Source organism: Halobacterium sp. R2-5 (assembly GCF_011734195.1).
GTDB lineage: Archaea > Halobacteriota > Halobacteria > Halobacteriales > Halobacteriaceae > Halobacterium.
Genome location: NZ_JAANTH010000001.1, coordinates 434,790 through 545,057 on the forward strand (window position 1 = coordinate 434,790; position 110,268 = coordinate 545,057).

Here is a 110,268-nt window from a genome sequence, read left to right on the forward strand (position 1 = left end):
CGGTCGAGATTCGGAGAAGTGGACTCGCTGGGATTTGAACCCAGGGCCTCTTCCTTGCGAAGGAAGCGATCTACCACTGATCTACGAGCCCGCACCCGATCGAAGTCGACGGACGTATTTCAGACTTCTGTTTCACGGGCCGTCCGTCAGGGCCTGTCGAACCACGGCGCCGCCGCTGGGACGCGTGAATAAGCGGGAGGAGCGTGTGAAAGCCCGCGTTAGTCTTCGAGGACGATCTCGATGCTGACTTCGTTGGGAACCTGAATCCGCATCAGCTGGCGGAGCGCGCGTTCGTCCGCGTCGATGTCGATGAGACGCTTGTGGACGCGCATCTCCCAGTGCTCCCACGTGGCCGTCCCTTCGCCGTCGGGGGACTTCCGCGAGGGGACTTCGAGGGTCTTCGTCGGGAGCGGGACCGGCCCACTGAGTTTCACGCCGGTCTTGTCCGCGATCTCCCGGACGTCGTCGCAGATGTCGTCGAGGTCGTCGGGATTGACGCCGGCGAGACGAACGCGTGCCTGCTGCATGGATTAGGCTTCGTTGACGTCCAGGACCTTGCCGGCGGCGATGGTCTGACCCATGTCGCGGACGGCGAACGAGCCGAGCTCCGGAATCTCGGAGGACGGCTCGATGCTGAGGGGCTTCTGCGGGCGCACGGTGACGACCGCGGCGTCGCCGGACTGGATGAAGTCCGGGTTCTCCTCCTGGGTCTCGCCCGAGGAGGGGTCCATCTTCTTGTCGATGGACTCGATGGTACACGCGACCTGCGCGGTGTGCGCGTGGAAGACCGGCGTGTAGCCCGCGGTGATCACGGACGGGTGCTGCATGACGACGACCTGCGCGGTGAACGTCTCGGCGACCGTCGGCGGGTCGTCGGCCGGGCCACAGACGTCGCCGCGGCGGATGTCGTCCTTGCCGATGCCGCGGACGTTGAACCCGACGTTGTCACCGGGCTCGGCCTTCGGCACCTCTTCGTGGTGCATCTCGATGGTCTTGACCTCGCCACCGACGTCAGACGGCTGGAAGCTGACGTTGTCGCCCGTGTTCATCACACCGGTCTCGATACGTCCGACGGGGACGGTACCGATGCCGGAGATGGTGTAGACGTCCTGGATGGGGAGACGGAGGTCGGTGTCCGTCGGCGGGGACGGCTCCGGGAGGTCGTTGAGGGCCTCCAGCAGGGTCGGGCCGTCGTACCAGGGGGTGTTGTCCGACTGCTCGGCGACGTTGTCGCCCTCGAAGGCGGACGTCGCGATGAACGACGCGTCCTCCGTGTCGAAGCCGACCTGACCGAACAGGTCCTTGACGTCGGAGACGACCTGGTTGTACTTGGACTCGTCGTAGTCGACGATGTCCATCTTGTTGACAGCGACGATGAGTTCGTCGATGCCGAGCGTCCGCGAGAGGAACACGTGCTCGCGGGTCTGGGGCGCCACACCGTCGTCGGCGGCGACGACGAGGACGGCGTTGTCCGCCTGGGACGCGCCCGTAATCATGTTCTTCACGAAGTCGCGGTGGCCAGGACAGTCGACGATAGTGAAGTCGTACTCGTCGGTGCTGAACTCCTGGTGGGCGATGTCGATGGTGACCCCGCGCTCGCGCTCCTCGGCGAGGTTGTCCATGACGTAGGCGAACTCGAAGCCGCCCTTGCCCTTCTCCTCGGCTTCTTCTTTGTGCTGTTCAATGACGTGCTCGGGAACGCTCCCCGTTTCGTAGAGGAGGCGCCCGACCATCGTGCTCTTGCCGTGGTCGACGTGGCCGATGACGGCCAGGTTCTGGTGTCGTTCGTCGCTCATTGGTTAGTATCGCGCGAAAGGCGCGCTCTGTGGGAATCATTGGTGAGTTCGCACTAAAACCATTTCGGTACGCACTCAGATCTACCCCGGCGCCTTCCGGCGGTTTGTGGGAACGCCTAACACGAACCCAGAGGTTCGGTCAGTCTAGGCGGTCCACGTCGCCGAGCACCGCGGTCGCCGTCTCTGGACCGCCCGCGCCTCGGCCGGAGAGGTTCAGACGTCCGGCGTACTCTGTCTCTAACTGCACGATGTTCATCGTCCCGGACACCGCGAGCGTGTTGTTCTCGGGGAGCAGCCGCGGCCCCACGCGGGCGCCGTCCTCGGTCACCTCGCCGATGAGCCGGACCGTCCGGCCGTCCTCGGCGGCGAGCTCCAGGGCCGACGGCGGGATGTCCGTGATACCGTCGACCTCGACGTCTTCGAGGGCGTAGCCGCCGCCGTGGATGACGTTCGCGAGAATCGCGCACTTCAGCGCCGCGTCCGTCCCCTCCACGTCGAAGGTGGGGTCGGCCTCCGCGACGCCGAGGTCCTGGGCCTCCGCGAGCACGTGCTCGTAGTCGAGGCCGTCCGTGGCCATCCGAGTCAGGATGAAGTTCGCCGTGCCGTTCAGCACGCCGCGGGCCGCGGTCACGCGGTCGGCGCCGACGCCCTCGATGGTCGAGATCGCGGGAATCGCGCCGGCGACCGTCGCCTCGAAGCGCACCTCGCCGTCGCTGTCGGCTTCCAGCGCGCGGAGGTCGTCGTAGCGCTCCGCCACCGGCCCCTTGTTCGCGAGCACGACGTGTCGGTCGTTCTCCAGGGCTGCGCGCACGTGCTCGAAGCCCGGGTGGGCGTCGCCGAGCGTCGTCGGCGTCGCCTCCACGAGCGCGTCGTACTCCGCGCCGAGCGCGTCCGCCGGGTCGGCCTCCCCGACGGAGCCGACGCTGTCCTTGTGGTCGAGCGCGGCCTCGACGTCGACTCCGTCCGGATCGACGGCCGCGCCCGCGGAGTCCGCGAACGCCGTCACCGTGTGGCCGTAGTCCGCCGCGAGGTCCGCGACCGAGCGACCGACGTCGCCCGCGCCGATGACTGCCAGTCTCATAGTTCCCCCACGAGCGGCTCGACGACGGAGAGGTCTTTCTCCCCGGCGACGTCCCGCACCTGTTCGAGCGCGCGCTCCGTGCTCCCGGCTTCGATGGCGAGCCGGACGCGTGCGCTGGAGACGCCCGCCGTTCCTTCCTCCGTGGTCAGCGAGAAGTCCGCGACCGACGCGCTCGAACACTCCTCCAGCTCGGAGAGCGTATCGGAGAGGTCGGTGTCGACGAGGTCGCCGACCAGCAGGACCGTGAGCGCGTCGCCGTACCGCTCGGAGTCCGCCTGGATGATGGCGACCCCGGCGTCCCGGAGCGCCTCCACGATGCGCTCGAAGCGCTCGGGCGAGCACTCCAGGTCGACCTCCACGGGGATGTGCCCCCGCGGCGTCAGCGACCCGCGCTCGTGGAAGATGGAGAGGAGGTTCCCGCCGTTCTCTGCGATGGGCGAGAGCGCGCGCAACAGCTCCCCGGGCTCGTCGACGAGCTCCAGCCGGAGGGTGTGCGCGCGGTCGTCGGCGTCGCTCACCGTTGTCCCCCCGTTGTGTGTGACGCGCCGGCTGTTGTGCTCGGCTGCGAGCGGAAGTGCTGTCGCTCCGTGCCGATACCACGCCTGGCGCGTCTGCCTGCGTGCATACACCGTGAATGGGGGTCGTCCGCGCTATAAGCCTTCGGCCCGCACAAATCCTACCGACAGATGGCCGCACGGCTACACCCCGTCCGACGAAGCGACAGAGAGAACCGCGAGATTCCGCGACCGGTTGCGGTTTTTTAGCGTAGATTTTTGCGGGGGCGAGCAGTGCTCGCCCCCGCAAAAAGGTACCTTAGAAGTAGTCGATCTGCTCGGGCAGCTCGGTCTTCATGCCCTTGCGCTCGCGGATCTGCGTGATGATCTCGGGCTGGAGGTTGTCGGCCATGACGCGGAAGCCGGCGTTCTCGGTGTTCCAGGACGCGCGGCCCTCGGTGGCCGAGCGGATGTCGCTGGAGAAGCCGATCATCTCCTCGACGGGCGCGATGCCCTCGACGACCATCATGCCGCCTTCCTGGTACATGTCGTCGACGCGGCCGCGGCGACCCTGAATCTCGCCGGACGCGGCGCCCATGTGCTCGGAGGGGACGTCGATGCGGACGTCCTGAATCGGCTCGAGCAGGCGGATCTCGGCGTCCATGAGGCCGCGGTGGACGGCGTCGCGGACGGCCGGGATGACCTGCGCGGGGCCGCGGTGGATGGCGTCCTCGTGGAGGCGGGCGTCGTGGAGGCGGATGAGCGCGCCCTCGACGGGCTCCGCGGCGAGCGGGCCGTCTTCGAGCGCCTCTTCGAGACCCTCGACGACGAGCTCCATCGTCTCGTTGAGGTGCTGGATCCCCTTCGTGTCGTCGATGAAGATGTTCTTCCCGATGATGTTCTCGACGTTCTGGGAGGTGTCCTTGTCCATGCCGGCGTCCTGGAGCGCTTCGCGGCGTTCCTGCTCGGGCATGTCCATGGAGACCTCGCCGAGGCGGAGCTGCTCGAGGACGTCGTCGTCGAGCTGATCGATGGTTATGTAGAACTTGTTGTGGCGGTTCGGGGAGACGCCCTCGACTTCGCGGGAGTCCGACGTCGGGGACTCGCGGAAGACGACGATCGGTTCCCCGGTGTTGACGGGGATGCCCTGGTTGCGCTCGATGCGCTGGGTGATGACTTCGAGGTGGAGCTCACCCTGCCCGGAGATGAGGTGTTCGCCGGTGTCCTCGTTGATCTCGATCTGGATGGTCGGGTCCTCCTTGGCGACCTGCTGGAGCGTCTCGATGAGCTTCGGCAGGTCGTCCATGTTCTGGGCCTCGACGGACTTCGTGATGACCGGCTCCGAGATGTGCTCGATGGACTCGAACGGCGTCATCTCGACGCTGGACACCGTCGAACCGGCGATGGCGTCCTTGAGGCCGGTGACTGCGGCGATGTTCCCCGCGGGGACTTCCTCGACTTCCTCGCGCTCGCCGCCCATGTAGATGCCGACGCTCTGGATGCGGTTCTTGCCGGCGGTGCCGGAGACGTACAGCTCCTGGCCCTTCTCGATGGTGCCGGAGAAGACGCGGCCCGCGGCGATTTCGCCGGCGTGCGGGTCGATGCCGATGTCCGTGACCATCAGGACGACTTCGCCGTCCTCGTCGACCATCCGCATTGTGTCTGCGAGGTCGGAGTCCGCGTCGCCGCGCCAGATGCGCGGGATGCGGTGGGGCTGAGCTTCGATGGGGTCGGGGAAGTGCTCACACACCATGTCGAGGACGACGTCCGACAGCGGCGTGCGCTCGTGGAGCTCCTGGCGCTTGTCGGCGCGCTCGAGCTCCATGATGTCGCCGAAGTCCATGCCCGTGCGCTGCATCGAGGGCATCGAGACGCCCCACTTGTAGAGCGCGGACCCGAAGCCGACGGTGCCGCCCTCGACGGAGACCGTCCAGTCCTCGGTGATGTCGTCCATCTCCTCGGTCATCCCGCGGATGAGCTCGTTGACCTCGCGGATGACGCTCAGGAGCCGCTCCTGCATCTCCTCGGGGCCCTCCTGGAGCTCGGAGATGAGGCGGTCGACCTTGTTGATGAACAGCGTCGGCTTGACGCCCTCGCGGAGCGCCTGCCGGAGCACCGTCTCCGTCTGGGGCATCGCGCCCTCGACGGCGTCCACGACGACGAGCGCGCCGTCGACGGCGCGCATCGCCCGCGTCACGTCGCCGCCGAAGTCGACGTGGCCGGGCGTGTCGATGAGGTTGATGAGGTGGTCTTCGCCCTCGTACTCGTGGGTCATCGAGACGTTCGCGGCGTCGATGGTGATGCCGCGTTCCTGTTCGTCCTCCTCCGTGTCCATCGCCAGCTGCTCGCCGGCGGTGTCCTCGGAGATCATGCCCGCACCGGCGAGCAGGTTGTCCGTCAGGGTCGTCTTGCCGTGGTCGACGTGTGCGGCGATGGCGATGTTCCGGATCTGCTCCGGATTGTCCATCAGCCGTTCACACTTCTCGACAATCTTCTTGCGTCGGCCCATTGGGGAATCATACTGCCAGCGGGTTCAAAAGGGTAGTGTTTTGCCGGGAGCACGACACGCCGGAACACGACGCGCAGGCGTCAATTCGTCTGGTTCGCGGCGCGGGCGGGCGAAAGAGTCTTTGCCGCGAGGGCCGTGCCAATAGATATCATGCAGTTGCGCGTGACGGGCGCCGGTCCGACCGCACCGTTTCTCGGCGCCCGCGACGTCTTCGAGACCGAGCACGACCTCGAACGCCCCGTCGAGGTTCGCGTGCGCGAGAACCCCGACGAGCGGACCTGGGCCGGCCACCACGACGACCACCACGTCCTGAACATCTCCCGGCAGGCCGCCACGTCGGCGATGGCCCGCGAGCTGGCGCTCCACGAGTTCTCTCACATGCTCCGCCACGAGCACGACCACCCGAGCCACGTCCTCTCGATGGACGAGATCCTGTTCCTCGCGCTCTCCGGGCGCAGCGTCGAGCGCCGCGTGCTCACGCACTGCTACCAGATCGCCAACCACGTCAAGGACATCTACGCCGACGACATCACGCTCTCGGTCGGCCCGACGGACAAGCTCGTCGCGTTCCTCGAATCCGAGCTCGCCGCGGCCGTCGCCGACCGCCCGGTCGCCGGCCCGACCGTCGGCCAGCGGCTCACCGCGGGCGCTGACCCCCCGATGACAGCCGTCAACGCCGCGTTCGCGCTCGCGCTGCTCGAACGCCACGACGCCGTGGGCGACGACCACCGCATCTACGACCTCGCGCACGCCGCCGGCCAGGACGCCCCCGAGATCGACGTCGAGGCGTTCCGCGAGCGGTTCGCCGAGCTCGCCGACGACCCCGACGAGAGCGACTGCCGGCGCGGCCTCGTCGACACCATCCGCACGTACGTCGACGCCCAGTCGAGTACGTCCGGCCCCGCAGCCGACTGATTACGCGGGCGTGATGCGCACGAGGCGGTCGTCGCCCTCCCGCGGGAACTGGTCGCCCTGCGCGCGGCCGTCGCGGTTCGACGTCACCGCGTACAGCGCGCCGTCCGGCCCCTGCTCGACGTGTCGGATGCGCCCGAGTTCGTCCTCCAGGGTCGTGTGGTGGACGGCGCTGTAGTCGGGGTCCATCCAGTCCGCGTCGAAGCGCTTGCCGCCGTTGGCTGTCGACGCCGGCTCGCCGTCCGTCGGATAGATCGTCACAAGGTTGATGCGCTGGGAGCGCAGGCCGCCGACGACGAGGCGGTTCTGCCACGACGGCACCGCGTCCGCCGTGTAGAACACCGCTCCCGGCGGCGCCCACGTCTCGTCGGTGTTCACGACCGGGCGCGCGTAGTCGGTGCCGCGGTACGTCTCCGCCGTTCGCGCGCGCTCGCCCTCGGGCCCCCACCCGTAGTTCCCCCCGGCCTCCAGCACGTTCACCTCGTCGTGGGCCGACGGCCCGTGCTCGGTCTCCACGGGCGTCGCGTCCGGCATGAACGTGATGCCCTGCGGGTTCCGGTGGCCGTAGGTGTACACTCGCGGGTCGCCGCCGTCGATGTCGGGGTTGCCCGCTGGCGCGCTCCCGTCCGGTTCGAGCCGGAGCACCTTCCCCGCGAGCGAGGCAGGGTCCTGCGGTAGCGGCTGGTCTGTCCCGAGGTCGGGATTGACCGACGCGGCGTCGCCCGTGGTCACCCACAGGTAGTTCTCGGGGCCGAACGCGAGCCGCGCGCCGTTGTGGATGATCTCGTTGCCGGGGATGTCGTCAATCACGACCGTCTCGGTCTCGCCGGGGTCGTCCGCGGAGACGTCGAAGTACGAGAGCCGATTGACGTAGGCGTCGCCGCCGGAGACCGCGGGCTCGTCCTCTCGGGTGTAGATGGCGTACACGAGCGGGACGTCCGGGTAGTCCGGGTGAACCGCCAGCCCCATCAGGCCGCCTTCGCTGCCGGCCTCCCACCAGCCGCCCTCCTCGCCGGGAGCGATCGAGTCGGCGTGGTCGATCACGTCCGGAGTCGCGACGGTCTCCAGGTCGGCGGCGGCGTACCGCGATATCCGGCCGACGCGCTCGCTGATGAAGAGGTCGCCGTTCGGCGCGAACGCGAGGTCCCAGGGGATCTCCAGCCCCTCGATGACCGTCTCCGTCGTCACGTCGAGATTCGGCGCCTCCGTCGGATGCGACCAGTCGGGGTCGTATTCCGCCCAGTCTTCGACGTCGTGGCTCACGCTCAAGTCGTACGAGTCGCCGCCGACCGACGTCACCGTCGGCGGATTGCTGGAGGTCGTCGTGTCGCTGGGCTCGTCCGGGGACATGCAGCCCGCGAGCCCCGAAAATCCGGCGAGGCCGGCGGCAGCGAGGAACGAACGGCGGTTGTAACCCATGTCCGGGCCTTGTGGCACCACCGTTAACAGTTTTCAGGTATCCGACGCTGCCCGGGTGGAACCGCGCCGCTACGTGCCGATAGAAAAACGCCGCCGCTCGGAGACGGCGTCGAAACGAAGAGAACTCCGCTTAGCGGGCCGCGGCCGCGACGCGCTCCTTCTCTTCCTTCTGGCCGACCGCGTACGTCTGCACGTCGTAGTCGGCGGCGCCGATGAGCTGGTTCGCGAGCGCCTCGGCGGCGTCCGTCGGCGTCTTGAACGACGACGAGTGCGCGCCGTCCGCGATGAACTTCAGCGCCTGGTCGACGCGGCGCTGGGGCGCGACGTCGACGGCCTTCGGGACGGAGATGCCGCCGTACTTCAGGCGGACGGTCTCCTCGCGGGGCGCCGAGTTCTCGACCGCGCGCACGAGCACCTGAATCGGGTTCTCGTCGGTGCGCTCGTGGACGATGTCGAAGGCGTCACGGACGATGCCGAGCGCCTGCTGCTTCTTCCCGGCGTTCGCGCCGGTCTTCATCAGGCGGTTCGCGAGCCGCTCGACGACGCTGATCTCGCTCTTCTTGAACTGCTTGGACGCGTGCCGGCCCATCGTGTGGGCGATCGGCGTCACGGAGAGGTACCGCCGCGTGCTCGGGTCGCGGTACTGGATGTCCGAGACCTCCCACTTGCCGAAGAGCTTCGCGTTGACATCCTCCTCCTCGCTGCCAGCGGGCGCCTCGGGTTCGGGGGCTTCTTCCTCACTCATGATTATCGCACCGGCTTCTCCGCGTTCCCGCGGACCAGTTCGATGAGGCTCACGCCGTTGACCTTCTCGACCTTGTAGTTCACGCCCGAGAGGTCGCCCATCGCACGACCCTTCGCACCGCCGATGCCGGCGATGGTGACCTCGTCGTGCTCGTCGATGAACGAGATCGCGCCGTCACCGGGACAGAACGCGGTGACCTGCTTCCCGTTCTTGATGAGCTGGACCCGCACGCACTTCCGGATCGCGGAATTGGGCTGTTTCGCTTCGATACCTACCTTCTCGAGGACGATGCCGCGACCCTGCGGCGCACCCTCGAGGGGGTCGGACTCCTTGCCGAGCCCCCGCTCTCGCCGCGCGTACTCCGAGTCGGACCACCGGTGCTTCTGGCGGTCCTTCTTCAGTTTCCGAGCGGCGTACTTGCCGTTCGACATACACCCGATTACCCAGCGGAAGCACTTAAACTCGGCCTTTCGCATCCACTTTTTGCGCTGCGCTCGGCGGCTTCGCCGCCTCGCTCGGCAAAAACGTGGTGAAAAAGCGCGTCGTCCTCCCTGCGGTCGTCCTCGCGCCCGCTCGCTACGCTCGCGGCGAACCGGCGACCTTCCGGGTCCTTCGGACCACTCGGTCGCCGGATGCTTGCCAGCCGGTGAATCAACCTGCCGGAGAGCATCGGCGAGCGAACGGTTCGGAGAACCTGAGCGACGCCGTTCGCCGCGCGACCGCAGGGAGCGCGGGCCGACGACTGAGCGGAGTGAAACGAAGCGAAGGAGGAGTGATTTTCCGCAAGTTTTTGCCGAGTGAGGTGCGCGGAGCGCACCTCACGCAGCGCAAAAAGTGCGCCTCAGGTTAGCTGAATGTCGTCGATGTCGAAGTGCCGGTCGGCGAGCTGCTTGGCGGCTTCGATGTTCTTACCGCCGGTGCCGATGGCGACACCCTTGTCGTCGTGGGCGACTTCGGCGTACGCGACCGTGGTGTCGTTCTCGCTGATGGTGACGTTGTAGACGGCCGCGGGGGAGAGCGCGTTCGCGACGAAGCCCTCCGGCGTAGGGGCGTCCTCGACGAGCATCACGTTCCGGCCGAGTTTCTCTTCGAGCTCTTCGACGCGGCTGCCGCCGGGGCCGATGGCCGACCCCATCTCGCCGGCGGCGACGACGAAGATGACGCGGTCGCGGTCGTCGTCGACGACGCAGTCGACGGCGGTGGCGTCGGTCTCGTCCTCGAACGCCGCGAGCAGGCGGCGCGCCTCGTCGGAGAGCGTGACTGTCATCAGTCGGACTTGCTGCCCATGCGCAGGTCGACGTCGCCGGTGCCGAGCTGGACGGGCTTCCCGACGATGACGTTCTCGATGACGCCGTCGAGGTCGTCGGCCTCGCCGTAGATGGCGGCGTCGAGCAGGTGGCTGACGGTCACCTCGAACGCCGCGCGGGCGAGCACGGAGTCCTTGTTCCCGGAGATGCCGTGCCGGCCGATGGACTGGATGGTGCCGTCGTTGGTCATGATGTCCGCGACCAGCATCAGGTGGCGGATGTTCACGTCGTCGAGGCCCTGCTCTTCGAGCGTGGTCATCGTCTCCTCGATGATGGCCTCGCGGGCGGCCTCGACGCCGAGCGTGTTGAACACCTCGTGGATGTTGTTACACGACGTGCGGGAGGCGTCGACGCCCTCGATGTTGAGCGCCTTCTTGAACGCCGAGCCCTCCGTGTAGAGGACGAACTCCTCGCCGCGGTCGGTCTCCTCGCGGCGGATGACGACGCGGGAGACGTCCTCGATGCCCTTGAAGACGATGTCGCGGAGCTCCTCGACGAGCTGCAGCAGCTCGCGGTAGGAGGGCTCGCTCGGGCCGAACTCCAGGACGGTCCCCTGCTGGGTGACCTGGACGCCGAGGCTCCCTTCGATGGTCTCGGCGATCTCGCCCGCGATCTCGTTCGTGGACTCCATCAGTGGCCACCGCTCCTGGAGGGTGTCCTCGTTGAGGTCGATCTGGACGACCATGTCGGCGACGTTCGTGGAGATGTCCCCGAGCGCGAGGATCTTCGTCGCCTCGATGTTCCAGACGACTTCGTGGGCGCGCTCGCGTTTCTCGGCGTACTCGTCCTCGAGGTACACCGTCATGATCGGCGTGTCCGGGGTCTTCCGGGCGTCCACGAGCTCGATGAGCCGCGGCAGGCCCTGCGTCACGTCCATCTCCGCGACGCCCGCGTAGTGGAACGTGTTCATCGTCATCTGCGTCCCCGGTTCGCCGATGGACTGCGCGGACACCGTGCCGACCGGCTCCAGCGGGTCGACGCGCGTGTCGAGGTACTGGGACTCGACCGCGGTCGCGATCTCCTTCGCCTGCTTGACGGTGATGTCGTCGCGTTCCTCGACGGTGTCGTAGACGCGCTCCTTGAGGCGCCGCGGCAGCTCCGTGCCCTCGATGTGGTCGCGCATCGCGTCGGTGACTTCAGTCATCGGATTCCACCTCCCAGGACGCGCCGTGCTCGGAGAGGTTCGTCGGCGGCTCCTGGACGCCGAGGAACTCCTCTTTCTCGTCCTCGCTGTCGAACTCGGACTCGATGATGCGGTCCGCGATCTGGTCGACGTCGACGTCGACGTCCTCGTCGGAGGACACGTCGATGGGCGAGGTGCCGTCCTCGCCGAACTCGAACTGGACGATGGTGTCGCTGGTGTCGCGGACGGTGCCGTCGTACTGGGTCTCCAGTTCGGAGAGCGCGTTGATGAGCCGGCGCTGGAGGTACCCGGACTTCGAGGTACGGACCGCCGTGTCGACCAGGCCCTCGCGGCCGCCCATCGCGTGGAAGAAGAACTCCTTGGGCGTCAGCCCGCTCGTGTAGGAGTTCTCCACGAAGCCGTGGGCTTCACTGGAGAGGTCGTTCGGCTCGAAGTGGCTGAGCGTGCGGTCCTCGTAGCCGCGGTTGATGCGCTCGCCGCGGACTGCCTGCTGGCCGACACAGCCGGCCATCTGCGTGAGGTTCAGCATCGACCCACGCGCGCCGGAGTCGGCCATGACGACCGCGGGGTTGTCCGTGTCGAAGTTCTCCGCGGCGACGTCGCCGGCGGAGTCGCGGGCCTTCCCGAGCGTCTGCATGATCTTCATCTCGAGGGTCTCGTCGACCGTGCGGCCGGGCAGGGATTCGAGGTCGCCGTTCTCGTAGGTCTCGATGAGCTCCTGCACGCGGTCGTAGGCGGACTCGATGGCCTCGTCGATGCGCTCGCGGGCCTCCGTGGAGACGGTCTCGTCGTCGATGCCGATGGAGAACCCGAAGTGCATGATCGAGCGCATCGCGAGCGCCGCGACCTCGTTGATGAAGATGCGGGCGCGGGTCTTCCCGTGGACCTTCGCGATGGTGTCGACGATCTCGCCGCCGAACCCGCCGATCTCGTCCTCGGCGATGGTGCCTTCGAGGAGCTGGCCGTTCTCGATGACGACCGGCTCGCCGACGGTGCCCGTGAACTCGAGGTTGAGGTCGTCGGGCAGGAGTTCGCTGAAGATCTGGCGGCCCTCCCAGTACGGCTCGCCGTCTTCGACGCCGGCGGGCTCCGGGAGCTCGTCGATGCTCGTCTGGCGCAGGAGGTCGGAGGCCTGCGTCTCGTTGAACCGCGGGTTGTCGTGCGTGAGCAGGTAGGTTCCGGAGATGTGGTCCTGAATCGCGCCGATGATGTTCTCGCCGAACCGCGGGGAGAGAATCTGCTCCTGGACGCGCATCAGGACGCGGGCTTCCGCACGCGCCTCCTCGTTCTGGAGGGCGTGCATGTTCATCTCGTCGCCGTCGAAGTCGGCGTTGTACGGCGGACAGACGACGGTGTTCAGGCGGAAGGTCTTGTACGGCATCACCACGACCTCGTGGGCCATGATGGACATCCGGTGCAGCGACGGCTGCCGGTTGAAGATGATGATGTCGCCGTCGATGAGGTGGCGCTGGACCTCCCAGCCGGGCTCGACGCGCTCGGCGAGCTCCTCACAGACCTTCTCGGTGACGCGCACGCGGCGGCCGTCGGGTCGCGTGACGTAGTTGGCGCCCGGGTGGCCCTCCGGGCCGTTCCGGACGTACTTGCGGGCGCGTTCGAGATTCTGCTCGTTGACGACCATCGTCTGGGTCATCTCGGTCGCCACGCGGTCCGGCACGCCGACCTCGTTCAGCGACAGCGTCGGGTCCGGGCTGATGACCGTCCGCGCGGAGAAGTTCACGCGCTTCCCGGACAGCGAGCCGCGGAACCGCCCCTCCTTGCCCTTCAGCCGCTGGCTGAGCGTCTTCAGCGGGCGGCCGGAGCGGTGTCGAGCGGGCGGCGTCCCGCTGATCTCGTTGTCCATGAACGTCGTGACGTGGTACTGCAGCAGCTCCCAGAGGTCCTCGATGATGAGCTGGGGCGCGCCCGCCTCGCGGTTCTCCATGAACCGCTGGTTGATGCGGATGATGTCCACGAGCTTGTGGGTGAGGTCGTCCTCGCTGCGCTGGCCGTTGTCCAGCGTGATGGAGGGACGCGCCGTCACCGGCGGCACCGGCAGCACCGTGAGAATCATCCACTCGGGCCGGCTCTTCTCGGGGTCGATGCCGAGCACGGCGAGGTCCTCGCCGGGGATGTCCTCGAACCAGTCGCGGATGTCCGAGGGCATCAGCTTGTTCATGTCCTCGGTGGTGAGGTCCGCGCCGATGGCCGCCTCGATGGCCTCGCGGTCATCGCGTCGCGGGCGGAACTCCCCGGAGAGGATGTCGTTGATGCGGCTGATCTCGATGTCCGTCTGCTCGGCGAGCTCCTGCGGGCTGATGCCGGCGTCGTCCTCGTCGGGGTCCGGCTGCATCGCGGCCGCGATGCGCTCGCTGTAGTCGCTGGCGAGTACCTGCTGGACCTCGTAGTACGTCGTCGGCTTCTCGTGTTTGACGTCGTACTGGACCTCCCCGCAGTGCGGGCAGTGGTCCTTCTTGCGGGCCTCCCGGATGGCGGCCTTCGTGACGTCGGAGACGTCCTCGCGGAGGCTGCGCGTGCGGTCGAGGTCTTCGCGGTACTGCTCTTTCTCGTCCTCGGTGAGCAGGAGGCGCGCGCAGTCCCGGCACGTCCCGCGCAGCAGCCGGCGGATGAGCTTCGCGAACCCGACGTGGATGACGGGCGCGGCGAGTTCGATGTGGCCGAAGTGGCCGTTACAGCTCCCGGAGCGCTGGCCGCAGGTCTTGCACTCCAGCCCGGGGTCGATGACCCCCAGGCGGGGGTCCATCAGCCCCATGTCGATGGGGAAGCCGTCGTCGTCGTACGTGTCCGCGGTGATGACCTTCGTCGCGGACATGTCCCGGTACTCCTCCGGGTCCATCAGCCCGAAGCTGATTTCCCCGATCTCCTTGGGTGATTGTCCTGTGCTCATACTGCGTCCTCCAGTTCGAGTCGCGGCGCGATGCCGAGCGCTTTCATCTCGTCGAGCAGGAGCTTGAACGCGTAGCTCATCTCGAGGCTGTGCACGTCCGTCTCTTCCTCGCAGTTCGGACAGTAGACGCGGCGCTGCTCGTAGTTCTCCACTGCCGTCATGCCGCAGTTGCCGCAGACGTGGATCTCCTCGCGGTCCGAGGAGTCCAGCAGCCGCTCTTTCAGCACCATCGCGGCGCCGTGGCCGATGATGGTGTCGCGCTCCATCTCACCGACGCGGAGGCCGCCCTCGCGGGCGCGCCCCTCCGTCGGCTGCCGCGTGAGGACCTGGACCGGTCCCTTCGAGCGGGCGTGGAGCTTGTTCGAGACCATGTGGTAGAGCTTGTGGTAGAAGATCGTGCCGACGAAGATCTCGGCCTCGATCTTCTCCCCGGAGACCCCGGAGTACAGCACTTCCTTGCCGGAGGACTTGAAGCCGCGCTCCTCCAGCGTCGACCGGAGCTCTTCCTCGTTCTCGCCGGTGAACGCCGTGCCGTCGACGGAGCGCCCGGCGAGGCTGCCGGCCTTCCCGCCGAGCATCTCCAGCACGTGGCCGACCGTCATCCGGGACGGCAGTGCGTGCGGGTTCAGCACGAGGTCGGGCACGACGCCCTCCTGCGTGAACGGCATGTCCTCCTGGGGCGCGAGGTGGCCGACGACGCCCTTCTGGCCGTGGCGGGACGCGAACTTGTCCCCGAGCTCGGGGATGCGTTCGTCGCGCACGGAGACCTTCGCGAGCTTCGAGCCGTCCTCGCCCTCCATCAGCGTGACCGTGTCGACGACGCCGTCCTCGCCCGAGCGCATCGTCACGCTCGTCTCGCGGCGCTTCTGCGGGCTGAGCCCGCCCATGTCTTCGGGCTCTTCGAGGAACCGCGGCGGGCTCGTCTTCCCGAGCAGGACGGAGGAGTCGTCGACCTTCGTTTCGGGGTTGACGAGGCCGTCGTCGTCGAGGTGCGTATACGCGTCCTCGCCGCGACCGCCCCGTACGTCGTCGGAGGGAATCTCGAAGCGGTCCTCCTGGCCGCCGGGGTAGCGGCGCTCCTCGCCCTCGTACGTGCGGAAGAAGTGCGAGCGCGCGAGCGCGCGGTCCACGGACCCCTGGTTCATGACGAGCGCGTCCTCGATGTTGAACCCCTCGTAACTCATCACGGCGACGACGAAGTTCTGGCCGGCCGGCCGGTCGTCGTAGCCGATCTGCTCGGTCGTCTGGGTGTTCACCATCGCCTTCTGCGGGTAGTGCAGGAGGTGCTGGCGGGTGTCCGGCCGGATGCGGTAGTTCGCCGCCGGCAGGCCCAGGCTCTGTTTCATCATCCCCGCGCCCATCGTAATGCGCGGGCTCGCGTTGTGCTCGGGGTAGGGGATCATCCCGGCGCCGATGCCGAAGATGAGCTGCGGGTCGATCTCGAGGTGCGTGTGGTTGTCGGTGAGTTCGTCGCGGTCGACGCCGACGAGGATGTCCTCCTCTTCCTCGGCGTCGATGAACTCGACCTTGCCCGCGCGCACGAGGTCCTCGAACTCGATGTCGCCGTTCTCGATGGCGTCCATCTCGTCGTCCGTGACGAGCGGCTCGCCGTCCTCGACGACGAGCAGCGGGCGGCGCGCCCGGCCGGCGTCGGCGTTCACGATGACTTCGTTCGTGCGGTCTCGGACGGAGACGTTCACCATCTCGGAGACCTCCCCCCGTCGGCGCGCCTCCCGAATCTGTGCTGCCAGCTCCTCGGGGTCCTCGTGGGTCCCGACGAGACTGCCGTTGACGTAGACTTTCGCTTCTCGTTCCGTGCTCATGTTAGTCGTCCGCGGATGTCGTCGCTTCCGTGTTGATTCCCGGGATGCCCTCGACGCCCATCGAGGAGAGCTCCCGCTTGAGGTCTCGCTCGTCGTCGACGGTCTGCGAGAGCTCCATCGCCTGCGCGAAGTTCTTCACCAGTCCGCAGTTCGGTCCCTCCGGCGTCTCCGAGGGACAGATGCGCCCCCACTGCGTGGCGTGCAGGTCCCGTGCCTCGAAGTGCGGCTGCGAGCGGCTCAGCGGGCTGCGCAGCCGGCGCAGGTGGCTGAGCACGCCCATGAAGTCCGTACGGTCGACGAGCTGGGAGACGCCCGAGCGGCCGCCCACCCAGTTCCCGGTCGCGATGGGGTGTTCGAGGCGCTCGGTGAGCACGTCGGAGCGGACCACCGTGTTCACGGTGAGCTCGCGGTTGCGCATGTTCGCGCGTTCGAGCTGGTACTTCACGTCGCGCGCGAGCTTGTTCAGCGCCGTCCGGAACAGGTCCTTCATGAGGTCGCCGGAGACTTTGAGGCGCTTGTTGGCGTAGTGGTCCTTGTCGTCGGCCTCGCGGCGGTCGAGCGCGAGCTCGAAGCACGCCTCGGCCATCCGGCAGAGGTAGTAGGACTTGTTGATGCGGGTCTCCTCGTCCTCGATGCCCTCCTCGTGGAGGTGCGGGAGGAGGTAGCGGTCGATGACGTAGTTCGCGCGCTTCAGCTGGTAGTTCTTCCCCTGGCCGGAGGCGACGCGCTTCCCGAGTTCCTCGATGGCCTCCTCCTGGGTCTGGACGTCGGCCTCCTCGAGGTTCTCCAGCATGAACTTCACAATCTCGGGGTCCTCGCTGACGCGGTGGACGATCTCCTCGTCGGATTCGAGGCCGAGCGCCCGCACCAGCGTCACGAAGTTGATCGAGCCCGAGACCGAGGGGAACGACACTTCCAGCAGTCCCTCGCGGTTGCGCTCGACGAGCACCAGCGCACGATACCCCCGGCGCTGGCTGAACGTCTTCGCGACCTGGATCTCGTCGCCGTACTTCGAGTCGTACTCGGCGAGAATCTTGTTCGGCGCGAGGTCCTCGCTAGTCATGAGGACGCGCTCGCTGCCGTTCACGATGAAGTACCCCCCGGGGTCGGCGGGGTCCTCGCCGATCTCGATGAGCTCCTCATCGGAGAACCCCGCGATGTTGCACTTGTCGGAGCCGACCATGATCGGCATCCGGCCGACTTTCGTCTCCGTGGTGTCCAGGACGCGCTCTTCTTCCTCTTCGCCGCCGCGAACGATGCTCATCTCCATGAACACCGGCGCGGAGTACGTGATGTTGCGGAGCCGCGCCTCCTGGGGGTAGAGCAGCTCCTCGGAGCCGTCCGCCTCCCGCACGCGCGGGGTGACGATGCGGACGTCGCCGAGCTCGACCCAGACGGGCTCCTCGTCTTCCTTGTCACCGATGTCGGTCTCGATGCGTTCCTTCTCGGTGACGACGTCCTGCATGCCGCGCTTCAGGAACGAGTTGAACGACCTGAAGTGGTGTTCCGCGAGTCGTTCTTTCGAGAAATACGCCCTCGACAGTTCGCGTCGGTCTTCCATTTGCATTTATTCGATCACCAGTCGGTACACGATGGCTGTGTCCGTGGTCCGCGAGTCCCGTACGATTTTGACGACGTCGCCGACTTCCGCGTCGTCCGGCAGGGCCGGGTCCTTCCGTTTGATCTTCGGCAGGTCCGTCCGTTCGATGTCGTAGTCCACGAGCACGTCCTCGAGTTCGTCCTCGTCGAGGACAGTGTGCTCGGGGACGAGTTCGTGTTGGCTTACGTCTACCATGGGTGTGCCTGGATGGGGGGAGAACTACCTCTCACGAGATACTACAGGCTAATTAGTATGCAGTACAGTTAAGCCTTTTGAGATTGTATTCACGTGGTTTCCCGGTGTCCACGACACCACGGCCCACACGCCGTCCGTTTGGAAAGTCTTAAGAATACAAGCCGGCTACGAATGAGTGCAGCAAGCCCGGATGGTGTAGTGGCCCATCATACAACCCTGTCACGGTTGTGACGCGGGTTCAAATCCCGCTCCGGGCGCTTTCTCTCCGACGCTACGTTCGACAGTGGATTCTTTAGCCTACTGACGGCCTCTCGCTATCGCCCAGCCCAGGCTGGACTTTACCAGTTATCGAGGCTAACTCTTGGAGTGATGTCCGCTGAGTCGGCGAACTCGAAGCAAGTTGGTGACGAGACAGAAGCCCGAATCCTCTCCGAACTGGTTGCAGCAGGATACAGTGTTTCCGTTCCCTTCGGGGACAACGACAAGTACGACCTCATCGTGGACGACGGAGAAACGCTTCATCGAGTACAGTGTAAGACTGCGTGGGCGAACAAACCCGAGACGATACGGTTCAACACGCACTCGCAGACGACACGCGAAGGCACCTACCACGAGCAGACGTACCAGAACGAAGTCGACGCCTTCGCCGTCCGATATCCCGAGACGGAATCTCTCTACTGGGTCGATATTTCGGAGGCAACGGAGCAGAAGATGGAACTCCGATTCAACGCCGAAATTGACCACCCGAACATCAACTGGGCTAGCGACTTCGAATTCGACGGCGAACTCCCACAGTAACAGTAGCCGCTACCGGTTGATCAGCCCGAGATACTCAACTCGGTTTTCCATCAAATAGTCGAGTGGCGAGCAGGAGCGCAGCCGTCAGTCAGCGCTGCGCGCGAACTGCCGCGTGATGTCGTACTCGTTGCCGGTAGCGATGTACGCGACGTCCTCGACGACGCCGCCGAGCTCGGGGACGATGCGCAAGAGGAGGAACGTCAACGCGACGAGCGCGACGACCGACGCGGACTGCGCGAGCACGCGGTCCGCGAACAGGTACGAGACCATGTTCCCGTCGTTCGTCGGGAACACCGCGAACACGAGGGTGCGGTAGACGCCGCCGCGGAACCACTGCTCGCCGTGCGCGACCGCGATGAACACCACGCGAATCACGTTCAGCCCGTAGATGACGGGGACGGCGACCGCGAGCGCCTGCAGCCGGCGCTTCAACGGCGCGCGAACGGCGAGCGCCAGCCCGCCGACGATGGAGATACTGCCGATGCCCGTACACGCCATCAGGACCGTCGTCGTGTACTTGTGGCCGGGTTCACCGGTGACGGACTCGCCGGTGAACACGAACTTCGCCATGTAGCCGTGGTCGCCCTCGACGATGGGCGGGTGGTAGCCGACCTGCGCCATCAGCCACTCCGACTGCTGGGCGACCGTCTCGATGGCGAACTGCCGGGCGGGCTCGATCGTCTCGAACGGCAGGAAGATCAGCCCCATGATCGCAATCGAGCGCGTCAGCGTCTCCAGGCGCCGCTTGCCCGTGCCGACGAGGTACGCGGTGTACAGGCACGCCGGCACGGCCGCCGCGCTCAGCGCGCCCTCGATGACGCTCATGTGCTCGAAGAAGAAGTACGGCGCGAGCAGCCCCCAGAACGCAGCGAACAGCGTCCACGCTGCCACTGCCGTGTACCGGCTGTACTGCCGGTGGCTCCCCTGGAGGACCGCGCTCGCGCCGAACGCCGCGACGACGATCCACGCCAGCGCGTCGGTCAGCGCGGATACCATTACCCGGAGCGAGGAGCGTCCCGAGTATAGGCGTGTTGGTGTCGGTTGGTGTCACTCGCGGCTCGCGAGTACGGACGCGACGATACTGTACAGCGCTGCCGCTGTCGAATCGTAGCGCGCGAAAGAAAGTGTGGGAGGGGTACCGCGTAGGTGACCGCCTTACGGGCGGTCAGGTCGTGTTACGTTAGTTCTGGCGGAGTGCCAGGAGCGCAGCGCCGAGGACGGCGATGAGCGCGATGCCCATGCCGAAGCCGGGCACACCACTGCCGGACTCACCGTCACCGTCGCCACCTTCCGTGGTGCCGTCGGTTGCTTCGGTGGTCTGCTGCTCGGTGGTCTGCTCGGTGGTCTGCTCGGTGGTCTGCTCGGTGGTCTGCTGCTCGGTGGTCTGCTCGGTGGTCTGCTCGGTCGTCTGCTGTGCGGACTCGACGACCGTACCCGAGGCGGACTCGATCTCGTTGCCGTTCGGGCCTTCGAGGACAACCGTGAACGTGTCGTTCGCGGTCGCCTGGCTGAGATCGACCTGAGCGCTCATCTGGCCGTCCTCGACGACTGCGTCGTTGGACGGCAGGATGAACCCTTCACCCTCGGTCTCGTCGGATTCGACGAGGATGTTGTACTCGGTGCCATCAGCCGCGCTCGATTCGGCGCTGATGGTCTGGTTCTCGGCAGCAGCGAGCTCGTACTCGTCCTGCGCGAGACCGTGCTCGAGTTCCTCAGTCGAGAACACAGCGCTCTCGCTGGAGTCCTCGTCGACGAGCTGCGTCCCGGACTCGAGGGTCACGGTCGCGTTGAACTCGTCGTTGCTCCAGTCGATGCCGACGTTCTCGTCGTTACCGCGGTCGGCGGTGACATCTGCGAGGTCAACGGCGACGTAGAACGTGCCGTTCGGTGCGTCGGCAACGACCGTCGCGTTACCGTTCGTGAGTGCCTCGCCGTAGTCGAGGGTCTTCGGGTCGCGGTTGAGGCTCGTGGACGCCTCCGTCTGCTCGACGGTGACGTTCAGCTCGCCGTCCTCGATGGCGCCTGCGAGCTTGTCCTCGGTGTCCTCAGCGCTCTGGTTCGCGAGGATGCCGAAGACACCGCTGGCTTCGACTTCGTGGACGACGTAGTCGCCCTCAGTGATGGAGTCGTCCTCCGAGAGGGTTGCCTCGTCGACGAACTCGTCGAGGTCAGTGCTTTCGGGTGCCGTCCAGAGGTTCTGGCCGGTGATGCCGCTGGTCTCGCTGATTGCGAGCCGGCTCACGTCGTCGGCCGTGTCGGAGGCGTCACCACCAGTGCGGACGGTCGTCCGGTAGGTACCGGCAGCGACCGGGCTGCTGGTCTCCGCGCCGATGTCGACGCTCGTGATCTGGTCGTCGGAGTCTTCGTCAGCAATCACGAACGCCTCACCGGGCTCGGACGCGTTGACGGCGTCGCTGTTGTTGCCCATCGTGTAGGTGTTCGCGGTGAACTCGACGTAACCGTCCTCGTTGTCGTCGTAGACGGTGACGTTAGCGACGTAGCCAACGGATTCGTCACCAATCTTGACGGTGGCTTCCTGCGTGCTGGTCAGCGAGACGTTGAAGGTGGCGATGTCGCCACGGGTGACGTCGCTGACTTCGGCGAATTCGCTGTTAGCGTCGGCAGCCTCGGTGACACTGATGTTGTCGCTGGCGGAAGCCGTGGTGTCGCTGACTTCGAAGTCGAACTCGTAGTCACCGGCGTCAATGCCGGAGAAGTTCGCGGCCGCAGTGTCTTCACCGCCGGATTCGACGGTGAGCTCGACGCCGCCGTCGTCAGTGTCGGTGTCCGTGGCTGCGAAGTTGTCGTCGAAGATGTCGACGAGCTCCTCGTCGTCGAGGTTCTCGGACATTACTTCGACGGTGTAATCGTTGTTCTGACGGTTGTCGGACTCGAAGGTGATGTCGACACCCGAGTCGTCGTTAGCGACGGAGTCCGAATCGAAGCTGGCCGAGAAGTCCATCTCCCGAACCGTGAACGTCAGATTTGCGTTGTCCGGATTCTGCGGGTTACTGGCGTTGGAGATGTAGTACGTCTGGCCAGTCGTCAGGCCGTCGGTCGACACCTGCACGAAGTCGTTCTCCTCGTTCAGCGAGCGAACCGGTGTTCCGCTGTCGGAGGATTCGCGCTCGTAGAGCGTGTAGTCGTTCGTCTGCGTGTTGTCGCCAGTGTTGTACTCGACAGTCTGACCCTGGAAGACGATGCCGCCATCATTGACGGTCGTCTGTCCGATGGTGAACGTAGTCGACGCGGAGGCAACATCACTTGTTCCACCGTTGGTGCCGTAGTATGCATCGGCGTCGTAGGTGCCACTATTGTCCGGGTTAACGAACTCGCCACTGGTGGACGTGACGTTCACGCTGTACTGGTAGGTGTCATTCAGCGTGACAGCGCTGGCGAGCGTGAAGTTCATCTCAGCACCGCTGGACGACAGACTAACGCCGTCCGACGTATTGCGCTGAGCCACGAGGGAACCACCGTCACTCTCGTTGTAGATGGAGATTTCGAAGTCTCCATCGCCAACGTTGCCTGTATCGGCAGCTTCAGTGACGATGTCGATACTCTGGAGGTCGTACTGTGCGTCTGTTGTGAAGGTCGTATTGTAATCGAAGTCGGTGCTTGCACCGGCTTCGTTGCTGTCTACTGAGAACGACTGACTATCAGTCGTTGAGACAGCTGCAGCACTTCCTGTGAACGCGATGCCGGCCGCGAAGACGCTGCCGATCATCAGCGCAGTCAGGAAGACCGCGCGGAGCTTGTTTGTCTTGCTTGTCATAGTTTGTTGTTGGTCTGCATTCGGCACCTGCATCGTTCGCGTCGCGGGTGCGACGGTACTGGACGCTGGCACCAGTGGGTAGGGGTGTGAGAGACAAGCCCCGTTACGGGTAAATACTTTGTGTTATTTCCGGTCGTAATCGACGCGAAATTGTGTGACGGATTCACACAGGAACGCGCGTTCCAGCCTCTCACTCCACCGTTCGCGAACCGTCGCCGGAACCCCGCTGTCCAGAACGTTTAAACGGCGGGTGGGGCCGTGTACCGAGAAAACGAGTAGCGGAGATAACCGTTATTCGGCTGCGCGTTCCCCGACTGTCGCCGGCTCGAAGCGCTCCACGAGCCCGGCGAAGTCGTCGTCGAAACTCAGCACGCCGTCGAGGCCGCGGCGCTCGACGGCCGCAATCGTCGTCGCGTCCGTGAAACTCAGCCTGTGGTCGTCGTACTGTTCGAACACGTCGATAGCGTCCTCGAAGATGTCCTCGGACACGCGGAGTAGTTCGTACGCCTCCGGATACCGGCCGGCCCCGCGTAGCCGTTCGCCGAGTCGCTTCGCCGACGACGCGTCACCGCGGGCCGCCGTCAACGTCACCGCCTCGTCGTAGACGTAGTCGCTGACGTACGGCTGGCCGAGCACGCCGTCGTACACCGCGTCGAGCGCTTCACTCGCCTCTTCGTGTCGCGCCGCGTCGGTGTCGTGGTCCGCGTAGACGACGCCCGTGTCCACGAGCACCGTCATCCGTACAGGATTTCGTCGATGTCCTCCTCTGTCGTCTCGACGCCCGAGTCGAACCGGCCCTCACGCATCAGCTCCTTCTCGTCCTCGGATAGCGGTACCGTCGACTCCCGGAACGAATCGACGACCTCCGTCCGGGACTCGTAGGCGTCGTCGATGAGCCTCGACAGCAACTCCTGCTGGGTCACCGACCGTCCCGTCCGCAGGCGAATCTCGGCCTGCAGCTCCTCCAGCCGCGACTTGGCGTCCTCGTCGACCTTTACGGCCTTCGACATACCTGGTAGTTCCCTCCGAAACTGGGTAAACGTTTCCACGACGTCACGGGGGACGTGGTGACGCCCTCTCGAATGGTTCGACAGCGACCCTCTTCTGTTCGCTTAGCCCGTCGTCTCACTACGTTCGACCACGCGGCTCCCACCGCCGTGTTCCGTCCGCCGCTCACGCACGCGCACGGTACACACCGTCTCGGTGGCGTCGTCGACGACGAGCGCGTCCCCGGTCCGTGACGGCAGCCGCGCGCTCACCGACCCGGAGAGGTACGTCGGCCGCGCCGCCGAGAGCGCGTCCACGTCCCGCGCGGACGTGAGCCGGTGGGCGACGACCAAATCCGACTGCGAGACCGCCGTCTCCGGGAGTGCGCTCGGGCGCTGGGTCGCCAGCACGACGCTCGCGCCGGGAGCACGGCCGCGCGTGTACAGCGTGTCGACGGCCGCCGCAGCCGCACCGCTCGCGCACGCGTGCGCTTCGTCCACCAACAGCCACGGCAGCCGCTTGGAGCCGTCGAGCGCCGCGCGGTAGAGCCCGTCCGCGACCGCAGCGACGACCGCCCGCAGCGCCGGCGTTTCGAGCGCAGTCCCGTCGACGACGGCGCCGTCCGCGAGCAGGTCCCGGGGCGTTGGCGCGTCCGGCGCGAAACACCCCCACGAATCGGCGAGCGCGAGGTGGTTCGCGGCCGCCCGCCGCGCCGCGTCCGCGGCGTCCGCGTCGGCCACCCACGCGCGCATCTCGTCCAGCGATTCCCCCTCTGTCGCCGCGCGCCAGACGAGCGTCCCCGCGGGGCTCGCCGGGTCGAGGTCCAGCAGCTCGCACCACGCTCGCGGCGGGAGCGCGGCCGCCCGAACGCGCGGCTCGACTACCGGCACGCCGGCCGCCTCCAGCCCCGCGAACGCGCCCATCGGATCGACGACGACGGGCGCGACACCCGGCGTCTCCGCCAGTCCCTCCGCGAGGACGCCGAGCGTGTACGACTTTCCGCTGCCGCGCTTCCCCACGACGACGCCCGCGTGCGGTCCCGAGAAGTCCACGCCGACGCGCGCCCCGAGGCTCCGGTCCGCCGCGAGGTACCGACCGAACCGGCCAGAGACGCCGTCGGCTCCGTCCTCCCTGCCGAGCACGTCCATAGCTCCCGTTGCTCCCGTCCTCTCGGATGAACCCTCGTGCGAGCCTTCAAGTGCGAAGCCGGGACCAACCCGCGGCGTGTTCGACGCACTCCCGCTCCGGCTCGACCAGTTCGCGCGCGACGAGCGCGCCATCGAGGGGCTGCCCGTCCGGCTCGTCATCGCGTTCGTCGTCGGCGTCGCGACGCTCAGTGTGATGCTCAGCATGGTCTCGGGCGTCGACACGCTCGCCGTGAGCGAACTCGACGCCAGCCCCGACCCCGACGTCGTGACGCCCGGCGACCAGTCCGTCGACGTGACCGCCGTCGACGCCGACGGCGACCCGGTCGCGGGCGCGACAATCGTGGTGAAATCCGGCACCGCCGACCTGGACGGCGTAGCCACCGCTACGACGGGCGACGACGGCGTCGCGACGCTGGACGTCGACCCGAGCCTCGGGCAGAACCAAGTCGACGGCACGCTACGGATATCGGTGAAACCGCCGGCTGGCTCGGACTACGCCGACCGCCGCGAGAACACGGAGATACTCGTCGTCGAGGATTAGGCGCGGTCCCAGTCGATCCAGTCGTGTTCCCAGCCCCGCCGGGACTCGGCCTCTTGGGCCGCGCGCTCGCGGTCCTCGCGGACCGTGCGATTGCGCTCGACGGCGCTCGCCTGCTCGCCGTCCACCAAAAGCGGCGCGAACATGACGGGTCCGTGGACGGAGACGACCTCGCCGTCCTCGACGGCGACCAGCCGCTGGTCGGTCGTCCCCTCGGGGTAGACGAGCCGGCCGCCCTCGACGAGCTGGTCGAGCAGCGCCGCGGGCGGGTCGACCGCCGCGGCCTCCACGAGCACGCGGTCGAACGGCGTGTACTCCGGTAGCCCGCGGGCGCCGTCCCGGCAGTCCACGAGCACGTCACCGTAGCCCGCGTCGGCGAGGTTCGAGCGCGCGTCGTAGACCACGCGCCGGTCGATGTCGACGGCGTGGACGTGCGCCGCGCCGACGATCTCCGCGAGCACGGCGACCGTGTAGCCGACGCCCGCACCCACGACGAGCACGTCGTCGCCCTCCTCCGGAGCGAGCGCGTCGACGAGTCTGCCCACCGTCGACGGCGCGAGCACTCGGGTGCCGCGGTGTTCGAGGGACTGGTCGGTGTACGCGCGCCGCCCCGCGTCCACGAACTCGTGGCGGGGGACGTCCCGCATCGCTCGCGCGGTCGGCCGCGCCCGGACGACAGCCTTCGTGTCGTGCTCGAGGCTGTCGACCATCTCCTCCCGTAGCGCCGCGAACTCCATGCCCGGAATTCGCCGCGCAGCCTATTCAGTTGCGCGCCTCCGCCCGGCGACGAACCGGTAGGCGGTGCCGGGAACATCGCCCGCGCGAACGTCCGCGAACCCCGCGTCGGCGAACCACTCGCCGACCGCGCCCTCCGCGTGGACCGCACCCTGCTCGGTCGTCGCGAGCAGCTCCGCGGCCACACCGGCGTCGAACGCTCCCTCGCGGAACGCGTCGACGTGTATCGCCATCCCGTCCTCGCCGGCGGCGTCGCTGGCGGCCGACAGCAGCCGGCGGTTGTCTTCAGGGCCGTACTCGCGGGCGACGCGGGCGTGGAACACCAGATCGAAGTCGCCGTCGACGCCCTCCAGCGGGTCGCCCGCGACGAGGTCGACGTCCTCGCGCTCCAGCAGCGGGTCCACCGCGTCCACGACGTCGCGGGTGTCCAGCAGCGTCGCGTCGAACCCGCGGCGGGCGAACTCCACGGCGTGCCCGCCCGGCCCGCCGGAGACCACGAGCACGTCCTCGGCGTCGGGGTGCTCGCGGACCGCCGCGGACACCGCCGCGCGCACGCTCGCGTCGTCCTCGGCAGCACGCGCCCCGAGACGGTTTCGCGTCCAGTTCCCCGGACGCTCCGAGACTTCCCCGGTCTCCATCGTTTCCGGCAGGTCGACCAGCGCCTCCACGCGGTCGAGCTCGTGGGGGAGCCGGCCGATGGAGCGCACGTCCGTCTTCGTGACGAACCCCAGCATCCGGTTCGTCGGCTCGACGCCCGCCTCGACCTCCTCCAGTAGTCCCATGTCGAGGAGCGCGTCGATAGTCACGCGCGCAGCGCGCTCGGTGACGCCCGCCTCCTCCGCGACGGCCTCGGGCGTGTACGCGTTCGACACGAGCGCGTCCAGCACGCCCGTCTCGCGGGCCGCCCGCAGCAACAGTAGCTCGCGGTAGTCCATACGTGACCGTCGGTACGTGCCGGGATAAATTCAGTTGCCGGGTCCCGTCGACTGCCGCTCCGTCCGCTACTCGCCGCCCTGCATCCGCACGAACCGCACCGCGCCCTCGTCGGATTCGACCAGTCCGCCGTCCTCGCGTTTCTCCGCGCGGACGAGCCGCTGGCTGGCGCCGCCGATGGGCGCGACGAGGCGGCCACCGGCCCGCACCTGCTCGACGACCGCGTCCGGGAATTCGGGCGCCGCGCACGTCAGGTACGCGGCGTCGTAGGGCGCGTGCTCCGGCCAGCCCTCGTGGCCGTCGCCCTGCCGGACGGAGACGCCGCCGTAGCCCGTGGCTTCGAGGTTCTCGCGCGCCCGCTCGGCGAGCTCTGGGACGTACTCGACGGAGTAGACGTTGCTCGCGCCGACGAGCTCCGCGGTGACCGCGGCGTGGTAGCCACACCCCGTCCCGATTTCGAGGACCGTCTCGCCCTCGCGGAGGTTGAGCTCGCTCGCCATGATGGCGACCATGTGCGGCGCGCTCACCGTCTGGTCGCTCCCGATGGGGAGCGGCCGGTCGTCGTACGCCGCGCTCCGGCGGGATTCCGGGAGGAAGCGGTGCCGCGGCACTTCCCGAATCGCGTCGGCGGCGAGCTCGCTGACGTTCGGGCGTGCGGCCAGCCCGTCTGCGAGCCGGTTCCGTGCCGCTTCGAACTCGCCGTTCGCGCGCTCGTCGTCGGTCATGGTTCCGGATTCACGTTACCAGGCGGACCACGCGCCGCTGGATTCGTCGTCGCCGTACACGCGCTTGACGTCCTTCGCGAACACGACGTCGCCCTCGTCGCCGAGCTTCGGGAACTTGTAGCTGTCAATCGCGTTCTCGCGGACGTGGATGCCCGTCACCGTGAAGGCTTCCTCGCCGAACTCCTCGGTCTCCCCGACCTCGAACTCGTAGTCCCCGGGCACGTGGACCTCCAGGCTCCGGCTGCCCTCGTCGCTGCCCTCCTTCGGGTTGACCGTGACGCCCACGCTGACGTTCCCGACCTCCCGAGTCCACAGCGTGTCGACCTCGGTGGCCTCGGCGCGCGTCGTGCGGTCCTCCGGGCCCGCCTCGATGCTCGTCACGCGCACCTGCGCGATGAGCTCGTCGGTCTCCACGACGAACTCGTCGCCCTCGTAGATGGTTTCCTCCGGGTCGAACTCCGCGGTTCCGGTAAAGGACTCGCCGTCCTGCGAGACGACGACGTCGACGCTGACGGAGGACTCGGACTCGATGGCTTCCTTGTGGACGTGGCCGCAGTCGGTACACTTTACGGTCGCGTTGCCGCCGCCCGTGGTGAGTACCTCGTGGACGGTCTCGAGGTCCGGCGAACACGACGGACACTCGAAGGGGACGTGCTCCCCGACGTTCTCGCTCATACCGCCATCTAGCGGTCGCGTACGTAAAAGACCGCGGAGTTACGGGCTCGGCAATTCGACTTCCTCACCGTCGGCGAAGACCGTGGGCTCCCGGATGATGCCGTCGAGGTGCAGGGGGGCGTCCGTGTCGCCGCCGATGCCGGCGTCGTCGCCGATGGCGACGTGGACGGTGCCCGCGGCCTTCTCGTCGAGGAGGACGCTCCCGACGAGCTCGGTGACGGCGACGTTCGTACCGATGCCGAGCTCCGCGAGGTTGTACGCGTCGTCGCCGACCTGCTCGCTGGCGGCCTCGACCTGCTCGCGGACCTGCGAATCCGAGATGTCCGTGACGTAGCCGTCCTCGACCTCGAAGGTGAGCTCTTCGTCCTCGTCGAGGCGGCCGTGGGGCATCATCGTGCCGTCGACGACGTACGTGCCGTTCGCGTCCTCGGGGGAGACGAACACCTCGCCCGCGGGGAGGTTCGAGAAGTCGCCGGGCTCGTGGACGATGCCGGTGTCGTCGCGCCACTCGCGGTTCCCGGGTTCGAACGTGGTGTCCGTGCCCGCGGGCGTCGTCACACGGAGTTCGTCCGCGTCCTCGACCTGCGCGAGCATGTCCTCGCAGTGCCGGGCGATGGTCTCGTAGTCGGCGTCGAGACCGGTCGTGAACACGTCCTCCGTGATGCCGGGGAGGGTTGCGCCGCGGGCGCCGGCGTCGTTGGCGGCGCCGCGAGCGCGCGTGTGACTCAGGCTCTTCGTCGTCGGCGCGATGAACACGTCCGCGTCCGCCATCGCGGCGGCGACGGGGCCCGGCGGCTCCTCGCCGTGCTGGTCGCCCGGCGGATACCGAAGCAGCGTCGCGTCCGTGATCTCGCTGGCGACCTCGTAGAGCGCCTCGCCGATCTCCCGGCGCTTGTCGTCGGTGACGACCACGCAGGACTCCTCGGGTTCGAGGCCGAGGCACTGTTCGACGGCGGTCTCCGCGGCCGCTCGCAGGGCTGTCATGCTCGGGCGTTCTCGCGGAGACGCGTTAGGTCTTGTTGCTCGGCCCCGCCGCCGACGACTTACTCGAATCGCGGTAAATCGGTTCTGCGAAACGGTTAACCGGCGGCGCGTGGCAGTTTCAGGTACATGATTCGCGTCGGCATCAACGGCTACGGCACCATCGGGAAGCGAGTCGCGGACGCGGTCCGCGACCAGCCCGACATGGACGTCGTCGGCGTCGCCAAGACCCGCCCGAACTACGAGGCCGAGCAGGCCGTCGAGCGCGGCTACGACCTCTACGCCGCAATCGAAGACCGCGCCCACCAGTTCTCCGAGGCCGGCATCGAGACCGCGGGCCTCGTCGACGAACTCGTCGCGACCAGCGACGTCGTCGTAGACGCCACGCCCTCCGGCATCGGCGCGCAGAACCGCTCGCTGTACGAGGAGTACGACACGCCCGCCATCTACCAGGGCGGCGAGGACGCCGGCGTGGCGGACGTCTCGTTCAACGCGCGCTCGAACTACGACGACGCCGTTGACGCCGACCACGTCCGCGTCGTCTCCTGCAACACGACGGGGCTCTCGCGGCTCGTCGCGCCGCTCCGCGAGGCGTACGGCGTCGAGAAGGTGCGCGCGACGCTCGTGCGGCGCGGCGGCGACCCGAGCCAGACCGGCCGCGGCCCCATCAACGACATCCTCCCGAACCCCATCTCGATTCCGAGCCACCACGGCCCCGACGTGCAGACCATCTTCCCCGACCTCGACATCGACACGCTCGGGCTGAAGGTGCCCGCGACCCTGATGCACATGCACGCGATAAACGTCGAGCTCGCCGCCGAACCCGACGCCGACGAGGTCCGGGACCTGCTCGGCGAGCAGTCCCGCATCACGGTCGTCGACGAGGACCTCGGTATCGAGGGGACGGGGCAGCTCAAGGAGTGGGCGCTCGACCGCGGTCGCCCGCGCGGCGACCTCTGGGAGAACTGCCTCTGGGGCGAATCCGTCACCACCGAGGGCAGCGACTTCTACTGCTTCCAGGCCATCCACCAGGAGTCCGACGTCGTCCCCGAGAACGTCGACGCGATCCGCGCGATCACGGACAGCGCGGACGCCGCGGAGTCGGTCGCGACGACGAACGACGCCCTCGGAATCTGATCGACCCACGAATCGTTAACCTATCCCTTTCTCACACTTTTGTAACTGAAGGAAAACCGCGGTAAGTCGTCCACCCGTACGTTCACGTGTGGAGGTGTTCACGATGGCACGACAACACTCGACCGGTCGTTTCGTCGCCGGCGCGCTCGCGGTGATCGCCGCAGTCGTCGCGGTGCCCGCGCTCGCCGGCGGACTCGGCGGCACCGCCGCGCCGATGCACCACGCGGCTGGCGGACACGTCGGCGGGTACGCGATGGGCGGCGGCTGGCTCGGCCTCGGCGGACCGGTGTGGTGGCTGCTCCTCGCGGCCGTCGCCGGCGTCGGCCTCCTCGCGTTCAGCGGCCGCGACGACACCGACGGCGACGACGCGCTGGCGGCGGCCCGGCGCGCGTACGCACGCGGCGATCTCACTGACGAGGAGTACGAGCGGCGCCGCGAGGCGCTCCGGACCGACGACTGACCGCGCCCGAGTCGGCCGCTCGCTCCCCAGACTCACACAGTCCGAACGCTTTTCGGTCGGCCCGCCTAACGTTCGGCCATGAGACGCGACGACCGGGACGACCCATTCGACGACATCTTCCGCGAGATCGAGCGGATGATGGACGACATGATGGACGGCGCGAGCGGTTTCGACGGCGACCAGTCCGGGTTCTCGACCGACACCCACGTCGACGTCCACGAGACCGACGACGAGGTGCGCGTCATCGCCGACCTCCCCGGCGTCGAGAAAGACGACATCTCCGTGCAGTGCGACGGCGAGCAGGTCACCATCAGCGCGCACGGCGAGACCCGCGAGTACGACGAGCGCATTACTCTCCCCGGCCCCGTCGACCCGCGCTCTGGTTCCGCGAGCTACAACAACGGTATCCTAGAAATCACGTTCGAGCGCGACGGCGAGTCGACGAACATCGACGTCGAGTAGTCAGCGCTCGCGCGCCGCAGTCTTCTCGACCACGTCCGCGAGCGCGTCGTAGAACCCTTCGTCGTACTTCTCCTCGTCGTCGATCGTCGGGCGCGCGTTCGTCTCGTTGACCACCGCGCGCTCGTCGGTCACGAGCAGATCCACGCCCAGAAAGTCGATGTCGAGTGCCGAAGCAGCGTCCACCGCGAGCTCCCGCAGCTCCTCGGGGAGCTCCACGCCGGCGGCGTCCGCGCCGCGGTGGACGTTGTGCTTCCATCCCTCCGGCGCAGACCGCCGAACTGCGCCGACGACCTCGCCGGCCAAGACCATCACGCGGTAGTCCGCGGCGTCCGGGAGGAACTCCTGCACCAGGTAGGACTTGTCGCCGGTCGCGCGGTAGTCGTGGACCAGTTCGAGGTAGTCGGTGACGCCGGACAGCGAGTCCGCGTCGTGGACCTTCGCGACGCCGACGCCGCGCGTCGTGGAGTTCGGCTTCACGACCACGGGCGCGTCGAAGCGCTCGAACGCTGCGCGTACTTCGTCCTCGTCGGCTGGATTCGAGACGTAGACCGTCTCCGGGACGGGGACGCCGGCGTCCGCGAGCGTCGCGAGCGCGCCGGCCTTGTTCCGGGAGCGCAGCACGGCCGCGCGGTCGTTCACCCACGGCACGCCGAGGAACGCGTCCACCACGCCGCCCTCCATCAGCCGCCCCGGGAACACGAACCCCGCGTCGAAGCGCTCCGGGTCGACGGGCGGGTCCGACAGCGGCGTGACGGCCTCGCGGACGGAGACGTGTTCGGCGCGAATCCCGCGGTCCGCCAGCGGCCCGCGCATCCGCTCGAACGTCTCCGTGTCGTTGGCGACCGCCAGCCCGAGCATACCTCGGAGTCGTCGCTGGAGGGCTAAAAGCCGGCGGTCGAAATCGAGAAGCCGAAGCCGTCGCTACGCACCAGCGAAACCGAAGAGAAGCGGCCGGGTTACCGGACCAGCAGTTCTTCGCCGCGCTCGACGTTGATCTTGCACGGCGGCGTGATCTTGTTGTACGCGCGACGGAACGCCTCTTTGACGGCTTCCGCCTGCTCGACCTCGCAGTACGCGGTGAACAGCTGCTCGCCCGGGTAGATGCGGGCGGCGGTGCCGACCGGGACGCCGAACGCCTGGCGCATCCCGTCGGAGACGCGGTCCGCACCCGCGCCGGTCGCCTGCTTGTTCTCCCGGATGATCTGGTGGGGGAACTTGCGGAGGCTCATCTTGTAGTTGCCCTCGCCGAGTTCCTTGATGAGGTGGCGGTTCGCGGACAGGCGCGCCGCCTCCAGGGAGCCGTGGCGGAGCTGGCACTCCTCCTCGGGCACGAGGCTGATCTGGACGGGGTAGTCGTCGGCGTCCGCCTGCAGGTCGCCCATCTGGTGCTGTGCGATCTTCGAGCCCGGAATGCCCGTGACGTAGTCGCGACGGGTGTACGACGGCTTGTCGATTTTCCGGTACATGGAGGCCGGCTTCTCGGACATGGTTACTACTGCATGCTCAGGGTCAGCGCGCGAATAAAGGCTTCGAACCCGCTCCGCCGCGTGGCCGGCCGCTCCGCCGCTGACGGCCCGCCACTTCCCACCACTCGTCCCGAGTACCGGCGGGCCGGCGCCGGAACCCGGCCGCTTTAGCCGCACCGGTCGCAAACCCGGGTATGACTTTCCACGAGTTCGAGGACCTGCGAGACGCGCTCGCGGACGCGGACTTCGACCGGCCGCCGGCGTTCGTCGCGAACGCCCACGTCACCGGCGTCTCCGTCGCTCGCGCGCTCGACGCGCACGGCGTCCCCGTCGTCGCGCTCGACCGCTCAGGCGACGGCGCCGCCCCGCCTTCCAACGCCGTCGACTACGCCGGCCGCGTCACGTACCCGCTGGACGACGAGGTCGGCTTCCGCGAGGACGTCGAAGCGCTCGCCGCAGAACTCGACCATGAGCCGGTCGCGTTCGGCTGCATGGACGAGTGGGCGCTCGGGTTCGCCGAGACCGAACCCGACGGCGTCCGCCTGCCGTTCGCGGACAGCGAGACGATGGACGCCGTCCTCGACAAGAGCTCGCTGTACGAGACCTGCGAGGAGCTCGGCATCCCCTACCCCGAGACGTACCGGCTCTCCGAGGTCGACCCCGAGGACGCCGCCGACGAACTCGGCTTTCCGCTCGTCGTCAAGCCAGCGCGCAAGCGCGAGTTCGAGGAGGCCGTCGGCACGAACATCATCGAGGTCGCGGATCGCGAGGAGTACTTGGACGTCGTGGAGATGGCCCAAGAGACCGGCATCGAAATCATGGCCCAGGAGAAGGTCCCGGTCGCCCGTGGCGAGGACCACTCGCTGGCCTCCTACGTCCCCGAAGACGGCGACCCGCTCGCAGTCGTCGGGAACGCCCGCGTCCGCGCGCCGCTCGGCTACGGGACCTCCTGTGTCGTCGAGCGCGTCGACAGGCCCGAGATCGAGGAGCGCGCGCTCGCGGTCATCGATACGGCAGGCTACCACGGCATCAGCGAGGCCGAGTTCGTCTACGACCGCGACCGCGACGAGTTCGTGCTCCTCGACGTCAACACGCGCCCGTGGAAGTGGATCAGCATGCCCGTGCAGGCCGGCGCGAACCTCCCGATGGCCGCCTACGCCGACGTCACCGACGCCGAGTACGAGCCCGACCCCACGAACGACGCGCGCTGGGTCTCGCTGGAAGATTACCTTCCCCTGCTCGCGAACGACGACCTCGCGGACATCTTCTCTACGGACGACTGGGAGGCACTCGCGTCCGGTGACTTCGAGACCGGTAGCGACCTCACGACCGCCGTCTTTCGGCCGAGCGACCCCGCGCCCATCGCCCACCGCCTCGACGTCGAGTTCGGCGGCCGCGACTACTACTGCTCCTGCTGACATTCAAGTGCGAAGCCGGGACCAGCCCGGCGCGTGACCTGACCACCGCCCGGCGCGGTTCCGCGGGAGTGCGACGCGCCGCGCCGGCCCGCTTCGTCGCCTGTCAGCCCCGGTTCGGCGAGCGTTGCCGCTCTCCGTGACAACGCCACGCGACCGTCGCGACCGGCCGGCTTAAACGCCGCATCCCCCTACCCGGGCGCAATGAGCGACCGGATGCGGCTGAACCTCTTCACGATGGACTCCGTGGAGCACGTCTCCGTCGGGTCGTGGCGGCTCCCCGGCGACCAGTCCCACCGCTACCGCGACCGCGAGTACTGGACCGACGTCGCCCGCACCGCCGAGCGCGGTGGCTTCGACGCCGTCTTCTTCGCGGACGTCCGCGGCGTCTACGACGTCTACGGCGACTCCCGGGAGACGGCCGTCGAGAAGGCGGTCCAGACGCCGTCGAACGACCCCGCGTACCTGATTCCCGCGATGGCCGAGGTCACCGACGACCTCGGGTTCGCGGTCACGAAGTCCACGTCGTACAACCACCCCTACCAGCTCGCCCGCGAGCTCTCCACGCTCGACCACGTCACGGACGGCCGCGTCGCGTTCAACGTCGTCACCTCTTACCTGGAGTCCGCAGCGGACAACCTCGGCTACGACGACCGCATGGACCACGACGAGCGCTACGACCGAGCCGACGAGTTCATGGACGTGCTGTACGCGCTCTTCGAGGACTCCTGGGACGACGACGCCGTCGTCCGCGACCGCGACAGCAGCGTCTACACCGACCCCGAGAAGGTCTCGGCCGTCGACCACGAGGGCGAGTACTTCGACGTGCCCGGCCCGCACGGTGCCGAACCGTCCCCGCAGCGCACGCCCGTCCTCTACCAGGCTGGCTCCTCGGACCGCGGCCGCGAGTTCGCCGCGGAACACGCCGAAGCCGTCTTCGTCAGCCAGCCCTCCGCGGAAGCGGTCGAGGACTACGTCGACGACCTCCGCGAGCGCGCGGCGTCCCACGGCCGCGACCCCGACAGCCTCGCGTTCTTCCCCGGCATCGTCCCCATCGTCGGCGAGACCGAGGCCGTCGCTGAGGCCAAGTACGACGCCTACACCGACCACATCGACACCGAGGGCGTGCTCGCGCTGCTCTCCGGGTTCGTCGACGTGGACCTCTCCGAGCTCGACCCCGACCAGCAGCTCGAACACATCGAGACCGAGGCGATTCAGGGCGTCGTGAACGCGTTCACGTCGAACGACGACCGCGACTGGACCGTGCGGGAGGTCGCGGAGTTCGCCGGCCTCGGCACCACCTCGCCCGTCGTCGTCGGGACGCCCGAGCAGGTCGCCGACGAGTTCGAGTACTGGTTCGACGAGGTTGGCGTCGACGGCTTCAACGTCAAGGAAGTCGCACGCCCCGACAGCCTTCGGGACTTCGTCGACCTCGTCGTCCCCGAGCTCCGCGAGCGCGGGCTGCTCCGTGAGGAGTACGAGGGCGAGACGCTCCGGGAGACGACGTTCGGCCGCCGCGGCCTCCCCGACGGCCACCCCGGGAGCAGGTAGACCAGCGAGGACAACGGTTTTCTCCCCGGCTCGTGTGGCTCACAGCGATGGCAGACACCGCAGCGGACGGCGACCAGCGGATTCACGTGGGGGAGACGGCCGACGGCGACCGACTGGATTTCCCCATCGTGGAGATGCTCACCGGTCGCGGGTTCGTCACCGGGAAGTCCGGGTCCGGGAAGTCGAACACGACCAGTGTCGTCGTGGAGGAACTCCTCGAGGCCGGCTACCCCGTGCTCATCGTGGACACGGACGGCGAGTACTACGGCCTCAAGGAGGAGTACGAACTCCTGCACGCGGGCGCCGACGAGGAGTGCGACATCCAGGTGAGCGTCGAGCACGCCGAGAAGCTCGCACACCTCGCCTTAGAGGAGAACGTTCCCATCATCCTGGACGTCTCCGGCTACCTCGACGACGAGGAGGCCGACGACCTGCTCCGGGAGACGGTCCGGCACCTCTTCGCGAAGGAGAAGAAGCTCAAGAAGCCGTTCCTGCTCGTCGTCGAGGAGTGCCACGAGTACATCCCGGAGGGCGGCGGCGTCGGCGAGACCGGCAACCTCCTCATCAAGGTGGGCAAGCGCGGCCGCAAGCACGGTCTCGGCGTCGTCGGAATCAGCCAGCGCCCCGCAGACGTCAAGAAGGACTTCATCACGCAGGCGAACTGGCTGGTGTGGCACCGGCTCACGTGGGAGAACGACACCAAGGTCGTGGGCCGCATCGTCGGCAGCGAGTACGCCGACGACGTCGTCGACCTGGGGGACGGCGAGGCGTTCATCCAGACGGACTGGAGCGACGAGATGGTCCGGCGCGTGCAGTTCAAGCGCAAGCGCACGTTCGACGCGGGCGCGACGCCCGGCCTCGACGACTTCGAGCGCCCCGACCTGAAGTCCGTCAGCGGGTCGCTGATGGAGGACCTCGGGGAGATCACCGACCGCAAGGAACAGGAGCAGAACCGCGTCGAGGAACTCGAATCGAAACTGGAGAACCGCGAGGAGCGCATCGCGGAACTGGAGTCCGAACTGGAGACCGCGCGGGACGTCTCCGCGGCGGCGCGGAAGATGGCGAACGCGCTCGCGCACGGCGACGGCTCGCCCCCGGACGGCTACCAGGCGACCCTCCAGACGAAGAACGAGCAGATCGACCGCCTCGAGTCGCGAATCGACGAACTCGAGTCGAAAGTCGAGAACGGCGCAGTCTCGGCCGCGCCGACCGACGACACGACCGACGCAGAGACCGACCCGGCCGAGCCCGACACGGCCCGAGCCGGCGACGACGCCGACGACGGCCCCCAGGACGCGGTCGTGGACGCCGTCCAGGACCGCCTGCGGCGACGCGGCGAACGCAGCAAACTCCAGGAGGGCGCTGGACCCGGTAGTGAGAGTGAGTCTGACGGCCCGACACCGGAGGCGGTCGTCGACCTCCTGCAGGCGCCGCCGGTGGTCACGCGCGTGAACGCGGCGCGCCGCGACTCGAAGTGCAACGACGACGCCGCGTGGAGCGTCGTCTCCGAGCTCGCGACGAACCCGGGCACGACCGCCCACGACCTCGCTGCCGCCGCGGGCGTCGACGTCGAGCCCGTCCACACGCTGCTCAGCGAGCTCCGGAGCCGCGACCTCGTCGCGCGGAACGACCGCGCGTACGCGTTCAACGCCGACCGGATGCGCACGCTCGTCGAGCACGACGACCCCTCGAAGCCCCGCACGGAGCTCCGCGACCAGTGGGAGCCCTGACCCGGCGGGCGAGTCCGTTTCACCAACACCTAACCGACAGGCTGTCGACTGTTCTCGCATGGTCCACAACGACAGCGAGACGTTCGACATCGGCGGCGAACTGACCGTCCACCGGCTCGGCTTCGGCGCGATGCGCATCACCGGCGAGGACGTCATCGGGTCGCCCGACGACGAGGACGAAGCCCGCGACGTGCTCCGGCGCGCCGTCGACCTCGGCGTCGACTTCATCGACACCGCGGACTCCTACGGCCCCGGCGTGAGCGAGCGTCTCATCCGCGAGGCGGGCGTCACCGACGACGCCGTCGTCGCGACGAAGGCCGGCCTGCTTCGGAATCGCGCCAGCGACTGGATCCCCCACGGCGACCCCGACTACATCAAGAACGAGGCGCTGGCCTCGCTCGACCGCCTCGGCGTCGACTCCATCGACCTCTACCAGTTCCACCGCCCCGACCCCGATACGGACTTCGAGGACTCCGTGCACGCGTTCGCGGAGCTCGAGGACGACGGCCTCGTCGACCACGTCGGCCTCAGTAACGTCTCCGTCGAACAGCTGGAGACCGCCCGTGATATCGTCGACGTCGCGACCGTCCAGAACGCGTACAACGTCGCCGACCGCGAACACGAGGCCGTCCTCGAAGCCTGCGAGGACTACGGCATCGGGTTCATCCCGTACTTCCCGATGGGCGGCGGCGACCTCGGTGGGAAGCGCTCGGACCTCGAAGCCGTCGCCGACGACCACGACGCGACCGTCCGGCAGGTCGCGCTCGCGTGGCTGCTCGAGCACTCGCCCGTGACGCTCCCGATTCCCGGGACGTCGAGCGTCGACCACCTCGAATCGAACGTCGCCGCCAGCGGCCTCGACCTCTCCGAGGACGACCTCGCGCGACTGGAATAAGCAGCGGTAGCGAGTCTCTTTCTACCGGCCGGTGTACCGTGCGACGGTCGCAGCGAGTAACACGAGCGCGCCCGTCACGAACGTTCCGGGGATTGGCAGCACGAACACGAACGCGCCGACGGCGAACGCGAGACTGGAAGCTCGCATGTCTACGTAGTCGGCTTCGCCACGGGTACATATTCCGGCAGAACCGAACACACCTGTCGCTACGCGGTGTGAGCGTCTGAAAACGATACCTCCTGTCCAGCGTCAACGACGCTGGCGTGTCACCGAATTACAGCCGAGTGAGGTTCGTCGCGCGCGGACCCTTGTCGGCCTCCTCGATGTCGAACTCGACTTCCTGACCCTCCTCGAGGTCCGGGCCGCCGATGTCCTCCATGTGGAAGAACACGTCCTCGTCCGCGTCGTCAGTCTCGATGAATCCGTAACCGCCAGTGTCGTTGAAGAAGTCAACCGTACCGGTTGCCATTGCTCTTGGAGAGACGCACCGTTCGTTAATAACCTTTGTGGCACGGGCCGAGAGCGCCGAACCGCAGCGCTACCGGCGTAGCGGCCCGCTACCGGCGAGCCGGCGGCTGTTGTCGCCCTTCAGCTCTCGACGATGTCGTGGAGGTCCTCCAGACAGTCGATCTCCCACGTCGGCCAGACGTTCAGCTCCCAGTCGCGGCGGTGGGGCCGCCGGATGAACGCCGAGTCGATGCCCGCGTTCTCCGCGGCGCGCACGTCCGACTCGTTGTCGCCGACGAACAGCGCCGAGTCCGCGTCCAGGTCCGCGAGCGCGCGGTCGATGTAGTGGGAGTTCGGCTTCCGGCGGCGGAGGCTCTCGATCGTCGGCTCGCGGCCGTACGCCGCCCCGAACAGGTCGTCGACGCCGAAGTGCTCGAGCACGAAGTCGACGGTCGCCTGCTGGTTCGAACTCACGATGCCCATCGAGGCGTCGAGGTCGTGCAGCGTGTCGAGGTCGTCGTAGAGGGTCTTGCGGCCCTCGCGGACTTCCTCGTACTGGGCCTCCGCGGCGGTCTGGTCGCGCGTCGGCCAGAACTCGCCGGGCTTCAGCCCGTAGCGGCTGCAGACGTCGCTGACGGTCTTCGGCGTCGCGCCGATGGTCATGTCCTCGATGTCGTCGGGGTCGGGGTCGGTGACGCCGAACTGCTCGAACGTGTCCTCGGTCGCCGCCTGCAGCACGTCGTACCGCGTGCGGCCAACGAGGACGCCGTCGTTGTCGAACACGACGGTGTCGTAGGTCATAGTTCTACTATGGAGCGTCGCATTGATAAACGTTTCAGCGCGGCAACGGCGCACTGACGGTTCGTTCTTTCGGCCGCGCCGACCGCTCGGACGACCCCCGTCCCCATCTACGACCCCGAAACGCCCATTAACGCGACCTTACTCGCTGAATCCGGTCGTACACGGTGTCTGGCGCCCTGTTATGTCATACCTACTAACGGTAGGTAGTGATTTATGTACCTCTCCGCGTTACGGTTCCGCGAACGCTCACATGCTCCAATCAGTAGACGAGGCGGTCCAGCGACTCGACGACGTCCGCCCGCTCGTTCGACCGACGTACAACGAGTTCGAAGTCCGACTCCTCCCCCCGTACGGCGACCCCGAAGTCCACATTCCCGGCGAGTTCGGCACCTACGTCGCCACCGGCGTCGTCCTCGGCGCCGCCGCCGAACTCCTCGACGAGTGACGCTGACTGCAGACGACTGACGCGTTTCGACTGTCGCTCCTCCTCGTGGATACGAGCTCTGTGAGCCTGCTCACCGTGCTACGGCCGCAGGAACGTATTCAGGACGGAGCGAACGCTCGTCGAATCGAAATCGCGTAGAATCGGGATGCCGCCTCCCCGATTTGAACGCCGTGAGACGTGCTCGCTGCGCTGCGCGCGACTCACGAGCTCAAATCGGGTCGGGAGCAGTTTCACTGCTCCCCTCGTTCGCAGGAAAATGCCGCCTCCCCGATTTGAACGGGGGACAGCTCGATCTTCAGTCGAGTGCTCTCCCAGTCTGAGCTAAGGCGGCTCGCAGTCGAGACGACGGCAGTTGTAGGAAAAAGCGTTTCGAATCGGCGCGGGGCGGCGGGACGGCCGTGTCGCTCGGTCAGTCCGGGTCAGTCGTCGGACGGCGCCGTGCTCGTGACGTATACCGAGGGCTGCCGGCGCACGAACTCCGCGACGAACGCGGTGGCGACGGCCAGCGCCTGCAGCGCGAAGTACGGCCACAGGAGCAGCGGCGCGGCGTACTCCACGCGGTCGTGGCGGCGGCCGTCCCGATAGTCGAGCGCGAACAGCAGGGACGCCGCCAGAATCGGCCCGAGCGCGACCCACGCCCACAACGGCGCCGTAGTCGAGCCGAGCGGGAACTGCCCGGCGGCGTAGACCCACGCGACCGCCAGCAGCGGCGACGCCAGCGCGACGAGCGGGAGCAGGACGACGGCCGCCAGCGTCAGCGCGAAGTCCACGCGAGCCCGTAGCGGCGGCGGGTCCGATGTGAGCCCCGAATCGAGGTGGCGGCGCGCGACCTGCATCCCGCCGCGGGCCCACCGCTGGCGCTGGCTCCACCACGCGGACAGCGACGCCGGGTTCGTCTCCCGGGTGACCACGCCCGGGTCGACGCGAATCTCGCCGCCCGCGCGCCGGACGCGGTACGCCATCTCCACGTCCTCGATGAGAACTGACTCGTCGAACGGCCCGATCTCGTCGAGTGCGGACGCCCGGAACAGCGCCTGACCGCCGGTGAACAACGCGAAGCCGCCGACGAGGTCGCGGACGTAGAACTCCGTGCGCTCGACGAGCCCGCGCTCGACCGTCGCGCACAGGGACAGCAGCGAGTCACCGGGATTCGTCCCGAAACACCGCCCCTTCACGCACCAGACGTCGTCGTCCTCGAACCACCGGACGGCCCGCCGGAGCGCACCACGCTCGGGGCGCTGGTCGGCGTCCAGCACGAACACGACCTCGCCGCCCGCGCGGTCGAGCGCGTAGTTGGTCGCGGCCGCCTTGCCGCCCGGCGGCGCGGGTCGCTCCACCGCAACCACACGCTCGTCCGCGCTCACGAGTTCCGCCGCAACGTCGCCGGTGCCGTCGGTCGACGCGGCCTCGTAGCCCACGACGACCTCCAGTTTCTCGCGCGGGTAGTCGACCTCCAGACACGCCTCGACCGTCTCTGCGAGCACGTCGGCCTCGTTGTACGCGGTCACGAGGACGCTCACCGTCGGGAGTTCGGAATCCGGCGGCTCCGCGGGCGGCTCGCGGCGGACGAACGCCAGCAGCGCCGCTGCGACCGCGCGCGTCGACAGCGCGAGTCCGAACAGGAGTATCGCCGTTGCTCCGACCCGCGCGTATCCCGGGAGGAGGACGCCTGGCGCGACCAGCACGGCCGACAGCGCACCCGCAACCGCGGCGGTCCGTGCGTCCCCGGACCACGACCCGTCGGGCGTCGACACTTCCATCGTCTCCCGTAGACCGCAGCCGCCCGGAAAGTTACCGAGAGGCTTCACAGCCGTGGCTGTCGCTTACTGGTGTGTAGAGTGGGTTCGGGCGGATTTTGAACCGAAGCGAGACTCACTTCGTTCGTCTCGCAGGGTTCAAATCGCCCTCACCGCACAAGCTGAGCGACGCGAACGGCACGGAGGCCGTTCGCGATCGCGTAATACAGTGGGTTCGGGCGGATTTGAACCACCGACCTCGGCCTTGTAAAGGCCGCGTCATGACCAACTAGACCACGAACCCTCGTCTCACGGAAGTCGCGCCGCGGCCTAAACCGTTTCCTTTCGGCGGAACGTCCAAACCCCGGGCCGTCGTAGGCCCTGCCATGAGTTGGCGCACGCTCGCGGTGGTCTGCCTGCTGGTCGTCGCCGGCTGCGCGGGGCTCTCCGCGGACTCGACGACGACGCCGGATGCGACGACGAACGCGGGAACTGACGCGGCGACTGCCGACGACCGGACCCGTGTCTACATCGAGGACGAGAACGGCACCGAACTCGGGAGCGCCACGGTCGAACTCGCGGAGACGCAGAGCGAGCGGTACACGGGCCTGAGCGAGCACGAGTCCCTCGGCGACGACGAGGGGATGCTGTTCGTCTACGACCAGGAGGGCCACCACACGTACGTGATGCGCTCGATGTCGTTCCCCATCGACATCGTGTACGTCGGCGCGAACGGCCGCATCACGCGGATTCACCACGCGCCTGTCGAGGAGGACAACGAGGACCTCACGGGCTACGAGGGCGTCGGGAAGTGGGTGCTCGAAGTCCCGTACAACTGGACGATCGAGCACGGCGTCGAGGTCGGCGACCGCGTCCGTATCGAGGACTGACTCGGGGACTGCTCGACGTCTCCGGGGTTGTTTCGATTCGTAGGGAAGTGTTTTTGTCCAGTCGTCACTTCTCCCAAGAAGAATGAGTACAGCTATCGAAGACGACGACCCCTTCGAGGAGCAGCGCGAGGAGGTCGACAACGCGATGTACCGCCTGTTCGACGAGTACGGGCGGGACAACCAGTTCGCGGCGCTCGTCGGCGTCCTCGCGAGCGTCTTCGCGCGCGTGCTCGACCTCGTTCCCGCCATCATGCTCGGGTACGCCGTCGACGCGCTCACGCAGGGGCAGACGTTCCTCCCGTTCCTCCCCGCCTCGCTGCGGCCCGCGACGCGGACCGAGGAGCTGTTCGCGGCGGTGGCGGTCATCGCCGGAGCGTTCTTCGTGGGCGCCGGCTTCCACTGGCTGCGCAACTGGGGCTGGAACTCCTTCTCCCAGCATATCCAGCACGCCGTCCGCACGGACACCTACGACAAGATGCAGCGCCTGAACATGGACTTCTTCGCCACCAAGCAGACCGGCGAGATGATGTCCATCCTGTCGAACGACGTCAACCGCCTCGAGCGGTTCCTCAACGACGGGATGAACTCCGTGTTCCGGCTCTCCGTGATGGTACTGGCCATCGGCGTCGTGCTGTTCGTCTACAACTGGCAGCTCGCGCTCATCACGATGCTGCCGGTGCCCGTCATCGCGTGGTTCACGTACCGCTTCGTGAAGGCCATCCAGCCGAAGTACGCCGACGTCCGCTCTTCGGTCGGCCACCTGAACTCCCGGCTGGAGAACAACCTCGGCGGCATCCAGGTCATCAAGACGTCGAACACGGAGTCCTACGAGTCCGAGCGCGTCGACGGCGTCTCCCGGGAGTACTTCGACGCGAACTGGGGCGCCATCACCATCCGCATCAAGTTCTTCCCGGCGCTGCGCATCATCGCCGGGACGGGGTTCGTGCTGACGTTCCTCGTCGGCGGCTACTGGGTGCTCGTCGGGCCGCCGCCGCTGATGTCCGGAACGCTGTCGGCGGGCGAGTTCGTAGTGTTCATCCAGCTCAGCCAGCAGTTCGTCTGGCCGATGGCGCAGTTCGGCCAGATCATCAACATGTACCAGCGCGCCCGCGCGTCCAGCGAGCGCATCTTCGGGCTGATGGACGAACCCGCGCGCATCGAGGAGAACCCCGGCGCGAAGGCGCTCGACGTCGCCGACGGCGACGTGGTCTACGACGACGTGACGTTCGGCTACGACGACGAGCCCATCGTCGAGGACGTCGACTTCGAGGTCGAGGGCGGGAACACGCTCGCGCTCGTCGGCCCCACGGGCGCCGGCAAGTCCACGGTCCTCAAACTCCTGCTGCGGATGTACGACGTCGACGAGGGCGAAATCCGCATCGACGGACAGGACATCTCCGAGGTGACGCTGCCGAGCCTGCGCCAGCACATCGGCTACGTCAGTCAGGACACGTTCCTGTTCTACGGCACCGTCATGGAGAACATTCAGTACGGCACGTTCGGCGCCGACCGCGAGGAAGTCGTGGCGGCGGCGAAGGCCGCAGAGGCCCACGACTTCATCACGAACCTCCCCGAGGGCTACGACACGAAGGTCGGCGAGCGCGGCGTCAAGCTCTCCGGCGGCCAGCGCCAGCGCATCGACATCGCGCGCGCCATCCTCAAAGACCCCGAGATTCTCGTCCTCGACGAGGCCACTTCGGACGTCGACACGGAGACGGAGATGCTGATTCAGCGCAGCCTCGACCGCCTCACCGAGGACCGCACCACGTTCTCCATCGCGCACCGCCTCTCTACCATCAAGGACGCCGACAAGATCGTCGTCCTCGAAGACGGGAAGATCGTCGAGCGCGGCACCCACGACGAGCTGCTCGCGGAGGACGGCCTCTACGCGAACCTCTGGGGCGTGCAGGCGGGCGAAATCGACGAGCTCCCGGACGAGTTCATCGAGCGCGCGGCCGAGCGCACCGCCCACGTCGACGAGGAAGCCGAGGACTGACCTCGCTGCCGGGAGGGCAGGCTACAAACCGCGGCGGTGCATTGGGCCGCGTATGCGACTCGCGGACGCGACCTGGACGGACGCCGACGCCGCCGACACGGACCTCGCGCTCCTGCCGGTCGGGAGCACCGAACAGCACGGCCCGCACGCGCCGCTCGGCACCGACCACGTCACCGCCGAGACCGTCGCCGAGACCGCGGCATCGAACTACGACAGCGAGGTCGTCGTCGCGCCGCCGCTGACCGTCGGCGTCTCCGAGGAGCACCGCCAGTTCACGGGGACGCTGTGGCTCTCCCCGGAGACGTTCCGCGCGAACGTCCGGGAGGTGGTCGCGAGCCTCGCGAGCCACGGCTGGGACCGCGTCGTCGTCGTGAACGGCCACGGCGGCAACGCCCCCGCGCTCGGCGAAGTCTGCCAGCGGATCACCCGCGACGGCGACGCGTACGCGGTGCCGTTCACGTGGTTCGACGCGGTCGGCGACCACAGTTCGGACATGGGCCACGCCGGCCCGCTCGAAACCGCGTTCCTCCGGCACGCGCACCCGAAGCTCGTCCGCGAGGACCGCCTCGACGAGGCCAGAGAAGGTGCCAGCGACCGCTGGGGGGAGTGGCAGTCGCACGCCAACCTTGCCGTGGACTCTGCGGAGTTCACGGAGAACGGCGTGGTTGGGGATCCGACCGACGGCGACGCGGACCGCGGCGAGGAACTGCTGTCGCTGGCCGTCGACTCGCTGTGCGGCCTGCTGGACGCCGTCGCCGACCGGGACACGAGCCGGCCGCCGCACAAGTAGTTACGCTTCGTCTTCCTCGTTCTCGTCGTCGTCCGCGCTCTCCGCTTCGTCCTCGCCGCCCTCGTGGGCGTCTTCGAGCGCCGAGCGGAGCTCCGGAATCGTCGACGCGAGCTCGCCGACCTGCTCGCGGGCGGTCTCCAGGTCGCCGAGCACGCCCTCGACGGCCTCGATTTCGGCTTCGAGGTCGTCGGCGTCCTCGAAGGCGTCCGCGCGCTCGCCCACGACGAACGCCTTCTTCGCGTCCCGGAGGTGTTCCTCGACGTCGCCCGTGTCGAGCGCCGAGCGCAGCGCGTTCAGCACGCCGAGCGTGTTGTCCGCGTCGACGGTCCAGACGTCGTCGGCGGCCGGCAGCTGCTCGCGGGCGGCGTCCAGGTGCTCCTCGACGTCGGCGCGCATCTCCTCGGCGGCCTCGCCGAACAGTTCGTCGTCGTCGAGCGATGACTGACTCATGTCCCGTGATTCGCCCGCATCTGATTTAAAAGCACGCCCCGTGGCGGACGTGAACGCGGCTCACTCGACGCTCGCGAGCTCCATGAGCGGGTACCCCTCGTGCATCGCCATCTCCGCGACGACCTCGCTGCCCTCGTAGTCGACGACCACCTCGACCTCCATGTACTCGCCCGTCAGCTCCGTGTAGCCGTGCTCGGTGTCCAGCTTCTCGGTGAGGATGTCCACTGTCACGGACTCGCAGAACGGCTGGTTCTCGATGGACTCCTCGATAGCGGTCTCCAGGCTCGGCGCGCTCTCCGGGCTCACGGGCGTCCCCGCGAACTGGTGGTAGAGCGCGCCGAACTTGATGCCCGCCTCGAAACACGCCTGCTGGGCCTCGGTTGCCATACCCGTGCCGTCGGCCGGCCGGGGCTAATCGTTGTCGCCTCGCGCGCTCGCGTCGCTCGCCCGCGAATCGCATGTTTCATTGCGTCGCTCTTCCAGACTCCCAATCGAATGGACGAACCGGTCCTCCTCACGGGCGCCGCCGGGCGCGTCGGGCAAGCCATCCTCGACGGCATCGGGGACGACTACGAGTGGCGGCTGTTCGACCGCGAACCGCCGACCGGTGACGTCGACCACGAGACCGTCGTCGGCGACATCACCGACGAAGACGTCGTCCGCGACGCCGTCGACGACGTCGGCGCCGTCGTCCACCTCGCCGGCGACCCCCGGCCCGAGGCTCCGTGGGAGAGCGTCCTCCGGAACAACATCGACGGCACCCAGACCGTCCTCGACGCCGCCGTCGACGCGGGCGTCGAGAAGTTCGTGTTCGCGTCCTCGAACCACGCGGTCGGCCACTTCGAGACCGAGCGCAAGCCCGACCTCTACAAGCGCGACCACGACTACCGCCTCGACGGCTCCGAGCTCCCGCGGCCCGGCAACCTCTACGGCGTCTCGAAGGCCACCGGCGAGACGCTCGGCCGGTACTACCACGACGAGCACGACCTCTCCTTTGTCGCCGTCCGCATCGGCAACCTCACCGCCGGTCACCCGCCCATCGACTACGAGCGCGGGCAGGCGATGTGGCTGTCGCCGCGGGACTGCGCGCACCTCTTCGACTGCTGTCTGCGCGCGGACTACGGCTACGAGATCGTCTACGGCATCTCCGACAACGACAGGAAGTACTACAGCCTGGAGCGCGCCCGGGAAGTGCTGGGGTACGACCCCCAGGACAACTCCGCAGAGTGGGACGGCGACGAGCGGGTCCCCGACGCGGAGTAATTCGGCCGTTTCTCCTCGACCGGCTACGAGATCGTCTACGGCATCCTCGCGAGCGAAGCGAGCGAGGGCTCGACAGGCGAGGGAAGCGAGCCTGTCGGCGTCTCCGACAACGACAGGAAGTACTACAGCCTGGAGCGCGCCCGGGAAGTGCTGGGTTACGACCCGCAGGACAACTCCGCGGAGTGGGACGGCGACGAGCGGGTCGACTGACTCTCGAATCCGACAGACCGCCCGATAGCGGGGAGTTCACGTTCGTTCACTCACAGATGGATTTATACGTACGAGCGCGTAATCTTCCCCTATGCGACACATCGGACTCAAAGTACGGATGGCCATCGTCGGCACCATCCTCTTCGCGTTCTACTCTCTGGCGGTGCTGGCAGCCTGGGCGTTCTTCGGCCAGACCACCACTATCCTCGGCATCGCCATCGTCGGTAGCATCCTGCTCGTCGGCGTCCAGTACAAGATCGGCAAGTGGGCGGCGTTACGCAGCGTCGGCGCCGAGGACATGGACGAACGGCAGTACCAGCAGATCCACCAGTTCGTCGAGAAGGTCTGCCGCGAACGGGACCTGAAGAAGCCGAACCTGAAAATCGCGAGCATGGGCGTGCCGAACGCGTTCGCGGTCGGCCGCCGCGGCAACGGCACGGTCGTCGTCTCCCGCGAGCTCATCCAGCTGCTCGACCGCGACGAACTCGAGGGCGTCATCGCCCACGAGCTCGCGCACATCGACAACCGCGACGTCGTCATGATGGTCCTCGGGCAGGGAGTCGCGTCGGTTGTCGGCATCGTCGCCCAGTACATCGTCCTGTTCACGGGCGACAACGACCTCGCGGACTTCTTCCTCGCCATCGTCGTCGGCAACCTCGTGCAGTTCCTCGTGATGCTGTTCGTGCTCGCCATCTCCCGGTACCGCGAGTACGTCGCGGACGCCGACGCCAAGCGCATCATCAACGGCGGCGACCCGCTCGCCCGCGCCCTCGAGAAGATCCAGCAGGGCAACCAGCGCTCCCGTGACTCCAAGATCGACGAGAACGTGAACGCGCTGTGCATCTTCGGCGCGGACCGCGGCCTCCTCCAGAAGCTCGTCTCCACGCACCCGCCCACGGAGAAGCGCATCCAGCGCCTCCGCTCGTAGATGGCCGGGGTTCGCGAACTCCTCGCGGTCGTCCTCGGCGCCGCGCTCGGACTCGCGATGATTCTCGCGCCGCGAGCGGCGCTCCAGCTCTCCGTCTTCGTGGGCCCCCAGCGCCGCCGCCGCGGCGACTACGGCAACGACGAACCCATTCCCGACTCGTGGGTGTGGGTCGTGCGCGCGCTCGGCGTGGCCTGCATCGCCGTCGCCGGCGTCATCGCCTACCAGACGTACGCCTAATCGAACAGCCCCGCCACGTCCTCTTCTCGCCGCTGCCGCCGCTGTACGTGCTGTCGCAGCCGCGTCGCGACGAGCGCGCGCTGCTCGGGCTCGGTCGCGAAGTCACAGAGCAGCACGCCGAACTCGTTGAGCTCCCCCTCAGTTAGCCCTTCACGCGCGTACTCCGCGCCCGTCTCCACGAACGCCTCGTCGTAGCCGAGGTCCTCCGCGAGCGCGACCGCGGCCTCCACGCCCGCCGGCGCGTCGAGGCCGTCGAGGTCGAGCGCGCGCCCCTCGTACGTCAGCGACGGCGGCTCCGCGCGCTCGATTCGCTCCGGGTCCGCCGCGAGCGCGTCCGCGTACGCTCGCACCGTATCCACGTTCACGTCGCGGTAGTCCGCTGGAAGCCCGTTGAGGTACTCGCCCGCGCTCTCGCAGAGGCCGACTGCGCCCGCCCAGTTCCGGTCGCGGGCGTGGTGGACGGCCGCCGAGAACTGGATGAGCCCGTGGAGCAGTCGCTCGTCGTCGCCCTCGTCTAACGCCAGCCACTCCGCCTCCCACGCGTCGTGGGCAGCGTGGTAGTGGCCGGCGTTGTAGACCGCGATACCCGCGCGCAGCGCCGCGTCCATACGGCGGGTTCGCCCGCCACGCGCAAACGCGTTTCGTCCTCAGGCGTTGTTCATCGACGACGGCCACGCGCTCACGAACGGGAGGGAGGCCGTCAGCAGGTACGCGCTCTTCCGCACCGCGCCCTTCGTGTACTGGCGCGTGCTCCGGTGAACCGGCGTGCGCTTCCCGCGGATGTCCGTCTCTCCCGCGCGCAGCGCCGACAACACGTCCTCGGTCGCGATTTCGCCCGGCGGCGTCCCCGCGTCGACGTCCGGCAGCGCGACGTCCGTGTACGCCCGCCCGACGTTCCGAATCGAGTGCGCGTCGCTCGCGCCGAACCGCGGGTAGTCGTGCTCTTCCGCGAACGTCCGCGCGCGCCGGTTCCGGTAGCCCGTGAACACCATCGAGTTGTACACTTCGATGCCGTCGCAGTCCCCGACGTTCTTCCGCCGGACGCCGTGCCGGCTCCGCTGGAACGGATGCGGGACCACGGCGACGCCGCCCTGCTCGCGAATCCCGGTCACGGTCGCCTCGAACGGCCGGCCGCGCTCCGGGCGCTCCTCGACGCCGATGGCCAGCAGGTGGCCCGCCGCCGTCGACACCTCCACGCCCGGAATCCCGACGAGCCCGTACTCCGGCGCCAGCTCCGCCGCGTACAGCGACTCCTCGATCTCGTCGTGGTCGGTGACGACCACGCCGTCCAGCCCGATGTCGCTGGCGTGCTCCAGGATGAGTTCCACCGGCTCGCTCCCGTCGTACGAGCCCTCCGAGTGGACGTGCGGGTCGATTGACAGCACCGCCCGGTCCTCGTTCATCGCCGGCCCCTATACGGCCCACAGTCAAGTACTTCGTGCCCGACACGGGTCGCCACAGCGGAACTACTGACGCTCTGACTGTTCGCGGTAGGTGGGCGACACAGCGGTCGCTCGCGGTCGTGGGTTCGAAGGGATTAGCGTCCGGACGGAGTCGCCGAGCTTGCTCGGCGGCACAGTAGACCGGCGGTCTACTGGCGTCCGCGCGAGCGTCGCGAGCGCGGGCCCGTCGGTCGTTTTGAGCGAGCGCTAGCGAGTGAAAAACGTCCGGACGGAGATTTGAACTCGCCCAGACGTGCTCGCTTCGCTGCGCGCGTCTGGTCTGCTCAAATCTCCTGACGATAATACGCGCTGTACGACGCGAGAGCTACAGAGGGCTCTCGCGGTCGTAGCGTCGAGAGAAGTTACGTCCGGACGGAGATTTGAACTCCGGTCCCTGGCTCCGCAAGCCAAGAGGATAGTCCACTACCCTACCCGGACTCACTTTTTCGTAGCCCCGACTTACGTAAAGCGGTTACGATTCGGGGGTGGCGCGGGAAGGTTCTTCACTTTTCAGAGCACACCCGAACTTATGCAACGAAGGTCGCTGCTCGCGGTGGTGCCGGCGCTGGTCGTCGCCGGCTGCACGAGTCCAGTTGGAGACAACGGGACGGAGTCAGAGACGAGCTACGAGGACACCGACTTCGCTGTCACCGCGGCCGAGTGCGGGACCGAGCGCGAGGCAGCCAGCGTCTCGTTCGACGCCGAGGCGGCGACCGTCACAGTCGAGGGGACGACCAGCGGGCCGAACGCGTGTTCCGCCGCGCGGCTCGCGGACGCGAACTACGACGCGGACGCCGACGAGTTCACGCTCGTCGTCGAAGCGTATCGCGAAGAGGATGCCGACGGCTGCGCGGAGTGCATCATGGAAATCGACTACGAAGCGACGGCGTCGTTCGCCGGGGAGGTCCCCGGGAGCGTCGCGGTCGTCCACGCGAGTCGCGGGGAGACGCGCGAGGTCGCGACGGCCAGCCCGTAACTTCAAACGAGAGGGCGCACCATCCCGACGTATGCCACTCTCGACCCGCGGACGGAGACGGCGTAATTCGGCAAGGACAACGCTTATGCGCGGCTCGCGTCTGGAGTGAACTACGATTATGGGCGACGACATCGAGGACGTCTACGGGGACCTCGACACCGACGTGTCCCTCGAGGAGTTCCGGGACGCCGTCGAGTCGAAGGTCGAACAGATGGGCGGACTGGCCGACGAGGAGACGGCCGCCATGCTCATCGCCCACGAGCTAGAGGACGGCGAGGTCAACGGCGTCGCCGACGTGGAACCGGAGATGGACGAGGTCAAGTTCATCGCGAAGGTGACGAGCATCGGCGACGTGCGGACGTTCGAGCGCGACGACGACGAGAACCCGGAGGGCCGCGTGGTGAACGTCGACGTCGCCGACGAGACTGGGAGCGTCCGGCTGTCGCTGTGGGACGAGCAGGCCGAGGGCGCCAAGGACGAGCTCGAAGTCGGGTACGTGCTCCGCGTGAAGGGCCGGCCGAAGGACGGCTACAACGGCATCGAGGTGAGCGCCGACCAGATCGAGGTCGACAACGAGGAGGAGGTCGACGTCCAGGTACAGGACGAGTACCGCGTCGATGACCTCTCGCTGGGCATCTCGGACGTGAACCTCACGGGCGAGGTGCTCGCGGCCGAGGAGGTGCGGACGTTCGACCGCGACGACGGCAGCGAGGGGAAAGTCTCCAACCTCGTGCTCGGTGACGAGACCGGCCGCGTGCGCGTCACGCTCTGGGACGACCAGGCCGACACCGCGCCCGACCTCTCGCAGGGCGAGGTCGTGGAGGTCGTGGACGGCTACGTCCGGGAGCGCGACGGCAGCCTCGAACTCCACGTCGGCGACCGCGGCGCGGTCGAACCCGTCGACGCGGACGTGGCGTTCGTGCCGGACACCACCCCCATCGAGGACCTCGAACTCGACGACGTGGCCGACGTCGCAGGCGTCATTCGCTCCGCGGACCCGAAGCGGACGTTCGACCGCGACGACGGCAGCGAGGGCCAGGTCCGGAACGTGCGCGTGCAGGACGACACGGGCGACATCCGCGTGGCGCTGTGGGGCGACAAGGCCGACCTCGACATCGGCCCCGGCGACGAGGTGGCGTTCGTGGACGTCGAGATCCAGGACGGCTGGCAGGACGACATCGAGGCGTCCGCGGGCTGGCAGTCCTCGGTCATCCCGCTCGCCGACGGCGCCACGACGGCCGACGACTCGGGCGGCGAGACCGGGCTCTCGGCGTTCGAGGACGGGAACCAACCGAGCAGCGCCGACTCGACTGATAGCTCGTCGAGCGACGACGCCGACGCGTCCACGGACGACGGCGAGGAAGTCGAGTTCACGGGCGTCGTCGTGCAGGCGCAGAACCCCGTGATTCTGGACGACGGCGAGGAGACCGTGAGCGTCGAGACGGACGCGGACGTCACGCTCGGGCAGGAAGTGACCGTTCGCGGCCTCCTCCAGGACGGCCGCCTGCGCGCCGAAGAACTGCACTGACGCGGGCTGCGAAAACGAGGGGCGGCGTCAGTTTCGCGGCGCTTCGTCGTGCCGGTCGTTCGGGTTCGCTTCCTCGCGGGCGTCCTGGTAGCGCTCCTCGCCCTGGTTCGCCATCTCCTGCTGTATCTGTTCTTCCTCGGCGTCCTCCTCGTCGGCGTTCCCCTCCCGTTCGGCGGCGTCTTCCGCGCTCGACTGGTGCGGATTGTCGCCCATGGTCGCGGGTTCGGGACTCGCGCGGACGGACGTTGTGGCGGATTTCCCCACGTAACGGAAACAGTTAAGCGTGCGACAGCCACCCATTGACGCATGAGCGTCGAACTCCCGTTCGCGCCGGTGGACAGCATCATCCGGCGACACGCGGGTGACTTGCGGGTGAGCGCCGACGCCGCAGAGGAACTCGCACGGCGCATCCAGTCGCGCGGCTCGGAGCTCGCCCGGGGAGCCGCCGAGCACGCCGCCGAGGACGGGCGGAAGACACTGATGGCCGCGGACTTCGGCGCCGACGGGGTGCCGGACGCCGACGCGCTGACGCTGCCGGTCGCGCCCGTCGACCGCATCGCGCGCCTCGACCTCGACGACCAGTTCCGCGTCTCGAAGGACGCGCGGGTCGTGCTCGCGGACATCCTGGAGGCGTACGCGGCGGACGCCGCCGACGGCGCGGCCGTGCTCGCCGAGCACGCGGGACGACGCACCGTACAGGCCGAGGATGTCGCGACGTACTTCGACCTCGTGGAATGAGATTCGGGTTCAGCGAGACGTGTCTCGCACACGACCCCGGGCCGCGGCATCCGGAGAGTCCGGACCGCCTGCGCGCCATCAAGCGCGGGCTCGCGAAGCGCCACAGCGTCAACTACGAGGACGCCGGGCCCGCCACCGAGGCCGACGCTGCGGCCGTCCACGACGACGACTACGTCGCGGAAGTCAAGGCGTTCTGCGAGTCCGGCGGCGGCGACTGGGACCCGGACACGACTGCCTCCGAGGAGACGTGGTCGGCCGCGCTCGCGAGCGCGGGCCTCGCCATGGACGCCACGCGCGCCGCGGTGAACGGCGCCGCCGGCCGGAACACGCCGTTCTCGCTCGGCCGGCCGCCCGGCCACCACGCCGTCTACGACGACGCGATGGGCTTCTGCTTCCTGAACAACGCCGCCGTCGCCGCGCAGTACGCCCTCGACGACCTCGGCGCCGACCGCGTCGCCATCTTCGACTGGGACGTCCACCACGGCAACGGCACGCAGGACATCTTCTACGACCGCGGCGACGTCTTCTACGCCTCGGTCCACGAGGAAGGACTCTACCCGGGCACGGGCGCCGCCGGCGAGTCCGGCCAGGGCGACGGCGAGGGGACGACGCTGAACGCGCCGTTCCCCGCGGGCTCCGGAGACGCCGACTACTGCGCGGCGTTCGACGAGCTCTTAGAGCCCGCGATTCGGGAGTTCGACCCAGACGTGTTCCTCGTGAGCGCGGGCTTCGACGCCCACCGCCACGACCCGATCTCGCGGATGCACGTCTCCACGGAGGGGTACGGCCTGCTCACCGACCGCGTCCGCTCGCTCGCCGACGCGATCGACGCGCCGCTGGCGTTCATCTTGGAGGGCGGGTACAGCCTCGACACGCTCGCCGACGGCATCGGCATGGTCCACGAGACGTTCGACGGCCGCGACCCGATCGGCCCCGAGGACGAGGTCAGCGACAGCGTCCGCACGCTGCTCGACGACCTCTCGGAGTCTCACCCCGCGCTCTGACCCGCGAGCGCTCAGACGGTCGGTTCGAAGTACGCCGCGAGTTCCGTCCCGAACTCCGCTGCCAGGTCTGCGACGTCCTCGCCCGCGAGCACTTCGTAGTCGCCGGCTTCGACCACGGACTCGACGTGCGCGCCGAGCGCGACCTCCGGTAGTCTCGACTCGGCGAACTCGCGGGCGGTCCGCACGTCGCGCTCGCGCTCGACCACGTACCGGTCGCCGTCGAGGAACGGGCCGTAGGCGTCGCTGTCGGCGTACTTCCCGTAGAATCCCTCGGCGTGCCCGCCGACGTGGACCGGCGGGCCCTCGTGGCGCTCGACCGCGGGGAGCTCGCTCACCGACAGTTCCACGAACAGGACCGCGCGGTCGTCCGCCCACGTCGCCGCGCGTAACACCTCGAAGCCGTGGTTCTCGAGCCTGCGCACGAGGCCGTCCCGGGACCGGTACAGCTGGGGGTAGAGCTGGTCTTCGACGAGGTCCGGCGCGTCGAAGGCGACCGCCAGCGGCGTCGTCCCGCGGTCCGCGACGTACCCTCGGACTGCGTCCCCGCTCAGCGGGTCGGGCGTCGACGGCTCGAAGACCGACTCGTCGGGGTCGTCGAGGAACTCGCGGGCGTGGTGCTGGACGCGTGCGACGTTCTCCGCGGCGACGACCGCGGCGACGTTCCGCTCGGGGTCCGTCGGATCCACGACCACCAGCGCGTCGTCGAACTCCGCGGCGGCGTGGTCTTCGGGGTCGAGGACGACGGGCGGCTGCCAGTCCCGCACGGCTTCCAGCGTCTCGCGGAAACCACCGTACTCCAGCACGAGCAGCTCCGTGAGGTAGCCCGAGAACCCCTGCGTGCGGAGGTCGCTCCCGTACGCGCCGACGCCCTTCAGGAACTGCTTGAACAGCCGGACGTCGCCCGCGTCCTCGTCGCTCAGCCGCTGTTCGAGGTACGCGTTGTGGAACGGCGTGCGGTCGACCGCGGACTGGATATCGGTCGCGGAGTCCAGCCGGTAGCACGGCACGAGGTCCACGTCGTACCCCTCGAAGCTCCCTTTCACGTAGGGGTGTTCGGCGTACTCCTCGCGGCCCTCCGGCAGCACCGCGTTCCCGACTTCGAGGCCGTACGATTCGAGGTCCTCCCGGGGGAGGTCCGGGGGGAACCGCACGAACAGGTCGATGTCGCGGTCGCCCGCCACCCACGTCCCGCGCGCCGTGCTCCCGACCTGCAGGACGTCCGCGTCGGCGGGTAGCTCGGCGATGGCGTCACGCGCGCGGTCGGCCAGCCGCTCCGCGGCCGCGGCGAGCGCGCGGCGCTCGTCCGGTGTCGGGTCCACGCGCTCGCGCACGGCGTCGACGACCGACTCGAAGTCGCTCATGCCGCCGGATTCACGCGGCCGCGCCTAAGCCGTGTCGATGCCCGAGCCTGCTGGCGAAACGAAAGCCATTTCAAAACGCGCCGGGTAGGGAGAGATGCGAGCCGCCATAGCTCAGTTGGTAGAGCACCTGGTTGTTACCCAGGTTGTCCCAGGTTCGAGCCCTGGTGGCGGCGCTTCTCCGATACTTGCTCGCGGAGCGTCGGCTCCGCGACGAGTTCGGTTGTATCGCCGCAAGGGCTCGTGCCCGAGAGTCGCAGCCCGCGCAGCACCGCGAGCAGGACCGTCTCTCGACGTTCGAGCCCTGGTGGCGGCGTAAAACTTCGTTTTACGTGCTGCCAGACTCCATCTGGTAACGGCGTGAATTTCTACGAAATTCACGGCCCGAGAGACGTAGTCTCTCGACGGCGCTTCTCCGACACTCGCTTCCGGAGCGTCGGCTCTGCGAAATCCCGACAGGCTAAAGGTTCGGCCACGGGAAGCGAACGACGAGGGGCCTTAGCTTAGTCTGGTTCAAAGCCCCCGGCTCATATCGGCGCTCGTCCCCGGGCGGGTGTCGTGGGACACCGGGTGAGCGGTGGTTCAAATCCGCCAGGCCCCACGTTTCTGTGACGGTGCCGCGCAGCGACGCGTGTGTCGCTGCGCGCACCGCGCGTAACTGGGGCAGGATTTGAACCCTGGAAGTCGCGCGCAGCGAACGAAGTGAGCGAGCACGTCTTCCTCCGGTTCAAATCCGCCAGGCTCCATTTTCTACGTCCGCGACCGGTGAGCACGGTGGTGACGACGGAAACTACAACAAGTACTTGCAGCCGTGTCGCTTCTTGTCACCCGATGAGTGCACGAAGACCGAACCGGGGAGGCGAGGAGGGTCTCGGCGAGACCCGCGCAGAGTACGAGTGGGCCGACGTCGGGCCGTCGACGGCGGTCCTGGAGACCCTCGGGGCGGCGATGGACCGCGACCCGTTGACCCTCGAACCGCTGTACGAGTACGTGGACCTGGACGCGCTGGACCTACTCGTCCGGTCGGCCTCGGCGGGCGCGCGGGCGGCGGTCACGTTCCGGTTCGAGTCCTACCGGGTGCACGTCGACAGCGGCGGAGAAGTAGTCGTTCGGCCGGTTTAGCCGGCGGTTTTCCGGCCGAGCGGAGCGGGCGCGCGACGCGGCGGCGGAGTAATCGGCGGGTACTCGCCGTAACGCGCGGGATATAGTTGTTTTCTTCGTTTAACGTTCGCCGCGAGTTGAGGGTCAGTCGTCGTCGAGGTCGTCGCCGTCGTCGGGTTCGAGGAGGTGCGGGCCGCGCTGGTACTTCGGCGTGTTCGCGAATTCCGCTATCCGTTGCTGGTCGGCTTCGGTGATTCGGTGTGCCATCACTGCCCCTCTTGGCGTGACACGGGTAAAGTAATAGTCATTGTAACTACCATAAGCAACTGCGTACTAACCCCGATTTTCCGGTGAGGGCGGCGAGATGCGGAAGAAAATCGGGAGAGGGCGTCAGTCCTCGAACTCGTCGGCGAGGTCCGGGCGGGTGCGGCGTTCGGCGAACAGTGCGACGACGGCGACGGTCGCGAGGGCGACCGCCGCGAGCAGTTTGGAGCGCATTGCAACTCGACGGAGACCGCCTATCCGCTTCGTTATGGGCCGCCTTCCGGGTCGCGGCCCGCCGCGTCACTCGGGGCGGACGACCCGCAGACAGTCGGGACACTCCGCGTACGCCGCCGGCCCGCCGTCGCGCTCGTACGCGATGAGCGCGGCGCCGCGAGGCACCGGCTCGCCGCACTCGGGGCAATCGCCGAGTAGGTTTCGCTGGGCCATGCTCCAGTGTTCTCCGCCGATATCTTTCGTTAACAGGCCCCTATTCGGCGTCCGAGCGGGTTCCGCCCCGAAACTGCGCGACTAACAAACTGGCTCTCGCGCGCACGTCGACGGGATGAACTCGATCCCGCCGGACGTCGAGTGGTCGCTCGTCGCGGTGCTCGCCGCGACGAAGGCCGCCGACGCCGTCACGACGTTCGTCGGCCTGCGGTTCCGGCCGGCCGTCCGCGAGGCGAACCCCGTGGCGGCCGACGCGATGGCCGCGTTCGGCGTCCCGGCCGCGCTGCTCCTGCTCGGCGCCGTCGCGGTCGTCGCCATCACCGCCGTCACCGAGGCCGGCGTCGTCGCCGTCGCGAACACGGACGCGTCGCCGCGCGCGACCACGGCGGTCCGGCTGGCGGGCTACGGGCTGGCGTCCGTGCTCAACGTCGTCGTCGCCGCGAGAAACGCCGCCCTACTCGTCGTCGCGTGAGGAAACCGACCGCGTAACAAAGGACGATTCCCGCGTGTCGACGAACGGGGAGTGCGTCACCGGCTCACTCCCCTGCTTCGGATTCGGAACCCATCCCCCCAACCCCATCCCCGACCCCACTTTCCTTTCCTCACTCCGTGAGGTCTTTCGCCTGAATCACGTTCCAGGCTTCCGACCCCTTCTCGGTGATGCCGTACACGCGTCCCTTGCGGCGCTCTTCGGGGACGAGTAGCTCGACGAGGTCGCGCTCGCGCAGCGAGTTCAACGCCCGCGAGACGTGGGTGGCGGCGAGGTCGACGTCGGCGGCGATCTGGGTGGGCGTGGCCGGCCCTTCGGCGAGCCGGCCGAGAACGAGCGTGCGGTGGTCGGAGCTGATGACGTAGCCGACGACGTCCCAGTCGGGCGTCACTGCGACCACCTCCCGGGCAGTTCGGGCCCGCGCGCCGTCGAGGAAGTGTGTTCACTCACGACGGTCACCTCCGACTCTTCGCGTAGTAGTGCGCTGCCGTCACGACGGCGAACACGGTGATGACGACGACGTTCAGCGCCGTCATCGGCACGAACGCGAACGTCGCCGGGAACAGCAGGATGGCGCCGTACACCAGCAGCCCCGCGGCCGCGATGCTCGCGTACACGAGCTGCCAGGGCGTCTCCTGTTGCTCGCGCTCGGGCAGGTACGTGTCGAGGACGTCGACGTTCTCCGTCAGCTCGACGTCCCCGGAGTCGCTGTCGTAGTCCACGAGCCCCGACTCGTCGAGTTTGGGGATGTGGGTCTGGTACAGCGACACGTAGACGCGTTTTATCTGCTGGGACGTGAGGTCCTCCACTGGCGTGTCGTTCTCCCAGGCGGCGACCTCTCGGGAGAGCTCGCTCAGCTCGATCGGCTCCGAGCGGTCCCGGAGGTACGAGAGGACGAACCGTCGTCGCGCGTTGCTCAGGAGGTCGTAGACCGTGTCCTGAGTCAGGGATTCTGGTGTGTCTGATTGAGACATCTATGGGCGCTCTCGATTGACGGCTGTCGCGGGCGGCGGGTGGGCTGCCTGCGAGCGGTCGTAGCGCCGGACGGCGGTGCCTGCCGCGGGACGCGTGCGATCACTCTACTGTCACGCTCTTCGCGAGGTTCCGCGGTTTGTCGATGGCGCGACCGAGCAGGTCGGCGACGTGGTAGGACACCAACTGGAGCTGGACGTTCGCGAGAACGCCCGCCGCGACCGGGTGCGTGTCCGGAATCGGGAGGAACTCGTCGACGACCTCCGCGACCTCCGTGGACTCCTCGCTGGCGATGGCGACGGCGGGCGCGCCGCGGCTCTGTACCTCCTCGACGTTCCCCAGCGTCTTCTCGTCGTGCGGTCCCGAGAACACCGCGAACACGGGCGTGTCCGGGGTGACGAGCGCGAGCGGCCCGTGCTTGAGCTCGGCGGCGGCGAACCCCTCGGCGTGCTCGTACGTGATCTCCTTGAACTTCAGCGCCCCCTCCAGGGCGACCGGGTACGCCACGCCGCGGCCGATGAAGAAGTGGCCGTCGCGCTCCCGGTACTTCGTCGCCAGCGACTCCACCGAGGACTGGTCGAGGACGTGCTGGACGTCGCTCGGGAGGCGTTCGAGCCCGCGCAGCATCGCCGCGAGGTCCTCCCTGGGCTCGCCCGTGATGTCCTGTGCGATGCGCTCGCCGAGCAGCGTCAGCACCGCGACCTGCGAGGAGAACGTCTTCGTCGCCGCCACGCCGATCTCCGGGCCGGCGCGGATGAACAGCGCGTCGTCGCAGAACCGCGCCGCCGACGACCCGACGACGTTCGTCACCGCGAGCGTGCGCGCGCCGCGCTCGTCGGCCGCCCGCAGGGACGCGAGCGTGTCCGCGGTCTCCCCGCTCTGGGTCACCGCGATGACGAGCGTGTTCTCCGTGACGGGCGCGGGCGTCGTCGCGTACTCGCCGCCGCTGAACACCTGCGTCGGCACGCCGCGCTCGGCGAGCTGCTGGCGGACGTACAGCGCGGCGTGGTAGGAGGTCCCGCAGGCGACCAGCTGGACGTCGGTGACGTCGCTGAACGTGCCCGGCGGGAACTCCTCGAGGTCGATGCCGCCCTCCGCGGTGATGCGGCCGTTGATGGCGCGTTCGAGCGCGGCGGGCTGCTCGTGGATCTCCTTGAGCATGTAGTGGTCGAAGCCGTTGCGCTCGGCGTCCTCGGGCTGCCAGTCGACGACTTTCGTCTCGCGTTCGACCGGGCGGCCGTCGAGGTCCGTGATCACGTGCTCGTCGGGGGTCACGCGGACGACGTCGCCGTCCTCGAGGTAGACCACGTCGTCGGTGTGTTCGAGGAACGACGGCACGTCGCTGGCGATGAAGCGGCGGCCGTCGTCGACGCCGACGACCAGCGGCGACCCGTTGCGCGCCGCGTAGATGGCGTCGTCGCCCGCGACCACCATCGCGATGGCGAACCGTCCCTCCAGGCGCTCGATGGCCGCGCGGAACGCGCCGTCGACGGTCATCCCGTCGTCGAGGTGTTCGCTGACCAGGTGCGGGATGACCTCGGTGTCCGTCTCGCTCGTGAAGACGTGCCCGCGGGCGCGGAGCTCGTCGCGCAGCTCCGTGTAGTTCTCCACGATGCCGTTGTGGACGACGGCGACGCGGTTGTCGCAGTCCGTGTGCGGGTGGGCGTTGGCGTCGGTCGGCGCGCCGTGGGTGCTCCACCGCGTGTGGCCGATGCCGACCGCGCCGTCCGGACCGACGACGTCGAGGGTGTCGGCGAGCTCGTCGATGCCGCCCTCGCGCTTGATGACGGAGACGGTCTCACTGTCCGGCGTGGCGACGCCGCTGGAGTCGTACCCCCGGTACTCGAGGTTCCGGAGGCCGCCGAGCAGCGTATCCACGACGTTCTCGTCCGCGGGGGCCGCGCACGCCGTTATTCCGCACATGGATGGCCCCCGTCCGTCTCCGTCGTGGCCGCGCGCGGCCCCGGTTCGTCGTCCGATTCAGTTCTCGCGTGACGCTGCCTCGCGGCGGTTGGTGATGTGTTCCGGGTCATTGTCCTTGCGGGCGCTTACCAGCTGAGGTAACGTTCGCCAATCGGCACATCCGCGCATTGTTATTCGGCGGTTGGTCGTCGGGTGTCTGCGCCTAACCCGAGAAAACAGCCGCGAGAGACTTCGAGAGTCTCGGACTTGGGAACGCGCCGCCGGTCCGCTCGTCGGTCGACGTTCGATAGGTCGTGTGTAACTAAGGGTCTACCCGGTCGGTTACGTACCACAGATGCAGGATGCCTGGCTGCCGCCGAGCCGTCTTCGCCGCGGGACAGTAGGAGGTTATCCGGTGCCACACTCGCGCGTGGATCTCGCCCCGCGGTCGCGGGGGCCTGGTTCGTCCGGAAGCGTTACGACCGTGGAGCGCGTCAGACGTTGTGTACCAAACACTTATGTTGAGATAGGGACACTATCGGCTGCTAGCGCGGTACGGGCACGCTACGGTTCGAGTGTTCGCCGACCGGCGCGGGACGACAACTCGGGGGGAGGAAACGAGACGGGGGACACGCATCTCGGCGAGCCTGTCCGTCCGAACACCAGATCGACGGCGACGGCACCGGCACACGAGCGGCAGGCCAGCACACACACGACCGGAGGACTACGACAATGCTAGAAGCGACTCACGGTGGCGGGGAATCGGACAGCGAAATCGACTCGGTCCCGTCGACGGAGCCCGAAGCGAACGCCGACACGCCCGAAGAGGAGCCCGCGGAGCAACTCCCGCTCGACATCACCTTCGAGATCCTGAAGAACCGGCGCCGCCGGCTCGTCCTCGAGTACGTCCGGGACACCGAGGAGCCGGTCACCATCGGCGAGCTCGCCGAACACATCGCGGCCATCGAGAACGACACGACCGTCCAGCAGCTCGACGCCCAGCAGCGGAAACGCGTCTACATCGGCCTCTACCAGTGCCACCTCCCGAAGATGGACGACGCGGGCGTCGTCGACTTCAACCAGGGCCGCGGCCGCATCGAGGTCGGGAACCACGTCGAGTCGCTGTACGAGTACCTCGACGTCGGGGCCGAGGAGGAGTCCGGGTCCGCGCCGTCACAGACCGCTTACGCGGGCGGAATCGCCGCCTTCGCGGTGCTGTTCCTCGCGGCGCAGCTCTCCAGCGCGTACACGCTCGCGACCGCCGTCGTCGTCGTCTTCCTCGCCGTCGTCTTCGCAGTCTCGCTCTGGTCGTCGGACGCGTTCGACTCGCTCCGGGAGTAGTCGACGCCGCCGAAAAACCCGCCCGCCGCGTTCGCTGTACTTCGCTACCAGTAGCCGAGCCGTTCGCGCGCGCCGTCCGTGACGATGGCGGCGACCCCGTTCCCACGCGCGTCGGTGACTCCGGCGACGCTCGCGCCGTCGCCGACGGTGCAGTTCGGGCCGATCACAGCACCGTCCAATCGCGCGCCCGCGTCGACCGTCGCGTCCCCGAACAGCACCGCGGAGTCGACGACCGCCCTGACGCCCACCGTGGCGTTCGGTCCGACGACGACCGGTCCGCGCAGCGTGGCGTTCCGCTCGACGGTCGCGCCGCCCGCGATGAGGACCGGGCCGTCGAAGGTCACTCCCTGTTCGACGGTGGCGTCGTCGGCGATTTGCACGGTCTCGCCCGCGGGCGCTATCGACGCCATCGCGCGGGCGTTCGCGTCCACGAGGTCCGCCGCGCTCGACACCGCGACGCGGGGCACGTCCACGACCGCCGGCCGCGACGCCGCGCTCTCCAGGGCGGCCACCGAGAGCGGCCGGCCGCCGGTCACCGAGTCGAGGCTGTCCGCGGGGAACACGCACGCGCCGGACGCCCGCTCGACGGTCGGCTCGCCGCCGTCCGTCCCGACCGGGGCCGGTCCCTCGGCGGGTTCGGCGGCGATGGCGGCGTCGTGGTCGAACAGCGCGTCCACGCCGCCCGCGTCGTAGAGACAGCTCCCGTTCAGCACCGCGACCCGGCCGTCGAGCCGGCCGCGGAGCGCGCGGATCGCTCGCTCGTGGCTGTCCTCCTGAATCGCGTACGTCGCCGGCACCCCGGCGTACCGGCCGCCGAAGTACGACTGCACCTGCGGTGCGTCGTCGCCGACGACGAACACGAGCTCCTCGGTCCCCGCGGTGACGGCGGCGTCCGCCGCGTGCGCGACCAGCGGCCTGTCGGCGACGGGGAGCATCGGGGTCGACGCCACGCTCGACAGCGGCCCGGGGCCGCGGTCCGTGGCGAGAATGACTGTCTGCATCACGCCCAACTGGACAGCGACCACTACCCTTGTTATGAAGATTGTAAGGCCGGCTTACGCGCGTTCGGTCGACTGATACCTGCGGAATCGCGCGCCGGCCTATCGCCAGAAGGAGCCGGGTACGTGCTCGGTAACGGGGCGTTACCGACGGGTCATGCGGGGCTCGTCTCCGCGTCGACGGTGTCGGCGGCGGTCGTCACGAGGTCGAGCGCGGAGTCCAAAAGCGACTCCATGCGGTCGCCGTCGCGGGCCTCCGCGGTGACGCGGACGAGCGGCTCCGTGCCGCTCGCGCGCACCAGGAACCAGCCGTCGTCGTGGTCGACGCGCACGCCGTCGACGGTCGTGACGTTCTCGTAGCGGTCCGCGACCATCGCCCGCACGCGCTCGACGACCTCGCGCTTGGCGTCCGTGCGGATGTTCTCGCGGCGAATCGGCACCTGGTGGACGTCGTCGACGAGCGCGTCCAGCGAGCCGTGGTTGGTGACCAGCGCCGCGAGCTTCGCGGCCGCCAGCGGGCCGTCCGGGCAGCGCGTCACCGTCGGCCAGATCCACGCGCCGCTGGGCTCGCCGCCGAACACGACGTCGTGTTCGGTCGTGCGCGCGGCGACGTGGCCGTCCCCGACCTTCGTGTACGTGGTCTCCGCGCCGACCTGCGAGAGCTCGTCCTGGACGGCCATGCTGACGTCGATGGGGACCGCGACCCGCGCCCGCGGGACCGCCTGCTGTCGCGCGAACAGCGCGAGCAACACGTCCCCGGGGACGAACCGCCCGGTCTCCGTGACCGCCATCATCCGGTCGGCGTCACCGTCGTGGGCGACGCCCATGTCGGCGTCGGACTCCGCGACGACCCGCTGGAGCCCCTCGCAGTTCTGTGCGGTCGGCTCGCTCGGCCGCGACGGGAACTCGCCGTCCGGCAGCGCGTTCATCGTCTCGACCTCGCAGCCGAGCTGGCGCAGCACGTCCGACGTGAGCCGGCCGCTCCCGTTGCCGACGTCGACGACCACCGACAGCGGCGGGTCGACGGTGACCGCGTCCACGATGGCGTCGACGTGGCGTCGGCGCGCGTTCGACTCGGTGCGCGTGTTCCCGATCTCGTCCCACCGCTTGGTGTCGTAGTCGTCGCGTTTCAGCCGCTCGACGATGTCGTCCTGCTCGTCACCGACGACCGCGGAGCCGTCCGCGCTCCAGAGCTTGATGCCATTGTCCTCCGGGGGGTTGTGCGACGCGGTCACGGTCACGCCGGCGTCTGCGTCGTACCACTCTACGGAGCGCGCCACTGTCGGCGTCGGCACCTCGCCGAGCCGCACCACGTCGGCGCCGCACTCGCGGAGCCCCGCGGTCAGCGCGTCCACGAGCAGCGGTCCCGTGTCGCGGGGGTCTCGCCCCACGACGACTCGCCCCCGACCGTCCGACGCGAGCGCCCGCCCGACGCACAGCGCCAGCCCCGCGGTCACGTCCGTCCCGAACTCGCCACGAATACCGCTCGTCCCGAACATGGACTGTACACGCACGAGCGACCTGTTTGTTACCACCCGCCTACCGGAGAAGCGCCGCGATACGGACGGTTTCGCGTCAGTCCGCGGCCGTGTCGCTCTGCGGCTGGTCGTCGCGGAGGCGCTCGCGGACGCGCGCCGCGTTCGGCGTCGGCGGATCGCCAGGGTCGTCGCTAAGCACGTACGCCCACTCCCGGGGCTCCAGCTCGACCGCGCCGTTCTCGGCGCGGGCGGCCACTCCCGCAGGCGCGTCGACCTCGTCGGTCGCGACCGTCGCGGCGTCTCCCTCGGGCGCTTCTCCCGCGGGCGGCACGTCACCCGCCGGGTGGACGGCGTCGCTCAGGTGCTCGTTGGCGGCCGCGTCGAGCGTCATCGCGAACACGAACGACAGCACGCCCACGAGCGCGAACAGGAGCGTGAGCGCGCCGCGGGCCACCGGCGTCGCGGTTCTGTCGACGCCCCGGAGCTCCCCGACGGCGGAGGCGACGGCGGCCAGCGACGACACCGCGCCCGCCGCGTACGCGGCGACGAGCGGGTTGAAGTCGAAGACGAGGTACTTCGTCTTCAGCCGCCAGAGGAAGTTCCGGCCGAGCATCGCCGACACCTTCGGGATGTACGTCCGGTACTTGATGTGGCTCTCCTCGTCGCCGTACGTGATGGGGGAGGCGACGTCCACCACTCGCATCTCCGCGACGTTCAGCTTCACGAGGAGGTCGTTGCAGTAGCCGTAGAACTCGTACATCGACTCGACGTCGGCGGTCTCCAGCGCGCGCAGGGAGATGGCGGTGTAGCCGCTCTGCGGGTCGCCGTTCCCCCAGTAGCCGCTCGCGACCTTCGTGAGCGCCGTGAGGATGGTGTTCCCGACGAAGCGGAACGTCGGCATGTCGCCGCTGTCGGTCTGCCCGAGGAAGCGGTTGCCCTTCGTGTAGTCCGCGCGCCCCTCGACGATGGGGTCGAAGAGGTCGCCGAGCACCTCGGGCTCCATCTGGCCGTCGCCGCCCATCACCGCCGTCACGTCGATCTCTTCCTCGCGGGCGCGGAGGTAGCCGGTCTTGATGGCGCCGCCGACGCCGCGGTTCTGTTCGTGTCGGATCGGCACGACGCGGTCGTCGAAGGCGTCGCCGTCGCTGCGGGCGTTGACGCGGTCCGCGGCGTCCCGAATCTCCCGCCAGGTGTCGTCCGTGGAGCCGTCGTCGACCGCGTAGATGCGGTCGACGAACGCGGGCACCGACTCGATGGTGTCCGCCACGAACGGTTCCTCGTTGTACGCCGGGACGACGACTGCCGTGGTGTGTTCCCGATACATTGTTGCGTCGCCGGAGCACCGGCGGTCCGTCCCGGAGTAAGCGGAGTCGAGGTATTGTTATCCGTCTCCTGTCGGTTCGCGATGTCCTGATTCCGCGCGACTGCGTCCCACGAAGCGGCCCCTACTCTGTTCTCGCTAAACGTCGCAATTTCTGCGCTTCGTGCGCTCTCCGCGGCGTCTGTCGTGGTAGCCTCTCCCGAAGCCCGCTCATAACAAAGGGTTACTCGCGGCCATTCGAACAGCAATGCCCGACCGTTTCTCGATTCGCACGATCGCCGTCCTCGCAGTAGTCCTGGCCGTGGTCGCCGGGCCGATCGTCGCCGTCGTTCCGGTGTCCGCCGCGCCCGTCGAGCACTCGACGTACGCGGTCGCACAGGGGACGTCGTGTTACACCGTCGACCCGGTGACGGACGCCGACCAGAACGTCACCCAGTTCTACGACTATCGCGTTCCAGATGGGTACGAGTCGGACAGCGCGACCAGGGAAGGTGACCCGTACAGATTCAGTTCCTACGGTACTAGCGAGTTCCAGAAGGACCAGGGGAGCGTGCTGTTGTTCTACGAGGGGTCCGAGGGCGCGAGCCTCGTCCTGCTGCACGACCAGTACCCGAACTCCGACGGTGGCGGGGCGCTCACGATGGACTTCAGCGGGCTGCCCGCGGCCGGCGAGTGGGTCGTCCAGGACGACAAGTACACGGAGGTGAACGGCTCGGACACCAACGACGACCAGTGGGACGTCGGCGGGGACACCGCGAGCGTCGACTGGATGTGGAGCGACAACCGGAACGACGGCGGTGCGTTCCGCGGCGTCGGCAACATGAGCGACACCGTCGTCGTCGACCCCGCGTTCAACGAGGAAGCCGAGTTCTGGGGCGACTGGGGGTACTCCGGCAGCGACGAGGACCTGCTCACGAGCTGGACGGTGATCGACGAGGACGGCACCGAGCACGACCTCGACCGCGACCGTCGTCTGTTCGTCAACGGCGGCGGCGGCTGCCTGGAGACGCCGCCGTCCGCGAGCCTCGACGGCCCCAGCGAGACCGAGACCGGCGCGGAGGTCACGTTCGACGCGAGCGACACGTCCGACGACGAGCAGCTCGGCGGCTACGAGTGGGACTTCGACGGCGACGGCGAGACCGACGAGGTGACGACCGAGCCGACCACCGCCCACGCCTTCGAGGAGGCCGGAACCCACACGGTCAGCGTGACGGCGTTCGACACGTACGGCAACGGCGACGAGGCGACGGTCGAAGTGGAGGCGACGCTGCCGCCGTCGCCGCCGAACGCCAGCCTCACTGCACCGGCGAACGCGACGGTCAACGAGACGGTGGCACTGGACGCCAGCGGCTCCACCGACGAGGGCAACATCACCGAGTACCGCTGGGACGTCGACGGCGACGGCGAGGCCGAGGAGACGACGTCCGCCCCGACGCTCGACCACGCCTACGGTACCACGGGGACCGTCGAGGCGTCCGTCGACGTCGTGGACGACGACGGCGAGGTTTCGACGGCGTCTGCGACCATCGACGTGCGCGCGCCGGACGAGCCACCGACAGCGAGCCTCGACGCGCCCGCGAACGCGACAGTGAACGAGACGGTGACGCTGGACGCGAGCAACTCCACCGACGACACCGGCATCGAGCGCTACGAGTGGGACTTCGACGGGAGCGGCGACGTCGACGAGACGACTGACAGTCCAACTGTCGACCACGCGTACGAGAACGCGGGCACGATGACGCCGCGGGTCACCGCCGTGGATGCTGCTGGCGAGACGGCCACCGCGAACGCGACTATCGAGGTCGAGGCCGCCGATAACGCCCCAGAGGCCGCGCTCGACGCGCCCGCGAACGCGACAGTGAACGAGACGGTGACGCTGGACGCCAGCGGCTCCACCGACGAGGGCAACATCACCGAGTTCCGCTGGGACGTCAGCGGGAACGTGACCGGGAACGCGACCGGTTCGACTGTCGAAGTCAGCTACGGGACGCCAGGAACGGTCACGGAGTCGGTCACGGTCGTCGACGACGACGGCGAGACGGACTCCGCGAGCGTGACTATCGACGTGCAGGCGGCGAACGAGCCGCCGAACGCGAGCCTCACGGCACCCGCGAACGGGTCCGTCGGCTCGGACGTCACGTTCGACGCGAGCAACTCCACTGACGACCAGGGTATCGAGGAGTACGCGTGGAACTACGACGGCGACGGCGAGGCCGAGGAGACGACCGACAGCCCGACTGTCGACTACACGTACGACTCTTCGGGCGAGTACACCGCGACCGTGACGGTCACGGACTCGGCCGGCAGCGAGGACTCGGCGTCCGCGACAGTCAGCGTCTCCGGTCCGCCGACCGCGGCGCTCGACGCGCCGTCGGAGGCGACCGTCAACGAGACGGTGACGCTGGACGCCAGCGCCTCCACGGACGAGGGCGAGATTACCGAGTTCCGCTGGGACCTCGACGGCAACGGGACCGTGGACGCGAACACGTCCTCGCCGACCGTCGAACACGAGTACGCGGCCGCCGGGAGCGTCGAGGCCAGCGTGACCGTGGTCGACGACGACAACGAGACGGACACTGCGACCGCGGCCATCGACGTCGTGGAATCCGCGACCGGCCCCGAAGCTAGTCTCACCGCGCCCGCGAACGCGGCGGTGAACGAGACGGTGACGCTGGACGCCAGCGACTCGACGCCGCAGGACGACATCCAGACGTACGAGTGGGACGTCGACGGCGACGGTACAATCGACCAGAATACCAGCGAGGCGACGCTCGACCACGCTTACAACGATACCGGCGATTACACTGCGAGCGTCACTGTCGTCGACGGCGACCGCAACGCGACCGCGAGCGCGACGGTTTCTGTCGGAGCGCCCGAACCCGTCGAGGCGGACTTCGAGGTGACGTCCGAGGACCCGACGGTCGGCGAGCCGGTGTCCTTCGACGCGAGCGGCTCCACGCCGCTGTCGGACCTCGTCGAGTTCGACTGGTCGTTCGGTGACGGCGAGAACGCCACCGGGGAGACCGTCGAGCACACGTACGGCTCGGAAGGCGAGTACGAGGTGACGCTCGACGTCGAGACCGAAGCCGGGACGAACGCGACCGTGAGCACGACGATCGACGTCGCGGCGGCGGAGAGCAACGGCGGGAGTGGTTCCGGCGGAGGCGGTGGTGGCAGCTCGGGCGGTGGTGGGTCGAGTGGTGGCGGAGGCGGCGGTGGTTCCGCCGGTAGCGGTGGCGGAGGCGGCGGCAGCAGCGGCGGCAACGCCGGCGGCTCGGGCGCGGTCGAGGAGCCCACCGCAGCGCCGAACATCAGTCAGGCGCACGCCTCGCTGTCGGCGCCGACGGTGTACGTCGGCGAGCGGCTGGCCGTCGAGGCGACCGTGTCGAACACCGGCGACGCGGCCGGCACCAAGACCGTCGAGTTCGACGTCGAAGACGAGATTCTGGAGACTCGCGAGATCCGCGTCGGCGCCAACGAGACCCGGACGGTGACGTTCACGCACGCGTTCGATTCGCCCGGCAACAAGACGATCCGGGTCGACTACGGCGAGAAGCACTACGTCGACGTCCGGCCGCGCACCCCGAACGTCTCGGCCACCGGGCTGAACGTCAGCGAGCAGCCGGTGACCGCGGGCGAGACGTTCACGCTCACGGCCACCGTCGAGAACACTGGTCCGGTCGGCGGCAGCGAGGACGTCCAACTGGTGCTGTTCGACCAGGTGGTCCAGTCGGAGAACGTCTCCGTCGGCGCCGGCGAGACGGCGACCGTGACGTTCACGCGCGAGATTCAGGCGCCCGGGACGTACAACGCGTCGGTCGGCAACGCCGCGGCGTCCGTCGAAGTCGTCGCCGCCAACGACACCACGCGGTCGACGACCGAGCAGACGGTGTCCGGCGAGTCCGGCGGGAGCGTCCCCGGGTTCGACCTCGTGAACGCCGCGTTCGCGCTCGTAGTGGCGGCGCTGGCCGCGATCCGGTTCCGGTCGTCGCAGTAGCCGGTCGCGCAGCCACGTTTCGCCCGCCCCCGGAATGTCGGGACGCGGGCCCGGTCAATCGCAGTAGCTCTGTTGGAACTCTGTCTCCCCGTCGCCGGTCACCGTCACGAGAAGCCTGATTCTCTCGCACTCTCCGACACCGAGGTCGTCGCTGCCCGCTCGCTCGCCATCCACGTCGACCGTCACGCCGTAAGAGCCGCCGGCGAACGCGTCCGCGTACTCCACGGACTCCGAGGCGTTCAGCCCGGCGCTCTGCTCGGACGCCGCCTCCGAGCCGCCGGTGGGCGTCACCGTCACCCGGTGGGCGGTGTCGTCCTCGTTGCGGACGACGACGCTCCCTCTCGGGTCCGACCAGACGCCGCCGAAACAGCCGGCCGTGAGCCCGGCCGAAGCGGCGGCGACGTACCGTACCACAGTGCGCCGCTTTACAGCTGTTCCTCCCGCGCTCGGTAACCGTTTTCCGTACAACCGGTCGCTCAGCTCGTGGCAGTGAACGTCGTCGCTCGGGTTCTCCGTAGCTCCGCGTACGCCGACACGAGCACGTGCGGGCTGTCGAGGACGCATCGTCCATCGGACCGTGCGAGTCCCATCACAGTCGTTCACCGCGACAGCCACCAGACTACCGCACTGGCGACCGCAGAAAAGTGGAGCGCGCTCAGCAGCCGTTCCCAGTGACCGTGTTGTTCTGGGCGCCGAGGCGCTGGACGATTCCGTGGTGGTCGTTCCCGCAGACCGTGTTGTTCTCCGCGACGTTACCAGTGGATCCGCGGAGGTCGAGGCCGTCGTCGCCGTTCCCGCGGGCGGTGTTCTCGACGGCCGTGCTGTTGTGGACGCCCCGGAAGTAGAGGCCGTCGTCGCCGTTGTCCGAGAGGACGTTCGACGCCACGACGACGTCCGTGGAGTTCTGCACGTCGAGGCCGTCGTCACCGCTCCCGCGGGCGGTGTTGTTCGCGAACTCGTTCCCGGCGCCGACCGCGTAGACGCCGTCGTCGGTGCTGTTCAGCAGGTCGTTGCCGGTGACGGTGTTGTGCGAGGCGTTCGCGACGGCGACGCCGTCGTCCCGGCTCGCGGTCACGTCGTTGCCGCGGACGGTGACGTTCGACGTCTGGGCGACCCGGACGCCGTCGTCGGTGTCGGTGATGCTGTTCCCGCTGACTGTCGCTGGCGTCGTCTCCGCGAGCAGGACGCCGGGGCCGGTGGCGCCCGCGAGCGTGTTGTTCACCACGCGGTTCTCCGCGTCGCGTCGCGCGTCCTCGAACAGCGCGGTCAGCGCCTCCGCGTCGTAGTGTGCCCACGACGCGTCGAGGAACTCGGGCCGCGCGGTCGACGCGCTCGGTTCGCCCACGACCTCGACCGCGGAGCCGGTCACCGCTTCGACGTCGTTGCCGCGGACGGTGACGTCTCCGGACTCCGCGACGGCGATACCACCGACGCTCCCGCTCACAGTGTTGTCCGCGACGGTGACCGTCCGGGCGGCGCTCACGCGGACGGCGCTGCCGCCCGCGTCGACGACGTCGTTGGCGACGACTTCGGTCTCGTCGCTGCTCACGGCGATTCCGGTGCCCGTGACGTTCTCGACGTGGTTGCCCACGACGACGCTTCCGTCGCTCTCGCCGGTCACGCTGACGCCGGTGGTGCTGTCCGCGACGTCGTTCTCGCGAACGAAGACGCCCGTGCTGTCGTCCAGGGCGACGCCGACGACGGCGGCGTTCTCGACGCTGGCGCCGTAGACCCCGCCGCCGGTCACGTCGCGCAGCGAGACGCCGGTCTCCCAGTCGGTGAGCGTGACGTTCCTGACGGTGACCCGCTCGACGCCGGACGCGACGAACGCCGCGCCGGAGCCGTTGCCGGCGACGGTGTGGCCGTTCGCGTAGATCGTGACGTAGTCGGCGGTCACCCGGAAGCAGTCCCCGGCGGCGCTCTCGACGTCCGAAGCGAGCGTGTACGTCCCGGGTTCGTCGATGGTCTGGCAGGACGCGAGCTCGGTCGTCGCCGTCGACGCGTCGGTCGCCGTCCCGGCGGCAGCCCCCGACGTGACTGCGGCGAGCGCGACGAGCGCGACGAGCGCGGTGGCGACGATGTGGTTATCAGTTGGTTGCATGCTCGTCGCCAAACGAAGCCGCGTGACCCCATTGTAAGGCAGACCTTTCGTACGCAAACCGAAGCTTCTGCGAGCCGCGAGCGACCGCCCGGCCGAACCACTGCGCGCCCGCGAACGACTACTCGTCGCCGGAAACCCCTAGACAGCGCGGCGACACCCGGCGATAGAACGCTCGGCTTACTTCGCGCCCCGCGCCTAACGCCGACGTAACGCGCTCGTAGCGGTCGGCTATTCGCCGTCACGCTCTGTGAACGCTCGCGGCCGCCGAGAGCGGTCGTTCCGCGACTCGCGTTCCGCCGACGCGCAGCCCGGCGCTCGCGGTCGGTGCACGACGGCCGAGCGCGCCGCACGCACCCGCTATCCACCGCCTAACAATGGCCGGTGCCCCCCACGGTCCGGGCAGACTGATGGCCGAACACGGACGCCGCCGACTGACACGTGACCGCTGCAGCGTACTGGAGGAGCCGTGATGGCCGGGAACCGGACCGCCAGCCGCGACGCGGGCCCCGCCGCGACGTTCGGGGACCTCGTCGTCGCCTCCGGGTACGCGCTCGTCGCGGGTGTCGCGCTCCTCACGGGCATGGTGTACGGCCCGCTGCGCGTACTCGTCGCCGCGCCGCTGCTCGGCTTCCTGCCGGGGTACGCGCTCGTCGCCGCGCTGTTCCCCGCGCGTAGCGTGACCGAGCGCGACAGCCCGCGGAGCCGCTGGGTGCGCGGCCCGAGCGCGGTCGAGCGGTTCAGCCTCGCGGTCGCCACGTCGCTCGTCCTGCTCGTGCTCGCCGGGATCGTCGTCTCCGTCGCCGGCGCGCCGTTCGACGAACTCACGCTCGTCGCCACCGTCGTCGCCCTCGTCGTCCTGGGCTCGGTGCTGGCCGCGTTCTCGCGCCGCAGGACCGCTGCGAGCGACCGCTACGTCGTGTCCGTCGGTGGGCTGGCGGACGGCGTTCGCGCGCGGGCGGCGGACGCGAGCACGCTCGACGCCGTACTGAACGTCGCGCTCGCCGTCGCCGTCGTCGTCGCCGCGAGCGCGTTCGCGGTCGGGCTGGCGGCGCCGGACCGCGGGGAGACGGACACGGAGGTCGCGCTGCTCACCCAGCAGGGCGACGAGCTCGTCGCCGGCAACTACTCCACGACCCTCGAGGCCGGCGCCACCGAGAACGTCACGCTCGCCGTCGAGAACCGCGAGGGCGAGACGACGAACTACACCGCCGTCGCCGTGCTCGAACGCGTGGACACGAGCGGGAACGACAGCGTCGTGCTCGAACGCTCGGAGCTCGACCGCGTGAGTGTCTCGGCTGCCGACGGCGAGACCGTCCGCCGGCAGCTCGCGGTCGAGCCGACGACGCTCGGCGAGGACCTCCGTCTGAACGTCTACGTCTACCGGGGCGGCGCGCCCGCCGAGGCGTCCGGCGACACCGCCTACCGGCACCTCTACCTCTGGGTCGACGTCGAAGAACCCGGGGCGTAGCATGTGGCCGTGGGAACACGTCGCGTTCGCGTACCTCGCCTTCTCCGCCGCGAGCCACCTGCTGTGGCGGCGCGCGCCCTCGACGAGCGCCGCCATCGTCGCGGCCGTCGCGGGCGTCCTGCCCGACCTCGTCGACAAGCCGCTGGCGTGGTGGCTGACGGTCCTGCCTTCCGGGCGGTCGCTCGCGCACTCGCTGCTCGTGATCCTCCCGGTGCTCGCGGTCGTGCTGCTCGCGGGCTGGCTGCTCGACGAGCGACCGGTCGCCGTCGCGTTCGCCGTCGGCTACCTCACACACCTCGCGGGCGACGTCATTTACCCGCTCGTCGTCAAGGGCGAGTGGCGCACCGGCTTCCTGCTGTGGCCCGTCGTCCCCGCGCCGGCCGGGTCGGCCGGCGGTGGGCTCCCGCACGTCCAGGAGCTCGTCGACGCGTTCGTGCAGTTCCTCGCGACGCCGCGGGGCACGCTGTACCTCTTCGCCGACGTCTCGCTGCTCGTGCTCGCGCTCGCGGTCTGGCTGTACGACGGCTACCCGGGCGCGCGCTGGCTCCGGCCGCGACGGCCGGACACCACTGACGAGTGACACGCTCAGCGGCGCTCGAGCCGGTAGTCGGGCTATAACAATCCGCCGATAGGGTGACCTTCCGGCGATGGCACTGCGAACAGCTGTGGTCGGCGGCGGCACTGTCTCCGGCGTCCACCTCAACGGACTCACGCACAACCCGCGAACCGAACTCGTCGCCGTCTGTGACACCGACGAGGACCGCGCCCGCGAGATGGCCGAGAACTACGACGCCGACCCCTACTTCGACATCGAGGCGATGCTCGCGGACGCCGACCTCGACTGGGTCCACATCTGCACGCCCGTCCAGACGCACCTCCCGCTCGCGAAGCTCGTCATCGAGGCCGGCATCCCCGTCCAGATCGAGAAACCCATCACGGAGACCTACGAGGAGTTCGAGGAGCTCGCCGCGCACGCCGAGCGCCACGGCGTCACCGTCTCCGAGAAGCACAACCACAACTTCGACCCCGTTGTGCGGGCGGCGATGGAGCAGAAGCGCAACGGCGAGCTCGGGGCGGTTCGCGGCGTCGACGTCATCTACACGGGCTGCAGCCGACCGGACGACCCGAACCGCGGCCCGTGGAGCCTGGAGCTCGCGGGCGGCGAGTTCGAGGAGGGCATCCCGCACCCCATCTATATGACGCTGCGCGCCGGCGGCTTCCCGCGCAGCGAGGAGGCCGTGACCGCGACGACGGCGCTGTTCGACGACTACGAGAAGGACTTCTCGTACGACGGCACGCAGCTCCAGTACGTCACGGACGACGGCGTGCTCTGCACGACGAAGATTCTCGGCGGCACGCGGCCCGTCCGCGAGCTCGTCGTCCACGGCGAGGAGAAGTCCCTCACCGCGGACCTCATCTCCCAGACGCTCGTCGAGCACGACCGCGACTACAAGGCCTCCGCCGCGGCGAAAGCCCTCAACAACATCGACCAGGCCGACGACCGGCTCACGGGCACCGTCGCGAACGCCCGGTCCGTGCTCAAGCGCAAGCGCAACGACGACTGGGACACGCTCCGCCTGCTGAACGCCCACTACTACCAGAACGACGCGGAGTCGCGCGCGCTCGAAGCCGGCGCACCCGAGCGGATGCCCGTCCCGCTGGAGGAGTCCCGGTGGACGATGTACCTGATGTCCGCCGTCCGGGACGCCGCCGAGCGGGCCGCCGCGACCGGCGACGAACTCGAACCCGCGATCGAGCAGGACGCGGAGTAGCTCTCACCGATGGTCGACACCAGCCCGACGGGGACGCTGGACACGTTGGTCCGCGGCGCCGGCCAGCACCTCGTCGAGACGCGGCCGGAACTCGAACGCGTGCTGCTGCGGGCGCGGGACGGCTACGCCCGCACGTACGTCTGGGCGCGCAGCGTCGCGAACCGCGTCCGGTACGACGCGCCGCCGGACCCCTACCGGATGGTGCCCATCGACCCGTCCGAGGTCCGGCACGTCGCGGCGTTCTCGCCGCCGAAGTTCCGGCGCGCGGGCCGCGTCGCGGGCGGCGACTGGGACCGCACCGAGGAGCGCTTCGAGGACCTCGACGTCTACCGCGCCTACGAGGCGCACTTCGAGAACGGCGTGCCCTGGGCGGAGACCGAGTTCTTCGACCGCGTCGTCGCCGAACTCGAAGCGGGCGCCGAGCAGTGGGGGTGTACGACGCGCGCGGAGTTCGAGGCGCGCTGCCGCCGCCTCGACGAGCTCTACGAGACCATCGCCGAGGACGGCTACTACACGCAGGAACAGCTCATGGCGTCGAACACGGACGACCCGATCAAGCGCCAGAACGCCCTGAAGACCGAGCGCCTCAAGGACGAGATCGCGGTCCACGTCGGCCGCGACGGCGAACTGCTCTTCGAGGACGGCCGCAACCGGCTCTCCATCGTGAAGCTCCTCGGCCTCGACAGCGTCCCCGTCCGGGTGCTGTGTCGCCACGCGGAGTGGCAGGCCGTCCGGGACGCGTACGTCAACGGCGACCCGGAAGCCGCCGCCTACGCGGACCACCCGGACCTCGCCGCGCTGGAGTTCGGGAGCGAGGCCTGACCCCGACCCAGCCCTCGAAAAGGTGTGACTACCAATAGGCGTCCGCGCCCTCTCAGTGGGTAGCCTTGCCCCCGGAACTACACCAACACACTGACGACGAGTACGAGGTCCGCGCCTACCAGCCGTCGGACCGCTTCGCGTTCCTCGACCTCTACGAGGACGTCTGGGGCCGGCGGCGCTCCCCGCAGTGGTTCCACTGGCGCTTCGAGCGCGCGCCGTACGCCGACGGCGTGCCGATGGTCGTCGTCGAGGGCGACGACGGCCTGGTCGGCGCGGAGCCGTGTCTCCCGTTCCGCGTCGGTGCGGACGGCGTATCGTCGCTGGCGTACCAGCCCGCGGACTGGATCGTCCACCCCGACCACCGCCGGCAGGGCGTGTTCACGCGGATGACCGAGCGCCTGCTCGAGGACCCGCCCGGCGGCCAGCCGCGGCTCTACTTCAACTTCCCGAACGACAAGCTGCTGCCCGGCCTGCAGCGCTTCGACTGGCGGGTCGCCGGCTCGCTGCCCACGGAGTTCCGCGTGCAGCGCGCGAGCAGCCTGCTCGCCGCGCGCTCCTCGCTCCCGCGCAGCGCCAGCCGCGTCGCCGACGTCGCCACGCGCGGCTACTGCCGGCTCAGCGACGCGCGGCGGCAGATCCCCGACGTCGCGGTCGAGCGCCACGACGGCGTGCCCGCGGCCTCGCTCGCGCGGCTCTACCGCCGAGACATCCCGGACGTCGTCCACGTCGTCCGCGACCGGCAGTTCTACGCGTGGCGCTTCGAGAACCCGCGCTGGGAGACCACGACGTACGCCGCGCGCCGGAACGGTCGGCTCGTCGCGAGCCTCGTCGTCTGCACGGAAGAATCGGGCGGCGTCCGGGTGGCGTCGCTGTTGGACGCGCTCCCGCTGACGGACGGCGACAGCGACGTGGCGGCGGCGCTCGTCGCGGCCGCCGTCGAGGACAACGCGGACGCCGACGTCGTGCGCGCCGGTCCCGCGGGGCTCCCGACGGCCGCGTTGCGCGCGAACGGTTTCCGGCCGGACGACTCGCTGCCGCTCTCGCCTTTTTCCGAGCACACGACGCTCGCCACGCGCCCCGGGAACGCCGACGACCCGGACGCGTGGCGGCTCCGCGGCCACCGCCTCGACGCCGTCGAGGACTGGGAGCTCTCGCTCGGCGACCGGGACATCGCGTGACTAGTTGCCGAGCACGGAGCGCACGCCGGCGAGGAACGGCCCGGGGTCGTCGGCCGCGAAGTAGTCGAAGTGGGGGTCGGAGACGCACGAAGCGGCGAGCTCCCAGACGGTGCCGGGGACCGACGGCCGCTCGACGTGCGGCGAGGAGTCCGTGAACACGCTCGCGAGGTAGCCGAGCTCGCCGTGGAGCAGGTGACAGCCGACGTCGAGGTCGTAGCCGTTCCGAATCTCGCCGGCGCGGCCCGCGGCCTGCAGCCAGTACGCCCACGGGAAGTCCGCGCCCGCCCGCACCGCCAGCGGGAGCGACTGCCAGAGCCGGGGGTTGATCTCCGTGAGGACGTACTCGCCGGTGCGCGCGTCCCGCATGTACTCGATGCACGCGAGCCCGTGCCAGTCCAGCTCCGCGAGCAGGTCGCGGGCGACGCGGCCGAGGTCCTCGTCGTACATCGACTGGCGGTAGACGCCGCCGCCGCCCGTGTAGGAGTTGCCGCGGATCTGCTCGTGCTGGAACGTCAACAGCGGCTCGCCGTGGTCGTACAGCGCGCCGACGAGGTACTCGCCGTCCTTCGGGATGAACTCCTGGACGATGGGGTCGTGGCCCATTTTGCGGCGGATCTCGGCGGTCGAGGGCGGATTCTTCCCGTCCACGTGCACGAGGTCTTTCACCACGCCCATGTCGTCGGGGCCGAGGTCGTCGATGTAGGCGTCGGCGAGGACGTTGTACCGGGACTTCACGAGCGCGGCGTCCTCCCAGTCCTCGACCGCGGACAGCAGCCGCGTCTCCGGCACCGGGACGCCCGCGGCCTCGGCGGCCTCCGCGAGCTTCAGGCGGTCGAAGACGCGCTCCAGTTTCGCCGTCGACGGCACGGGCAGGGAGACGTGTTCGGCGAACTCCTCGTAGTGCCGCGAGAGCAGGTAGGCGTCCTCCGGTCGCACCGGCATCACCGTCGCGACGTTCTCGCGGGCGGCGAGGTCGAGGAGCGCGTCTCGGTACGCCAGCAGCCCCTCGCGGGGCGGCGGCAGCGAGACGGACTCCGCACAGTACCTGGAGGCGGCCGCCGGGACGTGGTCCTTCTCCGAGGCGACGACCGTACCGATACCGCGGCGGGCGAGCGAGCGGACGACGTCGTAGCTCGCTGCCTCCTTGCCGGTGGGGACCAGCGCGCGGTCGGCGGACGTCAAGCTCATACCTCTCCTGCGTCCGCCGTCGGCTTCAGTACTAACACCGTACTCGGAGTAAGCAGGGATTTCCGGCGCGCTGGTCCCGTCACCGAACCGGGACGGCGCGCTCGACGAGGTCGCGGAGGCCGTCGCGGAGCGCGACCTCCGCCTCGAAGCCGAGCTGGCGGCGCGCCCGCGAGACGTCGGCCTCGCTGCGGTCGATGTCGCCGGGGCGGGCCTCCGCGTGCGTGACCTCGGACGACGAGTCGGTGACGTCCCGGATGAGGTCAGCGAGCTCGCGGATGGAGATGCTGTCGCCGGTGCCGACGTTGTACGCGCGGCCGACGCTGTCGGTGGTGGCGGCCGCGAGGTTCGCGCGCACCACGTCCGAGACGTGCACGAAGTCCCGGGTCTGTTCGCCGTCGCCGTCGACGGTGAGCGGCTGGCCGGACTGGGCCTGTTCGAGGAACGTGCTGATGACGCCGCTGTACTCGCCCGCGGACTGCCGCGGCCCGTAGACGTTGAAGTACCGGAGCGCCACCGTGTCGAGGCCGTAGAGGTCGTGGTAGAGCCGCGTGTAGTGGTCGAGCGCGAGCTTGTCGACCCCGTACGGCGAGGTGGGCTGCTTCGGGTCGCCCTCGTGGACGGGGACGTCGACGGGGTCGCCGTAGATGCCGACGCTGGACGCGGCGACCACGCGGGCGTCCTCGCGGCGCGCGGCTTCGAGGACGTTCAGCGTCGCGACGACGTTCGCCTCGTTGCTGTCGGTCGGCCGGTCGACGGACTCCGGGACGCTCACGAGCCCGGCCTCGTGGAACACCACGTCCACCCCGTCCATCGCCTCGTCGACCGCGTCGGCGTCGCGCACGTCGCCCTCGACGACCGTCGCGCCGTCCGGGACGTTCTCGTGGCGCCCCGAGGAGAAGTTGTCGAGCACGCGGACGTCGCTGTCGTCGACGAGCGCGTCCGCGATGTGGCTGCCGACGAACCCCGCGCCGCCGGTGACGAGCACGGTGTCGCCGGCGAGCGCGGCCGCGTCTGTCGGTGATTCGGTCTGTCGCCGTCGGGGTGGCGTCATACTCCACGCGTCGGGGAACGCGTGGATTGTTATGAAGCGCATACGGCGGACACGGCGGGGTTACGTCAGGAACCGAGCGACCCGGCGCACGTCGAGGACGCCGCCCGCGACGGAGAGCACGCCCCAGACGCCCGCGCCGAGGAAGACGGCCGCGAACAGCGTGACGATGCCGGAGACGTACGGGAGCGCGAACCAGACGGGGACCGCCATCCCGACGGTGACGAGACACGCGATGCCGAGCCGGCGGAGCACGTGGCCGACCCGGACGGGGAGCTCCTGGGTGATGAAGTAGACGTTCGACAGCGTGTAGACGGTGTACGTGATGACCGTCGCGATCGCCGCGCCGACGACGCCGACCATCGGAATCAGGACGAGGTTCAGAATCACGTTCGAGACGGCCATCGCGGACTTGATGACGGCTCGCGAGCGCGCCCGGCCGAGGTAGTCGAGGCCGTCGCTGGTGACCTTGTTGATGGCGTTCACGAGCATGAACCCGCTGAACACCTGGAGCACGGGGACGGCGCCGAGGTAGTCCGGGCCGAAGATGTACCGCACCATCGGGTCCGCGACGAGGATGAGGCCGACGACCGCGGGGACGTACGCCAGCAGCACGTACTCCAGGGACTGCTCGTAGAGGGAGGCGGCGCGCTCGGTCTCGTCCTTCGAGGACTGTTCGCCGAGCGCGGGCGAGATGGTGTACCCGAACGAGGACGCGGGCGCGGCGACGAAGTCCGAGACCTGCTTCGCGATGGTGTAGTAGCTCACCGCGGTCATGTTCAACAGCGCGCCGACGAGCAGCGTGTCCACCTTCTTGTCGAGGACGTTCGCGCCCCGGGTCGCGGTCAGCGGCACGCTGTACTCGAGGAGCCGCCGCGTGAGGTCGGCCTCGGGCTCCGGGTCGGGGTCGTAGTCCGTGTAGAACCGCGTGTACGCCACGTAGCCGCCGAACAGCGCGGACAGCAGCAGGCTGGCGACGTAGCCGTACAGCGCGCCGGTGACGCCGAACCCGAGCAGCACGAACGCCACCACCAGCGGCAGGCGGCTGACGCTCGTGACGACTCTGACGGTGGCGCTGTACGTCACGCGGTTGAACCCCTGAAACAGCAGCATGAAGTAGCTCCTGAGCGCGTAACTCGCGATGTAACACGCGCCCACGAGCAGGAACGGAACGATGGAGGGCGTGCCCGCGACGCTCGCGATGGGGCGGCCGAGCAGCAGCGTGCCGCCCGCGACGACCGCGATGAGCACCAGCAGGAAGCGCAGCGACTGCCGGACGACGTGGGGGACCTGTCCCGGTGACTTCTCGGCGAACTCGGTGACGTACCGCGCCGCGGACTTCGGGAGGCCGAGCGTCGCGAGGATGGTGACGACGCCGAACGCGGACAGCGCGAAGTTCAACTGGCCGTACTCCGCGGGTTCGAACAGCACGCGCGTCAGCACGAGGATGAGCAGGCCGTTCGACGCGAGGTCGAGCATGGTCGCGCCGAACGTCGCCTTCGCGCCGCGGGCGATTCGGTCGACCAGCGCCATCTACTCGTCGCCCCCCACGAGGTAGAGCTCGAACCCCTCGCTGGCGCGGACGCGGCTCGAACTCGGCGTGGTTTCGAGCGCGCGGAACCCCGAGGCCGGGTAGCGGAACCCGTGGTAGAGCCCGACCTCCGTCTGCCGGGTGCCGTCCGTCAGCGCGAGGTAGCGCGGCTCGCCGTACGCCTCGCTGTAGTTCGCGGCGACGAACACGGGCACGGGCACGCCGTCCCGGTAGCCGGGGAAGTCGAGCGTCTCGCGGGCGTACTCGGTGCCGTAGTGGTAGTCGACGTACCGCCGCGGGCCGCCGCGGATGCCCGTGAACTCGACGCCCTCCGCGCGGTGGTCGAAGGCCGACCCGTACCCCGATATCTGGGACTCGGTGACGTGCTGGGACGGCTGGTAGACGTACGGCGACGGGTGGACCACGAGCAGGCCGACTGGCGCCAGCACGAGCAGGACGACGGCGACGACGGCGACGCCCGCGCCGCGGTTCCCGCGAGTAGCGGCCCAGCTAGCGGCGTGGGCGAGCGCGGCGGCCGCGACGACGGTCACGGGCACCATCATGAACCCCTGGTAGCGGAAGTAGAGGTCGCCGACGCTGCCTGCCAGCACCAGCGCGAAGATGGCCGTCAGCGGCACGAACGCGGCGGCGATGTAGCCGACGAGCGTGTCCGCGTCGGTCCGGTGCCGGTAGACCGCGAGCGCGAACAGCGCCGCGGCGCACGCCGACAGCACGACCGCCGGGCCGAACAGCTTCAGGAAGATCTCGACGATGCTCCCGCCGACGGTGGTCAGCGACGTCGACCGCTGGCTCACGACCTGTCCGGTCGTCGGCCCGGACTGGACGACGCTCTGGACGGTCGCGAGGAACGCGCCCTGCACGCGCTCGAAGCGGGGCGCCCACGCGAGGAAGACGGCGAGCGCGACGACGGTGTGGGCGTACAGCGGCCGGTGGGCGTCGACGCGGTCGAGGTCGGTGTACCGCCGGGCGAGCAGCTGGGCGGCCGCAATCGCGCCGAGCACGACCACGACGTTCAGCCCCATCTGCGGGTGGACGAGCACGATGGCGGCGGACGCCAGCGCGAGCAGCACGCCGGTGCCGGTCGCGGTCGTCGGCCACCGCGCCAGCGACGAGTGGGACTCGTCGCGGCGCAGGTTCTCGCCTCTCGCGCCCGGGCCGGTGTCCAGGACGCCGACGGTGTACGCGAGCGCGAGGTAGAGCACGAACGCGAACAGCAGCGTCCCCTGGCTCGCCGGGTGGGCGGCCGGGTGGATGGAGATGTTGTTGATGGGGATGAACGCCGCGGCGGCGAGCAGGCCGATGCCGTACGCCCACGGCGCGTCCGCGAGCAGCTCGGCGGCGAGCGGGACGAACAGGAGGAACACGAGGGGGAACGCGACGAGGACGACGTACGTGTTCGCGAGCGTCAGCGGCACGTCGGCGAGCCGGCCGACGAACACGGTCAGGGTGTGGACGCCGGGGTACAGCAGGTTCGTCGCTTCGAGGGACCCGCCCGCGATCTCGCGCGCCCAGCCGACGTGGGTCAGCGAGTCGCCCGCGCCGTAGAACGTGTAGCCGCGGAAGACGGGCATCGCGAACACCGAGAGCGCGGCGCTGACCGCGAGCCCGACGCCGACCGCCCACGTGTACGTCCGCCGGACGGTGGCGACGGAGACGACGCTGCCGACGAGGAACGCGACGGCGAGGCCGACCCACGTCACGGTCGGGGTCGCCGCGTACGGCGACAGCTCGTAGCCCGTCGCCGGGTTCCGGTGGGCGACGAGGAGACCGTTCGCGAGCGCGAGACAGCCGACGAGCAGGGCGACTTTCCGGACGCGGTTGTGTGTCGTGGTCATCGGTTCGGCTCCGGGTGTTCTGGGTGGCGTCGATGGATTGTTATGCGTCGGGTAGCGCCCGCGTCTCCCGGGTTACGAGTCACGGACGACCTCCCGGTAGACGTCGTAGAGGCGCTCGTTGGTGCGTTCGATGCTGACCTCGCGGACGACCTCGCGGCCGTTCGAGCGCTCGTCGGCGGCGAGCGCGTCGGCGAGCGCGTCCACGAGTTCGGCGTCCGTCGAGCACGCCCGCGAGTGCGTGACGCCGTCCAGCCGCGTGGCGACGTCGCCGACGTCCGTTGCGACGACGGGGAGGTCGCACGCGAGCGCTTCCTTCACGGCGTTCGGCGACCCCTCGCGCCGCGACGTCAACAGCAGCGCGTCGGCGGCGTTCATGTACGTCGGCATCTCGTCGTGCGGGACGCCCGTGACGGCGTGCAGCGCGAGTTCGCCGTCGAGGCGGTCGCGGGCGGCGTCGGCGACGCGCTCGGCCCGCGGGTAGTCCTTGACGCCGCGCTCGGGCGGATACGGGAACAGCACGTGGTAGGCGTCGTCGCGCCACCCGAGCTCCTCGCGGGCGTCGGACTGGGGCGCGGGCTGGAACTTCTCGAGGTCGACGCCGTGCGGGATGACGCGGCAGTCGCCGCCGAGCACGTCGGCCATCACCGGCGACATCACGACCGTCTCGTCGGCGAACCGCGAGCAGAGCTTGCTCACCCAGCCGTACTTCCCCATGAGGTCGGTGCCCCACAGCGACACCACCACGGGGAGGTTCGGCTGGAGGACCGCGTGCGGGGCCGTCAGCCCGTAGTTCGCGTGGATCAGGTCGTAGTCGCCGAACGACTCTTCGAGGACGCGGGGGTAGAGCCGGGCGTAGTCGAGCGGGGACCGCGTCGACGTGTCGCCGTCGTCGTACTCCTTGCGGCCGGGCACCGTCAGCGTCGTCTGCTCGACGCCGCGCTCGCGGAGGTGCGCGACCTGCTGCTGGAAGAACCGCGACTCGCGGGTGGGAACGAGGTTGAGCACGCGCACGCTGGCCACCTACTGGGTCACCAGCCGGTAGGCTCTCTTCGCGGCGCTCATCCCGGCGCCGCCGGACTCGACGGTGTAGTAGGGGGCGAGGTCGGCGCCGAACTTGCTCTTGTACTCGCAGAGGCGCTCCGTGTTCGCGCCCATCAGGTCGTAGGTGTCGACGGACTCGCGGGGCTCGCCGGCCGCGATGTCCTGGACGATGTGCCAGTGCAGCAGGCTGTTGATGCTGGTGCCCTCGTAGGTGGTGCGCGCGCCGCCGAGCCAGTAGTACGCCGCGTCGTTGCTGTACAGCACGATGACGCCGGAGAGGTAGCGCCCGTTCGGCTCGCGGGCGATGTACGTCCGGCAGCGGTCCTCGGCTGCGAGCTCCCGGGTGAGGTCGCTGACGTACGGCCAGTCGGGCGTGAACCCCCGGTCCTGTTCGGCGTACCGCTCGCGGGTGTGCTCGAACACCGAGCGCACGCCGTCCTCTTCGGCGACCTCCACGGTGACGTCGAGGTCCGTGCCGTCCCGTATCTCGCGACGCAGGCTCTTGCTGAACGACTTCAGCAGCTCGTCGGTGTCGCCGTCGACGTCGAGGTGGTACGTGAACGACGTGTCGAGGTCGAGGTTCGACCAGACGTACGGCCGCGGGTCGGGGTACGACGTGGGGCAGACCGAGCGGAACAGCGTCATCGACGCGTCCACGTCGACTTCCTCGAGGACGTGCTCGGCGAACCGGCCGTTGACCTGCTCGCGCTTGCGGCGCTTCGGGCTCGCGGGCATCACGAGCGGGCCGAGTCGCGGGATGGCGAACCCCGGCGGCGGCGAGAGGACGGCGCGGCCGACCGCGCGGTTCTGGACGAACACCGGGAACAGGCCGACCGGCCGGTCGCCCTTGAACCCGCCGTACAGTGCTAGCTCGCCGGAAGCGTGGTCTTCGAGCACGGACAGCGCTTCCGCGGTGTGGAACACTTCGAAGCCGGAAGACGGGAGCGCGTCGTCCCACTCGTCGAGTGAGAGTTGCTGAATCTCCATTGCTTCCGTGGGGTGCCCACGTCCCAATTGTTATCTCCCGCCTACCGGCCCCCCGGTGGGTCGAAACGCCCAGTCCCATAAACAACGTGTCACGAATCGCGGGGGTAATCGACTACCAGCTACACCGAGTTCGAGCGAGCGCCGCGGCTGGCCGAGCGCGGTCCCAGCGGGGAGAAACGAGCGCTTACGCGGAGAGGGCGGCGGGGCCGAGCTACTCGACCGGGGACCCGAACTCGTCGACGTCGAACCCGCCGTCAGCGGGGTGCTCGACGTCGTCGGGCTGTTGTGCCTCCACGGCGCGTTCGGTGCTCGCTGATCGCCCGGTGGGCGGGTCGGCGAGGTCCGCGACCTCGTAGAACTCCGCGGGCGGGCCGACCCACGCACCCATGTCGAGCGCGCGCTCGACGAGCCGCCGGTAGACCCGGGACTGCCCGGGGAACTCGTTCTCGTTGAAGTGCCGCGGGTGCCAGAGTACGGTCATCACGGCGTCGTTGTCGCGGGCCTCCCGCAGGACGTTCTCGCAGGCCGCCCACGCCGCCTCGAAGCGCTCGCCGGGGTCGGGAATCGACTGCTCCATGATGGTCAGCGGGAAGACGACGAACTCGTCGTCGAACGGGCGCTTGACCCCGTAGCCGTGCTGGAAGCCGTAGCGGTCGCTGGAGCCGAGGCTCGTGTCGTAGCGCAGCCCCATGTCGCGGTAGTGCTGCCACGTCTCCGGCACCGAGAGGTTGAGGTAGTGCTGGCGGCCGCCGACGACGCTCTCGCCGAGGACGTCCTCGACCACGCGCTTCTCCGCGCGCAGCCGGTCGGCGTCGCGCGGCGTCTCGTAGGAGCCGTGCAGGCCGACCTCCCAGTCGCCGGCCGCGAGGTCGTCGACGACGCGCTGGATGTCGCGGTCGTCCAGCGAGTACCGGCCGGCGTACAGCTGCCACCCCTCCATCGACACCCACTCGCGGAGCGGGCGGTCGAGGAGGCGCTGCTCGGAGAGGAAGTAGAACGCCGACCGCACGCCGAGGTCCGCCTCCAGCTCCATGATGCGCTCGAACTGCCAGTAGGGGTTGACGCCCGGCCGCAGCGTCGAGAGGTGGTACCACCGGTCCTCGGGCTTCGTGAGCGCGTAGTACAGCGACTGGTAGGTCTTGTACGGGCGGTCGACGTCGTGCGTGAGCAGGAGCGCGAACTCGTGGCCGTCGGGAATCGGGCGCTCGTCGCCGGCGAGCCCGGGGAAGTCCCCCGCGCCCGGCTCGTTCCCGCTCACGACGCCGCCACCTCCTCGGTGAGCTCGACGACGAACGACGTGAGGTCGATGTTGTCCGCGAGCAGGTCGCGGCGCCGGCGCCGCCACCGCCGCCCGGCGTCCGGGTCCGCGGCGAGGCCGAGCGCCGTCTCGACGGCCTCCCGTTCGCTCTGTGTCGACTGCACGAGCCCGTACTCCGCCAGCGACGCGAAGTTTCCCATCTCCGTGTCGAGGGGGTTGTACCGGACCGACGGCGTGCCGAGCACGCCCGCCTCGGTCGCGACGGTCGCTGAGTCGCCGACGTAGACGTCCGCGAACGCGAGCAGGTCGTGCATCGCCTCGGCCGGCACCGGCATCGCGTGCGCGGCGAGATCCCCGGGGAGGTCGGCCTCGCTGGAGACGTACACCTCGCCGTGGTCGTCGAGCCCCTCCACGAGCGCCGCGAGCGCACCCTGCGAGAAGCCGTCGCTGCCCGCGTCGTGGTGGCCGTCCATCGCGACGAGGCGGACGACCGAGTACGGCTCCGCGGGGTCGACGCCCGCCGCACGTAGCCGGTCGGCGTCGGGCGTGAACCGCGCCGGGTGGAGGTACGCGAGCTCGTGGAACCCCTGGTAGCGGACGTGCTCGGTCGGCAGGTCGCGGTCGAACGCCGCGGGCGTCGCCACCACCTCGGCGAACGGCGCGGTGACGCGGTCGAGCAGCCCCGCGACCTCGTTGTCGTGGAAGACGACGTTCGGCACGCCGAACAGCGACGCGACGTGCGCGGACGCCGGGTTCAGCCGGCTGAGCACGACGTCCGGCCGGAACCCGGCGGCGAGCCGCGCGAGCCGCGCGCCCCGCGTCGACCACTCGCGGACCACGCCGGTCGCGCCCGAGCGCTTCCGCGAGAGCACGGTGTGCTCGATGCCGAACGCGTCGAGCAGGTCCGTTGTCACGTCCTTCTCCCGGGACGCGACGCGGACCTCGTGGCCGCGCTCGCGGAACGCCTCCACGGCGTGCCGGAAGAGGTGGACGTGAGCCGGGTGCGTGACGTCGACGAGTACGCGCATCACTCCAGGTAACCGAGGTCCGCGAGGCGCTGTTCGACCTCCTCCTCGTCGTTGCCGCGGTCGGTGTCGCGGGCGCCCGACAGCGGTCGCCGCGTCTCGACGGCCCGGTTCGCGGGCTCCGAGTCGGGCGCGAAGACGTCCAGTACCTCGCCGTCCACGTCGTCGGGGACCGCCGACCCCATCGAGTGCAGCAGCGTCGGCGCGAGGTCGAGGATGGACGCCTCCTCGGTGAGGCCGTCCGAGCGGAAGCTCGGCCCGGAGAACAGGAAGATGCCCTCGGGCATGTTCCCGCCCGCCCAGACGCCGGAGTCCGCGACCGGGTCCTCCGGGCCGACGGCGTCGCTGACGTGGACGTTCGTCCCCTGGTCGAGCAGGAGGTCGGGCGCGTTGTCGGCGTACGGCCCGTGGTAGTACTCCTCGCCGCGGTACACCGCTTTCACGAGCGACTGGCCCGTCTGGGGGTGTTCGACGGCTTCCAGTTCGCGGATGAGGTCGTCGCGAATCGACTCGTAGTCCGGGTGGTCCCGCGGGACGTTCAGGTAGATGGGGCCCTGGTTGCTCGCGACCGCGGTGGTCTCCTCCCAGTCGAGGATGGAGAGCACGCGGTCGCGCTTGACCCCCTCGTCCCACGGGAGCATGCGCTGAATCTGCTCGGGGACGACGCTGCCGAGCGTCTCCGCCATCCCCAGCGTCTTCGCGACGGCGAGCGCGCGCTCCTTCGTGACGCCGAGCTGGCGGAGCGTCGAGTCGACGCCGCCCTCCGTCGCGAGGTAGCCGTTCTGCTCCAGCCACGCGTTCACGTAGAAGACGGTGTCGACGGGCCACGTGCCGTGGTCGCTCATCACGAGGATGTCGTGGCCCTCGTCGACCAGTCGGCCGAGGTTCTCGTCGATGCGCTCCCACGTCCGCCGGACGGGCTCGCCGTCGTAGAAGTAGTGCTGGAGCGCCATGCTGTAGAACACCGTCAGGTGGAGGAAGTCCGGGTCCTCGCGCTCCAGCAGGCGCTCGGCCGCCTCGAAGCGGACGTCCACGAGGTCCAGCACCGCCTCGATTTCCTCCTCGCCCTTCTGGGTCGGGGAGATCATCGGGCTCGGGTGGACCTGGTAGTCGACCTCCTCGCGGAGGAACGCCTCGACGTCCGGCGGCGTCGCGAACCCCGTCTCCAGCGACCGGTACGTGGTCTCGGAGGCGTCCGGGCCGCCCGCGACCACGAACCCGTCGATGTCCTTCGGCGGGTACGTCGAGGGCTTGTTGATGACGCCCGCGCGCTTCCCGTCGTCGTTGAGGTAGTCCCACAGCTCCGCGCTCTTGAAGTCCGTCGCGTCGTGGAAGACGTGGTCGCGGTTCGCCGTGTCGATGCGGTCGAACCGGAAGACGTCGAGCTTCCCGGGGTTCTTCCCGGTCGCGTAGCACTTCCAATTCGGGACGGTCAGCGGCGGCAGACAGCTCTCCGAGACGCCGCCGACGCCGTCGTCGATGAGCTTCTGGAGGTTCGGGAGCCGTCCCTCCTCGAGCCAGTCGTCTAGCAAGTCCCAGTTCGCGCCGTCGAGTCCGATAGTGATGGTCGTCATGTGTTGGCAGCTCCGTAGTCGATGAGGTTCATCCCGCGTTTCACGAGGTTGACTGCGTGGTCCTTCGAGCGAGCCGACACCAGCTCCGGCAGCGAGTCCGCCCAGCGGCTCGGGTGAGCGAGCACGCACGCGCGGTCGAGCTCGCCGGTCCGGAACAGGGTCGCGAGGTCGGTCGTCGTCGCGGCGGCGACGGCCTTCCGGCTGTCGCCGACCGTCTCGTCTTTGATCTTGAGGTCGCCGTCGAGCCACGTCCGGCCCGTGTCCGAGAAGTACGTCACGTCCGCGAAGTCCATCGAGAGGTACGCTTCCCCGAGGAGGTCGTACGCCTCGAAGCTCGGGGCGCCCGGCTCGGTCCACATGTCGCGGTTGTCGTGGGGCGACAGCGGGTTGCCGTGCATACAGATTGTGTCGACGCTGCACGCCCGGCGGAACACGTCGAGGTTGTTCGCGAACCGCCGGTGGGCGCCCGCTACGTCGCCGCTCGCGCGCACGTAGTCCTCGTAGTGGTAGCCGACCTCGTGGCCGAGGTCCTCGATTCGCTGGACGCGCTCGCGGGTGAACGTGCTCGTGCGGTAGTAGTACGTCGCCGCGACGCCGCGGTCGGCCTCCAGTTCGGCCATGCGCTCGGCGTTGCCGGGCTTCCGGTCGACGTCGTGGCGCAGGACGACGAACCGCTCGGGGAGGTCGTCGCTCGCGAGGTACTCGCGGACCGTCAGCGGCTCCACGTCCGCGTCGTCGACGGCGTCCAGCAGGTCCGCGTACGCGGCCATCGTGAACTCGCCTGTCACGCCCACCCCCTCCCGACAGTGTACACCCGGTGGTCGCTGCCGTCGAGGTCCAGCACGTCGTGGCCGTCCACGACGACCAGCGGGTCGAAATCGTCCCACGCCACGGCGTCGAACTCCTCGTGGGCGGTCGCGAGCACGACCGCGTCGAGGTCGAGGGCCGCGAGCTCGTCGACGTCGACGTGCTCGGCGGGGACGCCCTCGGCGTCCACGAGCGGGTCGGCGGCGTACACCGTCGCGCCGCGCTCGTCGAGGTGCTCGCAGACGTCGATGCCGGGGCTGGCGCGCGTCTCCGCGACGCCCGCGCGGTAGGTCAGCCCGAGCACACCGACGCTGGCGTCCGCGACCGCGCCGCCGTCCGTGGCGTACGCGCTCGACGCCGCCTCGTCGTCCCGTGCCGCGAGTCCCTCGCCGACGCGGTCGGCGACGAACCCCGGCATCGCGTCGTTGACTTCGCGGGCCTTCGCGACCAGCGGCGCGTCCGTCTCCAGCCAGTTCAACACGAAGTACGGGTAGTACGGGATGCAGTGTCCGCCGACGCCCGGCCCCGGCCGGTGGATGTCGCAGTACGGCTGGGTGTTCGCGGCGTCGATGGCGTCCCGCACCTCGATGCCGAGCTCGTCGGTGAGCCGCGCGAGCTCGTTCGCGAGCGCGATGTTCGCGTCCCGGTACAGCCCCTCGAACACCTTCACGGCCTCCGCCGTCGTGGTGTCCGCGACCGGGATGACGTCGTTGTCCACGAGCTCCGCGTAGACGAGCTCGGCGACCCGCGTGCTCTCGTCGTCGATGCCGCCGACGACCTTCGGGTGGGTGCCGCGGACGTCCTGTAACGCCTGTCCGCTGGACGTCCGCTCCGGGCAGAACGCCACCCCGAACGCGTCCCGCGGCACGCCGCTCTCTTCGGCGACGAGCGGCGCGAGCACGTCCTCGCAGGTGCGCGGCGGCACCGTCGACTCGACGACCACGAGGTCGCCGGGCGTCAGGCCGTCCGCGATGTCGGTCGCGACGGACTCCACGACCGAGAGGTCGGGGTCGTTGTGCTCGTCGACGAGTGTCGGCACGATGACGACGTGCACGCTCGCCTCGGCCGCCGCGGCCGCGCCGTCCGTCGTCGCGGTGAGCGCGCCCCGCTCGGAGAGCGACGCGACGAGCTCGGGGAGGTCGGGTTCGCCCGTGATGTGGCACTCGCCGGCGTTCACGGCGTCGACCACGGACTGGTCGACGTCCACGCCGGTGACGTTGCCCGTGTTCTCCGCGTACACGGACGCCAGCGGCAGCCCCATCTTCCCGAGGCCGTACACCGCGACCGGCACCTCGCCGGTGCGGAACCACTCGCGCTGGGTCGCGGGCGCCGCCGTGGCGCCGTACAGCGACCGGCTCACGGCCGCACCTCCTGGGGCTCGCGGTCGGCGATCTGCGCGGCGACGCGGGTCGCCACCTCCACGGCGCGGACGCCGTCCTCCGCGGTGACGACCGGCTCGGTGCCGTTCCGGACCGCCTCCGCGAACGCCGCGAGCTCGCGCTTCAGCGGCTCGCCGTTCTCAACGAGCGGCCGCTCGACGACGCTCTCGACGCGGTGCCGGAGGTCGCCGTCCGCGGAGACGTACTCCGGCGTCGACCCGCGGTGTATCTCCACGGACTGGTCGAGGTAGTCGACGTTCACCCGGCAGTCCGCGGCGGTGATGGCGAGCTGGCGGACCTTCTGCTGGGTGACGCGGCTCGCGGTCAGCGACGCCGTCACGCCGCCGTCGAACGAGCACGTCGCGGTCGCGTAGTTGCCGTCGGTGCTGCCGGTCGCCGCCAGCGACGCGGGCTCGCTGTCCAGCAGCGAGCAGACGACGTCGATGTCGTGGATCATCAGGTCGAAGACGACGCTCGTGTCGATGTCCCGCTCCAGCGGCGGGCCGAGCCGGTCGGCGGTCACCGCGATGACGTCCAGTTCCGGGACGATGGCTTCGAGCGCCCGGACCGCCGGGTTGAACCGCTCGATGTGGCCGACCTGGAGCGTGACGCCCGCGGCGCGGGCGGCGGCCGCGAGCTCGCGGCCGCGGTCGGGGTCGGCGACGAACGGCTTCTCGCAGAGCACGTGCACGCCGGCGTCGATCGCGTTCTGGACGGTGTCGGCGTGGAACCGCGTCGGCACCGCGACCGAGACGGCGTCCGCGCGCTCCAGGAGGTCCGACGTGACGTACGGCGTCGTGTCGAACTCCGTGGCGACGCGGTCCGCGGCCGCCGCGTCGGCGTCCGCGACGCCCACCAGCTCGGTCTCCCCGAGTTCGCTGTAGACGCGGGCGTGGTTGCGGCCCATGCTCCCGACGCCGACGACGCCCGTCTGCAGTGGCTCCTCGCTCACGAGTCCACCACCTCCGCGGGCTGCGCGGTCGTGGCCTCCTCGAAGGACGCGACAGCATCCGCGATCGCGTCGAGGTCCTTCGGCGAGAGGTTCGGGTGGACGGGCAGCGACAGCACGCGCTCCGCCGCGCGCTCCGCGACCGGGAGGTCGGCTTCGACGTCCGCGTAGGCCTCCTGCTCGTGGATGGGGACCGGGTAGTAGATGCCCGTGTCCACGCCGCGCTCGGCGAGGTGGTCCCGGAGCGCGTCCCGGTCGTCGCTCGTGACCGTGAACTGGTGGTACACCGAGCGCACGTGGTCGGGCTCGTGGACGACCTCGACGCTCGTGTCCGCGAGCCGCTCCGCGAGGTAGGCGGCGTTCTCGCGGCGCGCCCTGTTGTACTCCGGGAGCTTCGCGAGCTGCGCGCGCCCGATGGCCGCACAGAGGCTCGTCATCCGGAAGTTGTGTCCCACGCGTTCGTGCTCGTAGCCGCTCGTGCGGCCGTGGTCGCAGAACTGCCGGACGCGCTCGGCGACGCCGTCGTGCTCGGTGGTGACCATGCCGCCCTCGCCGGACATCATGTTCTTCGTCGGGTAGAACGAGAAGCACGCGACGTCCCCGAGCGTGCCGACGCGCTCGCCGCGGTACTCGGCGCCGTGGGCCTGCGCGGCGTCCTCCACGAGCGCGAGCGCGTGGTCGGCGGCGATGTCCTGGAGCCGGCGCATCTCCGCGGGCGTGCCGTAGAGGTGGACCGCGAGGATGGCGGCGACGTCCTCGCGGCGCGCGACGACGTCCGCGACGCTGTCGGGGTCGAGCGTGAGCGTGTCCGGCTTGACGTCCGCGAACACGGGCTCGGCGCCCGCGTGCCGGATGGCGTTCGCGCTCGCGACGAACGAGAACGGCGTCGTCACGACGGTGTCGCCCTCGCCGATGCCGAGCGCCTCGAAGGCGGCGTGCAGCGCCGTGGTGCCGTTGGTCGTCGCGACCGCGTGGTCGGCGCCGCAGAACGACGCGAACTCGTTCTCGAACTCGCGGACGACCGGACCGTCGGCGAGCTGGCCGTCGTCGAGGACGTCGAGGACGCCCTCGCGCTCGGCGTCGCCGATCTCCGGGTCGGCGATGGGAATCATTGGTGGTTCCCCCCGGTCAGCGGCTCCGGGAGCTCCTCGTGGCGCGCCGGCGTGCCGACCGCGAGCGTCTCCGGCGGGACGTCGTCGACGACGACGCTGTTCGCGGCGACGAACGACCCCTCGCCGACGGTCACCCCCGGTAGCACGGTGGCGTTCGCGCCGATGGAGACGTCGTCCTCGATGGTCGGCCCTTCGAGCTCGGCGGCCGTCCGGAGCGGGTACTGGTCGTTCGTGAGGACGGCGTGCGGGCCGAAGAACACGCGGTCGCCCACAGTCGTCTCCTGTGGGATGTAGACGCCCGTCTGGAGCCGGACGTCGTCGCCGATGGTGCACTCGCCGTCTATCACGGAGTGCGTCCCGACGAGCACGTTGTCGCCGAGGGTGGTGTTCTCGCGGACGACGGCGTCGTGGCCGGTCGCGAACCCGTCGCCGATTTCGACGTCGGCGTACACCACGGTGCCGCTGCGGATGGTCGGGCTCTCGCCGATCGTCGGCGCGGCGCCGTCGCGCTCGCCGAGCGTGGCGTCCGGGTGCACGTCGGCGTCCGGCCCGAACGCGGCGTCAGTCATCGCGACCCTCCGCGCCCGCTGTGCGCGACGCAGACGCCCGCTGTCGGGGGCCGAGCGTCGGTTCGACAGGGCGAGTCGAATGTAGGATGGTCTCTAACATGAGTCGGTACCGCCGGTGGCGGTTATCGGGCTTAACCCGCGAGCGACCCATTGTTATAGACGAGCTTTCGGGTGTTAGCGGCACCCTGCGGGGTTCACTCGGGCTTCTCGGCGACGGGGAACAGCGCCGGCCCGAGGTACGCCGAGGCGCGGCCGCTCCGGCCGAGGAACGCCAACACCTCGAACTCCGCGGCGCGGAGCTGCCGGCAGACCGAGACGGGGTCGGTGTAGTACAGCGAGGGGTCGCCGCGCTCGCCGACCGGGAGCTTGTACGGCGACCCGAGGCGGCCGCGGCGCGCGTTCGTCGCCCAGAACCGCCCCAGGCTGGTGAGGTGGTCCCGGGTCGGCGGGTACGGCACGAGCTTCCGGACGAGGTTGTGCGTGCTGAACGCGAACCGGCCGCCGGGCGCGAGCACCCGGTGGATCTCCGCCAGCGCAGCCGCGCGCCGGCTCGCCGGCCGGAGCTCGTCGAGGCCGTTGTACGAGAACAGCACGTAGTCGAAGGACTCGTCGGGGAACGGGAGCCGCGAGGCGTCCGCGGTGACGTAGCCGCCGTCGGGGTCGGCGTGGCGGGCCGCTAGAACCATCGCTCGGTTGACGTCCACGCCCGTCACGTCGAACCCGCGGTCGGCGAGCGCCGTCGTGGTTCTGCCCGCCCCGCAGCCGACGTCGAGGACGCGGCTCCCGGGCGCGAAGTACGCCTCGACGGCGCGGCGCTCCCGCTCGGAGAGGCCACGGTCGCGGTTCGCGACGTACCTGGAGACCACGGCCGGCTGCTCGTAGAACGCCGCGCTGTCCTCGGACACGACTGCCCGTTAGCGGCAGTGTCACTTGGTTAGAAACCGCGTCCGCGGGGGTACGGCGGGCTTACGGGCCACCGGCGCGACAGGAATCGTGGGTCCGGGCGCTCACTCGGTCGTGGAGTTCTCGCAGCTGGCCGAGCCGGGGTCGCGGCTGAGCGTGACGTTGCTGCGCTGGATGGAGGAGTTCTGCAGCGAGAGCGGGTCCCCGGTGACGGCCACGGACGCGTCGACCAGTTCGCCGGCGACGTTCTGCGTGCTCAGGCCGTCGCGGTTCTCGCCGGGCTGGTGGACGCAGACGTTCCGGAACTCGCACTGGTCGCGGTTCGCCGCGACGATGGCCGCGCCGCCCGACGCCGACCCCGTGATGGTGATGTCCTCGCAGCGGAACGGCCCGCGCTGCGTGCCGTCCTCGTCGCGACTCGGGCTCTTCACGCGCACCGCGTTCACGTCGTCCGCGTCGACGCGGAGCTGGCAGTTCCGCACGGTCGCGGACTCCAGCTCCGACGCGAACGTGATCGCGCCGTCGCTGCTGGAGACTTCCAGCATCTCCACGACGCAGTTCTCGACGAGCAGCTCCTCGCCCGCGCGCAGCCGGATGCCGCGCATGTTCTCGAGGCCGAGGTCGCCGTCGTCGCAGACCACGTGGGCGCCGCGGACGACGCTCGACTCGCTGGTCTGGATGCGGATGCTGGAGATGCCGTTGTTCTTGTAGAGGCCGCCTTCGACAGTTATCGACCCTTCCGGCGGGTCGGCGTAGAGCCCGTTGTCCGCGAACCCCTCGATGTGGCAGTCCACGAACGAGACGTCGCCGTGGTTCTGCGCGCCGACCTCGGCGCCGGTCACGCCGGAGTCCGCCATCGAGCCGTCCGGCAGCGAGAGCCGCTCGACGAGCCCGGTGCCGTCGGGGTCGGTGACGTCTAGCCTGACGACGTCGTTGTCGACGTCTACCTCGCCCGCGACGGCCACGTCACGGATGACGACGCTGTCCTGTGCGCGAGCGAGTATCGGCCGGCCGCCGGTCTGGTTGGCGGTGAAGTCGAAGGTCACGCCCTGAATCGAGACCTCGCGGGCGGGCTCCGGGTAGCCGAACGCGAGCAGCACGGTGTCGTAGCCGTCGCGGGGGACGATGGTCGCGTCGTTGCCGAACACGCCGAGGCGGTCCGCGCCGAGCCCGATGGTGTCGTCGACGCGGTACCGGCCGGGCGGCAGGTAGAGCAGCCGTCCGTCCGTCGCCTCCTCGACGAGCAGGTCGTCGATGGGCTCGCTGCCGGTGGTGTCGGCTCCGGCGTCGGCGAGGTTCCGGACTTCGTCGAGGCCGAGCTCGTCGGCGACCCGGGCGGGCGAGGTCTCCGGTGGGCGGGGTTGTGGTGCCGAGCGTGTCTCGGGCGAGTCCGGCGTCTCGTCGGTGTTGCGGCCGCCACAGCCGGCGAGAGCGGCAGCGCCGACGACGCCGAGACTGCGGAGGAACTGGCGTCGGTGCTTCACTACGCGGTGAAACGGCGGATGAACGCTTTGTTATGGGCTTCGAACGGCAGTAAGCCGAGCCTGTTCGGCGGCGGAGCACGTAAGCCGGTCGAGCGCGTACGCCGGCGCAATGAGTAGGGGGCAACCAGACAGTTCCGACGCCGCAGTAGGGGCGGAATTATCGGCTACTCCCGTCGACGGCGACGACCCGAGGCTGTCCGGCGACCGCGTCCGCGTGGTCGACACAGGCGACGGTTACCCGGTCGTGCTCGTCGGCGTCGTCCACGACCACCCGGCGAGCGTCCACCGCGCCCGCGCCGTCACCGAGGCCGTCGACCCGCCGACGCTCGCGGTGGAGCTCCCCGACGCGCTCGTCGGCCTGTTCGCGTCGTACGCCGAAACTACCGACGCCGCGGGCGGCGAGATGACGGCGGCCATCGACGCGGCGCCGGACGCGGACGTCGTCGGCATCGACGCGCCCGACCTCGGGTCGACTCGGGAGCTGGTCGCGGAGGTGCGCGACGCTCGTCCGTCGCTGGACGCGACGGCCCGGATCGCGCGGGCGTTCGGTCGACTCGTCTCGCGGACGACTCGCGGCTGGCTTCACGCGGCGGGCGTGCCCGCGTCCTGGCTCGGGGACGTCCCCGGGGAGGCCCAGCGGTTCGACTGCTCGCTCAGTGACCCGCCGGCCGAGCAGGCCGCCCACGAGACCGCCCACGTCCGCCGGAGCACGTCGCTGCTGCGGACGTTCGAGGTGCCGGCGGCGACGCGCGTGGTGGACGCCGCTCGGGAGCGGTACATGGCGCGCCGGCTCGCGGCGCTCCGAGAAGAGTCACTCGTCGTCGCGGTGGTCGGGTTCAGCCACCTCGAAGAAATCGCGGCCGGTGTGGCGGCCGACTGAAGGCGCTAGTTCTGCAGTCGGATCTCGTCCTCGGAGGTCGCGTCGATCTCCGACTCATCGAGCACGTACGTGTCGGAGTCGTCGTCCATGCCGAGCCGCTGGCGGACGCTGTCCGTGAGTCCGGGTTCGGGTGTCACGTGCGCCTCCTCGCCCTGTACGTCCCTGACCTCGCCGATCGTGTCGCCGTCCTGTGTCACTACGCGCTTGCCCTCGTCGCTTGAGTCTAACATGCCTGCCATAATGTCTCGGCGGCGTCGCGGCCACCGGCTCGGGGTACAAATCCCGCTCGCATTGTAACACAGGCGCTACGCGCTCGCCGGGGCGACGCTACTCGCGGCGGGGGTGAGCTTACTCGGTGACGTTACTCCCCTCTAGGCGGCGCGAAACGCCCGTAAGGAGGTAAATAACCAAACTCGTGACGCGCACGTGATTGGGTACGATGCCACGGTGTCGCAACTGCGAAAGCCACGTGACCGAACAGTTCGCCCGCGTCTTTGGCGACAACGAAGACCACGTCCACAGCTGTATCGACTGTACGGCGAACACGGACCTCTACGACGGCGCGGGGTCGAACGGGGACGGCGCCACGGAGGTCGCCGCGACGGCCTGGGAGCAGTAACCGCGCTCTCGTCTCCGACTGCTCCGTGCGTAGTGCACCGATAGCGACTGCTTCGGAGTCCTCGACGCCGGCTGCGGGTGTTCGCTCGGCGGGGCGGCCGGCCGGTTGTCGCCCGCCCGAACCCGAGGTTTTCAGCTGACACTTCTTCGCCGAACGTCCCAGCTCGCCGACGAATCGGACGGACTGTCACGAACCAACATTCGGCCGGTACGTTGCCGGTTTCTGTGGTGAACGTGACGCCAATCGCTGCCACCGCATAGCTGTCTGGTAACAACCCGGTATGAATATTAGTCTACCTGGTACGTTCGGTGAACGAGTCCGGTTCTCGGCTGGTCGTGGATTCGACTGAACCTCTCTATTACGGGCGCTACGCGCGTGATTCGCTGCCTATTTATTGCAGAATCTGCAAGCTACGAGCGAGCGAATCACTACACATGAATTCTGATACGAACTATGCGGCCGCCGCGTCGGGGACGGACTCGCTCCCGGACATCCAGCGCACGAGCTGGCGAGCACACGACGACATCGGCGCCGCCGTCGCCGAGGCGGTCTCGGCGGTAACCGGACGAACTCCCACCGACCTCGAACCGCTGCAGTACACCGTCGACGTCGACGCGCTCCACGCGCTCTGCTCGACGGCCGAAACCGACCACCTCGAACTCACATTCTCCTACGAGGGCGTCGAGGTTCGCGTCACGAGCCACGGCGACGTCGAAGTCACCACGTAGCTACGTCAGCCGGTCGTAGAGTTTCGCCGCTACGCTCCCCGTTTTCGTCCCGGCCTGTAGCCGGTAGTACGGCACCAGGTCCGGCGCGAACTTCGCCTTGTACTGCGCGATGCGGGGGTTGTTCGCGCCCGCGAGGTCCCGGGCCTCCACGCCCCGGTCTATCGCCTCGCGGGCGAACTCCCAGTCCAGCAGGTCGTTGACGGGGATGTCGGCGTCCGTCTTCGCGCTCCCGAGCCAGTTGAACGACCGGCCGTCGTACTCCGCGTTCAGCACGCCGCCCGCGAACTCGCCGTCGATGCGGCAGACGTGCGCCCGCATCGCGCCGTCGGGCAGCGCCTCGTAGAGTTCGGTCACGAACTCGGCCGTGATCGGGAACGACTCGTCCTGTGCCTGGTGGCGCGCTCGCACCTGCTCGACGATGTGCTCGATGCCGGCCGCGCCCGCCTCGCGTATCTCGTAGTCGACGTCGTAGCCGTTCGTGACGTTCTTGCGCGCGTCGCTGCTGAACGCCGACAGCAGTTCGTCCTCGCCGCGCGTGTAGTCCACGACGTACGTGTACCGCGGCGTCGCGTCGAAGTCCCGCCAGACGAACGGCCGGACGTCGTCGTAGCCCGGCGCGGTCCGTACCTGCATGAACTGCGGGTCGCGGTGCTCGTTCAGCCAGTCGAGGCACGCGTCCACGAACCGCCGGTGGCGCTTGTCGCGGCGCCGCCGCTTCAGCGTCTGGCGGTTCAGCAGCGTCGGCCCGAGGTAGTGCATCTTGAGCTCCGGCGGCGGCGAGAACGCGGCCGTCATCGGCCCCTTCTCGACGGTGAACACGGGGAAGAGCCCCACCGGCTCCTGGCCCTTGTAGCCGACGAGGCGGTGGACCTCCGCGTTCGCGTAGTCCGCGAGCACGTCCAGGGCTTCCGCGCGGTGGAACGCCGTCGGCTGTTCCGTGTCCGCGAGCAGGTCGTTCCAGCGGTCGCTGTCGTCGAGGGGGCGGGCGTCGATGCTCATTGTTGGTCGTCGATGTAGCCGAGGTTCGCGAGGCGCTGCTCGACGGCCGTGTCGTCGGTGTGTGAGACGGGGTCGGCGTCGAACGGCGGGTACGACGCCGGCTCGACGGGCGCGACCGCGGGGAGCTGCTCGCCGTCCATGCGGTCGCTCGGCGGCACGCCCAGCGACGCGAGCACGGTCGGCGCGACGTCGAAGAGGTGGGCGTCCCCGAGGTCCGCGTCCGTGTCGACGCCGTCGCCCGCGAGCGCGAGCAGGCCCGTGCGCTTGTGGTTCCACGGCTCGGAGGGCTCGTCGAACACGTCGCCGCGCATCGACGCCGAGAGGTAGTGCTCGAAGTCCTCGGGTACCACGACCACGTCGACCGCGTCGTCGACGTACGGTCCCTGGAAGTAGTCCTCGGCGGGGGCGACCTCCTCGAAGACCGGCTCGCCGTCGGGAGTCTCCGCGCTCCGCAGCGCGGAGACGACGTCCGAGCGAATCGACGGGTACTCCGACGGTGACACCGTCCCCTCGGGGTCCCGGCCGGCCTTGTTGATGCGCACGCCGAGCTCCGTCCGCGAGCGCATGTACGCCGTCGACGCGGGGAAGTCCACGCGCTCGGTGCCCGCGCGCACCGTGTCCGTGGAGACGCGCTCCAGGACGAACTCGTCGAGGCCGAGCCGCCGGAGCACCGCGCCGACGCGGTGGCTCGTGATACCGACTTTCGCCGCCGCCGCGACCGCGCGCTCCGCGAGCGACGTGTCGTCCTCGCCGTCGCGGTCGACGGTCGTCCACGACGGCATCCCGCCGTCGCCGCGCTCCGTCTGGAGGAACCCCCGTTCGCGGAGGTACTCGTTCACGCGGAACTCGCGGCCCTCGTAGGGGCCGATGCCGTGGTCGCTCGCCACGATCACGGTGTCCGGGTCGCAGGCCTCGATGGTCGCCGCGAGCTCGTCGTCGACGGTTTCGAAGACCGCGCGCACCGCCTCGTCGTCCTCCGGGCGCTCGTGGAAGACGGTGTCCGTCTGCTGGAACTGCAGGAACCCGAACTCGGGGTCGTAGTCGTCGACGAGGTGCCGGAACGCCTCCCCGCGCATCCGGGTGAGTCGACGGTACCACTCGATCTGCTCGTCGCCGTCGACGCCGTCGGGCGCGTACACGCGGTAGTCGCCGAGCTCGGCTTCTACCTCGTCGGTGACGCCCTCGGGGTGGCCGGTCGGTTCCTCTGGCGCGATGTAGCCGGGAATCAGCGCGCCGTCGAACGGCTTCGGTGGCCCGGTGACGGGGACGTTCACCACCACGCTGGACAGTCCGCGGCGGTCGAGCAGCTCCCAGATGGCGTGCTCGCGGACGTGGCTGCGGTTCACCACGCCCCAGTCGTAGCCGTCGAACGCGAGGAAGTCGAACGCGCCGTGTTTCCCCGGGTTAGTGCCGGTGTACAGCGACGGCCACGCGCTCGGCGTCCAGGGCGGAATCTGGGACTCGAGGTCGGCGACGGTGCCGCGGTCGAACAGCGCGGACAGCGCGGGGAGGGCGTCGTCTTCGAGCAGGCCGAGGGTCCGGTGGCAGACGCCGTCCAGCCCGACGAGAAGCGTTTGCAGTCCGCTCGATGCTTGGTCAGTCACGACTCGTGTGTCCGCGCTCGCGGCCATTGTTATAGAGTTGATTCGCCGCAGTGGCTCACCCTAGACGAGCCGCCGAACCCGTTAGGACCGCGTTTACGCTGGCCTTACCGTGTCGTTACTCCGGTTAGGAGCGGACACACAGCTAGTAGGGTTAGATATACAACCACTAGGATGGTCCTGACTGGCGAGCGCGTGCCCGGCGATACTGGTATGTACCGCCTACCCGTCTCGTATGCAAGTGGTCGACAAGGAGTATCCAGTCTGTCGCCAAACGACGCCATCCCGGACCAATCGTGAATCGTGTGGAGCGTTACTGGTCAGAATCTACTTTTAGGTAACTTCGCTCTACCACAGTATGGCGAAACGCCACACCGAGCGTAACGACGCACAAGACGACCCTAACACAGACAACGCGGCGAACGACGAGGCTACTGACGGGGAGCACTCCGTTAACCGCCGCACCTTCGTGAAGGCTCTCGGCGCCGCCACCGCAGTCGGCGGTACGGCCAACCTAGTGGGCAACGCGAGAGCGGTCTCGGACCTCAGTTCCGCGACCTCCCCCGACGGCGAAGTCACGCTCGACCCCGGCGAGTACGCCTGGGGTGGCGGTCTCGACATCGGCTCCGGCGACGCCCTCATCGGCGGCGGCGAGAAGGGCGACGTCGTACTGAACCTCGAATCCGGCACGATGGACGGCAGCATCGAGGGCAGCCTCGAGAACATCGTGGTCCGCGGCTCGAACCCCGAGGCGAAGTCCGGCATCAATCTCTATCCCGGCGCGACCGTCGACGGCTTCGTCTGGCCGGAGGGCGGTCAACAGAGCGAGGACCGCGCGCTCTACACCCCGGACGGCGGTAACGACCGCTTAACGCTCCGGAACTCCGCGTGGGGCCGCATGGTGAACAACGGCGCGTACCTCGACAAGCCCCCGGTCACCATCGAGAACTGCGCGGCGGTCAACAACAACATCGCGAACATCCGCGTCGGCCACCGCGACGGCACCGACGAGAGCGAGACGACGTACATCCGCAACAGTCTCGTCGCCGTCACGGGCGACATCTCGTCCGACTCCACGAACTCCCCACACGCCCGTGGCATCCGCCTTCGCCACCCGGCGCACCTCGTCATCGAGAACTGCTGGATCGTCTTCTTCGACGTCGACGGCACCGCAGACCTCATCGAACTCCACGACGGCGCCGCGGGTTCGACCGTCGAAATCCGGAACTGCGCGTTCTACAACGACTCCGACGGCGACCTCGTCCGCGACAAGTCCGGCGGCCAGATGGACGTCACCATCGAGGACTGCGTCGTCGCCGGCTCCGGTAGCCGCAACATCGAGCCCGACTACTCGGGCAACGGCGTCGTCGAGGACGACAGCGTCGACTACCCGCTTCCGTCGGAGGTCACCGGCTACGCGGCCGCCGACGAGATCGAGGGTTTCGACCCAAACGTGAACCCGTGGGACGGTAGTACAGCAACCACCACCAACGAGGACACGCTCGTCCTCCACTCCAGCCCGGACAACACCACGGCCGCGAACGTCTCGTTCACGGTCGCCGGTTCGCTCGCGTTCGCGGGCGAGGCGGAACCGGACACGGACACCATCGTCGACAACGGCGACGGCACGATGACGGCCACGAGCGTCGACCTCAGCCCGGACGAGCTCGACTCCTACCGCTACACGGGCGACGTCGTCGACTACGACGTCCCCGAGGACTTCGGCCTCGACGTCTCCGTGAACGGCACGACCACGACGTTCCGCGAGCTCCTCACCCTGAGCGAGGACAACGCCGACGTGCTCGAAGTCGTCGCCCGCCAGTCCGGCGGCCTCAACTACGAGTTCGTCGTCGACGGCACCGCCGAACTCCACGAGACGTCCGACACGGTCAGCGCCGGCAACGGCGACTCCGTCACGGACAACGGCGACGGCACGGTCACCGTCACCGGCTTCACCGGCAACGACGGCTACGGCGACGCCTACCTCGTCGACGGCCAGATCCAGTCGTTCAGCTGGGACGTCCAGGACTACGACTTCGACGTCATCCTGAACGGCGAGGTCGTCGACCCCGCCAGCTTCGAGGAGACCACGGACGACGCCACCACGAAGGATTCCACGACTGACGACTCCACCACGGACGACAGCACGACCACTGACAGCACGACCGACGACTCCACCACGGAGGACTCGACGACCGACGACAGCACGGACTCGGGCACCGAGACGCCCCACGTGCTGACCGTCGACGGCGAGGCCAACGACGTGACCGCGTACACGTTCACCGTCTCCGGCGACGTCGTCCGCGACCCCGAACTCAGCGAGGAGGGCGCCAACGACACGAACTGGGCCATCCTCGAGGACTTCGCGCGCGACGGCAAGGTCATCGGTCTCGTCGGCAGCGGCGTCGACGCGTACCGCTTCGGTGGCGAGATCACCGAGATCACCGTGGACGGCGACGCCGCCGTTAGCATCGACCGGAACGCCTGATGTCGATGAGTTCACAGTCGGTGGACTGGTGGGACGTCTCCCAGGACCCCGACCCGTCCGAGGACCTCGGCTACGAGGCGATCGATCTCGACGTCATCCGGACCGCGACCGGCGGCGAACAGCAGGTGCTCGTGCTCCCCTCCGACGAGGACATGCTCCGCGAGGACGCGTTCCTCGTCGCCGGCGAGGACAGCGTCTGCGACCTCGAAACGATGGTCTGAGCCGTTCCGGCTCTCCACCCCACTGCGCCGCGGCGCGTAAGCTCGCGTTGTGTGCGCGTACGAGCCTGGTAACGAAGCGACTGCGGGACTACGAACGAGTGAGGGCCGCCTCGCGGCCTCGCTCCCCGTGTCCGCACTCGACTCGCTCCGGTTCCGGCTCCGCCTGCTCGGACTCCTGCTGACGAGTCTCATCGCGGCCGGAATCGCGGCCATCCTCCTCTTCGCGCCGACCCTCCTGCGGACCGAGAACCCGGTCCCGATGGCGGCGCTGTTCGTCGCCATCGGCGCGCTCGCGCTGTGGACCGCGCGAGGGCTCCGCCGCGAGCTAGTGTGACGCGTCTCAGGTGGTATCGTTTTATTGTAGTTTCCCGATGGTGGGAGTATGCAGACAGTTCTCCTCGCTGCAGGGCGGGGTACGCGAATGGCGCCGCTGACCGCGAACGTCGCGAAACCGATGCTCCCTGTCGCCGGCGAGCCGCTCGTCGGGCACGCCGCGGAGACCGCGGTCGAGACCGGGGCCTCCCGGCTCGTGGTCGTGGTCGGCTACCGCGGCGGAGACGTCCGCGAGTACTTCGGCGACGAGTTCCGCGGCGTTCCCGTGACGACTGTCGAGCAGGAGTCCCAGCGCGGCACCGCCGACGCCGTGCGCGCGGCCGCCCCCGAACTCGACGACGACGAGCCGTTCGTGGTGCTGAACGGCGACGCCCTCCACGACGAGCGCGGCCTCGAAGAGCTGTACGGCAACGGCCCCGCCGTCGGATCGTTCCGCGTTGACGACCCCTCCTCGTACGGCGTCCTCCACACCAGCGACGACGGCAGCCGGGTCACGGGCGTCACCGAGAAGCCCGCGGACCCGCCGTCGGACCTCGTGAACACGGGCGCGTACGTCTTCCCCGCGGCGGCCCAGGCGTGGCTCGACGTCGGCGAGAGCGAGCGCGGCGAACTCGAACTCACTGACGTCCTCGAACGCGCGTGCGAGCGCGTCGACGTGACGCCCGTCGCGTTCGACCGCTGGCTGGACGTCGGCCGGCCGTGGGAGCTCCTGGAAGCCAACGAGTGGAAGCTCGGCGAACTCGACCGCCGGATCGACGGCGACGTCCACGAGGACGCCGACCTCCGCGGCGACGTGGTCGTCGAGGAGGGCGCGGAAGTCGACGCCGGCGTCGTCGTCGAAGGCCCCGCGCTCGTCAGGGAAGGCGCGTCCATCGGGCCGAACGCGTACGTGCGCGGCGCGACCCTGCTCGGCCGCGACGCGAGCGTCGGCCACAGCGTCGAAGTGAAGAACAGCGTGTTCTCGGCGGGCGCGACCGCGGGCCACCTCGCGTACGTCGGCGACAGCGTGCTCGGCCGGGACGTGAATCTCGGCGCCGGCACGAAGGTCGCGAACCTCCGCCACGACGACCAGCCCGTCGAGGTCGTCGTGAAGGGCGAGCGCACGTCCACGGGCCGCCGGAAGTTCGGTGTCGTGCTCGGCGACGACGCCAAGACCGGTATCAACACCAGCCTCAACGCGGGCGTCAAACTCGATTCGGAGGGCTACACGATGCCCGGCGAGACGCTGCTGTTCGGCGACGACGACCCACGCTCACAGTCGTGACTCGTCGTCGGCGAGCGGCGTGGAGAATCGTCCGCCGCGTCACTCGACGGTGAGCGGCTCGGAGAAGACGTCGACGGTGCCGGTGCTCTCCACGACGACGCCGAGGTCGCCGTACGCGAACGTCACGCGCACGTGGTCGCCCCGGTTCGCCTCGACGAGCGCGTCGAGAGACTCGGTGTCGACGTAGTGCTGGAGCGGTTCGGTGTCGAGGGGGTCGCTGTCGGTCGCAGTCGACAGCGCCTCGACGACGCCCTCGCTGGGGCTGCCGGCGTCTGTCCACTCCACTCGAACGATACGGTCCGCGTCGTCCGTGTTCGTGGGGTCTCTGTTCATCACAGTAATCGCTTGCCGCGAGCCCCGAACCGCGCGTCGTCGGCGTACGCTCGGTATCGGTAGTCGCAGAGAGGGGACGCGACGCTTCCCACGTATGGGCGAACGAGAGATAATCTTTCTGGGTGATCCCTTCGCTTTGACGGACCGCGGAACGTGTCAGCAGCCGCCAAAAACGAGCGCGGTCCCCGCCGTTTCCCCTCAATCGGCTCCGAACGCCCGCGGTCACAGTGCGCCGACCGCTCGCAGCCGGGTAACATCGTCCTACTCGAACGGTTCGGCAGTAAGGAGGGCTTACGCGGCCTTAACGGTCGGTTCGTGGACGCGTCGTCGCCCCCGCTGGCGCCCCGCGATCCTGACAAGACATTTACCGTGGGAGTCGATAGGGGTCACTGCCGGGTAGGGGTACCCGTAGTTCTTTCGCGCCAGCCCGCCAGCGGCAGCACCGGCGCTCGACGGGAAACGCTTACCCCGGTCCCCACCTTTCCTTCGGGCATGTCCGGGCTCAACCTCGACCCGGTGCAGCTCGACCGCTACTCGCGGCACATCATCATGGACGACGTCGGCGCCGAGGGGCAAAAGCGCCTGCTCGACGGCGACGTACTCGTGGTGGGCGCGGGCGGTCTGGGCGCGCCGGTCATCCAGTACCTCGCGGCCGCGGGCGTCGGCCGCCTGCGCATCGTCGACCACGACGACGTCGAGCGCTCGAACCTCCAGCGCCAGATCATCCACGCGGACGCCGACGTCGGCCGGCCGAAGGCCGAGAGCGCCCGCGAGTACGTCACGGACCTCAACCCCGACGTGGACGTCGACGCCCACGTCGAGCGCCTCGATCAGGACAACGTCGGCGAGTTCCTCGACGGCGTCGACTTCGTCGTGGACTGCTCGGACAACTTCGCGACCCGCTACCTCGTCAACGACGCCTGCGTGCTCCGCGGAATCCCGTTCAGCCACGCCGCAATCTACCGCTTCGAGGGGCAGGCCATCACGTACGAGCCCGGCAGCGCGTGCTACCGCTGTCTGTTCCCGGAAGCGCCACCAGAAGGGACGATTCCGGACTGTTCGACCGCGGGCGTGCTCGGCATCCTCCCCGGGACGATGGGCTGCATCCAGGCGACGGAGTGCGTGAAGGGGCTGCTCGACTACGGCGAGCTCCTGACCGGCCGCCTGCTCTTCTACGACGCGGGCGACATGACCTTCGAGACGGTGCCGGTCGCGAAGAACCCGGACTGCCCGGTCTGCGGCGACGACCCCGCCATCGACTCCGTCGCGGACGTCGAGTACGTCGAGGGCTGCACGGTCCCCTCGTAGCTCACTCGCCGGTTTCCTCTTCGTCGCCTGCGACCACCCAGCCGTAGACGTCGCGGACGTGCTCGACGATCGGCTGGAAGTGTCCGCTGTCGGCGCACACCGTGAGGTCGGCGTTCGGCACCTCGTCGGCGACGCGGTCGCCGGCCGCCAGCGGCACGTTCTCGTCGCTGTCGCCGTGGAACACGCGCGTCGGTGCGTCGACGTCCCCCAAGTCGAAGTCCCAGTCGCCGTAGAGCAGGCCGTACTCGGCCGCCAGCGGTCGCGTGCCCTGCGAGAGCCCCTCTCGGAAGTCCGCGAGGAAGACCCGCCCCGTCTCCCCGTACCGCGGCCCCGCGAGGTCGCTGCCCTGCTCGCCGACGACGTCCGTGAACGTCTCCGCGCGCTCGACGACGCGCGCCATCAGCCAGACGAACGGCCGGCCCAGGTGTGGGGACACGCGGGCAGCGGCCGCCAGCACGCGCTCGAACCCGAGGTCGCCGCGCTCGGCGCCGGGCGGGCCGACGCCCGAGACGACCGCGCAGCGCGTGACGCGCTCGGGCGTGTGCGCCGCGCACGCCAGCGCGTACGGCCCGCCGCCGGAGAACCCGACGACGCCGTACTCGTCGATACCGAGTTCGTCGGCGAGCGCCGCGACGTCGCCCGCCCAGTCCGCGAACCCCCGGCCGGGCTGGGGGTCGGACGCGCCGAATCCCGGCCGGTCCGGTGCGACGACGCGCGCACCGACCTCGTCTTTCACGTCGTTCCCGAGGCTCCCGGACAGCCGAGAGCCGGGTGTGCCGTGGAAGAAGAACACCGGTTCGCCGTCGCGGTCGCCGAACTCTGCGTACGCCAGCGTGCGGCCGTCCGGCAGCGACACGTCTCGGGTCGGAGAGTCGTCTCGCGGGTCGGGGACCATCCCGGCGGATGATTTGCCGCCGGGAAGAAAAGCGTTGCCGCGTCAGTACTCGCCCAGTTCCACGAGCCGCGCGGCGATGCGGTGGGCGCCCTGGGCGGCAGCCGTCGCCGGGTCGTCCGCGGTCGTCGCCTCGACGTCGCGTTCGAGCTCCTCGCCGAGGCGCTCCTCGAACTCGTCGACGACGCCCGGGATGCACGCCATCCCGCCCGTCAGCACGACCGGGTTCTCGAGGGCCTGCTGGTAGATCTTCATGTAGTCGTTGGCGAGCTCCGGCATGAACACGTTCGCCACCTCGTCGACCGCGTCGTCGACGTACTCGTCGACGGCGTCCATCACGCTGTCCTCGATGGTGAACTCGTAGGTGCCGCCGCCGGGCTGCTGGATGATGTCGCTGAACGGCTCGTAGTCCTCGAAGTCCGCGTGGGTCTCCTTGTACTCGCGGGCGGTCGTGAGGTCGACGTTCACGCGACCCTGGGTCTCCTCCTCGACGTAGTTCGCGATGCGGCGGTCGACCTCCGTGCCCGTGATCGCGCCCGTCGAGAACGGCGCGAGCTGCTCGCCGCGGCGGTACGCGCACGCCTCGAGGTTCGTCGACCCCATGTTCACCGCGACGAACGTCTCCTCGATAGCTTCGAGGTCGTCGCCGAGCGCGGGCACCGCGCCGCACAGCGACTCGGGGTACGACCGCACCAGCCGCTCGCCGATGGGGCCGTCCTCGATGATCTCCGAGAGCCGCTCCAGCCCGACGTCGTTGTCGATGGTCGGGATGGCGTAGACGACCACGGAGTCCTCGGGGAGGCCGTTCGAGCGCGCGAACTCCGCCAGGAACGTCTTCGCGAGGTCCGTCGTCTCCTCGTCCTCGGGCAGCCCCGACCGGAGCATGTAACGCACGCGGTCGGGGTACTCGGTCGCCGCTTCCTCGCCGTAGAGGACGTGCTCCTCGCCGGTGAGCGCGTCCTCGTAGGTCGCCAGACAGGTCAGCGTCCGGAGCACGTTCGGGTCGGCGGCGTCCCCCGAGGAGACCACCGTCCGCGTGCTCCCGACTTTCACGCCGAGCGCGCTCGGCTCGTCGTCGAACTCGGCGTCGCCGCTCTCTGCGTCGGACATGCCTCGTCGTTTGCCCGGCCCGCCTATAACGTTGTAGGCCACGCGACGAGTGTTCCGGGCTACCGGGACCGCCGCCCTAGTTTTTTGCTGGCACCCGTCGCAGAACCCGTATGGGAACCAGCGAGGACTACCTCGACGAGGAGTTCACCGAGGAGCTCGTCAGCATCTGTCGCACCACGGTCGGCGACCGCCTCCGCAGCGTCACGTACTTCGACACCACCCGCGAGCAGCAGGTGTACCTCCGGGACGACCTCGAACCCGGCGCGAACATCATGGGGTTCGCGAACGCCGAGCGCAGCGGCTTCAAGTCCAAGCGCATCTACGAGGACACCGAGCTCGGCGACTACCGGTTCACCATTCGCGCGTTCGAGCACGGCTACCTCACGCGGGTCATCCACGGCTACCACGGCGCGTTCGTCACCACCGACCGCCTGCCGACCGACCGCTTCGAGGACCTCGCGAGCGCCGTCGACAGCGTGCTCGGCGAGTACGACACCGCGTGGCTGCGCCCCGAGTAGCGCCGCCGGCGCTCGCTACAACTGGCCGGCGGCCTCCCGAAACAGGCCGTCGAGAATCTCAGGCGTCGTCGGGTGGTACGCGCGGTCGGGCAGGTCGCGGACGTCCATCCCCGCGTCCAGTACCACCTGCATCGTCTTCGCCATCGTGTCGGCGTCGTAGTGGAGGCCGTGGTAGCCGAGCACGGTGCCGTCGTCGGCGTCGACGACCAGCCGCGCGGTCCCGCGCTCGTTGTCCTTCGCCGCGAACACGCCGTCGTCGCTGGCGTCCCGCTGGGCGGTCACCACGTCGTGGCCGTTCTCGCGGGCCTCCCAGTCCTGCAGGCCGAGCGACGCGAACGGGAAGACGCCCGCGCCCGCGAACATCACGACGTGGGGCAGCGGGTCGTAGTGTTCCAGTTCCTCCCCGCCGAGTAGCCGTCGGACGTTCCGGCCCGCCGTGTACCCCTCTTCTTTGGCGGTGTGCAGCAGCATCCGGTCGCCGACGGCGTCCCCGACGACGAACACGCGGTCGTCGTGCTCGGTCTGCATCGTGTCGCGCACCCAGCCGGTCTCCGAGGCGAGATTCGTCTCGCCCATCCCGTCCGGGAACGCGGGCTCGCGGCCGGTGAACAGGAACAGCTGGTCCCCTTCCGCGGTCGATCCGTCGTCGAGGTGGACGCGCACGCCGTCCTCCGTGGATTCGACGCGCTCCTCGTAGACCTCCGTGCGGACTTCGACGCCGAACTCCTCGCGGTACATCTCCAGAATCTCCTCGCCGAACGACCGGTGGTAGTCGTGCAGCGGCCGGTCGTGGTGTTCGATGACGGTGAGGTCCATGCCCGCGGCCTCCGAGAGGTACGGTACGAGTTCGAGGCCGACGTACCCGAACCCCATCACCACCCCCGAGTCCGGGAACTCGGTCGCGTCCAGCACGTCCCGGCTCCCCATCCAGTCCACGTCGTCGATGCCGTCGATGTCGGGGACGTTCAGCGACGACCCGGTCGCGACCACGACGTAGTCCGCCTCGATTCGCTCGCCGCCGACGTCGAGCG

At 69.0% G+C, this 110,268-nt stretch carries 108 protein-coding genes, 7 tRNA genes and 1 pseudogene (1 of these 116 cut by a window edge); 43 read left to right on the forward strand and 73 right to left on the reverse strand.

What is annotated here, in order from left to right; all coding sequences use genetic code 11:
- Positions 1 to 19 precede the first annotated feature (19 nt).
- The 6 genes from G9C83_RS02380 to G9C83_RS02405 form a co-directional block, all read right to left on the reverse strand.
- Positions 20 to 91: transfer RNA gene (locus G9C83_RS02380), tRNA-Ala, on the reverse strand.
- Positions 92 to 218: 127 nt separating this feature from the next.
- Positions 219 to 527 carry a 30S ribosomal protein S10 gene (gene rpsJ, locus G9C83_RS02385; RefSeq protein ID WP_059055443.1) on the reverse strand — a complete coding sequence of 103 codons (309 nt, stop codon included), beginning with the start codon at positions 525 to 527 and terminating at the stop codon, positions 219 to 221.
- Between the two features lie 3 nt (positions 528 to 530).
- Complete coding sequence (gene tuf, locus G9C83_RS02390; RefSeq protein ID WP_167244520.1) at positions 531 to 1,796, reverse strand: translation elongation factor EF-1 subunit alpha; 1,266 nt, start codon at positions 1,794 to 1,796, stop codon at positions 531 to 533.
- A gap of 139 nt (positions 1,797 to 1,935) precedes the next feature.
- Positions 1,936 to 2,877: a homoserine dehydrogenase gene (locus tag G9C83_RS02395; RefSeq protein ID WP_167244521.1), complete on the reverse strand. Its 942-nt coding sequence runs from the start codon at positions 2,875 to 2,877 to the stop codon at positions 1,936 to 1,938.
- Entirely contained in the window at positions 2,874 to 3,395 is a 522-nt protein-coding gene (locus G9C83_RS02400) for an amino acid-binding protein (protein ID WP_167244522.1), read from the reverse strand. The genes G9C83_RS02395 and G9C83_RS02400 overlap by 4 nt, the downstream gene beginning before the upstream one ends.
- 295 nt (positions 3,396 to 3,690) lie before the next feature.
- A complete protein-coding gene (locus G9C83_RS02405) occupies positions 3,691 to 5,880 on the reverse strand; it encodes an elongation factor EF-2 (protein ID WP_167244523.1) in 2,190 nt (729 codons plus the stop codon).
- Between the two features lie 150 nt (positions 5,881 to 6,030).
- Between G9C83_RS02405 and G9C83_RS02410 the strand changes: the two genes are divergently transcribed.
- Positions 6,031 to 6,795 (forward strand): DUF5781 family protein, encoded by a 765-nt coding sequence (locus tag G9C83_RS02410; protein ID WP_167244524.1) that lies wholly within the window; start codon positions 6,031 to 6,033, stop codon positions 6,793 to 6,795.
- On the opposite strand, the gene G9C83_RS02415 is transcribed toward G9C83_RS02410, so the two are convergent.
- The 9 genes from G9C83_RS02415 to G9C83_RS02455 all read right to left on the reverse strand — a co-directional run bounded on the left by G9C83_RS02415 (position 6,796) and on the right by G9C83_RS02455 (position 17,930).
- Positions 6,796 to 8,211, reverse strand: coding sequence for a PQQ-dependent sugar dehydrogenase (locus tag G9C83_RS02415; protein WP_167244525.1), 1,416 nt, complete (start codon positions 8,209 to 8,211; stop codon positions 6,796 to 6,798).
- A gap of 130 nt (positions 8,212 to 8,341) precedes the next feature.
- On the reverse strand, positions 8,342 to 8,956 hold the full coding sequence (locus tag G9C83_RS02420) for a 30S ribosomal protein S7 (RefSeq protein WP_167244526.1): 615 nt from the start codon (positions 8,954 to 8,956) through the stop codon (positions 8,342 to 8,344).
- Positions 8,957 to 8,958: 2 nt separating this feature from the next.
- Positions 8,959 to 9,387, reverse strand: coding sequence for a 30S ribosomal protein S12 (locus G9C83_RS02425; protein WP_157500124.1), 429 nt, complete (start codon positions 9,385 to 9,387; stop codon positions 8,959 to 8,961).
- Between the two features lie 410 nt (positions 9,388 to 9,797).
- Positions 9,798 to 10,223 (reverse strand): NusA-like transcription termination signal-binding factor, encoded by a 426-nt coding sequence (locus G9C83_RS02430; protein ID WP_167244527.1) that lies wholly within the window; start codon positions 10,221 to 10,223, stop codon positions 9,798 to 9,800.
- Positions 10,223 to 11,407: a DNA-directed RNA polymerase subunit A'' gene (gene rpoA2 / locus G9C83_RS02435; protein WP_167244528.1), complete on the reverse strand. Its 1,185-nt coding sequence runs from the start codon at positions 11,405 to 11,407 to the stop codon at positions 10,223 to 10,225. The genes G9C83_RS02430 and rpoA2 overlap by 1 nt, the downstream gene beginning before the upstream one ends.
- Entirely contained in the window at positions 11,400 to 14,312 is a 2,913-nt protein-coding gene (locus G9C83_RS02440; protein ID WP_167244529.1) for a DNA-directed RNA polymerase subunit A', read from the reverse strand. The genes rpoA2 and G9C83_RS02440 overlap by 8 nt, the downstream gene beginning before the upstream one ends.
- Positions 14,309 to 16,135, reverse strand: a complete 1,827-nt coding sequence (rpoB, locus tag G9C83_RS02445; protein ID WP_167244530.1) for a DNA-directed RNA polymerase subunit B — start codon at positions 16,133 to 16,135, stop codon at positions 14,309 to 14,311. The genes G9C83_RS02440 and rpoB overlap by 4 nt, the downstream gene beginning before the upstream one ends.
- Before the next feature lies 1 nt (position 16,136).
- Entirely contained in the window at positions 16,137 to 17,702 is a 1,566-nt protein-coding gene (locus G9C83_RS02450; RefSeq protein ID WP_167244531.1) for a DNA-directed RNA polymerase subunit B'', read from the reverse strand.
- Entirely contained in the window at positions 17,703 to 17,930 is a 228-nt protein-coding gene (locus G9C83_RS02455; RefSeq protein WP_167244532.1) for a DNA-directed RNA polymerase subunit H, read from the reverse strand.
- Between the two features lie 184 nt (positions 17,931 to 18,114).
- Between G9C83_RS02455 and G9C83_RS02460 the strand changes: the two genes are divergently transcribed.
- Positions 18,115 to 18,187: transfer RNA gene (locus tag G9C83_RS02460), tRNA-Asp, on the forward strand.
- Positions 18,188 to 18,299: 112 nt separating this feature from the next.
- On the forward strand, positions 18,300 to 18,728 hold the full coding sequence (locus G9C83_RS02465; protein WP_167244533.1) for a group I intron-associated PD-(D/E)XK endonuclease: 429 nt from the start codon (positions 18,300 to 18,302) through the stop codon (positions 18,726 to 18,728).
- A gap of 84 nt (positions 18,729 to 18,812) precedes the next feature.
- Here the strand turns inward: G9C83_RS02465 and artA are convergent, their stop codons facing one another.
- The 5 genes from artA to G9C83_RS02490 all read right to left on the reverse strand — a co-directional run bounded on the left by artA (position 18,813) and on the right by G9C83_RS02490 (position 24,638).
- Positions 18,813 to 19,724 carry an archaeosortase A gene (gene artA / locus G9C83_RS02470; RefSeq protein ID WP_167244534.1) on the reverse strand — a complete coding sequence of 304 codons (912 nt, stop codon included), beginning with the start codon at positions 19,722 to 19,724 and terminating at the stop codon, positions 18,813 to 18,815.
- 184 nt (positions 19,725 to 19,908) lie between these two features.
- Complete coding sequence (locus G9C83_RS02475) at positions 19,909 to 22,503, reverse strand: BGTF surface domain-containing protein (protein ID WP_167244535.1); 2,595 nt, start codon at positions 22,501 to 22,503, stop codon at positions 19,909 to 19,911.
- Positions 22,504 to 22,794: 291 nt separating this feature from the next.
- Positions 22,795 to 23,241: a type II toxin-antitoxin system VapC family toxin gene (locus tag G9C83_RS02480; protein WP_167244536.1), complete on the reverse strand. Its 447-nt coding sequence runs from the start codon at positions 23,239 to 23,241 to the stop codon at positions 22,795 to 22,797.
- Entirely contained in the window at positions 23,238 to 23,513 is a 276-nt protein-coding gene (locus G9C83_RS02485) for a hypothetical protein (protein WP_167244537.1), read from the reverse strand. The genes G9C83_RS02480 and G9C83_RS02485 overlap by 4 nt, the downstream gene beginning before the upstream one ends.
- A gap of 102 nt (positions 23,514 to 23,615) precedes the next feature.
- Positions 23,616 to 24,638 carry a DUF87 domain-containing protein gene (locus tag G9C83_RS02490; protein ID WP_167244538.1) on the reverse strand — a complete coding sequence of 341 codons (1,023 nt, stop codon included), beginning with the start codon at positions 24,636 to 24,638 and terminating at the stop codon, positions 23,616 to 23,618.
- 76 nt (positions 24,639 to 24,714) lie between these two features.
- On the opposite strand from G9C83_RS02490, the gene G9C83_RS02495 reads away from it, so the two are divergent.
- The gene (locus G9C83_RS02495; RefSeq protein ID WP_167244539.1) at positions 24,715 to 25,179 is read left to right on the forward strand and encodes a carboxypeptidase regulatory-like domain-containing protein; all 465 of its coding nucleotides are present in this window, start codon (positions 24,715 to 24,717) and stop codon (positions 25,177 to 25,179) included.
- On the opposite strand, the gene G9C83_RS02500 is transcribed toward G9C83_RS02495, so the two are convergent.
- The 5 genes from G9C83_RS02500 to G9C83_RS02520 form a co-directional block, all read right to left on the reverse strand.
- A complete protein-coding gene (locus tag G9C83_RS02500) occupies positions 25,176 to 25,913 on the reverse strand; it encodes a protein-L-isoaspartate O-methyltransferase (RefSeq protein ID WP_167244540.1) in 738 nt (245 codons plus the stop codon). The genes G9C83_RS02495 and G9C83_RS02500 overlap by 4 nt on opposite strands.
- Before the next feature lie 21 nt (positions 25,914 to 25,934).
- Positions 25,935 to 26,846, reverse strand: coding sequence for a hypothetical protein (locus G9C83_RS02505; RefSeq protein WP_167244541.1), 912 nt, complete (start codon positions 26,844 to 26,846; stop codon positions 25,935 to 25,937).
- Positions 26,847 to 26,912: 66 nt separating this feature from the next.
- Complete coding sequence (locus tag G9C83_RS02510) at positions 26,913 to 27,569, reverse strand: protein-L-isoaspartate(D-aspartate) O-methyltransferase (protein WP_167244542.1); 657 nt, start codon at positions 27,567 to 27,569, stop codon at positions 26,913 to 26,915.
- A gap of 15 nt (positions 27,570 to 27,584) precedes the next feature.
- Entirely contained in the window at positions 27,585 to 28,244 is a 660-nt protein-coding gene (locus G9C83_RS02515; RefSeq protein ID WP_167244543.1) for an HVO_0476 family zinc finger protein, read from the reverse strand.
- Between the two features lie 39 nt (positions 28,245 to 28,283).
- Positions 28,284 to 29,228, reverse strand: a complete 945-nt coding sequence (locus G9C83_RS02520) for an aminopeptidase (protein WP_167244544.1) — start codon at positions 29,226 to 29,228, stop codon at positions 28,284 to 28,286.
- Positions 29,229 to 29,354: 126 nt separating this feature from the next.
- Here G9C83_RS02520 and G9C83_RS02525 point away from each other — a divergent pair, with 126 nt between their 5' ends.
- The 3 genes from G9C83_RS02525 (at position 29,355) to G9C83_RS02535 (ending at position 31,284) form a co-directional block, all read left to right on the forward strand.
- Positions 29,355 to 30,362, forward strand: a complete 1,008-nt coding sequence (locus G9C83_RS02525; protein WP_167244545.1) for a type II glyceraldehyde-3-phosphate dehydrogenase — start codon at positions 29,355 to 29,357, stop codon at positions 30,360 to 30,362.
- Positions 30,363 to 30,465: 103 nt separating this feature from the next.
- Positions 30,466 to 30,822, forward strand: coding sequence for an SHOCT domain-containing protein (locus G9C83_RS02530; protein WP_167244546.1), 357 nt, complete (start codon positions 30,466 to 30,468; stop codon positions 30,820 to 30,822).
- Positions 30,823 to 30,900: 78 nt separating this feature from the next.
- Positions 30,901 to 31,284: an Hsp20/alpha crystallin family protein gene (locus G9C83_RS02535; RefSeq protein ID WP_167244547.1), complete on the forward strand. Its 384-nt coding sequence runs from the start codon at positions 30,901 to 30,903 to the stop codon at positions 31,282 to 31,284.
- Here G9C83_RS02535 and G9C83_RS02540 read toward each other — a convergent pair whose 3' ends face one another.
- Both G9C83_RS02540 and G9C83_RS02545 read right to left on the reverse strand, forming a co-directional pair.
- Positions 31,285 to 32,142, reverse strand: a complete 858-nt coding sequence (locus G9C83_RS02540; protein ID WP_167244548.1) for a RimK family alpha-L-glutamate ligase — start codon at positions 32,140 to 32,142, stop codon at positions 31,285 to 31,287.
- Positions 32,143 to 32,240: 98 nt separating this feature from the next.
- Entirely contained in the window at positions 32,241 to 32,771 is a 531-nt protein-coding gene (locus G9C83_RS02545; RefSeq protein ID WP_167244549.1) for a 50S ribosomal protein L16, read from the reverse strand.
- Between the two features lie 173 nt (positions 32,772 to 32,944).
- Here G9C83_RS02545 and G9C83_RS02550 point away from each other — a divergent pair, with 173 nt between their 5' ends.
- The 4 genes from G9C83_RS02550 to G9C83_RS02565 all read left to right on the forward strand — a co-directional run bounded on the left by G9C83_RS02550 (position 32,945) and on the right by G9C83_RS02565 (position 38,341).
- Positions 32,945 to 34,168, forward strand: coding sequence for a carboxylate--amine ligase (locus G9C83_RS02550; RefSeq protein ID WP_167244550.1), 1,224 nt, complete (start codon positions 32,945 to 32,947; stop codon positions 34,166 to 34,168).
- Positions 34,169 to 34,369: 201 nt separating this feature from the next.
- Positions 34,370 to 35,716 carry an LLM class flavin-dependent oxidoreductase gene (locus tag G9C83_RS02555; RefSeq protein ID WP_167244551.1) on the forward strand — a complete coding sequence of 449 codons (1,347 nt, stop codon included), beginning with the start codon at positions 34,370 to 34,372 and terminating at the stop codon, positions 35,714 to 35,716.
- 47 nt (positions 35,717 to 35,763) lie between these two features.
- Positions 35,764 to 37,446, forward strand: a complete 1,683-nt coding sequence (locus G9C83_RS02560; protein WP_167244552.1) for a DUF87 domain-containing protein — start codon at positions 35,764 to 35,766, stop codon at positions 37,444 to 37,446.
- 58 nt (positions 37,447 to 37,504) lie between these two features.
- Positions 37,505 to 38,341: an aldo/keto reductase gene (locus G9C83_RS02565; protein WP_167244553.1), complete on the forward strand. Its 837-nt coding sequence runs from the start codon at positions 37,505 to 37,507 to the stop codon at positions 38,339 to 38,341.
- Between the two features lie 21 nt (positions 38,342 to 38,362).
- On the opposite strand, the gene G9C83_RS16115 is transcribed toward G9C83_RS02565, so the two are convergent.
- The 3 genes from G9C83_RS16115 to G9C83_RS02575 form a co-directional block, all read right to left on the reverse strand.
- Entirely contained in the window at positions 38,363 to 38,488 is a 126-nt protein-coding gene (locus G9C83_RS16115) for a hypothetical protein (RefSeq protein WP_279587133.1), read from the reverse strand.
- Between the two features lie 127 nt (positions 38,489 to 38,615).
- The gene (locus tag G9C83_RS02570) at positions 38,616 to 38,810 is read right to left on the reverse strand and encodes a cold-shock protein (RefSeq protein ID WP_059055516.1); all 195 of its coding nucleotides are present in this window, start codon (positions 38,808 to 38,810) and stop codon (positions 38,616 to 38,618) included.
- A 119-nt stretch (positions 38,811 to 38,929) separates the two neighbouring features.
- Positions 38,930 to 39,589: an HAD family hydrolase gene (locus tag G9C83_RS02575; protein ID WP_167244554.1), complete on the reverse strand. Its 660-nt coding sequence runs from the start codon at positions 39,587 to 39,589 to the stop codon at positions 38,930 to 38,932.
- A gap of 250 nt (positions 39,590 to 39,839) precedes the next feature.
- On the opposite strand from G9C83_RS02575, the gene G9C83_RS02580 reads away from it, so the two are divergent.
- The gene (locus tag G9C83_RS02580) at positions 39,840 to 40,034 is read left to right on the forward strand and encodes a hypothetical protein (RefSeq protein ID WP_167244555.1); all 195 of its coding nucleotides are present in this window, start codon (positions 39,840 to 39,842) and stop codon (positions 40,032 to 40,034) included.
- 257 nt (positions 40,035 to 40,291) lie between these two features.
- Here the strand turns inward: G9C83_RS02580 and G9C83_RS02585 are convergent.
- The 3 genes from G9C83_RS02585 to G9C83_RS02595 form a co-directional block, all read right to left on the reverse strand.
- Positions 40,292 to 40,365: transfer RNA gene (locus G9C83_RS02585), tRNA-Phe, on the reverse strand.
- Between the two features lie 88 nt (positions 40,366 to 40,453).
- Complete coding sequence (locus tag G9C83_RS02590; RefSeq protein ID WP_167244556.1) at positions 40,454 to 41,794, reverse strand: glycosyltransferase family 2 protein; 1,341 nt, start codon at positions 41,792 to 41,794, stop codon at positions 40,454 to 40,456.
- 206 nt (positions 41,795 to 42,000) lie between these two features.
- Positions 42,001 to 42,074, reverse strand: a tRNA-Val gene (locus G9C83_RS02595).
- 82 nt (positions 42,075 to 42,156) lie between these two features.
- Here G9C83_RS02595 and G9C83_RS02600 point away from each other — a divergent pair.
- The 3 genes from G9C83_RS02600 to G9C83_RS02610 all read left to right on the forward strand — a co-directional run bounded on the left by G9C83_RS02600 (position 42,157) and on the right by G9C83_RS02610 (position 45,446).
- The gene (locus G9C83_RS02600; protein ID WP_167244557.1) at positions 42,157 to 42,660 is read left to right on the forward strand and encodes a DUF192 domain-containing protein; all 504 of its coding nucleotides are present in this window, start codon (positions 42,157 to 42,159) and stop codon (positions 42,658 to 42,660) included.
- Between the two features lie 82 nt (positions 42,661 to 42,742).
- Positions 42,743 to 44,656, forward strand: a complete 1,914-nt coding sequence (locus G9C83_RS02605; protein ID WP_167244558.1) for an ABC transporter ATP-binding protein — start codon at positions 42,743 to 42,745, stop codon at positions 44,654 to 44,656.
- Positions 44,657 to 44,708: 52 nt separating this feature from the next.
- Positions 44,709 to 45,446 (forward strand): creatininase family protein, encoded by a 738-nt coding sequence (locus tag G9C83_RS02610; RefSeq protein WP_167244559.1) that lies wholly within the window; start codon positions 44,709 to 44,711, stop codon positions 45,444 to 45,446.
- On the opposite strand, the gene G9C83_RS02615 is transcribed toward G9C83_RS02610, so the two are convergent.
- Positions 45,447 to 45,896, reverse strand: a complete 450-nt coding sequence (locus tag G9C83_RS02615) for a DUF5790 family protein (protein WP_167244560.1) — start codon at positions 45,894 to 45,896, stop codon at positions 45,447 to 45,449.
- 60 nt (positions 45,897 to 45,956) lie between these two features.
- Complete coding sequence (locus tag G9C83_RS02620; RefSeq protein ID WP_167244561.1) at positions 45,957 to 46,283, reverse strand: dihydroneopterin aldolase family protein; 327 nt, start codon at positions 46,281 to 46,283, stop codon at positions 45,957 to 45,959.
- 108 nt (positions 46,284 to 46,391) lie between these two features.
- On the opposite strand from G9C83_RS02620, the gene azf reads away from it, so the two are divergent.
- The 4 genes and pseudogenes from azf to G9C83_RS02640 all read left to right on the forward strand — a co-directional run bounded on the left by azf (position 46,392) and on the right by G9C83_RS02640 (position 48,534).
- Positions 46,392 to 47,159, forward strand: a complete 768-nt coding sequence (azf, locus tag G9C83_RS02625; protein ID WP_167244562.1) for an NAD-dependent glucose-6-phosphate dehydrogenase Azf — start codon at positions 46,392 to 46,394, stop codon at positions 47,157 to 47,159.
- Positions 47,160 to 47,261: 102 nt separating this feature from the next.
- Positions 47,262 to 47,369, forward strand: a pseudogene (locus G9C83_RS15975) (NAD(P)-dependent oxidoreductase); the annotation flags it as partial.
- A 118-nt stretch (positions 47,370 to 47,487) separates the two neighbouring features.
- A complete protein-coding gene (locus G9C83_RS02635) occupies positions 47,488 to 48,297 on the forward strand; it encodes a M48 family metalloprotease (protein ID WP_167245669.1) in 810 nt (269 codons plus the stop codon).
- Complete coding sequence (locus tag G9C83_RS02640; protein WP_208288405.1) at positions 48,298 to 48,534, forward strand: hypothetical protein; 237 nt, start codon at positions 48,298 to 48,300, stop codon at positions 48,532 to 48,534.
- On the opposite strand, the gene G9C83_RS02645 is transcribed toward G9C83_RS02640, so the two are convergent.
- From G9C83_RS02645 to G9C83_RS02655, 3 genes are all read right to left on the reverse strand, one after another.
- Positions 48,531 to 49,142: a DUF309 domain-containing protein gene (locus G9C83_RS02645; protein WP_167244563.1), complete on the reverse strand. Its 612-nt coding sequence runs from the start codon at positions 49,140 to 49,142 to the stop codon at positions 48,531 to 48,533. The genes G9C83_RS02640 and G9C83_RS02645 overlap by 4 nt on opposite strands.
- Before the next feature lie 39 nt (positions 49,143 to 49,181).
- Complete coding sequence (locus G9C83_RS02650; protein WP_167244564.1) at positions 49,182 to 49,937, reverse strand: PHP domain-containing protein; 756 nt, start codon at positions 49,935 to 49,937, stop codon at positions 49,182 to 49,184.
- Positions 49,938 to 50,341: 404 nt separating this feature from the next.
- A tRNA-Arg gene (locus G9C83_RS02655) sits at positions 50,342 to 50,414 on the reverse strand.
- Positions 50,415 to 50,505: 91 nt separating this feature from the next.
- Between G9C83_RS02655 and G9C83_RS02660 the strand changes: the two genes are divergently transcribed.
- Together G9C83_RS02660 and G9C83_RS02665 are read left to right on the forward strand one after the other, a co-directional pair.
- The gene (locus tag G9C83_RS02660) at positions 50,506 to 50,952 is read left to right on the forward strand and encodes a hypothetical protein (protein WP_167244565.1); all 447 of its coding nucleotides are present in this window, start codon (positions 50,506 to 50,508) and stop codon (positions 50,950 to 50,952) included.
- A 118-nt stretch (positions 50,953 to 51,070) separates the two neighbouring features.
- Positions 51,071 to 52,480 carry a single-stranded DNA binding protein gene (locus G9C83_RS02665; RefSeq protein ID WP_167244566.1) on the forward strand — a complete coding sequence of 470 codons (1,410 nt, stop codon included), beginning with the start codon at positions 51,071 to 51,073 and terminating at the stop codon, positions 52,478 to 52,480.
- Positions 52,481 to 52,507: 27 nt separating this feature from the next.
- On the opposite strand, the gene G9C83_RS02670 is transcribed toward G9C83_RS02665, so the two are convergent.
- Positions 52,508 to 52,693 (reverse strand): hypothetical protein, encoded by a 186-nt coding sequence (locus tag G9C83_RS02670; protein WP_167244567.1) that lies wholly within the window; start codon positions 52,691 to 52,693, stop codon positions 52,508 to 52,510.
- Positions 52,694 to 52,786: 93 nt separating this feature from the next.
- Here G9C83_RS02670 and G9C83_RS02675 point away from each other — a divergent pair, with 93 nt between their 5' ends.
- Positions 52,787 to 53,218, forward strand: a complete 432-nt coding sequence (locus G9C83_RS02675; protein ID WP_167244568.1) for a histone — start codon at positions 52,787 to 52,789, stop codon at positions 53,216 to 53,218.
- Entirely contained in the window at positions 53,215 to 54,222 is a 1,008-nt protein-coding gene (locus G9C83_RS02680) for a histone deacetylase (protein WP_167244569.1), read from the forward strand. Before G9C83_RS02675 ends, G9C83_RS02680 begins: the two co-directional genes overlap by 4 nt.
- An 11-nt stretch (positions 54,223 to 54,233) precedes the next feature.
- On the opposite strand, the gene cca is transcribed toward G9C83_RS02680, so the two are convergent.
- Positions 54,234 to 55,583 (reverse strand): CCA tRNA nucleotidyltransferase, encoded by a 1,350-nt coding sequence (cca, locus tag G9C83_RS02685; protein ID WP_167244570.1) that lies wholly within the window; start codon positions 55,581 to 55,583, stop codon positions 54,234 to 54,236.
- Positions 55,584 to 55,683: 100 nt separating this feature from the next.
- On the opposite strand from cca, the gene G9C83_RS02690 reads away from it, so the two are divergent.
- The 3 genes from G9C83_RS02690 (at position 55,684) to G9C83_RS02700 (ending at position 56,702) form a co-directional block, all read left to right on the forward strand.
- Positions 55,684 to 55,756, forward strand: a tRNA-Asn gene (locus tag G9C83_RS02690).
- A 316-nt stretch (positions 55,757 to 56,072) separates the two neighbouring features.
- A tRNA-Ile gene (locus G9C83_RS02695) sits at positions 56,073 to 56,181 on the forward strand.
- A gap of 230 nt (positions 56,182 to 56,411) precedes the next feature.
- Positions 56,412 to 56,702, forward strand: a complete 291-nt coding sequence (locus tag G9C83_RS02700; protein WP_167244571.1) for a HalOD1 output domain-containing protein — start codon at positions 56,412 to 56,414, stop codon at positions 56,700 to 56,702.
- A 123-nt stretch (positions 56,703 to 56,825) separates the two neighbouring features.
- Here G9C83_RS02700 and G9C83_RS16120 read toward each other — a convergent pair whose 3' ends face one another.
- Both G9C83_RS16120 and G9C83_RS02705 read right to left on the reverse strand, forming a co-directional pair.
- Entirely contained in the window at positions 56,826 to 56,948 is a 123-nt protein-coding gene (locus G9C83_RS16120; RefSeq protein WP_279587134.1) for a hypothetical protein, read from the reverse strand.
- Positions 56,949 to 57,245: 297 nt separating this feature from the next.
- Positions 57,246 to 57,392, reverse strand: coding sequence for a hypothetical protein (locus G9C83_RS02705; RefSeq protein ID WP_167244572.1), 147 nt, complete (start codon positions 57,390 to 57,392; stop codon positions 57,246 to 57,248).
- A gap of 115 nt (positions 57,393 to 57,507) precedes the next feature.
- Between G9C83_RS02705 and G9C83_RS02710 the strand changes: the two genes are divergently transcribed.
- Positions 57,508 to 57,864 carry a DUF5658 family protein gene (locus G9C83_RS02710; protein WP_167244573.1) on the forward strand — a complete coding sequence of 119 codons (357 nt, stop codon included), beginning with the start codon at positions 57,508 to 57,510 and terminating at the stop codon, positions 57,862 to 57,864.
- Between the two features lie 130 nt (positions 57,865 to 57,994).
- On the opposite strand, the gene G9C83_RS02715 is transcribed toward G9C83_RS02710, so the two are convergent.
- From G9C83_RS02715 to glmS, 3 genes are all read right to left on the reverse strand, one after another.
- Positions 57,995 to 58,273: a winged helix-turn-helix domain-containing protein gene (locus G9C83_RS02715; protein WP_167244574.1), complete on the reverse strand. Its 279-nt coding sequence runs from the start codon at positions 58,271 to 58,273 to the stop codon at positions 57,995 to 57,997.
- A gap of 64 nt (positions 58,274 to 58,337) precedes the next feature.
- The gene (locus G9C83_RS02720) at positions 58,338 to 58,856 is read right to left on the reverse strand and encodes a hypothetical protein (RefSeq protein ID WP_167244575.1); all 519 of its coding nucleotides are present in this window, start codon (positions 58,854 to 58,856) and stop codon (positions 58,338 to 58,340) included.
- 100 nt (positions 58,857 to 58,956) lie between these two features.
- Positions 58,957 to 60,777, reverse strand: coding sequence for a glutamine--fructose-6-phosphate transaminase (isomerizing) (gene glmS / locus G9C83_RS02725; protein WP_167244576.1), 1,821 nt, complete (start codon positions 60,775 to 60,777; stop codon positions 58,957 to 58,959).
- Between the two features lie 711 nt (positions 60,778 to 61,488).
- On the opposite strand from glmS, the gene G9C83_RS02730 reads away from it, so the two are divergent.
- Positions 61,489 to 62,097 carry a hypothetical protein gene (locus G9C83_RS02730; protein ID WP_167244577.1) on the forward strand — a complete coding sequence of 203 codons (609 nt, stop codon included), beginning with the start codon at positions 61,489 to 61,491 and terminating at the stop codon, positions 62,095 to 62,097.
- A 44-nt stretch (positions 62,098 to 62,141) separates the two neighbouring features.
- Here the strand turns inward: G9C83_RS02730 and G9C83_RS02735 are convergent, their stop codons facing one another.
- From G9C83_RS02735 to G9C83_RS16220, 3 genes are all read right to left on the reverse strand, one after another.
- Positions 62,142 to 63,098, reverse strand: a complete 957-nt coding sequence (locus G9C83_RS02735) for an NDP-sugar synthase (protein WP_167244578.1) — start codon at positions 63,096 to 63,098, stop codon at positions 62,142 to 62,144.
- 152 nt (positions 63,099 to 63,250) lie between these two features.
- A complete protein-coding gene (glmM, locus tag G9C83_RS02740) occupies positions 63,251 to 64,594 on the reverse strand; it encodes a phosphoglucosamine mutase (RefSeq protein ID WP_167244579.1) in 1,344 nt (447 codons plus the stop codon).
- 76 nt (positions 64,595 to 64,670) lie between these two features.
- On the reverse strand, positions 64,671 to 65,897 hold the full coding sequence (locus G9C83_RS16220) for a glycosyltransferase family 2 protein (RefSeq protein WP_208288407.1): 1,227 nt from the start codon (positions 65,895 to 65,897) through the stop codon (positions 64,671 to 64,673).
- A gap of 244 nt (positions 65,898 to 66,141) precedes the next feature.
- Here G9C83_RS16220 and G9C83_RS02750 point away from each other — a divergent pair, with 244 nt between their 5' ends.
- Positions 66,142 to 69,891 carry a PKD domain-containing protein gene (locus G9C83_RS02750; RefSeq protein WP_167244580.1) on the forward strand — a complete coding sequence of 1,250 codons (3,750 nt, stop codon included), beginning with the start codon at positions 66,142 to 66,144 and terminating at the stop codon, positions 69,889 to 69,891.
- A gap of 54 nt (positions 69,892 to 69,945) precedes the next feature.
- Here G9C83_RS02750 and G9C83_RS02755 read toward each other — a convergent pair whose 3' ends face one another.
- Positions 69,946 to 70,305: a hypothetical protein gene (locus tag G9C83_RS02755; protein WP_167244581.1), complete on the reverse strand. Its 360-nt coding sequence runs from the start codon at positions 70,303 to 70,305 to the stop codon at positions 69,946 to 69,948.
- 241 nt (positions 70,306 to 70,546) lie between these two features.
- Entirely contained in the window at positions 70,547 to 71,992 is a 1,446-nt protein-coding gene (locus tag G9C83_RS02760) for a right-handed parallel beta-helix repeat-containing protein (RefSeq protein WP_167244582.1), read from the reverse strand.
- A gap of 469 nt (positions 71,993 to 72,461) precedes the next feature.
- Between G9C83_RS02760 and G9C83_RS02765 the strand changes: the two genes are divergently transcribed.
- From G9C83_RS02765 to G9C83_RS02785, 5 genes are all read left to right on the forward strand, one after another.
- Positions 72,462 to 73,460, forward strand: coding sequence for a DUF1616 domain-containing protein (locus G9C83_RS02765; RefSeq protein ID WP_167244583.1), 999 nt, complete (start codon positions 72,462 to 72,464; stop codon positions 73,458 to 73,460).
- Position 73,461: 1 nt separating this feature from the next.
- Positions 73,462 to 74,040, forward strand: a complete 579-nt coding sequence (locus tag G9C83_RS02770; RefSeq protein WP_167244584.1) for a metal-dependent hydrolase — start codon at positions 73,462 to 73,464, stop codon at positions 74,038 to 74,040.
- Positions 74,041 to 74,107: 67 nt separating this feature from the next.
- Complete coding sequence (locus G9C83_RS02775; RefSeq protein WP_167244585.1) at positions 74,108 to 75,232, forward strand: Gfo/Idh/MocA family oxidoreductase; 1,125 nt, start codon at positions 74,108 to 74,110, stop codon at positions 75,230 to 75,232.
- A 9-nt stretch (positions 75,233 to 75,241) separates the two neighbouring features.
- Entirely contained in the window at positions 75,242 to 76,054 is an 813-nt protein-coding gene (locus tag G9C83_RS02780; protein ID WP_167244586.1) for a hypothetical protein, read from the forward strand.
- Between the two features lie 65 nt (positions 76,055 to 76,119).
- The gene (locus G9C83_RS02785) at positions 76,120 to 77,232 is read left to right on the forward strand and encodes a GNAT family N-acetyltransferase (RefSeq protein WP_167244587.1); all 1,113 of its coding nucleotides are present in this window, start codon (positions 76,120 to 76,122) and stop codon (positions 77,230 to 77,232) included.
- Here the strand turns inward: G9C83_RS02785 and G9C83_RS02790 are convergent, their stop codons facing one another.
- The 16 genes from G9C83_RS02790 to G9C83_RS02865 all read right to left on the reverse strand — a co-directional run bounded on the left by G9C83_RS02790 (position 77,233) and on the right by G9C83_RS02865 (position 95,943).
- Positions 77,233 to 78,420, reverse strand: coding sequence for a carboxylate--amine ligase (locus G9C83_RS02790; protein ID WP_167244588.1), 1,188 nt, complete (start codon positions 78,418 to 78,420; stop codon positions 77,233 to 77,235).
- A gap of 79 nt (positions 78,421 to 78,499) precedes the next feature.
- Positions 78,500 to 79,471 carry an NAD-dependent epimerase/dehydratase family protein gene (locus tag G9C83_RS02795; RefSeq protein ID WP_167245671.1) on the reverse strand — a complete coding sequence of 324 codons (972 nt, stop codon included), beginning with the start codon at positions 79,469 to 79,471 and terminating at the stop codon, positions 78,500 to 78,502.
- 60 nt (positions 79,472 to 79,531) lie between these two features.
- Positions 79,532 to 81,001, reverse strand: a complete 1,470-nt coding sequence (locus G9C83_RS02800) for a flippase (RefSeq protein WP_167244589.1) — start codon at positions 80,999 to 81,001, stop codon at positions 79,532 to 79,534.
- On the reverse strand, positions 81,002 to 82,855 hold the full coding sequence (locus G9C83_RS02805) for a hypothetical protein (RefSeq protein WP_167244590.1): 1,854 nt from the start codon (positions 82,853 to 82,855) through the stop codon (positions 81,002 to 81,004).
- Between the two features lie 72 nt (positions 82,856 to 82,927).
- Complete coding sequence (locus tag G9C83_RS02810) at positions 82,928 to 83,866, reverse strand: glycosyltransferase (protein WP_347877785.1); 939 nt, start codon at positions 83,864 to 83,866, stop codon at positions 82,928 to 82,930.
- Positions 83,867 to 83,875: 9 nt separating this feature from the next.
- Positions 83,876 to 84,883, reverse strand: coding sequence for a GNAT family N-acetyltransferase (locus tag G9C83_RS02815; RefSeq protein WP_167244591.1), 1,008 nt, complete (start codon positions 84,881 to 84,883; stop codon positions 83,876 to 83,878).
- Between the two features lie 211 nt (positions 84,884 to 85,094).
- Positions 85,095 to 86,081 carry a polysaccharide deacetylase family protein gene (locus G9C83_RS02820; RefSeq protein WP_347877786.1) on the reverse strand — a complete coding sequence of 329 codons (987 nt, stop codon included), beginning with the start codon at positions 86,079 to 86,081 and terminating at the stop codon, positions 85,095 to 85,097.
- A gap of 56 nt (positions 86,082 to 86,137) precedes the next feature.
- The gene (locus tag G9C83_RS02825) at positions 86,138 to 87,169 is read right to left on the reverse strand and encodes a DUF354 domain-containing protein (RefSeq protein ID WP_167244592.1); all 1,032 of its coding nucleotides are present in this window, start codon (positions 87,167 to 87,169) and stop codon (positions 86,138 to 86,140) included.
- Positions 87,169 to 88,740: an alkaline phosphatase family protein gene (locus tag G9C83_RS02830; protein ID WP_167244593.1), complete on the reverse strand. Its 1,572-nt coding sequence runs from the start codon at positions 88,738 to 88,740 to the stop codon at positions 87,169 to 87,171. The genes G9C83_RS02825 and G9C83_RS02830 overlap by 1 nt, the downstream gene beginning before the upstream one ends.
- Complete coding sequence (locus G9C83_RS02835; protein ID WP_167244594.1) at positions 88,737 to 89,528, reverse strand: hypothetical protein; 792 nt, start codon at positions 89,526 to 89,528, stop codon at positions 88,737 to 88,739. Before G9C83_RS02835 ends, G9C83_RS02830 begins: the two co-directional genes overlap by 4 nt.
- Positions 89,525 to 90,907, reverse strand: coding sequence for a nucleotide sugar dehydrogenase (locus tag G9C83_RS02840; RefSeq protein WP_167244595.1), 1,383 nt, complete (start codon positions 90,905 to 90,907; stop codon positions 89,525 to 89,527). Before G9C83_RS02840 ends, G9C83_RS02835 begins: the two co-directional genes overlap by 4 nt.
- A complete protein-coding gene (locus G9C83_RS02845; RefSeq protein ID WP_167244596.1) occupies positions 90,904 to 91,878 on the reverse strand; it encodes a Gfo/Idh/MocA family oxidoreductase in 975 nt (324 codons plus the stop codon). Before G9C83_RS02845 ends, G9C83_RS02840 begins: the two co-directional genes overlap by 4 nt.
- Complete coding sequence (locus G9C83_RS02850; RefSeq protein ID WP_167244597.1) at positions 91,875 to 92,987, reverse strand: DegT/DnrJ/EryC1/StrS family aminotransferase; 1,113 nt, start codon at positions 92,985 to 92,987, stop codon at positions 91,875 to 91,877. The genes G9C83_RS02845 and G9C83_RS02850 overlap by 4 nt, the downstream gene beginning before the upstream one ends.
- The gene (locus G9C83_RS02855; RefSeq protein WP_167244598.1) at positions 92,984 to 93,556 is read right to left on the reverse strand and encodes an acyltransferase; all 573 of its coding nucleotides are present in this window, start codon (positions 93,554 to 93,556) and stop codon (positions 92,984 to 92,986) included. Before G9C83_RS02855 ends, G9C83_RS02850 begins: the two co-directional genes overlap by 4 nt.
- 194 nt (positions 93,557 to 93,750) lie before the next feature.
- Complete coding sequence (locus G9C83_RS02860; RefSeq protein WP_167244599.1) at positions 93,751 to 94,461, reverse strand: class I SAM-dependent methyltransferase; 711 nt, start codon at positions 94,459 to 94,461, stop codon at positions 93,751 to 93,753.
- 102 nt (positions 94,462 to 94,563) lie between these two features.
- On the reverse strand, positions 94,564 to 95,943 hold the full coding sequence (locus G9C83_RS02865; protein WP_167244600.1) for a hypothetical protein: 1,380 nt from the start codon (positions 95,941 to 95,943) through the stop codon (positions 94,564 to 94,566).
- 214 nt (positions 95,944 to 96,157) lie between these two features.
- Here G9C83_RS02865 and G9C83_RS02870 point away from each other — a divergent pair, with 214 nt between their 5' ends.
- Entirely contained in the window at positions 96,158 to 96,823 is a 666-nt protein-coding gene (locus G9C83_RS02870; RefSeq protein ID WP_167244601.1) for a hypothetical protein, read from the forward strand.
- 5 nt (positions 96,824 to 96,828) lie between these two features.
- Here the strand turns inward: G9C83_RS02870 and G9C83_RS02875 are convergent, their stop codons facing one another.
- Complete coding sequence (locus G9C83_RS02875; RefSeq protein ID WP_243837903.1) at positions 96,829 to 97,053, reverse strand: hypothetical protein; 225 nt, start codon at positions 97,051 to 97,053, stop codon at positions 96,829 to 96,831.
- Positions 97,054 to 97,262: 209 nt separating this feature from the next.
- Between G9C83_RS02875 and G9C83_RS02880 the strand changes: the two genes are divergently transcribed.
- Both G9C83_RS02880 and G9C83_RS02885 read left to right on the forward strand, forming a co-directional pair.
- Complete coding sequence (locus G9C83_RS02880; RefSeq protein WP_208288409.1) at positions 97,263 to 97,442, forward strand: hypothetical protein; 180 nt, start codon at positions 97,263 to 97,265, stop codon at positions 97,440 to 97,442.
- Between the two features lie 434 nt (positions 97,443 to 97,876).
- On the forward strand, positions 97,877 to 98,170 hold the full coding sequence (locus G9C83_RS02885; protein WP_167244603.1) for a HalOD1 output domain-containing protein: 294 nt from the start codon (positions 97,877 to 97,879) through the stop codon (positions 98,168 to 98,170).
- Here the strand turns inward: G9C83_RS02885 and G9C83_RS02890 are convergent, their stop codons facing one another.
- A complete protein-coding gene (locus G9C83_RS02890) occupies positions 98,171 to 99,169 on the reverse strand; it encodes a GNAT family N-acetyltransferase (RefSeq protein ID WP_167244604.1) in 999 nt (332 codons plus the stop codon).
- Positions 99,166 to 100,800, reverse strand: coding sequence for an alkaline phosphatase family protein (locus G9C83_RS02895; protein ID WP_167244605.1), 1,635 nt, complete (start codon positions 100,798 to 100,800; stop codon positions 99,166 to 99,168). Before G9C83_RS02895 ends, G9C83_RS02890 begins: the two co-directional genes overlap by 4 nt.
- 328 nt (positions 100,801 to 101,128) lie before the next feature.
- On the opposite strand from G9C83_RS02895, the gene G9C83_RS02900 reads away from it, so the two are divergent.
- The 4 genes from G9C83_RS02900 (at position 101,129) to glmU (ending at position 105,076) form a co-directional block, all read left to right on the forward strand.
- Positions 101,129 to 103,258 (forward strand): twin-arginine translocation signal domain-containing protein, encoded by a 2,130-nt coding sequence (locus tag G9C83_RS02900; protein WP_167244606.1) that lies wholly within the window; start codon positions 101,129 to 101,131, stop codon positions 103,256 to 103,258.
- Positions 103,259 to 103,263: 5 nt separating this feature from the next.
- A complete protein-coding gene (locus tag G9C83_RS02905; protein WP_167244607.1) occupies positions 103,264 to 103,479 on the forward strand; it encodes a hypothetical protein in 216 nt (71 codons plus the stop codon).
- A 127-nt stretch (positions 103,480 to 103,606) separates the two neighbouring features.
- A complete protein-coding gene (locus G9C83_RS02910) occupies positions 103,607 to 103,813 on the forward strand; it encodes a hypothetical protein (protein WP_167244608.1) in 207 nt (68 codons plus the stop codon).
- 48 nt (positions 103,814 to 103,861) lie between these two features.
- Positions 103,862 to 105,076: a bifunctional sugar-1-phosphate nucleotidylyltransferase/acetyltransferase gene (gene glmU, locus G9C83_RS02915; RefSeq protein WP_167244609.1), complete on the forward strand. Its 1,215-nt coding sequence runs from the start codon at positions 103,862 to 103,864 to the stop codon at positions 105,074 to 105,076.
- Positions 105,077 to 105,115: 39 nt separating this feature from the next.
- Here the strand turns inward: glmU and G9C83_RS02920 are convergent, their stop codons facing one another.
- Complete coding sequence (locus tag G9C83_RS02920; protein ID WP_167244610.1) at positions 105,116 to 105,409, reverse strand: HalOD1 output domain-containing protein; 294 nt, start codon at positions 105,407 to 105,409, stop codon at positions 105,116 to 105,118.
- Between the two features lie 492 nt (positions 105,410 to 105,901).
- Between G9C83_RS02920 and moeB the strand changes: the two genes are divergently transcribed.
- Positions 105,902 to 106,717 carry a molybdopterin-synthase adenylyltransferase MoeB gene (moeB, locus tag G9C83_RS02925; protein ID WP_167244611.1) on the forward strand — a complete coding sequence of 272 codons (816 nt, stop codon included), beginning with the start codon at positions 105,902 to 105,904 and terminating at the stop codon, positions 106,715 to 106,717.
- Between the two features lies 1 nt (position 106,718).
- On the opposite strand, the gene G9C83_RS02930 is transcribed toward moeB, so the two are convergent.
- Both G9C83_RS02930 and G9C83_RS02935 read right to left on the reverse strand, forming a co-directional pair.
- Entirely contained in the window at positions 106,719 to 107,612 is an 894-nt protein-coding gene (locus G9C83_RS02930; RefSeq protein WP_167244612.1) for an alpha/beta hydrolase, read from the reverse strand.
- Positions 107,613 to 107,654: 42 nt separating this feature from the next.
- Entirely contained in the window at positions 107,655 to 108,719 is a 1,065-nt protein-coding gene (locus tag G9C83_RS02935) for a rod shape-determining protein (RefSeq protein ID WP_167244613.1), read from the reverse strand.
- A 110-nt stretch (positions 108,720 to 108,829) separates the two neighbouring features.
- Between G9C83_RS02935 and G9C83_RS02940 the strand changes: the two genes are divergently transcribed.
- Positions 108,830 to 109,237 (forward strand): hypothetical protein, encoded by a 408-nt coding sequence (locus G9C83_RS02940; RefSeq protein WP_167244614.1) that lies wholly within the window; start codon positions 108,830 to 108,832, stop codon positions 109,235 to 109,237.
- Between the two features lie 15 nt (positions 109,238 to 109,252).
- Here G9C83_RS02940 and G9C83_RS02945 read toward each other — a convergent pair whose 3' ends face one another.
- Positions 109,253 to 110,268: the 3' portion of an NAD(P)/FAD-dependent oxidoreductase gene (locus G9C83_RS02945; RefSeq protein WP_167244615.1), read on the reverse strand. The gene runs 370 nt beyond the window's last position; the window shows 1,016 of its 1,386 coding nt (coding positions 371-1,386); its start codon lies beyond the right edge, outside the window; its stop codon occupies positions 109,253 to 109,255.

Excerpts from the sequence above, each read along its gene's own strand:
- G9C83_RS02440 (WP_167244529.1), bottom strand. The coding sequence starts at position 14,312 with ATGAGCACAGGACAATCACCCAAGGAGATCGGGGAAATCAGCTTCGGG.
- G9C83_RS02575 (WP_167244554.1), bottom strand. The coding sequence starts at position 39,589 with ATGACCTACGACACCGTCGTGTTCGACAACGACGGCGTCCTCGTTGGC.
- G9C83_RS02940 (WP_167244614.1), top strand. The coding sequence starts at position 108,830 with ATGGGAACCAGCGAGGACTACCTCGACGAGGAGTTCACCGAGGAGCTC.
- G9C83_RS02815 (WP_167244591.1), bottom strand. The coding sequence starts at position 84,883 with ATGGAGATTCAGCAACTCTCACTCGACGAGTGGGACGACGCGCTCCCG.
- G9C83_RS02615 (WP_167244560.1), bottom strand. The coding sequence starts at position 45,896 with ATGAGTCAGTCATCGCTCGACGACGACGAACTGTTCGGCGAGGCCGCC.
- G9C83_RS02720 (WP_167244575.1), bottom strand. The coding sequence starts at position 58,856 with ATGTCTCAATCAGACACACCAGAATCCCTGACTCAGGACACGGTCTAC.
- G9C83_RS02410 (WP_167244524.1), top strand. The coding sequence starts at position 6,031 with ATGCAGTTGCGCGTGACGGGCGCCGGTCCGACCGCACCGTTTCTCGGC.
- G9C83_RS02830 (WP_167244593.1), bottom strand. The coding sequence starts at position 88,740 with ATGACGACCATCACTATCGGACTCGACGGCGCGAACTGGGACTTGCTA.
- G9C83_RS16120 (WP_279587134.1), bottom strand. The coding sequence starts at position 56,948 with ATGGCACACCGAATCACCGAAGCCGACCAGCAACGGATAGCGGAATTC.
- G9C83_RS02770 (WP_167244584.1), top strand. The coding sequence starts at position 73,462 with ATGTGGCCGTGGGAACACGTCGCGTTCGCGTACCTCGCCTTCTCCGCC.
- G9C83_RS02710 (WP_167244573.1), top strand. The coding sequence starts at position 57,508 with ATGAACTCGATCCCGCCGGACGTCGAGTGGTCGCTCGTCGCGGTGCTC.
- G9C83_RS02590 (WP_167244556.1), bottom strand. The coding sequence starts at position 41,794 with ATGGAAGTGTCGACGCCCGACGGGTCGTGGTCCGGGGACGCACGGACC.
- G9C83_RS02645 (WP_167244563.1), bottom strand. The coding sequence starts at position 49,142 with ATGGACGCGGCGCTGCGCGCGGGTATCGCGGTCTACAACGCCGGCCAC.
- tuf (WP_167244520.1), bottom strand. The coding sequence starts at position 1,796 with ATGAGCGACGAACGACACCAGAACCTGGCCGTCATCGGCCACGTCGAC.
- G9C83_RS02790 (WP_167244588.1), bottom strand. The coding sequence starts at position 78,420 with ATGAGCTTGACGTCCGCCGACCGCGCGCTGGTCCCCACCGGCAAGGAG.
- G9C83_RS02855 (WP_167244598.1), bottom strand. The coding sequence starts at position 93,556 with ATGACTGACGCCGCGTTCGGGCCGGACGCCGACGTGCACCCGGACGCC.
- G9C83_RS02760 (WP_167244582.1), bottom strand. The coding sequence starts at position 71,992 with ATGCAACCAACTGATAACCACATCGTCGCCACCGCGCTCGTCGCGCTC.
- G9C83_RS02775 (WP_167244585.1), top strand. The coding sequence starts at position 74,108 with ATGGCACTGCGAACAGCTGTGGTCGGCGGCGGCACTGTCTCCGGCGTC.
- G9C83_RS02825 (WP_167244592.1), bottom strand. The coding sequence starts at position 87,169 with ATGCGCGTACTCGTCGACGTCACGCACCCGGCTCACGTCCACCTCTTC.
- G9C83_RS02895 (WP_167244605.1), bottom strand. The coding sequence starts at position 100,800 with ATGGCCGCGAGCGCGGACACACGAGTCGTGACTGACCAAGCATCGAGC.
- G9C83_RS02490 (WP_167244538.1), bottom strand. The coding sequence starts at position 24,638 with ATGGACGTGCTCGGCAGGGAGGACGGAGCCGACGGCGTCTCTGGCCGG.
- G9C83_RS02450 (WP_167244531.1), bottom strand. The coding sequence starts at position 17,702 with ATGCAAATGGAAGACCGACGCGAACTGTCGAGGGCGTATTTCTCGAAA.
- G9C83_RS02420 (WP_167244526.1), bottom strand. The coding sequence starts at position 8,956 with ATGAGTGAGGAAGAAGCCCCCGAACCCGAGGCGCCCGCTGGCAGCGAG.
- cca (WP_167244570.1), bottom strand. The coding sequence starts at position 55,583 with ATGAGCGACTTCGAGTCGGTCGTCGACGCCGTGCGCGAGCGCGTGGAC.
- G9C83_RS02565 (WP_167244553.1), top strand. The coding sequence starts at position 37,505 with ATGGTCCACAACGACAGCGAGACGTTCGACATCGGCGGCGAACTGACC.
- G9C83_RS02415 (WP_167244525.1), bottom strand. The coding sequence starts at position 8,211 with ATGGGTTACAACCGCCGTTCGTTCCTCGCTGCCGCCGGCCTCGCCGGA.
- G9C83_RS02795 (WP_167245671.1), bottom strand. The coding sequence starts at position 79,471 with ATGACGCCACCCCGACGGCGACAGACCGAATCACCGACAGACGCGGCC.
- G9C83_RS02850 (WP_167244597.1), bottom strand. The coding sequence starts at position 92,987 with ATGATTCCCATCGCCGACCCGGAGATCGGCGACGCCGAGCGCGAGGGC.
- G9C83_RS02465 (WP_167244533.1), top strand. The coding sequence starts at position 18,300 with ATGTCCGCTGAGTCGGCGAACTCGAAGCAAGTTGGTGACGAGACAGAA.
- G9C83_RS02505 (WP_167244541.1), bottom strand. The coding sequence starts at position 26,846 with ATGGACTACCGCGAGCTACTGTTGCTGCGGGCGGCCCGCGAGACGGGC.
- G9C83_RS02650 (WP_167244564.1), bottom strand. The coding sequence starts at position 49,937 with ATGAACGAGGACCGGGCGGTGCTGTCAATCGACCCGCACGTCCACTCG.
- azf (WP_167244562.1), top strand. The coding sequence starts at position 46,392 with ATGGACGAACCGGTCCTCCTCACGGGCGCCGCCGGGCGCGTCGGGCAA.
- G9C83_RS02885 (WP_167244603.1), top strand. The coding sequence starts at position 97,877 with ATGAATTCTGATACGAACTATGCGGCCGCCGCGTCGGGGACGGACTCG.
- G9C83_RS02395 (WP_167244521.1), bottom strand. The coding sequence starts at position 2,877 with ATGAGACTGGCAGTCATCGGCGCGGGCGACGTCGGTCGCTCGGTCGCG.
- G9C83_RS02600 (WP_167244557.1), top strand. The coding sequence starts at position 42,157 with ATGAGTTGGCGCACGCTCGCGGTGGTCTGCCTGCTGGTCGTCGCCGGC.
- G9C83_RS02800 (WP_167244589.1), bottom strand. The coding sequence starts at position 81,001 with ATGGCGCTGGTCGACCGAATCGCCCGCGGCGCGAAGGCGACGTTCGGC.
- G9C83_RS02580 (WP_167244555.1), top strand. The coding sequence starts at position 39,840 with ATGCTCCAATCAGTAGACGAGGCGGTCCAGCGACTCGACGACGTCCGC.
- G9C83_RS02670 (WP_167244567.1), bottom strand. The coding sequence starts at position 52,693 with ATGGGCGACAATCCGCACCAGTCGAGCGCGGAAGACGCCGCCGAACGG.
- G9C83_RS02660 (WP_167244565.1), top strand. The coding sequence starts at position 50,506 with ATGCAACGAAGGTCGCTGCTCGCGGTGGTGCCGGCGCTGGTCGTCGCC.
- G9C83_RS02570 (WP_059055516.1), bottom strand. The coding sequence starts at position 38,810 with ATGGCAACCGGTACGGTTGACTTCTTCAACGACACTGGCGGTTACGGA.
- G9C83_RS02635 (WP_167245669.1), top strand. The coding sequence starts at position 47,488 with ATGGCCATCGTCGGCACCATCCTCTTCGCGTTCTACTCTCTGGCGGTG.
- G9C83_RS02780 (WP_167244586.1), top strand. The coding sequence starts at position 75,242 with ATGGTCGACACCAGCCCGACGGGGACGCTGGACACGTTGGTCCGCGGC.
- glmM (WP_167244579.1), bottom strand. The coding sequence starts at position 64,594 with ATGTTCGGGACGAGCGGTATTCGTGGCGAGTTCGGGACGGACGTGACC.
- G9C83_RS02900 (WP_167244606.1), top strand. The coding sequence starts at position 101,129 with ATGGCGAAACGCCACACCGAGCGTAACGACGCACAAGACGACCCTAAC.
- moeB (WP_167244611.1), top strand. The coding sequence starts at position 105,902 with ATGTCCGGGCTCAACCTCGACCCGGTGCAGCTCGACCGCTACTCGCGG.
- rpsJ (WP_059055443.1), bottom strand. The coding sequence starts at position 527 with ATGCAGCAGGCACGCGTTCGTCTCGCCGGCGTCAATCCCGACGACCTC.
- G9C83_RS02475 (WP_167244535.1), bottom strand. The coding sequence starts at position 22,503 with ATGACAAGCAAGACAAACAAGCTCCGCGCGGTCTTCCTGACTGCGCTG.
- G9C83_RS02735 (WP_167244578.1), bottom strand. The coding sequence starts at position 63,098 with ATGCAGACAGTCATTCTCGCCACGGACCGCGGCCCCGGGCCGCTGTCG.
- G9C83_RS02430 (WP_167244527.1), bottom strand. The coding sequence starts at position 10,223 with ATGACAGTCACGCTCTCCGACGAGGCGCGCCGCCTGCTCGCGGCGTTC.
- G9C83_RS02515 (WP_167244543.1), bottom strand. The coding sequence starts at position 28,244 with ATGAGCGAGAACGTCGGGGAGCACGTCCCCTTCGAGTGTCCGTCGTGT.
- G9C83_RS02425 (WP_157500124.1), bottom strand. The coding sequence starts at position 9,387 with ATGTCGAACGGCAAGTACGCCGCTCGGAAACTGAAGAAGGACCGCCAG.
- G9C83_RS02530 (WP_167244546.1), top strand. The coding sequence starts at position 30,466 with ATGGCACGACAACACTCGACCGGTCGTTTCGTCGCCGGCGCGCTCGCG.
- G9C83_RS02480 (WP_167244536.1), bottom strand. The coding sequence starts at position 23,241 with ATGACGGTGCTCGTGGACACGGGCGTCGTCTACGCGGACCACGACACC.
- G9C83_RS02620 (WP_167244561.1), bottom strand. The coding sequence starts at position 46,283 with ATGGCAACCGAGGCCCAGCAGGCGTGTTTCGAGGCGGGCATCAAGTTC.
- G9C83_RS02455 (WP_167244532.1), bottom strand. The coding sequence starts at position 17,930 with ATGGTAGACGTAAGCCAACACGAACTCGTCCCCGAGCACACTGTCCTC.
- artA (WP_167244534.1), bottom strand. The coding sequence starts at position 19,724 with ATGGTATCCGCGCTGACCGACGCGCTGGCGTGGATCGTCGTCGCGGCG.
- G9C83_RS02700 (WP_167244571.1), top strand. The coding sequence starts at position 56,412 with ATGAGTGCACGAAGACCGAACCGGGGAGGCGAGGAGGGTCTCGGCGAG.
- G9C83_RS16220 (WP_208288407.1), bottom strand. The coding sequence starts at position 65,897 with ATGTATCGGGAACACACCACGGCAGTCGTCGTCCCGGCGTACAACGAG.
- G9C83_RS02610 (WP_167244559.1), top strand. The coding sequence starts at position 44,709 with ATGCGACTCGCGGACGCGACCTGGACGGACGCCGACGCCGCCGACACG.
- G9C83_RS02805 (WP_167244590.1), bottom strand. The coding sequence starts at position 82,855 with ATGACCACGACACACAACCGCGTCCGGAAAGTCGCCCTGCTCGTCGGC.
- G9C83_RS02510 (WP_167244542.1), bottom strand. The coding sequence starts at position 27,569 with ATGACCGACGACGAGCGCGCGAACGGCGAGTTCGAAGCGGCACGGAAC.
- G9C83_RS02750 (WP_167244580.1), top strand. The coding sequence starts at position 66,142 with ATGCCCGACCGTTTCTCGATTCGCACGATCGCCGTCCTCGCAGTAGTC.
- glmS (WP_167244576.1), bottom strand. The coding sequence starts at position 60,777 with ATGTGCGGAATAACGGCGTGCGCGGCCCCCGCGGACGAGAACGTCGTG.
- G9C83_RS02500 (WP_167244540.1), bottom strand. The coding sequence starts at position 25,913 with ATGGAGTTCGCGGCGCTACGGGAGGAGATGGTCGACAGCCTCGAGCAC.
- G9C83_RS02875 (WP_243837903.1), bottom strand. The coding sequence starts at position 97,053 with ATGTTAGACTCAAGCGACGAGGGCAAGCGCGTAGTGACACAGGACGGC.
- G9C83_RS02545 (WP_167244549.1), bottom strand. The coding sequence starts at position 32,771 with ATGTCCGAGAAGCCGGCCTCCATGTACCGGAAAATCGACAAGCCGTCG.
- G9C83_RS02905 (WP_167244607.1), top strand. The coding sequence starts at position 103,264 with ATGAGTTCACAGTCGGTGGACTGGTGGGACGTCTCCCAGGACCCCGAC.
- G9C83_RS02765 (WP_167244583.1), top strand. The coding sequence starts at position 72,462 with ATGGCCGGGAACCGGACCGCCAGCCGCGACGCGGGCCCCGCCGCGACG.
- G9C83_RS02560 (WP_167244552.1), top strand. The coding sequence starts at position 35,764 with ATGGCAGACACCGCAGCGGACGGCGACCAGCGGATTCACGTGGGGGAG.
- rpoB (WP_167244530.1), bottom strand. The coding sequence starts at position 16,135 with ATGAGCACGGAACGAGAAGCGAAAGTCTACGTCAACGGCAGTCTCGTC.
- G9C83_RS02675 (WP_167244568.1), top strand. The coding sequence starts at position 52,787 with ATGAGCGTCGAACTCCCGTTCGCGCCGGTGGACAGCATCATCCGGCGA.
- G9C83_RS02665 (WP_167244566.1), top strand. The coding sequence starts at position 51,071 with ATGGGCGACGACATCGAGGACGTCTACGGGGACCTCGACACCGACGTG.
- G9C83_RS02880 (WP_208288409.1), top strand. The coding sequence starts at position 97,263 with ATGCCACGGTGTCGCAACTGCGAAAGCCACGTGACCGAACAGTTCGCC.
- G9C83_RS02525 (WP_167244545.1), top strand. The coding sequence starts at position 29,355 with ATGATTCGCGTCGGCATCAACGGCTACGGCACCATCGGGAAGCGAGTC.
- G9C83_RS02535 (WP_167244547.1), top strand. The coding sequence starts at position 30,901 with ATGAGACGCGACGACCGGGACGACCCATTCGACGACATCTTCCGCGAG.
- G9C83_RS02640 (WP_208288405.1), top strand. The coding sequence starts at position 48,298 with ATGGCCGGGGTTCGCGAACTCCTCGCGGTCGTCCTCGGCGCCGCGCTC.
- G9C83_RS02890 (WP_167244604.1), bottom strand. The coding sequence starts at position 99,169 with ATGAGCATCGACGCCCGCCCCCTCGACGACAGCGACCGCTGGAACGAC.
- G9C83_RS02405 (WP_167244523.1), bottom strand. The coding sequence starts at position 5,880 with ATGGGCCGACGCAAGAAGATTGTCGAGAAGTGTGAACGGCTGATGGAC.
- G9C83_RS02920 (WP_167244610.1), bottom strand. The coding sequence starts at position 105,409 with ATGAACAGAGACCCCACGAACACGGACGACGCGGACCGTATCGTTCGA.
- G9C83_RS02930 (WP_167244612.1), bottom strand. The coding sequence starts at position 107,612 with ATGGTCCCCGACCCGCGAGACGACTCTCCGACCCGAGACGTGTCGCTG.
- G9C83_RS02555 (WP_167244551.1), top strand. The coding sequence starts at position 34,370 with ATGAGCGACCGGATGCGGCTGAACCTCTTCACGATGGACTCCGTGGAG.
- G9C83_RS02935 (WP_167244613.1), bottom strand. The coding sequence starts at position 108,719 with ATGTCCGACGCAGAGAGCGGCGACGCCGAGTTCGACGACGAGCCGAGC.
- glmU (WP_167244609.1), top strand. The coding sequence starts at position 103,862 with ATGCAGACAGTTCTCCTCGCTGCAGGGCGGGGTACGCGAATGGCGCCG.
- G9C83_RS02550 (WP_167244550.1), top strand. The coding sequence starts at position 32,945 with ATGACTTTCCACGAGTTCGAGGACCTGCGAGACGCGCTCGCGGACGCG.
- G9C83_RS02730 (WP_167244577.1), top strand. The coding sequence starts at position 61,489 with ATGCTAGAAGCGACTCACGGTGGCGGGGAATCGGACAGCGAAATCGAC.
- G9C83_RS16115 (WP_279587133.1), bottom strand. The coding sequence starts at position 38,488 with ATGCGAGCTTCCAGTCTCGCGTTCGCCGTCGGCGCGTTCGTGTTCGTG.
- rpoA2 (WP_167244528.1), bottom strand. The coding sequence starts at position 11,407 with ATGACTGAAGTCACCGACGCGATGCGCGACCACATCGAGGGCACGGAG.
- G9C83_RS02605 (WP_167244558.1), top strand. The coding sequence starts at position 42,743 with ATGAGTACAGCTATCGAAGACGACGACCCCTTCGAGGAGCAGCGCGAG.
- G9C83_RS02540 (WP_167244548.1), bottom strand. The coding sequence starts at position 32,142 with ATGCTCGGGCTGGCGGTCGCCAACGACACGGAGACGTTCGAGCGGATG.
- G9C83_RS02520 (WP_167244544.1), bottom strand. The coding sequence starts at position 29,228 with ATGACAGCCCTGCGAGCGGCCGCGGAGACCGCCGTCGAACAGTGCCTC.
- G9C83_RS02705 (WP_167244572.1), bottom strand. The coding sequence starts at position 57,392 with ATGGCCCAGCGAAACCTACTCGGCGATTGCCCCGAGTGCGGCGAGCCG.
- G9C83_RS02485 (WP_167244537.1), bottom strand. The coding sequence starts at position 23,513 with ATGTCGAAGGCCGTAAAGGTCGACGAGGACGCCAAGTCGCGGCTGGAG.
- G9C83_RS02680 (WP_167244569.1), top strand. The coding sequence starts at position 53,215 with ATGAGATTCGGGTTCAGCGAGACGTGTCTCGCACACGACCCCGGGCCG.